This window comes from Desulfacinum infernum DSM 9756 (assembly GCF_900129305.1).
GTDB lineage: Bacteria > Desulfobacterota > Syntrophobacteria > Syntrophobacterales > DSM-9756 > Desulfacinum > Desulfacinum infernum.
Window position 1 is genome coordinate 1 of record NZ_FQVB01000010.1, and the last position, 112267, is coordinate 112267.

General features: G+C 63.4%; 90 protein-coding genes and 4 tRNA genes. 60 read left to right on the forward strand and 34 right to left on the reverse strand.

Features of this window, described 5'->3' with window-relative positions:
- Window positions 1-226: 226 nt before the first annotated feature.
- From BUB04_RS05945 to BUB04_RS05995, 11 genes are all read right to left on the reverse strand, one after another.
- Window positions 227-1507, reverse strand: a complete 1281-nt coding sequence (locus tag BUB04_RS05945) for a TRAP transporter large permease (protein WP_073037908.1) — start codon at window positions 1505-1507, stop codon at window positions 227-229.
- 20 nt (window positions 1508-1527) lie between these two features.
- The gene (locus BUB04_RS05950) at window positions 1528-2028 is read right to left on the reverse strand and encodes a TRAP transporter small permease (RefSeq protein ID WP_073037910.1); all 501 of its coding nucleotides are present in this window, start codon (window positions 2026-2028) and stop codon (window positions 1528-1530) included.
- A 296-nt stretch (window positions 2029-2324) separates the two neighbouring features.
- Window positions 2325-3365 carry a TRAP transporter substrate-binding protein gene (locus BUB04_RS05955; protein WP_218588379.1) on the reverse strand — a complete coding sequence of 347 codons (1041 nt, stop codon included), beginning with the start codon at window positions 3363-3365 and terminating at the stop codon, window positions 2325-2327.
- A 56-nt stretch (window positions 3366-3421) separates the two neighbouring features.
- A complete protein-coding gene (locus tag BUB04_RS05960; protein WP_073037912.1) occupies window positions 3422-4453 on the reverse strand; it encodes a zinc-dependent alcohol dehydrogenase in 1032 nt (343 codons plus the stop codon).
- A 203-nt stretch (window positions 4454-4656) separates the two neighbouring features.
- Entirely contained in the window at window positions 4657-5622 is a 966-nt protein-coding gene (iolN, locus tag BUB04_RS05965; protein WP_073037914.1) for a 3-dehydro-scyllo-inosose hydrolase, read from the reverse strand.
- 22 nt (window positions 5623-5644) lie between these two features.
- A complete protein-coding gene (locus BUB04_RS05970) occupies window positions 5645-6007 on the reverse strand; it encodes a cupin domain-containing protein (protein ID WP_073037916.1) in 363 nt (120 codons plus the stop codon).
- Between the two features lie 47 nt (window positions 6008-6054).
- A complete protein-coding gene (locus BUB04_RS05975; RefSeq protein ID WP_073037918.1) occupies window positions 6055-6807 on the reverse strand; it encodes an SDR family NAD(P)-dependent oxidoreductase in 753 nt (250 codons plus the stop codon).
- Between the two features lie 11 nt (window positions 6808-6818).
- A complete protein-coding gene (locus tag BUB04_RS05980) occupies window positions 6819-8546 on the reverse strand; it encodes an aldehyde ferredoxin oxidoreductase C-terminal domain-containing protein (protein ID WP_073037920.1) in 1728 nt (575 codons plus the stop codon).
- On the reverse strand, window positions 8531-9595 hold the full coding sequence (locus BUB04_RS05985; RefSeq protein ID WP_073037922.1) for an Ldh family oxidoreductase: 1065 nt from the start codon (window positions 9593-9595) through the stop codon (window positions 8531-8533). The genes BUB04_RS05980 and BUB04_RS05985 overlap by 16 nt, the downstream gene beginning before the upstream one ends.
- Before the next feature lie 2 nt (window positions 9596-9597).
- Window positions 9598-10269: a 4-carboxy-4-hydroxy-2-oxoadipate aldolase/oxaloacetate decarboxylase gene (locus BUB04_RS05990; protein ID WP_073037924.1), complete on the reverse strand. Its 672-nt coding sequence runs from the start codon at window positions 10267-10269 to the stop codon at window positions 9598-9600.
- Between the two features lie 8 nt (window positions 10270-10277).
- Window positions 10278-10940, reverse strand: coding sequence for a GntR family transcriptional regulator (locus BUB04_RS05995; RefSeq protein ID WP_073037926.1), 663 nt, complete (start codon window positions 10938-10940; stop codon window positions 10278-10280).
- Window positions 10941-11288: 348 nt separating this feature from the next.
- Here BUB04_RS05995 and recQ point away from each other — a divergent pair, with 348 nt between their 5' ends.
- From recQ to BUB04_RS06015, 4 genes are all read left to right on the forward strand, one after another.
- A complete protein-coding gene (recQ, locus tag BUB04_RS18990; RefSeq protein WP_073037928.1) occupies window positions 11289-14195 on the forward strand; it encodes a DNA helicase RecQ in 2907 nt (968 codons plus the stop codon).
- Entirely contained in the window at window positions 14192-14827 is a 636-nt protein-coding gene (locus BUB04_RS06005) for a DUF488 domain-containing protein (protein ID WP_073037929.1), read from the forward strand. Before recQ ends, BUB04_RS06005 begins: the two co-directional genes overlap by 4 nt.
- 17 nt (window positions 14828-14844) lie before the next feature.
- Entirely contained in the window at window positions 14845-15285 is a 441-nt protein-coding gene (locus BUB04_RS06010; RefSeq protein ID WP_073037931.1) for a DUF488 domain-containing protein, read from the forward strand.
- 185 nt (window positions 15286-15470) lie between these two features.
- A complete protein-coding gene (locus BUB04_RS06015; RefSeq protein WP_084076244.1) occupies window positions 15471-18347 on the forward strand; it encodes a PAS domain-containing protein in 2877 nt (958 codons plus the stop codon).
- Window positions 18348-18383: 36 nt separating this feature from the next.
- Here the strand turns inward: BUB04_RS06015 and BUB04_RS06020 are convergent, their stop codons facing one another.
- Window positions 18384-19187 (reverse strand): carbon-nitrogen hydrolase family protein, encoded by an 804-nt coding sequence (locus BUB04_RS06020; RefSeq protein WP_084076245.1) that lies wholly within the window; start codon window positions 19185-19187, stop codon window positions 18384-18386.
- A 258-nt stretch (window positions 19188-19445) separates the two neighbouring features.
- Here BUB04_RS06020 and BUB04_RS06025 point away from each other — a divergent pair, with 258 nt between their 5' ends.
- The 10 genes from BUB04_RS06025 (at window position 19446) to BUB04_RS06065 (ending at window position 35653) form a co-directional block, all read left to right on the forward strand.
- Entirely contained in the window at window positions 19446-20543 is a 1098-nt protein-coding gene (locus BUB04_RS06025; RefSeq protein ID WP_073037934.1) for an ABC transporter ATP-binding protein, read from the forward strand.
- 31 nt (window positions 20544-20574) lie between these two features.
- Window positions 20575-21864, forward strand: coding sequence for an ABC transporter substrate-binding protein (locus tag BUB04_RS06030; RefSeq protein WP_073038094.1), 1290 nt, complete (start codon window positions 20575-20577; stop codon window positions 21862-21864).
- Window positions 21865-21930: 66 nt separating this feature from the next.
- Window positions 21931-22809 carry a carbohydrate ABC transporter permease gene (locus BUB04_RS06035; RefSeq protein ID WP_073037936.1) on the forward strand — a complete coding sequence of 293 codons (879 nt, stop codon included), beginning with the start codon at window positions 21931-21933 and terminating at the stop codon, window positions 22807-22809.
- Between the two features lie 78 nt (window positions 22810-22887).
- On the forward strand, window positions 22888-23703 hold the full coding sequence (locus BUB04_RS06040) for a carbohydrate ABC transporter permease (protein WP_073037938.1): 816 nt from the start codon (window positions 22888-22890) through the stop codon (window positions 23701-23703).
- Between the two features lie 9 nt (window positions 23704-23712).
- The gene (locus tag BUB04_RS19260; RefSeq protein ID WP_178371921.1) at window positions 23713-23889 is read left to right on the forward strand and encodes a hypothetical protein; all 177 of its coding nucleotides are present in this window, start codon (window positions 23713-23715) and stop codon (window positions 23887-23889) included.
- 548 nt (window positions 23890-24437) lie between these two features.
- A complete protein-coding gene (locus BUB04_RS06045; protein WP_073037940.1) occupies window positions 24438-27890 on the forward strand; it encodes a protein NO VEIN domain-containing protein in 3453 nt (1150 codons plus the stop codon).
- A gap of 2 nt (window positions 27891-27892) precedes the next feature.
- The gene (locus BUB04_RS06050; RefSeq protein ID WP_143156375.1) at window positions 27893-28567 is read left to right on the forward strand and encodes a TIR domain-containing protein; all 675 of its coding nucleotides are present in this window, start codon (window positions 27893-27895) and stop codon (window positions 28565-28567) included.
- Window positions 28568-28586: 19 nt separating this feature from the next.
- Window positions 28587-31604 carry a DUF1156 domain-containing protein gene (locus BUB04_RS06055; RefSeq protein ID WP_143156376.1) on the forward strand — a complete coding sequence of 1006 codons (3018 nt, stop codon included), beginning with the start codon at window positions 28587-28589 and terminating at the stop codon, window positions 31602-31604.
- A gap of 307 nt (window positions 31605-31911) precedes the next feature.
- Window positions 31912-34698 (forward strand): ATP-binding protein, encoded by a 2787-nt coding sequence (locus BUB04_RS06060; RefSeq protein ID WP_073037944.1) that lies wholly within the window; start codon window positions 31912-31914, stop codon window positions 34696-34698.
- Between the two features lie 313 nt (window positions 34699-35011).
- A complete protein-coding gene (locus tag BUB04_RS06065) occupies window positions 35012-35653 on the forward strand; it encodes an NYN domain-containing protein (RefSeq protein WP_073037945.1) in 642 nt (213 codons plus the stop codon).
- Between the two features lie 477 nt (window positions 35654-36130).
- On the opposite strand, the gene BUB04_RS06070 is transcribed toward BUB04_RS06065, so the two are convergent.
- Together BUB04_RS06070 and BUB04_RS06075 are read right to left on the reverse strand one after the other, a co-directional pair.
- Window positions 36131-36205: transfer RNA gene (locus BUB04_RS06070), tRNA-Thr, on the reverse strand.
- 398 nt (window positions 36206-36603) lie between these two features.
- The gene (locus BUB04_RS06075) at window positions 36604-36987 is read right to left on the reverse strand and encodes a RidA family protein (RefSeq protein WP_143156377.1); all 384 of its coding nucleotides are present in this window, start codon (window positions 36985-36987) and stop codon (window positions 36604-36606) included.
- Window positions 36988-37140: 153 nt separating this feature from the next.
- On the opposite strand from BUB04_RS06075, the gene BUB04_RS06080 reads away from it, so the two are divergent.
- From BUB04_RS06080 to BUB04_RS06185, 22 genes are all read left to right on the forward strand, one after another.
- Window positions 37141-38343 (forward strand): glycosyltransferase family protein, encoded by a 1203-nt coding sequence (locus BUB04_RS06080; protein WP_245795137.1) that lies wholly within the window; start codon window positions 37141-37143, stop codon window positions 38341-38343.
- The gene (locus tag BUB04_RS06085; protein WP_218588380.1) at window positions 38340-39650 is read left to right on the forward strand and encodes a glycosyltransferase; all 1311 of its coding nucleotides are present in this window, start codon (window positions 38340-38342) and stop codon (window positions 39648-39650) included. The genes BUB04_RS06080 and BUB04_RS06085 overlap by 4 nt, the downstream gene beginning before the upstream one ends.
- Window positions 39647-40768 (forward strand): glycosyltransferase family 4 protein, encoded by a 1122-nt coding sequence (locus tag BUB04_RS06090; protein WP_073037947.1) that lies wholly within the window; start codon window positions 39647-39649, stop codon window positions 40766-40768. The genes BUB04_RS06085 and BUB04_RS06090 overlap by 4 nt, the downstream gene beginning before the upstream one ends.
- Window positions 40769-41280: 512 nt before the next feature.
- Window positions 41281-42006, forward strand: coding sequence for a metallophosphoesterase family protein (locus BUB04_RS06095; RefSeq protein ID WP_073037949.1), 726 nt, complete (start codon window positions 41281-41283; stop codon window positions 42004-42006).
- Window positions 42007-42219: 213 nt separating this feature from the next.
- Window positions 42220-43623 carry a protein kinase domain-containing protein gene (locus BUB04_RS06100; protein ID WP_073037950.1) on the forward strand — a complete coding sequence of 468 codons (1404 nt, stop codon included), beginning with the start codon at window positions 42220-42222 and terminating at the stop codon, window positions 43621-43623.
- 118 nt (window positions 43624-43741) lie between these two features.
- On the forward strand, window positions 43742-45199 hold the full coding sequence (locus BUB04_RS06105; RefSeq protein ID WP_073037952.1) for a YihY/virulence factor BrkB family protein: 1458 nt from the start codon (window positions 43742-43744) through the stop codon (window positions 45197-45199).
- Between the two features lie 486 nt (window positions 45200-45685).
- A complete protein-coding gene (gene proB / locus BUB04_RS06110; RefSeq protein WP_245795138.1) occupies window positions 45686-46918 on the forward strand; it encodes a glutamate 5-kinase in 1233 nt (410 codons plus the stop codon).
- 351 nt (window positions 46919-47269) lie between these two features.
- Entirely contained in the window at window positions 47270-48526 is a 1257-nt protein-coding gene (locus BUB04_RS06115; protein ID WP_073037954.1) for a glutamate-5-semialdehyde dehydrogenase, read from the forward strand.
- Window positions 48527-48531: 5 nt separating this feature from the next.
- On the forward strand, window positions 48532-49227 hold the full coding sequence (nadD, locus tag BUB04_RS06120; RefSeq protein WP_073037956.1) for a nicotinate-nucleotide adenylyltransferase: 696 nt from the start codon (window positions 48532-48534) through the stop codon (window positions 49225-49227).
- An 8-nt stretch (window positions 49228-49235) separates the two neighbouring features.
- On the forward strand, window positions 49236-49640 hold the full coding sequence (gene rsfS / locus BUB04_RS06125; RefSeq protein ID WP_245795139.1) for a ribosome silencing factor: 405 nt from the start codon (window positions 49236-49238) through the stop codon (window positions 49638-49640).
- Window positions 49641-50042: 402 nt separating this feature from the next.
- On the forward strand, window positions 50043-51446 hold the full coding sequence (locus tag BUB04_RS06130; protein ID WP_073037958.1) for a M48 family metallopeptidase: 1404 nt from the start codon (window positions 50043-50045) through the stop codon (window positions 51444-51446).
- A 134-nt stretch (window positions 51447-51580) separates the two neighbouring features.
- The gene (gene serA / locus BUB04_RS06135) at window positions 51581-53164 is read left to right on the forward strand and encodes a phosphoglycerate dehydrogenase (RefSeq protein WP_073037960.1); all 1584 of its coding nucleotides are present in this window, start codon (window positions 51581-51583) and stop codon (window positions 53162-53164) included.
- A 16-nt stretch (window positions 53165-53180) separates the two neighbouring features.
- Window positions 53181-53615 carry a DUF1844 domain-containing protein gene (locus BUB04_RS18700; RefSeq protein ID WP_084076247.1) on the forward strand — a complete coding sequence of 145 codons (435 nt, stop codon included), beginning with the start codon at window positions 53181-53183 and terminating at the stop codon, window positions 53613-53615.
- Window positions 53616-53744: 129 nt separating this feature from the next.
- Window positions 53745-54641 (forward strand): 4-(cytidine 5'-diphospho)-2-C-methyl-D-erythritol kinase, encoded by an 897-nt coding sequence (locus tag BUB04_RS06145; protein WP_073037962.1) that lies wholly within the window; start codon window positions 53745-53747, stop codon window positions 54639-54641.
- Window positions 54621-54695, forward strand: a tRNA-Gln gene (locus BUB04_RS06150). The genes BUB04_RS06145 and BUB04_RS06150 overlap by 21 nt, the downstream gene beginning before the upstream one ends.
- A 52-nt stretch (window positions 54696-54747) precedes the next feature.
- Complete coding sequence (locus BUB04_RS06155; RefSeq protein ID WP_073037964.1) at window positions 54748-55683, forward strand: ribose-phosphate diphosphokinase; 936 nt, start codon at window positions 54748-54750, stop codon at window positions 55681-55683.
- A gap of 45 nt (window positions 55684-55728) precedes the next feature.
- The gene (locus tag BUB04_RS06160; RefSeq protein ID WP_073037966.1) at window positions 55729-56370 is read left to right on the forward strand and encodes a 50S ribosomal protein L25/general stress protein Ctc; all 642 of its coding nucleotides are present in this window, start codon (window positions 55729-55731) and stop codon (window positions 56368-56370) included.
- A 29-nt stretch (window positions 56371-56399) separates the two neighbouring features.
- A complete protein-coding gene (pth, locus tag BUB04_RS06165; RefSeq protein WP_084076248.1) occupies window positions 56400-57032 on the forward strand; it encodes an aminoacyl-tRNA hydrolase in 633 nt (210 codons plus the stop codon).
- A 56-nt stretch (window positions 57033-57088) separates the two neighbouring features.
- Window positions 57089-59083: a sodium-translocating pyrophosphatase gene (locus tag BUB04_RS06170; protein WP_218588381.1), complete on the forward strand. Its 1995-nt coding sequence runs from the start codon at window positions 57089-57091 to the stop codon at window positions 59081-59083.
- A gap of 285 nt (window positions 59084-59368) precedes the next feature.
- Window positions 59369-59848 carry a CarD family transcriptional regulator gene (locus BUB04_RS06175; RefSeq protein WP_073037970.1) on the forward strand — a complete coding sequence of 160 codons (480 nt, stop codon included), beginning with the start codon at window positions 59369-59371 and terminating at the stop codon, window positions 59846-59848.
- 370 nt (window positions 59849-60218) lie between these two features.
- Window positions 60219-61253: a PIN/TRAM domain-containing protein gene (locus tag BUB04_RS06180; protein ID WP_084076249.1), complete on the forward strand. Its 1035-nt coding sequence runs from the start codon at window positions 60219-60221 to the stop codon at window positions 61251-61253.
- Between the two features lie 100 nt (window positions 61254-61353).
- Complete coding sequence (locus BUB04_RS06185; protein WP_073037972.1) at window positions 61354-62328, forward strand: RluA family pseudouridine synthase; 975 nt, start codon at window positions 61354-61356, stop codon at window positions 62326-62328.
- Window positions 62329-62389: 61 nt separating this feature from the next.
- Here BUB04_RS06185 and BUB04_RS06190 read toward each other — a convergent pair whose 3' ends face one another.
- Entirely contained in the window at window positions 62390-64105 is a 1716-nt protein-coding gene (locus tag BUB04_RS06190; protein ID WP_143156378.1) for a single-stranded-DNA-specific exonuclease RecJ, read from the reverse strand.
- Between the two features lie 202 nt (window positions 64106-64307).
- Between BUB04_RS06190 and BUB04_RS06195 the strand changes: the two genes are divergently transcribed.
- The 5 genes from BUB04_RS06195 (at window position 64308) to BUB04_RS06220 (ending at window position 67686) form a co-directional block, all read left to right on the forward strand.
- A complete protein-coding gene (locus BUB04_RS06195; protein ID WP_073037976.1) occupies window positions 64308-64532 on the forward strand; it encodes a transcriptional coactivator p15/PC4 family protein in 225 nt (74 codons plus the stop codon).
- The gene (locus BUB04_RS06200) at window positions 64533-65081 is read left to right on the forward strand and encodes a hypothetical protein (protein WP_073037978.1); all 549 of its coding nucleotides are present in this window, start codon (window positions 64533-64535) and stop codon (window positions 65079-65081) included.
- Window positions 65082-65226: 145 nt separating this feature from the next.
- Window positions 65227-65460 carry a DsrE family protein gene (locus BUB04_RS06205; RefSeq protein ID WP_218588382.1) on the forward strand — a complete coding sequence of 78 codons (234 nt, stop codon included), beginning with the start codon at window positions 65227-65229 and terminating at the stop codon, window positions 65458-65460.
- Window positions 65461-66266: 806 nt separating this feature from the next.
- A complete protein-coding gene (locus BUB04_RS06215) occupies window positions 66267-66905 on the forward strand; it encodes an ABC transporter ATP-binding protein (RefSeq protein ID WP_084076251.1) in 639 nt (212 codons plus the stop codon).
- A gap of 1 nt (window position 66906) precedes the next feature.
- On the forward strand, window positions 66907-67686 hold the full coding sequence (locus tag BUB04_RS06220; protein ID WP_073037984.1) for an ABC transporter permease: 780 nt from the start codon (window positions 66907-66909) through the stop codon (window positions 67684-67686).
- Between the two features lie 69 nt (window positions 67687-67755).
- On the opposite strand, the gene BUB04_RS06225 is transcribed toward BUB04_RS06220, so the two are convergent.
- From BUB04_RS06225 to BUB04_RS06250, 6 genes are all read right to left on the reverse strand, one after another.
- On the reverse strand, window positions 67756-69723 hold the full coding sequence (locus BUB04_RS06225) for a chemotaxis protein CheW (RefSeq protein ID WP_073037986.1): 1968 nt from the start codon (window positions 69721-69723) through the stop codon (window positions 67756-67758).
- A 185-nt stretch (window positions 69724-69908) separates the two neighbouring features.
- On the reverse strand, window positions 69909-72671 hold the full coding sequence (locus BUB04_RS06230; protein ID WP_073037988.1) for a PAS domain S-box protein: 2763 nt from the start codon (window positions 72669-72671) through the stop codon (window positions 69909-69911).
- A gap of 107 nt (window positions 72672-72778) precedes the next feature.
- On the reverse strand, window positions 72779-73486 hold the full coding sequence (locus tag BUB04_RS06235; protein WP_073037990.1) for an ATPase involved in DNA repair-like protein: 708 nt from the start codon (window positions 73484-73486) through the stop codon (window positions 72779-72781).
- Window positions 73479-73817 carry a hypothetical protein gene (locus BUB04_RS06240; protein ID WP_073037992.1) on the reverse strand — a complete coding sequence of 113 codons (339 nt, stop codon included), beginning with the start codon at window positions 73815-73817 and terminating at the stop codon, window positions 73479-73481. Before BUB04_RS06240 ends, BUB04_RS06235 begins: the two co-directional genes overlap by 8 nt.
- Complete coding sequence (locus BUB04_RS06245) at window positions 73801-74751, reverse strand: metallophosphoesterase family protein (protein WP_073037994.1); 951 nt, start codon at window positions 74749-74751, stop codon at window positions 73801-73803. The genes BUB04_RS06240 and BUB04_RS06245 overlap by 17 nt, the downstream gene beginning before the upstream one ends.
- Window positions 74738-76336 (reverse strand): ATP-binding protein, encoded by a 1599-nt coding sequence (locus BUB04_RS06250; protein WP_143156380.1) that lies wholly within the window; start codon window positions 76334-76336, stop codon window positions 74738-74740. The genes BUB04_RS06245 and BUB04_RS06250 overlap by 14 nt, the downstream gene beginning before the upstream one ends.
- Before the next feature lie 347 nt (window positions 76337-76683).
- Here BUB04_RS06250 and BUB04_RS20255 point away from each other — a divergent pair, with 347 nt between their 5' ends.
- Complete coding sequence (locus BUB04_RS20255) at window positions 76684-76866, forward strand: type II toxin-antitoxin system HicB family antitoxin (protein WP_073037998.1); 183 nt, start codon at window positions 76684-76686, stop codon at window positions 76864-76866.
- A 191-nt stretch (window positions 76867-77057) separates the two neighbouring features.
- Here the strand turns inward: BUB04_RS20255 and BUB04_RS06260 are convergent, their stop codons facing one another.
- Both BUB04_RS06260 and BUB04_RS06265 read right to left on the reverse strand, forming a co-directional pair.
- Window positions 77058-77873: a M55 family metallopeptidase gene (locus BUB04_RS06260; protein WP_178371922.1), complete on the reverse strand. Its 816-nt coding sequence runs from the start codon at window positions 77871-77873 to the stop codon at window positions 77058-77060.
- A 239-nt stretch (window positions 77874-78112) separates the two neighbouring features.
- Window positions 78113-79261, reverse strand: coding sequence for an MFS transporter (locus tag BUB04_RS06265; RefSeq protein ID WP_218588383.1), 1149 nt, complete (start codon window positions 79259-79261; stop codon window positions 78113-78115).
- A gap of 128 nt (window positions 79262-79389) precedes the next feature.
- Between BUB04_RS06265 and BUB04_RS06270 the strand changes: the two genes are divergently transcribed.
- Together BUB04_RS06270 and BUB04_RS06275 are read left to right on the forward strand one after the other, a co-directional pair.
- A complete protein-coding gene (locus BUB04_RS06270; protein ID WP_073038002.1) occupies window positions 79390-79776 on the forward strand; it encodes a HEPN domain-containing protein in 387 nt (128 codons plus the stop codon).
- A complete protein-coding gene (locus BUB04_RS06275; protein WP_073038004.1) occupies window positions 79769-80125 on the forward strand; it encodes a nucleotidyltransferase domain-containing protein in 357 nt (118 codons plus the stop codon). Before BUB04_RS06270 ends, BUB04_RS06275 begins: the two co-directional genes overlap by 8 nt.
- A 315-nt stretch (window positions 80126-80440) precedes the next feature.
- Here BUB04_RS06275 and BUB04_RS06280 read toward each other — a convergent pair whose 3' ends face one another.
- From BUB04_RS06280 to BUB04_RS06315, 8 genes are all read right to left on the reverse strand, one after another.
- The gene (locus tag BUB04_RS06280) at window positions 80441-81412 is read right to left on the reverse strand and encodes an ABC transporter ATP-binding protein (protein ID WP_073038007.1); all 972 of its coding nucleotides are present in this window, start codon (window positions 81410-81412) and stop codon (window positions 80441-80443) included.
- Complete coding sequence (locus BUB04_RS06285; protein ID WP_073038113.1) at window positions 81409-82383, reverse strand: ABC transporter ATP-binding protein; 975 nt, start codon at window positions 82381-82383, stop codon at window positions 81409-81411. Before BUB04_RS06285 ends, BUB04_RS06280 begins: the two co-directional genes overlap by 4 nt.
- On the reverse strand, window positions 82383-83222 hold the full coding sequence (locus tag BUB04_RS06290) for an ABC transporter permease (RefSeq protein WP_073038009.1): 840 nt from the start codon (window positions 83220-83222) through the stop codon (window positions 82383-82385). The genes BUB04_RS06285 and BUB04_RS06290 overlap by 1 nt, the downstream gene beginning before the upstream one ends.
- Entirely contained in the window at window positions 83215-84225 is a 1011-nt protein-coding gene (locus BUB04_RS06295; protein WP_073038011.1) for an ABC transporter permease, read from the reverse strand. Before BUB04_RS06295 ends, BUB04_RS06290 begins: the two co-directional genes overlap by 8 nt.
- A gap of 15 nt (window positions 84226-84240) precedes the next feature.
- A complete protein-coding gene (locus BUB04_RS06300; protein WP_073038013.1) occupies window positions 84241-85809 on the reverse strand; it encodes an ABC transporter substrate-binding protein in 1569 nt (522 codons plus the stop codon).
- Window positions 85810-85837: 28 nt separating this feature from the next.
- Complete coding sequence (locus tag BUB04_RS06305) at window positions 85838-89686, reverse strand: M14 family metallopeptidase (protein WP_073038015.1); 3849 nt, start codon at window positions 89684-89686, stop codon at window positions 85838-85840.
- A gap of 916 nt (window positions 89687-90602) precedes the next feature.
- Window positions 90603-91985 (reverse strand): sensor histidine kinase, encoded by a 1383-nt coding sequence (locus BUB04_RS06310; protein WP_073038018.1) that lies wholly within the window; start codon window positions 91983-91985, stop codon window positions 90603-90605.
- Window positions 91982-92752, reverse strand: a complete 771-nt coding sequence (locus BUB04_RS06315; RefSeq protein WP_084076253.1) for a response regulator — start codon at window positions 92750-92752, stop codon at window positions 91982-91984. The genes BUB04_RS06310 and BUB04_RS06315 overlap by 4 nt, the downstream gene beginning before the upstream one ends.
- A 293-nt stretch (window positions 92753-93045) precedes the next feature.
- Between BUB04_RS06315 and BUB04_RS06320 the strand changes: the two genes are divergently transcribed.
- The 4 genes from BUB04_RS06320 (at window position 93046) to BUB04_RS06335 (ending at window position 95458) form a co-directional block, all read left to right on the forward strand.
- On the forward strand, window positions 93046-93486 hold the full coding sequence (locus BUB04_RS06320; RefSeq protein ID WP_073038020.1) for a Spy/CpxP family protein refolding chaperone: 441 nt from the start codon (window positions 93046-93048) through the stop codon (window positions 93484-93486).
- A 39-nt stretch (window positions 93487-93525) separates the two neighbouring features.
- A complete protein-coding gene (locus BUB04_RS06325) occupies window positions 93526-94026 on the forward strand; it encodes a Spy/CpxP family protein refolding chaperone (protein ID WP_073038022.1) in 501 nt (166 codons plus the stop codon).
- A 236-nt stretch (window positions 94027-94262) separates the two neighbouring features.
- Entirely contained in the window at window positions 94263-94649 is a 387-nt protein-coding gene (locus tag BUB04_RS06330) for a hypothetical protein (protein ID WP_143156381.1), read from the forward strand.
- Between the two features lie 23 nt (window positions 94650-94672).
- The gene (locus BUB04_RS06335; protein WP_178371923.1) at window positions 94673-95458 is read left to right on the forward strand and encodes a type II TA system antitoxin MqsA family protein; all 786 of its coding nucleotides are present in this window, start codon (window positions 94673-94675) and stop codon (window positions 95456-95458) included.
- An 84-nt stretch (window positions 95459-95542) separates the two neighbouring features.
- Here the strand turns inward: BUB04_RS06335 and BUB04_RS06340 are convergent.
- From BUB04_RS06340 to BUB04_RS06350, 3 genes are all read right to left on the reverse strand, one after another.
- Window positions 95543-95618 (reverse strand) — tRNA-Lys (locus BUB04_RS06340).
- 12 nt (window positions 95619-95630) lie between these two features.
- Window positions 95631-95707 (reverse strand) — tRNA-Arg (locus tag BUB04_RS06345).
- A gap of 241 nt (window positions 95708-95948) precedes the next feature.
- Window positions 95949-97160, reverse strand: coding sequence for an MFS transporter (locus BUB04_RS06350; protein ID WP_084076254.1), 1212 nt, complete (start codon window positions 97158-97160; stop codon window positions 95949-95951).
- Between the two features lie 446 nt (window positions 97161-97606).
- On the opposite strand from BUB04_RS06350, the gene BUB04_RS06355 reads away from it, so the two are divergent.
- From BUB04_RS06355 to BUB04_RS06410, 12 genes are all read left to right on the forward strand, one after another.
- Window positions 97607-98458, forward strand: a complete 852-nt coding sequence (locus BUB04_RS06355) for an AAA family ATPase (RefSeq protein WP_245795141.1) — start codon at window positions 97607-97609, stop codon at window positions 98456-98458.
- Between the two features lie 8 nt (window positions 98459-98466).
- Complete coding sequence (locus BUB04_RS19265) at window positions 98467-99663, forward strand: VWA domain-containing protein (protein WP_073038029.1); 1197 nt, start codon at window positions 98467-98469, stop codon at window positions 99661-99663.
- Window positions 99664-99867: 204 nt separating this feature from the next.
- On the forward strand, window positions 99868-100602 hold the full coding sequence (locus BUB04_RS06365; protein ID WP_073038031.1) for a tRNA lysidine(34) synthetase: 735 nt from the start codon (window positions 99868-99870) through the stop codon (window positions 100600-100602).
- 129 nt (window positions 100603-100731) lie between these two features.
- A complete protein-coding gene (gene polA / locus BUB04_RS06370) occupies window positions 100732-103443 on the forward strand; it encodes a DNA polymerase I (RefSeq protein WP_073038033.1) in 2712 nt (903 codons plus the stop codon).
- Window positions 103444-104195: 752 nt separating this feature from the next.
- Entirely contained in the window at window positions 104196-104477 is a 282-nt protein-coding gene (locus tag BUB04_RS06375; RefSeq protein ID WP_073038034.1) for a DUF5818 domain-containing protein, read from the forward strand.
- Between the two features lie 22 nt (window positions 104478-104499).
- Window positions 104500-104781, forward strand: a complete 282-nt coding sequence (locus BUB04_RS06380; RefSeq protein WP_073038036.1) for a DUF5818 domain-containing protein — start codon at window positions 104500-104502, stop codon at window positions 104779-104781.
- A 113-nt stretch (window positions 104782-104894) separates the two neighbouring features.
- Window positions 104895-106232 (forward strand): KamA family radical SAM protein, encoded by a 1338-nt coding sequence (locus BUB04_RS06385; RefSeq protein ID WP_084076260.1) that lies wholly within the window; start codon window positions 104895-104897, stop codon window positions 106230-106232.
- Between the two features lie 22 nt (window positions 106233-106254).
- Window positions 106255-107307, forward strand: coding sequence for a D-alanine--D-alanine ligase family protein (locus BUB04_RS06390; protein WP_073038040.1), 1053 nt, complete (start codon window positions 106255-106257; stop codon window positions 107305-107307).
- Entirely contained in the window at window positions 107307-108293 is a 987-nt protein-coding gene (locus BUB04_RS06395) for a D-alanine--D-alanine ligase family protein (RefSeq protein WP_073038043.1), read from the forward strand. Before BUB04_RS06390 ends, BUB04_RS06395 begins: the two co-directional genes overlap by 1 nt.
- A 133-nt stretch (window positions 108294-108426) precedes the next feature.
- Window positions 108427-110178, forward strand: coding sequence for a histone deacetylase family protein (locus BUB04_RS06400; protein WP_073038119.1), 1752 nt, complete (start codon window positions 108427-108429; stop codon window positions 110176-110178).
- Window positions 110162-110671, forward strand: coding sequence for a GNAT family N-acetyltransferase (locus BUB04_RS06405; protein ID WP_218588384.1), 510 nt, complete (start codon window positions 110162-110164; stop codon window positions 110669-110671). The genes BUB04_RS06400 and BUB04_RS06405 overlap by 17 nt, the downstream gene beginning before the upstream one ends.
- 136 nt (window positions 110672-110807) lie before the next feature.
- Window positions 110808-111668, forward strand: coding sequence for a YitT family protein (locus BUB04_RS06410; RefSeq protein WP_073038048.1), 861 nt, complete (start codon window positions 110808-110810; stop codon window positions 111666-111668).
- Window positions 111669-112267 lie beyond the last annotated feature (599 nt).

Consider the following 112267-nt stretch of genomic DNA (forward strand, 5'->3'; position numbering starts at 1 on the left):
CCCCGCCTCACGGCGACGCAGTTACCTTCGACTACCGGGAGCGGGCATCTCCCGGAAGAGGACTTTCACCTCTCTGATCACGCCTGCTCCCAGGCGCACTAGGGGCGAATGATCATTCGCCCCTTCAGCCTGCGCCCATTAAAAGCCCGCGCTCATGGGTCATGGCAACACTCATCCTGACGGTTCCCGCCAGAGTCCATGCTCCCCCGACCGACGCTCCTCACCACTAGTAGCCGAAGAGGCGGGGGAGGAAAAGCACCACTTGGGGGACGTAGGCCACCAGGAAGAGGGTGATCAGCTCCACCAGAAGGAACGGCATATTGGCCCGGACCAGCTCCACCAGGTCCACCTTGCTCACCGAACAACAGACGAACAGACACAGGCCCAGCGGCGGGGTGATGAGACCGATCATCAGGTTCATGACCACCACGATGCCGAAATGGATGGGGTCGATTCCCGCATGCTGGGCGATGGGGAGCAGGATGGGCACCATGATGATGATGGCGGCCAGCCCTTCCAGGAAACAGCCCACCACGAAGAGCAGAAGGTTGATGAGGAGCAGCAGCACGTAGGGATTCTCGGATAGGGACGTGATGACCTTGGCCACCTTCTGGGGGATCATCTCGGTGCCGAGAATCCAGGAGAAAATGTTGGCGCAGGCCATGACCATGAGGATCGTGGACGTGGTGAGCATGGAACGGTAGAAGATGTCGGGAAGGTGGGAAAGCTTCAGAGTGCGCAGCACCAGCAGGCCCACCACCACCGCGTAGGCCACGGCCACCGAGGCCGCTTCCGTGGGCGTGAAGACGCCGCTCAGGATGCCCCCCAGGATGATGAGCGGCATGAGTAGCGGGATGATGGCACCCCACAGGGCCTGGAGAAACTCCCCGAAGGAAACCCTGGGTTGCTTGGTGCCGTAACCGTGCTTCTTGGCAAGAAAGTAGGCCACAACCATGAGTCCGACGCCGATGAGCACGCCCGGCACCACGCCCGCCAGAAAGAGTCCGCCCACGGAAACGGAACCCACCAGGGCGTAGATCACCACGGGAATGCTGGGCGGGATGATCGGCCCGATCACGGACGAAGAAGCCGTGACGGCGGCGGAAAACGACTTGCTGTACCCGTCCTTTTCCATGGCCGGGATGAGGATGGACCCCAAGGCGGCCGTATCGGCCACCGCCGACCCGGAAATGCCGGCGAAGAACATGCTGGCCACGATGTTCACGTGGGCCAGCCCGCCCCGGATGTGGCCCACCAAGGCCGTGGAAAACCGCACGATCTTTTGGGTGATGCCCGCACTGTTCATCAGCTCGCCGGCCAGGATGAAGAAGGGAACGGCCATGAGCGGAAAGGAATCCATCCCGGTGAACATGCGCTGGGGGATCAGGTGCAGCGGGATGTCGCCGCTAAGGAGAAGAAAGACCAGACTGCTCAACGCCAGACAGAAGGCCACCGGGATTCCCAGAGCCAGGGTCGCCAAGAAAGCCACAGTCAATGCCCACGTCATGAAAAGCCCCTTCCCTCTCTTCACTCTTCCAGGCCGCACACGGCCTCGGAATTATGCCACTGCTCGAAAAACAAGCGGATCGCGTGCACCAGGGTCACGGCCGCCCCCGCGGGCACCGCCGCATACGCCCAGCTCATGGGAAGCCCCATGGCCGGCGAGCGCTGACCGCCCAGAAGCAACGCCAGCTTGGCCCCCTGGAAGCAGACGACCCCCATGAGCACCGCCACGGATAGATGCACCCCGAGAAACATCCACCGGCGGACCTCCGGATTCACGGCCCCCGTAACCAGCGTGACTCCAACGTGCGCCCCTTTGGCATAGGCATCGGCGGCGGCCAGGCAGGCCGTCCAGATCATGAGATAGCGGGCCAGCTCCTCGGACCAAGGCAGGGGGTGTTCCAGAACGTAGCGAAAGATCACTTGGGCCAGAACCACCAGGAACATGACGCCGCTCAGAACGAAGACCGCGGGGCGGGTCCACGACCGGAGCTTGGAGGAAACGGGCACAAGAAGGGCTTTCATGAGTGTCCTCTGAGTTGGAGAGGGCCGGCGGGTCCGGGCACGCGGTCCGGACCCGCCGCCATGTCCGTGCTTCCTGGGAGCTTGCCCGGAAACACTATGGATAGCCACTTTTTCGCAGCGCAGCCCTTCAGGGCTGCGGAAGAGCCCCGGACGCCGGCCGGGCCTCGGGCATCGCCCGTCACGTCGGGGGACTGCGATGGCCCTTTCCCGCGGGGCTGAAGCCCCCGGCTGCGAAGAGAAGGAACCTTCCGGGCTTCTTGGACCGGAGAGTCATTCGCGGACAAGCTCCCCGTTGATCATTGCACCTGCTTTTCGGCCTCCGCCACCGCGACCAGAGCCTTCTCGATCCAGGAAGGATCGATTTCCGTCTTCAGCCACTCGATGACGGCCCCTTGGCAGGCCGCCTTGAACTGGGCCCGCTCTTCAGCCGTGGGCGAGTAGATTTCCATGCCCTGTTCCTTCAGCTTGGAAAGGCCCATGGCCGAATTGAGCTGCTGGATGGACCGGCCCACGTTGCCGGCCACGATGGCGGCCTGGCGGATCACCCGGCGCTGTTCGTCCGTGAGCTTCTGGCTGTAGAACTGGTCGTTGATCAGAATGAAGTCCGTCCCGTAGGAATGGCCGTCCAAGGTCAGGTACTTCTGCACCTCGGCGAACTTGGCGTTCAGGATGGTCCCCACCGGGTTTTCCTGGCCGTCCACCACCTTCTGCTGCAGCGCGCTGTAGACTTCCGGCCATGCGATGGGGGTGGGGGCGGCGCCCAGGGCCTTCACCATGGTGATGTAGAGCGGGGTTTCCATGACGCGGATCTTCAGGCCCTTCAGATCGGCCGGGGTGCGCACGGGCCGCTTGGAGTTGGTGAAGTGGCGGAATCCGGTTTCCGCATAAGCCAGGTTGCGGAGCCCCGTCTCCTTCAAAAGTGCCTCGGAAAGCTCCTTTCCGAACGGGCCGTCCAGGACCTTCCACGCCACGGCGGGAGAATTGAACAGATAGGGAATATCCAGCACCATGGCCGGGCGGAAGTAGCCCGCGATGGCCCCGGAAACGATGCACATCTGGATGGTTCCCAGCTTGGTGGATTCGATCATCTCCCGCTCCCCGCCCAGCTGATTGGCGGGAAAGACTTGTACTTCCACCGTTCCGCCGGTTTCCGCCTCCACCATGTCCTTGAAGACGCGGGCCGCCGCCCCCTTCTTGGACACGCAAGGATCATCGGGGTCCGAATGCCCCAGCTTGATGGTCACCTTGTCGGCACTGGCCGCCGCCGGCACCACGACCACCGCACAGATCAGAACCAAAATCCAGAACAAGCCTCGGAAACCACGCATCCTCTTCATGACGACTCCTCCCGCACGTTCACGTTTCCGTTCACCCCCAAAACAAAGGGAGGCCGCTAGATGTCGAAGACAACCTTCACGGTCTCCCCTTCCCGAAGCGAATCAAAAGCCTCTTGGGCTTCCTCCAGGCGGAAGCGCCGCGTGATGAGCTTCTTCACGTCCACCTTGCCCGTGGCGATCCAGTTCATGGCTCGCAGGAAATGCTTGGGCAGGATCGCCACATCCCCATGCACCGTCAGCCCCTTGCGCAGCATGGTCACCGGACTGATGGTGGCCTCGGGGTACAACCCGAAGAGGATCACCCGGCCTCGGGCGGCCGCCAGGTCGAAGGCCAGGCGCGTGGCATTGGGCGAATTGGCCGTCTCCACCACGATGTCCACCCCGCGGCCTCCCGTGGCCTCCCGAATCGCCTGCACCGGATCCCGCTCGCTCAGATTGACGATGCAGTGGGCCCCCAGGGACCTGGCCAGTTCAAAGCGCTTCCGATCCTGTTCCAGGCCCACCACGGCCACCATGGACGCACCGGCGGAAAGGAACGCCTGCAGGTGCAGCATGCCCAGAGCCCCGGGTCCCAGGATGGCCACCGTTTCTCCCGGCAGCGGCCGGACGTACTCCAAGGTGCGCACGGTGAGACTCAGGGGCTCCAGAAAGGCGGCCTCCACGAACTCCATCCCCTCCGGCATGGGGTGGACCAGGTGGGCCGGAACGACCGCGTACTCGGCGAAGGTGCCGTGGCACGTGATGCCCATGTGCTCCCAGTCCTCGCACATGTTCTTGAAGCCGATCCGGCACTGCTCGCACTTGCCGCACCCCGAAAGCACTTCGAAAGCCACCGGGGTGCCGGGCCGGAGTCCCTGAACCTCGGCGCCCACCTCCTCCACGATCCCGGCTCCTTCGTGGCCCATGATGATCGGGATGGGTACGGGTTTTCGCCCGATGTAGCGGTTGGTGAGAATGGAGACGTCCGAATAGCAGATGCCGGCCGCCTTCATGCGGACGAGGACATCGCGCGGGCCCGGTTGGGGCCTGGGGACGTCCGCCACCTGAAGGGAGCCGGCCTGTTCCGTGGCTTTGATGATGGCCCTCATGGTTTCATCCTTCTCGCTTGCAGAGCACACCAGGGAAAATCCCCTGAATCATTTGCCGAAATTCTTACATGCGGGAGCGACCCGGCTCCGCCCACGGGGGATGCGCGGGCGGGGATAAACCCCGCCCCTACAAAACGCATTGACCTTCTCGGGAGGGGCGGAGATCCGCCGGGAAAAGGACCGCCCGACCACACGCGTTCCCGTCACGGAGGAAAGCCGAGGACGTACAGGTGCTTGCCGCCCTTGGTGGGCCCTTTGAGAATGTCCTCCAGAAGCTTGGGATCCCGTTGGCTCATCTGTTCCACCGGAGGCAGCTTGCCCGCCGGGAAGCGCTCCAGGATGTCGTTGTGGAGCTGAACCATGTAGTCCAGGAACTTTTCGATGGACGGGACCGCCTTGGCCGGGTCCGCCTTGCTGGGCTTTCCCAGAACGCCCTCCGGGAACATGACGCATTCGATCCCGCCGGCTCCCACGTGGCAGTGGCCCGGAATGGGATAGCCGTAGATGTCCCCGCCCCGGTCGATGTGACCCGGCGGCAGGTAGCCGCGGATCTGGGTGTCTTCGGCCCATTCGGGGCGGCACAGCTCGGGAAAGAGGGCCATGGAGATGGACTGTTCGGCTTCACAGGCGTGCTGGAAGGGCTCCTCGTAGGGACCGCCGTGGGCCTTGTCCATGAGCGTCTGACCCATCACCCGGGGGACATCCACGAAGAAGAGCATGCACGGGACCTGGTAGCGCTTGCCGAATTCCTGGAGCGCCGACGGGATGATGTACTCCTGCCCGTGCAGGCTGATCCAGATCTGCTTGCGGAATCCCGTGTTCCAGAACCCGGCGATCATGGCGCGGATGTAGTCGGAAAACACATCGTCCGGGATGACCACCGTGCCGGGCTGGCCCAGGTGGTGGAACGGGTGGGACCCGTAGTGGAGCGGTTCGGCCACCGTACAGCCCGTGGCCTTGGCCACCTCTTCGGCCAGCCGGGTGACCACGAAGGTGTCCTCCCCGAAGGGACCGGCGGATCCGTGATTCTCGGTGGATCCCACAGGGACGATGAGGATGTCGTTCTTCTGCAGACGCTCCTCCACTTCCCTTTTGGTCATGGTCTGGAAGTAGATCCCTGTGGGCTTGTCCATGTGTCCGCCTTCCGGCGGCAGCTTCCATTTGGACATGACTCGGCCTCCTTTACCGCTCTCAGGATACGCGGTGGCTGGGCAGTTGCGGGGAATAGATCCACACGAACTTCAGGTTCACATCACCCGTATTGATGATCTTGTGGGTCTTTCCGGGAGGGTTGTAGATGCACACGCCAGGCTCCAAGGGAATCTCTTCGTCTTCGGTCACGAAGACCCCCCGGCCCTCCAGAAAGAACATCACCTCTTCTTCGGTATCGTGCTTGTGCTCGGGAACCATTCCGCCCGGATGGGTCTCGTTGACCCCCATGGCCAGGTTCTTGGCTCCCACGGTCTTTTCGGAAACGAGAATCCACGAGGTGCGCGGTGGATCCCTGCGTTCCCCTTCCACGTCCTTGATGTGAATCACCTTGACCCCTGACATTCGTTCCTCCCCTGATCTGCTCGTGTCCTTCGAATCCCACAGGCGCCTCAGCGCATGTAGATGCCTCCGTTGATGTCCAGGGTGACCCCCGTGATCCAGCCCGCCCCTTCCGAGGCCAGAAAGAGGACCGCGTTGGCCACGTCTTCCGGGTAGCCGTCCTTGTGGACCGCCCGGCCCACGTTCCACGTGGCGAAGACTTCCGGAGGGACCTGCTTGGTCAGTTCGGTCATAATGGGCCCCGGCGCCACGGCGTTCACCGTGATGCCCGCCGGCCCCACCTCCCGCGCCAGGGTCTGGGTGAGCCCCACGACCCCCGCCTTGGCCGCCGCGTAGTCCACGGCCACCCCGGGCCGCCCGGTGCGCCCCCCGAGAGAGGAGATGTTGACGATGCGGCCGTAGCCGCGGCTCTTCATGTGGGGGACCACCGCCTTGCAGGCGATGAACGTGCCCGTCAGGTTGACGCGCACCACCCACTCGAATTCCTCCACGGTCTTCTGCTCGATGGGCTTGTGGCGCAGGACCCCGGCGCAATTGACCAGGATGTCCACGCGGCCGTGTCGGGACGCCACGGCATCCACCACCTCCCGGACCCGGGCCTCGTCGGTCACGTCCGCCTGGAAGCCGAACGCCCGCTGCCCGGACGGATCCAGCAGGGAAGCGCGGTGCTGGGCTTCCTGGCCGTCCACGTCCAGCAGGACCGCCACGGCCCCCGCCTCCATGAAAGCCTGTCCGATGGCCGCCCCCAAGCCCCGTGCGCCGCCCGTAATGATGGCCACCCGTCCTTCAAAGGATCCGCACATACCCGCTCCTTTCAGAAAACATCGTCCGGAGGATCCGCCGTCCAGGTTCTTTCCAGATCCTCCAAAGGAAGATCGAAGACGGTGTCGTGGGGAGGTAGCGGTTCATCCCGCATGAACTCGGGAAGATCGCCCGGCTCCACCACCCCCGCCCGTTCGTTGAACGTCCTCTCGTCGGCCAGACACGCCGCCGCAAAGGCCCGAACGTCCCTGTAGGTCCAGCCCCAGCCGTAACGAGCATTCAACAGGTCGGCGATGAGCTCGGGTTTTTTCACGAAGGCGGGCCGGATGAAAAGACACACCCCCAGGCTGTCCAGGACGGCGGCCCTCAGCTGCAGCCGTCTGGAAACCTCGGCCTGCCCTTCGGTGCCGCGCGGATCGACGGTTCCGGCCGTCTCCAGGGCGTTTCCCGCCGTGTGGTCCGCGCCCATGGGCGACGTGGCGTAGGTGACGCCGATGCCCTTGAGAGACCGGGGGTCATAGGCCGGAATCGCCTGTCCCTTGACCACGGGGACGCGACGCACGTTGAAGACGGTCCCTGTGATCGCCGCCCCGTTTCCAATGATCCGCCCCAGGGGCGTGCCCCGGCGGACCTCGTGCAGCAACGCCCTGGCCGCATCGGCGTCCCCGAAGTCCAGAACGCCCGCCTCCATGGCCACCCCGATGGCCGCTCCCGTTTCGATGGCGTCCAGGCCCACCTCGTTGCAGAGGCGGTTGAGTTCCGCGATGGCGTCGATGTCGTCGATGCCGCAATTGGATCCCAGAAGGGCGATGTTCTCATATTGGATGGACGCCACGATGGCCTTTCCGGCCGCGTTCGCAAAGACGTTGGAACACTGAATGACGCAGCCCTTGACGCACGGCGTTCCCTTTCGGGCGTCTCCCCCCCGCTTGTCGATGAGCGACGCGATGGCCTCGCCCGAGATCTTGAGGGCCCCCTCGAAGTTGCCCGACCGGAAGTTGCGGGTGGGAAGAATGCCCAGTTCGTTGCAAAGGGCCAGCACCGCGGGTGTGCCGAAGTTGTGGCGGTTTTCCGTCTTGGGATCCTCCAGAAGGAGGCGCGCCAGCTCCTTGCCCGCCTCGCTCAAGGCCTTCGCGTCGTGGAACTGCGGAGCGGGGGCGTCCTGCGGGTCGAAGACCATGGCCTTGATTCCCTTGGAGCCCATGACCGCCCCCAGCCCCCCGCGGGCTGCGTAGCGAACCTGAACTCCCGTGTGGTCCATGGTGGCGATCCCCGCGGCGCGCATGCCCATCTCGCCCGCCGGACCGATGCAAAGAACGCCCACCCTCTCCCCGAACCGATGGCGCAGGAAGCGGCAGGTGTCGGATACGGAGGCGCGCCGGAGTTCCGGCATGTCCATCAACCGGGCGCCGTGGGCGTCCACGAAGAGCACGCGCGGGATCAAGGACGCGGGAGCATCCTCCAGGATCACGGCCCGGATGCCCAAGCGTCCCAGTGCCTGGCCGGCCGTGCCGCCCACGTTGGCTTCCTTGACGCCCTGGGTGAGCGGACTCTTGGCACCCAGCGAGACCCGGCCCGCCGTGGTCACCCGCGTATCTCCCAGAAGTCCCGAGGCCACGATGAGTTTGTTTCGCCGGCCCAGAGGTTCACAGGTGGGCGGCACCTCGCCCAGGAGTACGTGGGCGATCAGTGCACGCCCTCCCAGGCGGGCGGTGCCCTCGCCGCAGGATTCAAACCCCAACGCCCCGGTCCTCGTGTTGACTCTCAGGATCTTTTGCATGTTCCGTCCCCTTCGATGCGAAACGCCATCTGCAGCTCTCCCAGAAGTCGATTGAGGTTCTCCACCGCCGCGTCATCCACAGGGATTCCCTCCTCCAGACAACGAGAGGCCTTTTCCGCCTCGATCTCGCCCGGCAGGTAGATGCGCTCCACTCCCGCGGCCTTCCTGGAGTTGCGGATCGTGTCCGCAAATCCTCCCAACAGGGACCGGAAGGTTTCCAGCGGCATGAAGCGGCGGATATCCACGGCCAGGAAGGCTGCCCCCACGCCGGTGGGTCCCAGAGGCTTATGGAAGGTCTTGAGGAAGGGCCCGTACTGGGATCCCGAAAGAATGCCGGCCAGAACATCCACGAAGAAGGCCAAGCCGTAGCCCTTGGGCCCGCCGATGGGCACCAGGGACCCCTCCAGGGCCTTTTCCGGATCGGTGGTGGGCCGGCCTTCCGCGTCCAACGCCCAGCCGGCCGGGATGGATTCCCCGCGCCGAAGGGCCTGGCGGATCTTTCCCCGGGCCACCAGACTGGAGGACATGTCCAGCACGATGGGAACCGCCCCCTGGGTCGGCACCGCCATGGAGATGGGGTTGGTGCCGAGCAGAGGCTCCGCTCCCCCCCAGGGAGCCAGGGATGCCGCGGCGTTGCTCATGCACAACCCGAACATGCCGTTTTCCGCCGCCATACGGGAGTAGTAGGCCAGGAAGCCGATGTGGTTGGTGTTGCAAACCAGGGCGAAACCCACGCCGTAGGTCCGGGCCTTCTCGATGCACCGGCCCATGGCCTCCGAAGCGGCCACGGCCCCCAGTCCGTTGCCGCCGTCCAGATGGACCACCGCGTCCTCATCCTTGATCACCTGAAGGCGTGTGGGCAGATCCAGGACCCCGGCCTTCACGCGATTGGCGATGAGCGGCACGTAGACGCACCCGTGGGTGGAAATCCCGCGCATGTCCGCTTCCACCAGCACCTCGGCCGTCTGCGCGGCCTCCTCCCTCCCGGCACCCAGGGCTTCCAGAATCCCTGAGATCGCCCTCAGCAATTCTTCCCGCTTCACCTTCATGATCATTCCTCGACCAGGCCCAACCGCTCAAAGACCGCGTCCAGCTTGTTGTAGGAAACGCTGGAAACCCCGCTCCGAAGCACTTCCGCCTTCTCCTCTTCCTTGGCGACCCGCTCAAGAGATGCCTCCAGGACGCGGGCCACCCGTGCGCGCTCCACCACCACGATGCCGTCGTCGTCTCCCAGGATCAGATCCCCCGGATGGACCACCACTTCTCCGAAGAGCACCGGGTGGTTCACCAGACCCAGCACCCCCTTGGTGGTGCCGCGGATGCACGTCCCTCGGCAGAAGACGGAAAATCCCATCTCGGCGATGGAGGCGCTGTCGCGCACGCAACCGTCGATGGCAAGCCCTCCGATTCCCCGGGCCATGGCGGACGTGGCCATGAGATCCCCGAAATAGCCCGCATCCGGATAGCCGCCTGTGGCGGCCACGATCACATCCCCCGGCCTGGCGATCTCCAGGGCCTTGTGGAGCATGAGGTTGTCCCCGGGGCGGCACAAAACGGTGAGCGCCGGGCCCAGCAGGCGCATGCCGGGTCGAAGGGGCTTGATGGACGGATGGACGGATCCCCGCCTGCCCGACGCCTCGTAGACGGTGGCCGAACCCAGGGTTCGAAAAGGAGTTAATTCGGCTTCGGAAAACCTTTCCACGTGCGTGATCACATGTGCCATGACGAGCTCTATCCTTTCGTTGGCAAGATGAGTCCCATGAGGAATGCCGCGGCGTTGCGCAGGTGGGTCTGCACGGCGGATTCGGCCCGTTCCGGGTCCCCTTCCAGCAGGGCGTCCAGGATCTCCATGTGCTCGGCGAGAATCTCCCGTCGACGTAGTTGGGTGAAACGATTGCCGAACTGGTTGCGGATCCGGATGATGTGATCCAGAAGGCGAAGGTAGGACTGGTTCAGCTTCTTGTTGTTGAGCACACCGATGAGATAGAGGTGGATGTCCTCGTCGGAACCCCAGCTGGAAGCCTGCCCTTCCTGCTTGCCGGAGGCGGACCGTTCCAGTTCCAGCTTCTTGGCCTTCACCTCTTCCTTGTCACAGAGAAGGGCCGCCCGTTTGGCCGCGCCGCACTCCAGGATCTCGCGGATCTCGAAGATCTCCCGAATGTCCTGGAACGTGATGGTGGAAACGGCGGATCCCCGGCCCGGGACGTTTTCCACCAGCCCTTCCTTTTCCAGTTCTCGAAGGGCTTCGCGGACGGGGGTTTTGCTCACGTTGAGTTCCTTGGCCAGGTCCATCTCGTTGATGGGGTAGCCGGGGGGGAGGGAGCCGTCCAGGATGCGTTGCTTGATGGCCCCGTAGACGATGGCCTTCTTGTTGAGGGTCTTTTCCGTGCCCATGACATCTCTCCGACTCGAGATACGCATCATATACTTTGAGTATGCCGACGGTATAATTAGCGGGCGCCGGTGTCAAGCCAAAAGAGCAGAGGACGGCGTCGACCCGACAGCCGGTCGCCCCGCCCCTTCGCCGCAATCCGGATTGTCCCGGACCGCGCTGCCGAGACCCGGAAGCTTGTCCGGCCATGGCTTTCCGGTTCAAGCGGGCGGGGATAAACCCCGCCCTTACGACACGGGGTCAATCCGTTCATGCGGGGCGCCATGACAAAAGGTGAAAGGCCGGCGCTTTCCGGCCCATGCGCCGTTGTGGTAAAAGGCGGGAGATTCCCACACCCGGAAGGAGCCGACGTGCTGAGCGAAGCCCACCGCATCCTGAAAACCGTCTTCGGCTACGACGACTTTATCTTCTTGCAGGAGCGGGTCCTGGAAAACGTGCTGGATCGCCGGGACACCCTGGCCGTCATGCCCACCGGCGGCGGGAAGTCCGTCTGCTACCAGATCCCGGCCCTCCTGTGGGAAGGCCTCACCGTGGTGGTCTCGCCCCTCATCTCGCTCATGAAGGACCAGGTGGACCAGCTCCTCACCCTGGGCGTTCCCGCCGTCATGCTCAACAGCTCCCTTTCGGAAGAACAGTACCGGTCCAACGTGGCGGCGATCCGCGCCGGCCGGGCCCGGATCGTTTACATGGCGCCGGAAACGGCCCGCCATCCGGCGGTGACGGACCTTTTGAAATCATGCTCCGTGCAACTGATCGCCATCGACGAAGCCCACTGCATTTCCGAATGGGGCCCGGACTTTCGACCCGAATACCGGAGGCTCGCGGAACTCCGGGACGCCTTCCCCGACGCCGTCTGTCTCGCCCTCACCGCCACGGCCACCCCCCGGGTGCGCCGGGACATCCTGGAGTGCCTCCGGATGGCGTCCGCCGCCGAAGTGGTGGCCGGGTTCAACCGGGAAAACCTTTTCCTGAAGGTGGACTACAAGGTGGATCCGCTGGGGCAGGTGCTCCGGGTGATCGGGCGCTTCCCCGGAGAATCCGGCATCATCTACTGTCACACGCGCCGGCGCGTGGATTCCCTGTGCCGGTCCCTGCGGGACCGGGGCATCCCGGCGGCGGCCTACCACGCCGGCCTGGACGACGCCCGGCGCCGCCGGGCCCAGGAACTTTTCGTGGGGGACGAAATCCGGGTCATGGTGGCCACGGTGGCCTTTGGCATGGGCATCGACAAGTCCAACGTCCGCTACGTGATCCATTACGATCTTCCCAAGAACCTGGAAGGCTATTACCAGGAGATCGGCCGGTCGGGGCGCGACGGCCTGCGGGCCGAATGCGTGCTGCTCTTTTCCCACGCCGATGCGGCCGGGAGGCGCCGGCATATCCAGCACATGGAAGATCCCCTTCTTCGCCGGGCCGCCGCCGCCCAGCTGGACGCCATGGTGCGTTTCGCCGAAACCGAATCCTGTCGCCGGATTCCCCTGCTGGGCTACTTCGGTGAAGAGACGCCGGAAGCAAACTGCGGCATGTGCGACAACTGCACGGAACCGGACCGCCCGGCCCTGGACGTGACCGTTCCCGCCCAGAAGCTCCTTTCCTGCGTGGTGAGGACGGGCCAGAGGTTCGGAGCGGGCTACGTGGTCTCCGTGCTGTGCGGATCGAAGACGAAACGGATTCTCGAAAACCGCCACCACGAACTGTCCACCCACGGCATCGGCACGGAATACTCCCCGCGCGGATGGCGGTCCCTGGCCGAATGTCTCACCTGGCGGGGCCTGCTGGAAAGGGACTCCGAATTCGGAGCCCTCCGCCTCACCCGGGAAGGCTGGGACGTGATCCGTTCGCGGCGCCCGATCCATGTGCGCTGGCACCCGCCGGAAGAGGCCGTGCCCGGTCAGGTGCCGGACCCGGACGCAGAGGAGGCGGCCTTTCCCCGGGAGCTCTTCGAACGGCTCCGCAAGAAACGGCGGGAATCGGCTAAGGCGCTGGGGGTGCCTCCCTATGTGATCTTTTCCGATCGCAGCCTGGCGGACATGGCGGCCCGGATGCCCCAAACTCCGGAAGAGATGCTCGCCGTGCACGGGGTGGGAGAGGGAAAACTGGAAAGGTTCGGCGAGGATTTCCTTTCGGTGGTCCGGGACTTTCGCCGCGAACATCCCGACGTGCAACCGGTCCCGTCGGCCTCGACCCCGGGCCCCAAATTGCGCGCTTCCGGCCGGACGGGACGCCACCATCAGGTGGCGAAAGCCTTCAACCAGGGAAAGTCCCTGGACGACCTCTGCCGGGACTTCGGCGTCCAGAAACGGACCGTGCTGGGGCACTTGCGCCGGTTCCAGATGGAAGGCTGCGCGCTCCGGGAAGAAGGGCTCCTGGAGGACGTGGAGGTGCCGGCCGAGGTGCGCCGCCAAGTGGACGAAGCCTTCGACCGGCTGGGCTCCGATTTCTTGAGACCGGTCTACGATGCCCTGGACGGACGGGTGGACTACGACACCCTGAACCTTCTCCGGCTTCTTCATGTCAACCGTCGAATCCGCGAAGGGGAATCGGCGGGGATTCCGGACGGCGCGGCGCGGGACTCCGTCACGTTCGTCTGCATGGCCAATTCGCGAAAGTACGCCGGCCGGTGCATCGCCGGGAAGCTGTGGGACGGGTGCTCGCCGGGGCCCTGGATCCGCCCGGTGGGTCCCGGGCCCACGGGTGAGCTGGATCCGGAGCAGCTGCACGATGAACTCGGGGAGCCGATCCGGCTGCTGGATCTCGTGCGAGCCCCGGTGGGCCGGCTCCGCGGCCCGGCCCATCAACCGGAAAACCGCCTCCTGGGCGACGGCCCGCTCCGCCGTGTCGGGAATTTTCCGCCGGACCGGGTGGAAGAGCTGTGCGACCCGGTGGAAACCCTCTGGGCCGTGGGAAACAGCAGCTTCGCGGGAGTGAACGACCGCATGAGCCTGGAGCAGACGGAGCAGGCCCCTGCCGGATCGCTCCTTTTCATCGAGCCGGAAAATCTTGCGTTCCGCATCGCCCTCAACAGCAAGGGGCTCAAAAAGGTCTGGGCCGAATTCTTCTTTCGCGGTATCCCTTACCGGCTCAGCGTAACGGACCCGGCCGTGGAGGCGGCGCTTCTGGACAAGGATCCCGGCGTCCATCCCGTGGCGGGGCGGGCCTTTGTGACCGTGAGCCTGAGCGAGCCCTTCGAAGGACACATCTACAAGCTGGCGGCCGCCGTGGTGCGCGCCGCCGACGGGCGTGAGGAAAGGAAGTGAAGGAACTCTACACCATCGGCCATTCCAACCACCCCGTGGAAACCTTCATCGAACTTCTCCGGCGCCACCGGGTGACCGCCGTGGCCGACGTGCGCTCCAGCCCCTACAGCCAGTACAACCCCCAGTACAACCGGGAAAACCTGAAGCCGGTGCTGGCCCAAGCCGGCATCGCCTACGTCTATCTGGGCAAGGAACTGGGACCGCGATCCGACGATCCGGCCTGTTACGAAAACGGGCGGGTGAGCTACGAGAAGCTGGCCCGGACGGATCTTTTCCGCTCCGGTCTGGACCGGCTTCGAAAGGGGGCCGAAACCCATCGGATCGCCCTCCTGTGCGCCGAAAAGGATCCCATCGTCTGCCACCGCATGATCCTCATCTGCCGGGCGCTCCGCTCCGAACCCGTGACCATCCGCCACATCCTGGAAGACGGGTCGCTGGAAACCCTGCAGGCCGCGGAAAAGCGCCTCATGGTTCAGCTCAAGATGCGCCAGATGACCCTTTTCGACCGCAACGTGGACGACCTCATCCTGCGGGCCTATCGAAAGCAGGCGGAACGGATCGCCTATCGGCCGGACGAGCCGGACCGGGAAGACCCGGAAGACGGAATCCCTGAAATCGAACACCAACCCTAACTCCCGGGGGAAATCCCATGGCCGTCACTCTCTTCACCATCGGATTCACGAAAAAGAGCGCCGAGGAGTTTTTCAAGAGGCTGCAGAAGGCGGGGGTGCGGCGCGTGCTGGACATCCGGCTCAACAACACGTCCCAGCTGGCGGGATTCGCCAAGCGGGACGACCTTCGCTACTTTCTCAAGGCCATCGCCGGGATCGACTACCGGCACCTGCCCGAGCTGGCCCCCACCCGGGAGATCCTGGAAGGGTTCAAGAAGCGGGGCGGCCGATGGGACCGATACGAAAAGGAGTTCCTGGCGCTGCTGGAACACCGCAGGGTCCTGGAGCGGATCCGGCCCGAAGACGTCCACATGGGCTGCTTGTTGTGCAGCGAGCCCACCCCCGAGCACTGCCACCGCCGGCTGGTGGCCCGCTTCCTGGCAGCCCGGTGGCCGGATGTGAACGTCGTTCACCTGTGACCCGGCGCGGACCGTCTCTCCGGGAATCCCCCCCGTCCGCCTCCACAGCCAATGACATATTGAAGGTGAAAAGGACATTTGTGGCGCTCCCCGCGTTGACATGGGACGGGCCGTGGGGCATAAGACGTTTCATTGTGCGTAGCGCGTGCAGTGTCTTGTCGGTCCTACTCCCAGGAGCTCCGGTCATGACCCCCAGGCTTCGGCGACCTCGACATCCAAGAGCACGGAAATGGTGCGCGGCGACATGGCTGGTCTGGGCCGTGGTGATTTGGCCCCTTTCCGTGACGGCGGTCGGAACGGACGAAAAGGCTCCGCTTCGCGTCGTTTTGGACGACAATTACCCGCCGTATATCTTCAAGGACGCGGAAGGCCGCCTGCGCGGCATCCTGCCGGACCAGTGGGCCTTGTGGGAAAAGAAGACCGGCCGCAGGGTCCGGCTCATTGCCACGGATTGGGCCGAGGCCCAAGACATGATCCGGCGGGGTGAAGCGGACGCGATCGACACCCTCTTCCGCACCCCGGAGCGTGAGGGCGTATACACCTTCGGGGCCCCCTACGCCGAAATCCCGGTGAGCGTCTTTCATCACGAGACCATTTCGGGCATCCCGGATCTGGAAGCCCTCAAGGGCTTCGCTGTGGCGGTCAAGGAAGGCGATGCGGCCGTGGAGGTTCTGAAAAACCGTGGCGTCGCCGCCTTTCTCACCTATCCCAGCTATGAATCCATCGTGCAGGCCGCCGCCTCGGGCACGGTGAAGATCTTTTGCATGGACGACCCGCCGGCCTATTACCTTCTGGCCAAGTACGGGATATTGGATCACTTCAAGAAGGGCTTCACCCTCTATTCCGGTTCCTTTCACCGCGCGGTGCTCAAGGGCCGCGAGGATCTCCTGGCGGTGGTGGAGGAAGGGTTTTCGGCCCTTTCCCGGAAAGACCTGGAGGCCATCGACCGGAAATGGATGGGCAGTTCCCTGAGACCCTCCGTTCCCTGGCGCACCGTGGGCTGGGCCATGGGAACCTTGGCGCTGCTGGTGCTCCTCGGCCTGCTGTGGATTGTGCTGCTGAACGCCCGGGTACGAAGGAAGACGCAAGAAGTCCGTAAGCTCCTGGACGAGAGCCGCCGGCGCGAGGAGATTCTGCGGGTCACGCTGGAAAAGCACGAACTGACGTTGCAGGCGGCGTCCATGAGCTCCTGGGATTGGAACGTGCGGGAGCGGTGTGTGGTGCGGGACGCTTCCTGGGCCGAGCGGCGCGGACTGGACCCTTCCCGTTCCTGGGAAGATCTTCGTACATGGATCGATACGGTCCATCCGGAGGACCGTTCGCGGGTCTTGGCGCGGCTGAAGGACCACCTGGAGGGCCGAACTTCCCACTACGAAGCCGCCTATCGGGTTCGAAACGCCGACGGCGCCCACCACTGGATCCTGGACCGGGGCAAGGTCATCGTCCGGGACGATGCGGGAAAGCCCGTTCGCATGATCGGCATCGAAACGGACATCACGGCCCAGAAGACCATGGAAGCCCGCCTCCGGCTGCTCACCCGCGTGGTGGAGCAAAGCCCGTTGTCCATCGTGATCACCGATCCCGCCGGGCGCATCGAATACGTCAACGAGGAGTTCTGCCGCCTCACGGGCTACCGTCCCCATGAAGTCATCGGTGAGAACCCCCGGCTGCTCCAATCGGGCAGGACGCCTCGGGAAACCTACCGGGATCTGTGGGATACCATCACGAGAGGTAGAACATGGCAGGGGGTCTTCTGCAACCGGACGAAAGACGGGAGCCTCTACTGGGAGGAGGCGGTCATCTGCCCCATCGTGGACGAATCGGGCCGCATCGACCACTATGCGGCCATGAAGCAGGACATCACGGCCCGAAAGCAGCTGGAGGAGCAGCTGGTCCAGGCTCAGAAGATGGAATCCGTGGGGCGCCTGGCGGGCGGCGTGGCCCACGACTTCAACAACGCGTTGCAGATCATCATGGGCTACGCCGAAGTGGCCCTGGGCCTGCTGGATTCCCGGGACCGCGTGCACCGCATGCTCAACGAAATCCACAAGGCCGCGCGAAGATCCGCCGGCGTGGTCCGGCAGCTCCTGGCCTTCGCCCGAAAGGACCTCATCCGTCCCGTGCCCCTGAACCTGAACGAACACCTGGCGGAAATCCACCGGATGCTGAAGCGGCTCATCGGCGAGGAGATCCTCCTGGAGCTGCGCCCCGGGGAGGACCTGTGGCCGGTGCTCCTGGATCCGTCCCAGGCGGACCAGGTGGTGGCCAACCTGGTGATCAACGCCCGCGACGCCATCGAAAGGTCGGGAACCATCACCCTTGAGACCCAAAACGTGTTCCTGGACGGAAGCCGCAAGGCGGGACCCGTGTTCATCCCGGAAGGCGAATACGTGCGTCTTTCGGTGACGGACACCGGCTGCGGCATGGACGCCCAAACCATGGAGCACATCTTCGAACCCTTCTTCACGACCAAGGAGGTGGGCAAGGGCACTGGTCTGGGACTTTCGACGGTCTACGGGATCGTGAAACAAAATGGCGGGTGGATCGACGTGACCAGCGCGCCGGGGGAAGGGACCCGGTTCGATCTCTTCTTTCCGAGGCTGCGTTCGGACGCCCATGGCCGGTCCGGCGGATCGGATCGAGCCCGGGAAGGCGAGAGCCCGAGGGCGGGAGAAACGGTCCTGGTGGTGGAAGACGAGCCCCTCATCCTGGGGCTGGCCCAGACCATCCTCCGAGACGCCGGATACCGCGTCCACGCCTTCAACCGTCCGTCAGCGGCGCTCCAGTGGGTCCGAGAGCATGCCGACCCCGTCCACCTCCTTTTGACAGACGTGGTCATGCCCGAAATGAGCGGCCGGGAGCTGTGGGATTACATCAAGCGGTGGCGCCCCGACGTCGGCTGTCTCTTCATGTCCGGCTATACGGCCGACATGTTGGCGCATCGAGGGGTCGGATCGGAGGAGTTGCACTTCATCCATAAGCCGTTCACGGCGGATGTCCTCTTGCGGAAAATCCGCCGGATCCTTTCCGCCAAACAGATCACCGGCGCCATGTCCCCATAGGAGCTTCCACCGGGCCTTCCGGTATTACCTGTCAGTTCATGGGGTTACTCCGAAGAGGTCCCGTCGGCGGTGCTGGAGGGCGGGAAGCTTACGGTGCACGTCGGCCACCCGACGCGCGGAGATCTCCGCCAGGATGAGATCTTCTCCTTCCCCCGCCGAAGCCGCGGGAACCCCGAAGGGATCGAAGACGGCGCTCCGGCCGCAGAAGGCTCCTCCCACCAGGTTGCAGCCCGCCGCGTAGCAGGTGTTTTCGATGGCCCGCGCCCGAAGGAGCGTCAGCCAGTGGTCTTCCTTCAAAATCCCCTGGTACCAGGCGGACGGAACCAGCACCAGCCGGGCGCCCTGATCCGCCAGATGCCGGAAGAGCTCGGGAAACCGAAGATCGTAGCAGATGGCGAGGCCCACGGAGACGCCTCCATGGGAAAAGACCCCGGGCGGAGCGTCTCCGGGAACCATGGTGTCCGACTCCCGTACGTCCAGGGCGTCGAATAGGTGCACCTTCCGGTATCGGGAAAGGACCGCCCCGTCGGGGCCCAGGGCGGCCACGGTGTTGTAGGCCCGTTCGGGGTCCGGCGACGGCTCCCACAGCCCGAAGACCACGGTTAGGCCCAGCCGGCGGGCCAGCCCGGCCATGCCGTCCAGGAACTTGTCACTTTCCCGGGCCAGCTGCGCCGGCGGCCGGTCCTTTCCCGGAAGGGCCATGAACATCTCGGGAAAGACCACCAGGGTGGCCCCCCGCCGCGCCGCCTCCTGGGCCTGCTTTCGGGCGACCTCCAGATTCTCGGCCGGATCCGGTCTTCCCTCCACCTGCGCCAACGCCACCGTCACGGTATCCGCCATCGTCCTCTCCTCCGAGCAGACCTTTGCCTGTGTCTTTTGGGGCCCCAGGAAACCGCCTTGAAGTCTACAGGATTTCCTCACGGCGCGGCCAAGATTTCTTGCACTCTGCGCAAATGGGACGGAACGGAGGAAGCAATCCCCGATCTCCCTTGCCAATCGAACGAAATCGGGGTGTAATTGGAAAAAACCGGCTCAAGCTGTGGGCACCCGTCACATGCACACGGAGCGAAAAGGGACGTTCATCGGTTCGGAGGGCAGATGCAGATCGAGATCCGCGATGTGCGAAAGGACTACGGTCGGGTTCAGGCGGTGCGGGGCGTGAGCTTTTCCGTGGAGGAAGGGCAGCTGCTGGTCATCCTGGGCCCTTCGGGATGCGGCAAGACCACGCTGCTTCGGCTGATCGCCGGCCTGGAGCCGGTCACCTCCGGCACCATCCACATCGCCGGAACGGACGTGACCCATCTCCCGCCGGTCAAGCGCAACATCTCCATGGTCTTTCAGTCCTACGCCCTCTTTCCCCATCTGAACGTTCGGGAAAACATCATCTTCGGCCTCAAGGTGCGCAAGGTGCCGGCCGACGAAATCGAACGGCGCCTCAAGCGGGTGGTGGACCTGTTGGGCCTGTCCGGCCGGCTGGACAGCAAACCGGGGGAGCTTTCGGGAGGCATGCAGCAGCGGGTCGCCCTGGGCAGGGCCATCATCGCCGAAAAGCCCGTGACCCTCATGGACGAGCCGTTGTCCAACCTGGACGCCAAGCTCCGCAATTCCATGCGCCGGGAAATCTGTTCCCTGCAGCGTCGACTGGGCATCACCATGATCTATGTGACCCACGACCAGGTGGAAGCCATGACCATGGCCGATCGGATCGTGCTCATGCGCGACGGGCAAATCGTCCAGGACGACTCCCCGGAAAACTTCTACGAACGTCCGGCCAACACCTTTGTGGCCCGGTTCATCGGCACGCCCCCCATGAACATCGTGCCCCTGTGCCCCACGCAGGGCGGGGCGGCTCTGGAACCCGGCGGTCGTCTCCTCTTTCCCGGCATGGATCCCGACCGATACCTCTTCGGCATCCGCCCGGAGAACCTCCGGCTTGCCGAAAGCGGCCAGCCCGCCATGGTGACGGGCCGGGAATACCTGGGCTCGGACACCTTTGTCTCCTGCGAGATCCACGGGCAGGAGGTCATCGTGCGAACCCGGGGCCGCCGGAACATTCGGGAAGGGACCGTGGTGCATCTCACGTGGGACCCGGGCGATGTGAATCTCTTCGATGCCCGGACCCAGGAGCGTGTGGATTCGGTTGTCCCTGCAAGAAAGGAGGGAAGGGAAAACCCTGCAGGGAGCATTGGTGGGTAAGCCGGAACATCCCGACAGCAAGGAGGCCGACATGCGGATTCCGAAGATGAAGGTGCTTTTTCTGGCAATGGCGCTGGTCGCGATGGCGGCGGGAACGGCGCTCGCGGCCAAGATCAACCTGACCATGTTCTATCCCATCGCCGTGGGCGGAAAGCCCTACCAGGTCATCAACGAGCTGATCCAGGACTTCGAAAGCAAGAACCCGGACATTTCCGTCAAGGCCGTCTACTACGGAAACTACGACGACACCCGCACCAAGTGCCTGGCGGCCATCAAGGCGGGAGAGCCGGTTCAGCTTTCGGTTCTCTTCTCCATCGACATCTTCGACCTGGTAAATCAGGACCTCATCCTGGCTTGGGAGGACGTGGTCCAAACGGACGAGGAGCGCGCCTGGCTCAAGAGCTTCTATCCGGCTCTCATGGCCAACAGCATGTACGAAGGCAAGACCTACGGCATCCCCTTCCAGCGCTCCACCATCGTCATGTACTACAACAAGGAAGCCTTCCGGGAGGCGGGCCTGGACCCCGAAAAGCCCCCCGCCACCTGGGATGAATTGGTGGAGATGGGCAAGAAGCTGGTGAAAAAGGATGCCAACGGCCAGGTGGTCCGCTGGGGGCTGAGCATCCCCTCCACCGGGTATCCCTACTGGATGTTCCAGTGCTTCGCCATCCAGAACGGGCTGGAACTGATGAACAAGGAAGGCACCGAGGTTTACTTCAACCGCCCCGAATCCGTGGAAGCCCTTCAGTTCTGGCACGATCTGGCCTACAAGCACGGAATCATGCCCAAGGGCACCACCGACTGGGGGACTCTGCGCCAGCGGTTCCTGGAAGGCAACACGGCCATGATGTGGCACACCACGGGAAATCTCACGCCGGTGAAGGAAAACGCCCCCTTCGAGTTCGGAGTGGCCATGCTGCCGGCCCACAAGCGCCGGGGAAGCCCCACGGGCGGCGGCAACTTCTACATCTTCAAGCACACCTCTCCGGAAGAACGCGCGGCGGTCCTGAAGTTCGTCAAGTTCATGACGGAACCCATCAACACGGCCAAATGGTCCATCGGGACGGGCTACATCGCCACGCGGCCGGAAGCCTACGAAACGGACCTGCTCAAGGAGTACGTGAGCGCCTTCCCCGCGGCCACGGTGGCCCGGGACCAGCTGGAATATGCCGTGGCGGAACTGTCCACGTATGAAACGGCGCGGGTGAAGAAATTCCTGGACGACGCGATCCAGTCGGTCCTCACGGACAACGCCACGCCCAAGGAGGCGCTGGACAAGGCCCAGGAGGGAGCCGACAGGATTCTCCGCCGCTACCGCTGACGCCAACCGAAAACCTGGGCCCATCCGGGGGCGTCCCCTCCGGCTGGGCCTCGTGGAAAAAGAACGATGAACCCCAAGATCGCCCGGCACGTCTATGGATGGCTTCTCTTTTCTCCGGCCGCCATCTTTTTCATCCTCTTCACCCATTATCCCATCGTGCGCTCCTGTGTGCTGAGCTTTTTCAGCAACCCGAGGGGATCGAAGCCGCCCCGGTTCGTGGGCCTGTCCAACTACGACTACCTGATCCACGATCCCATCTTCTGGCAGGCGCTCAAGAACAACCTCATATACGCCTTCGGCACCATCCCCATCACCATATCGCTGGCCATCGTCATGGCCGTGTGGGTGAACCGCCGCATGCCCGGCCGGGCCTTCGTGCGGGCCGCCTACTTCACGCCCACCATCCTTCCCATGATCGCCATCGCCAACATCTGGCTCTTCTTCTACACGCCGGGCGTGGGCCTTTTTGACAGCATTCTGAACGCTCTGGGATATCCCGGGCGAAACTGGCTGGGCAACCCCGACACGGCCCTTCTGTGCCTGATGGTGATCGCCATCTGGAAGGATGCGGGATTCTTCATGATCTTCTACCTGGCGGCGTTGCAGGGCATCCCCCAGGACGTGGTGGAAGCGGGCAAGATCGAGGGCGCCGGCCGGTGGTACTTCTTCCGGCGGGTCACCTTTCCGCTCCTCATGCCCACCACGGTCTTCGTGGTCTTCAACGCGCTCATCAACACCTTCCGGATCGTGGACCACATCTTCATCCTGACCAAGGGGGGGCCGGACAACGCCACCCAGCTCCTGCTCTACTATCTGTTCCAGAACGCCTTTGAATTCTGGGACACGGCCTATGCAGCCACGCTCACGGTGGTCATCATGGTGATCCTGATGACGCTGGCCCTCACCCAGTTCAAGGTGTTGGAGCGCCGGACCCATTACCAATAGGAGGAGGGGATCGGCAGCCCGCGGGAAGGCGCGGGTGGAGAACCGCCGAAGACCTGCAAAGCGCGAATTGAGGAAACCATGACGTCTTCCGGATTCTGGTCCAAGTTGGAAACGGTGGCGGCCTGGATGCTGGGGATTCTCTGGGCCATGCCGCTCCTGTATGCCATCTGGGCGGCTTTTCATCCGCCCGCCTATGCGGTCAATTTCGACCTCACCGCCCCCGTCACGTTGGCCAACTTCTGGGAAGCCTGGCACACGGCTCCCTTCGCCCGGTATTTCATCAACACCATCCTCTACACCACCATGACCACGGCCCTTCAGTTCGTTCTCTGCACCCTGGCGGCCTACTCCTTCGCCTGCTACGACTGGAAAGGCAAGGATCTGGTCTTCAGCCTGATCCTGGTGCAGCTCATGGTCATGCCCGACCAGCTCCTGGTGGTCAACTACCAGACCATGTCGGCCCTCCAGCTGGTGGACACCATTCCGGCCATCTCCCTACCCTACATCGCCTCGGCGTTCGGAGTCTTTCTGCTTCGGCAGAACTTCAAGCAGGTCCCCCTGGCCCTGGCGGAAGCGGCCCGCATCGAGGGGGCCGGCCCCTTGCGGATCCTGCTCAAAATCTACGTTCCGCTTTCCAAATCCGTTTACCTGGCCTACGGACTGGTCTCCATCAGCTGGCACTGGAACAACTTCCTGTGGCCCCTGGTGATCACCAACTCCGCCACCACGCGCCCTCTCACGGTGGGGCTCGCCATCTTCGGGTCTCCGGAAAACGGGGTGAATTTCGCCGTCGTCTCGGCGGGCACCCTCATGTCCGTGGCCCCGCTGCTCATCGCCTTCCTGTTGTTCCAGCGCCAGTTCGTGCAGAGCTTCATGCGCGCGGGCATCAAGTAGGAGAGAGCTATGGAGGAAAAGGGGACGAGGCCGTCCGACGTGGCCCAGCCGGAATACAGCGAAGACGGCGTGGACCTGACCCTGATTCGCTGGATGCTTTCCCTCAGGGCCGAAGAGCGTCTGAACGTGCTCCAGCAGACCGTCCGATCCCTTGCGGAATTAAGAGATGGTGACCTCAACCCCTGATTTTCGGGCACTCCTGGAGACCCTCAGCCATCACGGCGTGCGCTTCATCGTGGTGGGCGGTTCGGAAAAAGGTTGCTGCCATCCCTTTTTGGCAGCTCCAATCAAATCAGCAGGCCACGCGGCCGCCCGCCGACAAAATCCGCCTACGTTTCAAGACCGGGCCAGTGGATACCAAACATTGGCATAGAGGGTCTCTGTGCTTGAACTGGAGGGAAATGACGAGTAAAAAAGAGCATAATAATGCCCTGAAGTGAGGGATTTTTTTTCATCGGCTTTTGCAATCACTACGCGCTCAGCGGGTAGGGATAAACCCTACCCCTACCCAAGGGTACAATGCGTTTTTGTGGGGCGGGCTTATGCCCGCCCTTCGGAATCGTGCCACGAGAAAATATCGTCCGCAACGTCCCTAAAAACGCCCGATGGGCACCCCGTTCGGTGTGCCACCCAGTGGCAAAGGAACCCTTGGTACAACAGATCAGCAGCTCTAGATGCGGTAGATCCGCCGATCATGGACACGCGTTTTCCGTTTCATGCGGAGGAGTGGCCGAATGAGCGGGATTCACGATCAGATTCTTCATGCCGGGGCCGTGGTACGCGGTCCGCTTCTTCCGGAGCCGGTGGAAGTCATCACAACCATTCCCATGGGCGATTCGGTGAAACTCATCGCCAAGGGGCTCCGCACCGGCCGGGTTCATGAGCCCATCCTGAGCCCGGAACAAATTTCCCAATTGACCCTGTCACCGGCCACCGAGCCCTTCGACGGGGACGCCCTTCGCTTCAAGATCGGCATCGAGGCGGAGCGCTTGGCGCTGGCCTACGAGTACGATCCCTTCTTTTCCCTTTCCATCGCCCGGGTGGATCCCCTCCCCCACCAGCTGGAAGCGGTCTATGAATACTTCCTGAGACTCCCCCGCATCCGGTTTCTCCTGGCCGATGACCCCGGTGCCGGAAAGACCATCATGGCCGGACTGCTCCTGAAGGAGCTCAAAATCCGCGGCCTCGTCCAGCGTACCCTCATTGTGGCGCCGGCCAACCTCACCTTCCAGTGGCAACGCGAGATGAAGGACAAATTCCGGGAGGCCTTCGAGGTCATGCGGGGAGATGTCCTTCGCAGCCAGTACGGGCAAAACCCATGGCAGGAAAAGGATCAGGTGGTCACGTCGGTTTCCTGGATCTCTCGCATCGAAGACGCCCGGGAAAGTCTGCTTCGGACCCGATGGGATCTCATCATCGTGGACGAGGCACACAAGATGAGCGCCTACAGCCAGGACAAGAAAACGCTCGCCTTCAAGATCGGGGAGGAACTCTCGGAACGCACCGACCATTATCTGCTGATGACCGCCACGCCCCACAAGGGGGACCCGGAAAATTTCCGGCTCTTTTTGACCCTCCTGGACCGGGACGTCTATGCCGACGTGAAAAGCCTGGAGGAGGCCATGCGCCGCCAGTCCGCGCCCTTTTATTTGCGCCGCACCAAGGAGGCGCTGGTGACCTTTCCCGGCGATGAGGGCACCGTCCGCCCGCTTTTCACCAACCGGGACGTGCGCACGGCGGCTTTCGAGCTGGACGGTGACGAATGGGAGTTCTACGACGCGCTCACCCGCTATGTGGAAGAGCAATCCATCAAGGCGTCCGCAGGTGATTCCCCCCAGGCCCGGGCCATCGGGTTCACCATGGCCATGCTGCAGCGGCGCCTGGCATCGAGCATCTACGCCGTGCGGCGAAGCCTGGAGCGCATGCGGAAAAAGCGGGAAAAGATCCTGGAGGACCCCGAAAAGTACCGCCGGGAGCAGATCGAGCGCCGGCTTCCCGAAGATTTCGACGATCTCACGGAGGAAGAGCAGAACGAAATCCGCGAAGAGCTGGAGGGGGTGGTGGCCTCCATCAACCCGGCGGACCTTCGGGAGGAGATCCTCCAGCTTAGCAAATTGATCGACCAGGCCCGCGCCCTGGAAGCCCGGGAGGTGGAGTCCAAGCTCAACAAGCTCCGGCAGGTCCTGAACGAACAGAAGATCTTCAGCGACCCGCACATGAAGCTCCTCATCTTCACCGAGCACAAGGACACGCTGGACTACCTGGCCGGCGACGGCCAGGACGGCCGCCCTCTGGGGAAACTCCTCGAGTGGGGCCTTTCGGTCACGCAGATCCACGGCGGTATGAAGATCGGCGACCGGGACACGCCCGGGACCCGCATCTGGGCCGAACGGGAGTTTCGCGAAAACGCCCAGGTGCTCGTGGCCACCGAAGCCGCCGGGGAAGGCATCAACCTGCAGTTCTGCTGGTTCATGATCAACTACGACATCCCCTGGAACCCCGTGCGCCTGGAGCAGCGCATGGGCCGCATCCACCGCTACGGCCAGACCCGGGACTGCCTCATCTTCAACTTCGTGGCGGTGAACACTCGGGAAGGCCGGGTGCTGCAAAAGCTCCTCCAGAGGCTCCAGGAAATCAAAAGCGAACTGGGCACCGACAAGGTCTTTGATGTGGTGGGCGAGGTCTTCCCGTCGAACCTGCTGGAAAAGCTCTTTCGAGACATGTACGCCAACAAGCTCAAAGAGCCGGACATCGAGGCGCGGATCATCCGGGACGTGAGCCCCGAGCGGTTCCGGGCCATTACGGAATCCACCCTGGAGGGCCTGGCCAAGAGAGAACTGAATCTCGGCGCCCTCATCGGCAAGTCGGCCGAAGCGAAAGAACGAAGGCTGGTCCCCGAGGTGATCGAGGATTTCTTCACCACCGCCGCTCCCATCGCAGGGATCCACCCCAAGAAGGAACGGACCAACCCTCATGTCTACCGCATCGGTCGGGTTCCCGGGCCGCTGGTCACCCTGGGAGAAGATCTGGAGCGCCGTTTCGGCCGTCTGGGAAAGAACTACCATCGCGTCACCTTCGACAAGGCCTTCCTGAATCACGACCCGACCCTGGAGTGGGTGACGCCCGGCCATCCGCTTTTCGAGGTGGTGCGCCGGGACGTGCGGGAACGGGTCGGAGAAGATCTGAAGCGGGGCGCCGTCTTTTTCGACCTGCACGCCCGGGATCCCTATCGCATCGACGTTTTCGCCGCGTCCATCAAGGACGGGCGGGGAAACACGCTCCACCGAAAGCTCTTCGCCGTCCGCACCGATCCGGACGGAACCCTGTCCATACGCCAGCCCACGCTCCTCCTGGAAGTCACGCCGGCACCCAAGGGAACGCGCCCTCCCGATGTACCGGGACTTCCCGACCGCGCCGCCGTGGAGCGGGAACTGGTGGCCCGGGCCCTGGTCCCCTTTCTCAACGAGGTTTCCCGGCAGCGAGCCAGGGAAAACCAGATCGTCCGCGAACACCTGGAGATTTCACTGAAAGAACTCATCCACCGCCAGAACCTGAAGCTGGCGGAACTTATGGAACGTCGTCAGTCGGGGGACACCAACCCCGGTCTTTCGGGCCTCATCGCCCAGGTCGAGCAGCACCTGGAGGACCTGAACCGCCGGCTGGAAACCCGCCGCAGCGAACTGGAGCAGGAACGCCACTGCACTATCGGGGACATCCAGCACCTGGGGCGGGCCTGGGTGCTCCCCCATCCGGACCGCGACAAGCCCGAGGTGAAACCCCTGGTTCGGGACGAGGAGATCGAGCGCATTGCGGTGCGCGAGGCCGTCCGCCACGAGGAGGCGCGCGGCTGGGTGGTGGAGAGCGTGGAGGCGGAAAACCGAGGCTTCGACCTCATCTCCAGAAAGCCCCATCCCCATGATCCCAAGACCTTCACCGAGGTGCGATTCATCGAGGTCAAGGGCCGGGCCGGTGTGGGGGAGGTAGCCCTTTCGTCCAACGAGTACAAGACGGCCCAGCGGCTCGGAGCCGACTATTGGCTCTACGTGGTTTACAACTGCGCCACCACGCCGCAGCTTCACACCATCCGGGATCCGGCCAAACTGGGCTGGAAACCGGTGATGCGCGTGGAGCACTATCATCTGGATGCCGAGGAAATTTTGTATAGTTCGGGATATTGGAGGGTATGAACATGGATGTGCAGAAGGCGAAGAGAGTACTGCAAGAGGCTGGATTCACGATCAGGCAAGAAAATCGACTTCCTAACAATACCGGTTACCAATTACGTCTTACTAGCGGACAGGTTGTAAATGTTTATGATAAGGGAACATTCAATGTACAAGGAAAAGATCCTGACCGAATAAAAAATATTTTGGAAAAGGCGTACACTGACGCTATCGAAATACAACAGCATGGAAATCATGTCTTTGTTGTCTATGGACATGATCAAAACGCACGCACTGAACTTGATGCCCTCTTACGCCGTTGGGGACTAGAACCGCTTTTCTTGGATGAGTTGCCGTCAGAAGGGCAGACGATAATTGAGAAGTTGGAAAAGTACACGTCGCAAGTTTTTTTCGCTGTAGTTCTAGCGACCCCTGACGATGAAGGATACCGCGCTGGCCACCAAGATGAAAAGAAGTACCGAACTAGGCAAAACGTGGTACTCGAATTAGGCATGCTACTTGCTGTTTTGGGTAGAAAAAGAGTCGCAATCCTTATCAAGGACCCCGAATCGATGGAGAGACCATCTGATATTCAGGGACTTATATACATTCCATTTAAGGATAGCGTTAACGATGCGCGTATACAGCTAGCAAAGGAACTTAATGCGCAGGGGTACCATATTGACGTAAGCAGGTTGTAATATGAACATTCCCTTAAATATGCCTCGTAGGCTTATAGAGGTCGACCTACCCATCAAGGAGATCTCGGCTCACGCGCGGCGGGAAAAATCCATCCGCCACGGCCACATTTCCACCCTGCACATCTGGTGGGCCAGGCGGCCGCTGGCGGCATGCCGTGCCGTGCTCTGCGCGGCGCTCTGGCCCGACCCGGCGGACCCGGCCTGCCCGCCCCGGTTCCGGGAAACGGCGGCCCAGGTGATGACCCGGTTCGCCCGGGCCGTTCGTCAGAGTTCGAAGCTGGCCGGACTGTGCGCCAACCATTGGTCGCGATGGAACCGCCTGGGGCAGGACGGTTTTTCCGGCCAAGAGCCGGAATCGTGGAAGGACCTTCGGGGCGCTTTGCTGGATTTTATCGCCGATTTCGCCAACTGGGACGCCTCCACGGTTCCGGAATTTCTCGATGCGGCGCGAATCCTCACCCAGGCGGCCCACGAGGCCCTGGGCGGCGCCCCCGGCACCCGCCCGCTGGTGGTGGATCCCTTCGCCGGAGGAGGCGCCATCCCGTTGGAGGCCCTCCGGATCGGGGCCGACGCCTTCGCTTCCGATCTCAACCCCGTGGCGGTGCTCCTGAACAAGGTGGTGCTGGAATACATTCCCAAGCACGGCAAGCGCCTTGCCGAGGAGGTGCGGCGCTGGGGCGCATGGATCAAAGAGCGGGCCGAGGAGGAGCTTGGCCGGTTTTACCCCAAGGATCCGGACGGCGCGGTTCCCATCGCCTACCTCTGGGCCCGGACGATCCGCTGCGAAGGGCCGGGCTGCGGCGCTGAAGTGCCTCTTATGCGTTCCCTTTGGCTTTCCAAGAAGAAGGGCCGGCAGGTGGGCCTTCGCCTCATCCCCCGCGGGGACGGAAGCGGCGTGGACGCGGAGATTGTCGAAGTTCCGACTGTTTCCCAAGGCAACCGTAGGGGCGGGGTTTACCCCCACCCGGAAGGAACGGTCCGGCGCGGGTCGGCCACCTGTCCGTGTTGCGGCTACACCACCCCGGTGGCCTCGGTCCGAAGCCAGCTCAAAGCCCGCCGGGGCGGGGCGGCCGACGCCAGGCTCATGGCGGTGGTCACCACCCGGCCCGGACAGCCTGGCCGGTTCTACCGCCTGCCCACTGATGAGGACTTTCGGGCTGCCCAATCGGCGGCTGAAGAACTTCGGCGCCGGGAAGCGGCCCACACCGGTCCGCTCAGCCTGGTACCGGAAGAGCCTACGCCTAACCCGGGAGGACATCGAGCCGTTTCGTCTGTTCAGCTATATGGACTAATCACTTGGGGGGATCTTTTCACCCCCCGGCAGGTCCTGGCCCTGACGACCCTGGTTCGGCTGGTGCGGGAGGCCGGCGAACGCTGCCGCGCCGAGTGCGATGCAGGGTTGGCGGAAGCGGTGACGGCGTGTTTGGGATTGGTGATTGATAAACAAGCAGATCTAGGGAATTCTTTATGCGCATGGGAACCATTCGCTGAGTGCCCCAGGCATCTCTTTGGCCGACAAGCAATCCCCATCGTTTGGGATTTCGCTGAGAGTGTTCCTGTGAGCGAGTCGAGTGGTGGATGGGCCCCATTGCTTGATGGCATGATCAGGTGTTTCCAGTCAGTGGGTTGCGATTGGCGAATCGGCCACGCCCAACCCGCCTCGGCCACGGCGCATCCTTTGCCCGACGATGCGGCCCAAGCTTTCGTCACCGACCCGCACTACTATGATGCGGTGCCTTACGCCGACCTCTCCGACTTTTTCTATGTCTGGCTCCGGCGCACTTTGAACAACGTCCAACCCATTCTATTGGGCGAGGCTACCACACCGAAAGAGGATCAAGCAGTCGTTTTGCACCCTGGTTCTGCCGAAGAAAGGGCCGAATTTGAACGCAAGATGCAGAAAGCCATGGAGGAAGGTCGCCGAGTGCTGGCCCCCGCTGGAGTCGGCCTTGTGGTCTTCGCCCACAAGTCCACCGCCGGCTGGGAATCAATGCTCCAAGCCATGGTGGATGCGGGCTGGATCATCACCGCCTCCTGGCCCGTCGACACCGAAATGGGAACTCGAATAAATGCGATGGGTACCGCTTCGCTCGCCTCCTCGGTCCACCTGGTGTGTCGCCCACGGGAAAATCCGGACGGCTCGGTTCGCCAAGACGCCATCGGCGACTGGCGGCAGGTGCTGCGGGAGCTTCCCCAGCGGATCCACGCGTGGCTTCCGCGGCTGGCGTCCGAGGGCGTGGTGGGTGCCGACGCCGTCTTTTCCTGCCTTGGCCCGGCCCTGGAGATCTTTTCCCGTTACTCGAGGGTGGAAAAGGCCAGCGGGGAGGTGGTGACCCTGCGGGAATATCTGGAACAGGTGTGGGCCGCGGTGGCGAGGGAGGCTCTGGCCATGATCTTCGACGATCCCGATACCGCCGGGCTGGAAGAAGACGCCAGGCTCACCGCCATGTGGCTCTGGACCCTTTCCACCGGCGCCAACGGGAACGGCACCGCCAAGGCGCTGGATGATGAAGACTCCGAAGAGGAGGAAGAAGACAGCGGGACGTCCAGGTCCGCCGGCTTCACCCTGGAGTTCGATGCGGCCAGAAAGATCGCCCAGGGCCTGGGGGCACACCTGGAGGACTTGGGCCGGATGGTGGAGATCAAAAAAGACAAGGCCCGGCTTCTTTCCGTGGGCGAGCGGACCCGGCACCTTTTTGGCAAGGTCGAAGGCCCGAAGCCGGCGCGCCGCCAACCCAAGGGGAAACAGCTCAACCTTTTCGAACAGCTCCAGGCGGCCGAAAAGGAGGCGGACTGGGGAAGGCTGGGAACGCCCCCGGTCGGCGGCACGGTGCTGGACCGGGTGCACCAGGCCATGATCCTTTTCGGCGCCGGTCGGACCGACGCCCTGAAGCGGTTCCTGGTCGAAGAAGGCGCGGGCCGGGACACCCGCTTCTGGAAGCTGGCCCAGGCCCTTTCGGCGCTCTATCCCGCCGGCACCGAGGAAAAGCGCTGGGTGGACGGCGTCCTGGCGCGGAAGAAGGGCTTGGGATTCTAGGCGGCGGTTTTCGGAGGGGATGAACCCCGTCCCGACGGGGTGGGATCACAACCGGAGTCTTCCGTAGGGGCGGGCTTTACGCCCGCCCGTTGGATGCGCCTCGTTGGGTTGCTTCACCCGGGAATGGTTTATGTGGGCGGGGATGAACCCCGCCCCTACAAGGGCGGAATTGAGACCGGCGGGGGCGAAGTATGAACCCCGTCGCGACGTGGGTGGAATTGCAATCGCGGGGTGGCCGGGGAGGCGTGCCGTCGCGACGTGATCTGAGGCGAAGCGAGATTCAATAGAGAACAACGGAGACTCTGCCATGAGATTGAAACCCTGGTACAAGGTGATCACCCCGAGGGAAGACCTGCGCGATGGGCGCCCGCTGGATGCCTCCGAGTTCGCGGTGCACCTGGACCAGGTGCGTGACGGTCGGGCCCCGGCCGTCTACCAGAACCCCAGGGAATTTTTCGAGCGGACCTACCTGACCCAAAACCTTTCGGCGCTGGCCGTGGAAGTGATCCGCAGGCTCAGCGGCATCAAGGTGGAGACCTCGCCCGTTTTCAACATGACGACCCAGTTCGGCGGGGGTAAGACCCACGCCCTGACCCTGCTCTATCACCTGGCGAGGGGCGGGGCCTCGGCGGCCGAATGGAAAGGGGTGCCCCTACTGCTTTCCGATGCGGGGATCACCAAAGTCCCGGAGGCAGCCGTGGCGGTCTTCGTGGGAACCGAGTTCGACGCCATCACGGGGCGCGGCGGCACGGACGGCACGCCCCATAGGAAAACCCCCTGGGGTGAAATCGCCTGGCAGCTTGGAGGCCCGGAGGGATTTTCCGTGGTGGCCGAGCACGACGAGCAGCTCACCTCGCCCGGAGGGGACGTCATTTCCAAGATGCTCCCGGCGGACCGGCCGGTGCTGATCCTGTTGGACGAGTTGATGAACTTCGTCAGCCGCAGCCGCAAGAGCGGACTGGCCGCCCAGCTCTACAACTTTTTGCAGAACCTTTCCGAAGCGGCCCGCTCCCGCGACAACGTGGTGCTGGCGGTGTCCATTCCCGCCTCGGAGTTGGAGATGACGGCCGAAGATCAGTCGGACCACGAACGGCTGAAGAAGCTCCTGGACCGGCTGGGCAAGGCGGTCATCCTGTCGGCCGAAGCGGAGACATCGGAAATCATCCGACGCCGCCTTTTCGAATGGTACGGGTTGCCGGACGAGGCGAGAAAGACGGTGGCCGCCTATGCGGACTGGATGGTACAGCACCGCACGCAGCTTCCCAATTGGTTTCCCGTGGACAACGCCCGAGAAGAGCTTGCCGCCTGCTATCCCTTCCATCCGTCGGTGCTTTCGGTTTTTGAACGCAAGTGGCAGGCGCTGCCGCGCTTCCAGCAGACCCGCGGCATCCTGCGGCTGCTGGCGCTCTGGGTTTCGCGGGCCTACATGGACGGGTACAAGGGAGCTCACAAGGACCCGCTCATCACACTGGGAACGGCGCCGCTGGAGGACCCCATGTTCCGTGCCGCGGTGTTCGAGCAGCTCGGGGAGTCGCGCCTGGAGGCCGCCGTCACCACCGACATCGCCGGAAAGGCCCATGCTCATGCCGTCCGTTTGGACAAGGAGGCCACGGCCGAAGTGAAAAAGGCGCGACTTCACAGGAAGGTGGCCACCACGATCTTTTTCGAGTCCAACGGGGGACAGCAGCGGGGTGAAGCGACGCTTCCCGAGTTGCGTCTGGCGGTGTCCGAGCCGGACCTGGACATCGGCAACATCGAGCAGTGTCTCGAGGCGCTGACCGACACCTGCTATTATCTATCCGCGGAGAAAAACCGGTACCGATTCAGCTTCCAGCCGAACCTGAACAAGCTCCTGGCCGACCGGCGGGCCACCGTGTCCGGTGAAGCAATCCGCGACCGTGTGAGGGCGGAAATCCAGAAGGTGTTCGCCGCCGGAAAGCAGATGGAACGGATTTTCTTTCCCGAACGAACCAACCAGGTGCCGGACCGCCCGGCGCTCACCTTCGTGGTGCTGGCCCCCGAAAACGACGCCGGGGATCCCGGCACGATGCGGTTCATGGAAGAGATGGCCAAGGAGGCGGGCACATCCTCACGGACCTACAAGAGCGCCCTGGTGTGGTGCGTGGCCGAGTCCGGGACGGTGCTTTCCGAGGAAGCCCGGAAGGTTCTGGCATGGGAGGCCATCCAGTCGGAGGCCGCCGATCTCAAGCTGGACACCACCCAGCTTCGCCAGTTGGACGAGAACCTGAAGCGGGCCCGCAGGGACCTGCACGAAGCGGTCTGGCGGACCTACAAGAACGTGTACCTTTTGGAGGAAGGCAACACCCTTCGAAAAATCGATCTGGGACTGGTCCACTCCAGCGCCGCCGATTCCCTCCCCGCTCTGATCCTCGGGCGGCTCGTCCAGGAAGACCTGGTGACAAATAACGTGAGTCCCAACCTCCTGATACGCAACTGGCCGCCGGCGCTGCCCGAATGGAGCACTAAAAGCGTTCGGGACGCCTTCTTTGCTTCCCCCAAGTTTCCCCGCCTTCTAACGGCCGATGCGGTCAGGAAGACCATCTCGCGAGGGGTGGAGGAGGGCTTTTTTGCTTGCGTCACTAAGGCGGCGGACGGCACCTACGAGAGTTTCCGCTACAAGGAACCGCTGGCGGAATCCGATGTGGAGATCTCCGGCGATGTGTACCTGATCCCCAAGGAAGCCGCCGAAGCCTATCTAGAAAGCCGGAAGACTCCGCAGCCCGTCCCCGAGCCGACGCGGGACGAAGAGAAGGGAGGCCGCCCTTACGTCGCCCCTACATCTCCCGGGCCACTTCCCTCGGCGGAACCGAAGGCGGGGGCGCTGAGCACAGACGCCCCGGAGGTGCGGGGCGGTTTTCGATGGAGCGGGGAGGTCCCGGCCCAGAAGTGGATGAATTTCTACACCAAGGTTCTTTCGCGTTTCGTCACAACCCCGGGATTGAAGATCACGGTCACGGCGAAAGTTTCTCCGGATTCGGGAGTTACGGAATCCACGCTGCGGGACCTAAAGGTCGCCCTGCGCGAACTGGGCCTAAACGAGGAAATTGAAGAAATCCCTACGGACAGGGATTAGCGATTCGTGGATGTCCGCTTGCCAATCTGCCAGCCGCTCACTCGCTCTGCCGTATCACATGGGGAGGCGAACAAGCCCTTGAACACTCGGAGACGACGATGGCGGAGCAAGCGGAAGGAAGATGGAGCCCAGGTGGAAAGAGTCACAACATTAGGCACTTTTCTCTTGACTTCCGGCAACAGAATGACGATCAATAAAATGAAAATTGAACAGCGTATCCAAAGCCGGTGGGCCGGCAGATGTAGAGTGGAAACCCGCTGCTACCCGATTATTCGGGACCTGTGGCGGGTTTCCTATTTTCGGGGAGACCATTATGCAAGTTGCCTTTCTGATCGACGGCGGGTTTTATGAGAAAAAGTTTGAGGGGATTGTTGGTCGCCCACCGGAGGCACCCGAAGTCCGGACAACCTGCGATGCATCCCTGGGTTGGGACGATCTCCGAGGGGACAGTTTGTTCCGTATCTATTATTATGATTGTTTCCCGTTTGATGGGACGGCCAGAAATCCAATCTCGGGAGAAAAAAAGGACTTCACCACTACATCGATCTACAAGAGAAAAAACGCCTATCTTCGCAATTTGAAGTTGCAACCCCGGGTCGCCTTTCGTTCTGGTTCGCTGTCAAACGATGGATGGAAAATCCCGTCCAGAAACCTCAAAAGGATTATCAAGAAGCTGGAAGAAGGCAAGAAGTTGTCAGCGGACGATCTGGTGATCAACCTCAGGCAAAAGAAGGTCGATATCAAGATCGGCCTGGATATCGCTTGGCTGTCAAGCAAGCGTATCGTGGAAAAAATCGTTCTTGTAACGGGCGATTCCGACCTCGTGCCCGCAATGAAGTTTGCAAGGCGTGAGGGAATAATGGTTTATCTTCTACACTTCGATCATCACGTGAAAGAAGAGCTGAAAGAACATTGTGATGGGATTATCAAGTTGGACCTAAAGCAGATTCTTTGAGGAGAAAACTGGCAAACCCGATGGCGACCTCCGCCAAAATAAGATCCGTCCTAGCCCGAGCTACTTTTTCATCGGGTTTCATTATCACCGTGCTATTAGCGGGCGGGGATGAACCCCGCCCCTACCCGCGGGGCCAGTGCGCTCTTGCAGGGTCGGTCGGGCTTGCGGCCGCCCTTGAAGACCGCACGATGAGAAAGAATCGCCCATTTCGGTCCGTAGCAGAAGAGGCCGAGAATCGGGAGTTTGCCTTTCGCATCGAGTTCGTCCAAGTGGATGAGGCAATGAGGCACTCCGCCCTGTATGCGTTGCTTTCAGATAACCTTCGATGCCCCTTCTCCCTGTGGACATCGTGGAATTTCCGCAATACCGGCCATCGGCAATCGCACAAGACGAGTCCAAGAGCGCCTGTTTGGTATCCGTGTGGTATCCCCGGATACACGAAGGGGTCAGGCCATACGGCCTGACCCCTTTCTGTTCTGGAGCCGGCGATGGGATTCGAACCCGCGACCTGCTGATTACGAATCAGCTGCTCTACCCCTGAGCTACGCCGGCTCAACGGACGTGGGCGCTTATATCATGTGGATTTTCGGAGAGTCAACCCGTTTGTGGCCCGCCCGAAGGGGCCGGTCTTGGATGAAAACCCGTCGCCGGCGGCACCTTCCCCGGGGCGGCGTTTGGGCACGGATCCCACGCCCTTCCGGGCAATCCCCCCCCGACCCCCCTTTGGAAAAGGGGGGGAGAAGCCCTTCCAAGAGGAATTTGAAGGGAGGGCAGGTTTCTGACCCGTTCCGGGCAGAAAGCCGTTTTCGGGAACGACCCGACGAGGGCGTCTTCCGGGCCACCCACCACCCATCACCCGTCACTCATTACCCATTACTCATCACTCGTCACTCGTCACTCCCGACGAATCACGGTTCACGGCTCACGGATCACGGTTTACGGTTCACGGCCTACGGCCGAAACGCCGTGCACTTCATCTCCAGCTGGGCGCCCCGGGGAAGCGCGCTCACTTCCACCACGGCCCGGGCGGGCTTGTGGTCCCCGAAAAAGTCCGCGTAGAGCTGATTGAAGACCTGGAAATTTTTCAGGTCCGTCAAGAAGACGTCCGCGGCCACCACGTCCGAAAGGCCGCATCCGGCCGCTTCCAGCACCGCCTTCACGTTGGCCAGCACCTGCCGGGCCTGGGTCTCGAAATCGTCTCCCGCCATCTCCCCCGTTTCGGGCACCAGCGGAATCTGGCCGCTCACATACACCCACGGGCCCGCCTGCACCGCCTGGGAATAAGGGCCGATGGCCGCCGGGGCCTTTTCCGTCTGCACGAATTTCAACGCCATCTCGGTTCTCCTTTCTTCGGGTGTTCTGGGCACGTCCCCTCATAGCACCGGAAAAGGCGGTTGCCAAGCGGCCGTGGAGGCTTTATGATGCCTTCGTCGTTTTGTTGAAATCTCCATAGGTTGGACCGGTCGAACAGAGACTTCGAGGCGGCGGTGGCACTTCCCCCCATCACCAAGATCCTCATGTACAGCCACGACACCTTCGGGCTGGGCCACATCCGGCGCACGCTGGCCATCGCCCGCAGCCTCCGCAAGGCCCCCGGCACGGTCCTGATCCTCACCGGATCCCCCCTGGTGGGCCGCTTCAACATCCCGCGCCGCGTGGACTTCGTGCGCATCCCGGGCATGATCAAGGTCACCAACGAGCAGTACCTGCCCCTTTCCATGAAGCTCGAGGCCACCCAGGTGCTGGAGATCCGAAAGAGCATCATCCTGAGCACCGCCCAGGCCTTTGGGCCGGACTTCTTCGTGGTGGACAAGGCCCCGCTGGGCCTCAAGCGGGAAGTGGTGGACACCCTCCTTTGGATCAAGGAATCGCACCCCCAGTGCCGTTCCATCCTGGGGCTTCGAGACATCATGGACAGCGCCTCGTCCACCATCGAAGACTGGGAATCCAAGGGCATCTACGAAGCCATGGAATCCCTCTACGACGAGATCTGGGTGTACGGCCACCGGGATTTTTACGACCCGGTCAAAGAGTACGGGATTCCCGACACCGTGGCCCGGAAAGTCACCTTCACCGGATACATCCCTCGACACGTTCCCACGGAGGCGGACGTAGCGGCCGTCCGAAAGGAGTTGGACCTGGCGGGTCACCACAAGATGGTGCTCATGACCACCGGCGGCGGCGGAGACGGCTATCCGGTGGTGAACACCTTCCTCAAGGCCTTCGAAACCCACACCGTGCCCGACGGCATGCGCGCCGTGATCGTCACAGGACCCTTTCTTTCGGCCGGCCTCTACAAGGACGTCAAGAGGCGCTGCGAGGCCATCGGCTTTACGGTCCTGCGCTTCCACCGGTTCATGGAGGGACTCATCGGGGCCGCCGACGTGGTGGTGAGCATGGGCGGCTACAACACGGTCTGTGAGATCATCAGCCAGCGCAAGCCCTTCCTCATCATTCCGCGGACCGTCCCCCGCGAGGAGCAGCTCATCCGCGCCCAGGTGCTTTGCTCCAAGGGCTACTGCGAATACCTCCACCCGGACCAGCTCACCCCCGAGGCGGTCTTCCAAAAGGTGGTGCACCTTCTGAACAACGGCCGGGAAATGTCCCGACGCGCGGAACATTTTCCCTTCACCGCCCTGGACGTGATCCGCCAGCGGGTTCTTCAAAACAGGAAGGAGGCGGTCCGGTGAAGGAGGCGAGAAGCGCGGCGCTTCCGGCCCGGCAGGCCGCTGAACGTCCCCGGGCGGACTCGGCCGCGCCCGGCAGGACCGGCGTTCTGGGCATGATCCTCAAGGGATACCCGCGCATCTCGGAAAGCTTCATCAGCACGGAAATCCTGCTCCTGGAATCCCTGGGCGTCCCCATTCAGATCTTTTCCCTCCGCCAACCCCGGGAATCCTTCACGCACCGGAGCGTCCAAAAGATCAAGGCTCCGGTGACCTACATGCCCGAATACGTGCTACCCCACTTCCGGACGCTCATGACCAGCAACCTTCAGCTGTGGCGGCGCCTGGGCGCGCGGTACGCGCGCTGCCTGGCCGGGGCGATCGCACGGGCGGCGGAACGAAAAAAGACGGCCACCCTGCGCCATTTCCTTCAGGCGGGGCACCTGAGCCGGCTGCGGCTTCTGGACGGGACGGTCACGCACCTGCACGCCCATTTTTGTCACACGCCCACGTCGGTGGCCCTTTTCGCCTCGGAACTCACGGGCCTTCCCTTCAGCTTCACCGCCCACGCCAAAGACATCTACACCTCCGAGCCGGAACAGCTCCGCCGGAAGATCCACCGGGCCCGGTTCGTGGTGACTTGCACCCGATACAACGCCGATTATCTCCGGCGGATCGCGGGCCGGCCGGTGCCCATCCACACCATCTACCACGGGATCGATCTGGACTTTTTCGACTTCGGAACGGACCCGCCCCCGGCGCCCCCCTATCGGCTCCTTTCCGTGGGGCGCATGGTGCCCAAGAAGGGCTACGACGATCTTTTGGCCGCCCTCCGAATCCTGGCCGACGAAGGGCTGGACTTCACCCTGGACCACATCGGATCCGGGGACGAAAAGGAAAAGATCGAGGCCCTGTGCCGCCGGCTGGGACTGGACCACCGGGTGCGCTTCCGGGGGACTCTGCCCCACGAACAGGTGATCGGCTACTACCGCCGGTCCCACGCCTTCGTGCTGGCATGCAAGGTGGCCCGGGACGGCGACCGGGACGGCATCCCCAACGTGCTGGTGGAAGCCATGGCCGTGGGTCTTCCCGTCATCTCCACCCGCGTTTCGGCCATCCCCGAACTGGTGGAAGACGGCGTGACCGGCACCCTGGTGGACCCGGGAAACCCCGGCCGGATGGCAAGGGCCATCCGCAAGGTGCTCACGGCCGCCGACGGCACGGCGGCCCAGGTCCGGGCGGCCCGGCGCAAGGTGGAAGCCGATTTCGACAACCGCCGCTGCGTCCAAAGACTTTACGAACTCTTTCGCCAGGCCCTCGCCCAGCCGTGAAGATCGCCTTCTACTGCCCCAACAAGCCTCTGGGCCATCCCGAACCGTCGGGGGACCGGACCATCGCCCGTGGCATCTTCGAGGCCCTGAACCGTCTGGGCCATGAGTGCCGGGAGGCGGCGGTCTTTCGCGCCCGCTGGTTCTGGAGACGGCCGAAAGGCTGGCTGCGGGCCGCCCGCGCGCTGACGGAGGCCTTTCGGCTGTGCCGCGCCTGGCGGCCCGACCTGTGGCTCACCTACCACACCTACTACAAGGCCCCGGACGTGATCGGACCCTGGCTGAGCCGCCATTTGGGAATCCCCTACGTTCTGTTCCAGCCCATGTACAGCACCAAGAGGCGCCGCGATCCCCGAACGCGCCCGGGGTTCCATCTCAACCGGGCCGCTCTTCTCGCCTGCCGGCACGCCGTCACCAACAACCGAAACGACGTGGCGGCCTTGCTAAGGATCCTTCCCTCCCGGGCCGTGAGCCTGATCCCGCCGGGGATCTTTCCGGAAGAGTTCCCAAGGGACGAGGCGGCGGGCCTGGAAGTGCGCCGGGCCTTTGGCCTCACCGAAGCGGATACGGTGCTCATCACCGTGGCCCGGTTCCGCCCCGGGGTCAAATGGGAAAGCCTCCGGTTTCTCCTGGAAGCGCTCGCCCGGGAGCCGCTCAAGCGCGAGGACTTCCGCCTCCTCATCGCGGGCGACGGCCCGCTGGAAGACCGGGTGCGGGATGCGGCCGAGCGGAGTCTTTCGTCCCGGGCGATCCTCACCGGCCGCGTGGAACGATCCGATCTCCACAGGTATCTCAGCGCCGCGGATCTGTTCGTCTTTCCGGGGATCGGGGAATCCCTGGGCATGGTGTACCTGGAAGCCCAGGCCTGCGGCCTTCCGGTGGTGGCCCTTCGGCAGGGCGGCGTGGACCAGGTGGTGGAAGACGGCGTGACGGGTTTTCTGGTTCCCGACCCCGATCCGGACGCCTTCGCCCGGGCCGTGGCCCGGCTTCTCGCGGATCGCCGCCTGCGACTCGGCATGGGCCGACAGGCGAGCCGATTTGTCCAAACCCGAAGGAACCTCCACCGAAACTACCGGTACCTGAGCCGATTGCTGGAAGCCGTTGCGGGCGGCAAAACCTGACGATCCCGGAGAGGCTCGCCGGCGACCCGAATGGCGGCCAAGGCCGCTCCTACAAGGCAAAAGACGGATTCGCGTCCATTCGCGGTTCTCTTTCACACAAACCCCCGTCACGGGCGGCCCGTGACAACGAGGGATGAAACGCACCTTCGGGAAGCAGCCCCCTGATAGGGGCGAATGATCATTCGCCCCTACAGGCCGTGCACACGAATGCAACGAGGTCGCGTTCCATATAAGCTGAGAGGGCGGGGGCTTTCACCATCCCCGTGGAGGCGTCGGCCGTTGATCCGGAGGATCCGTCGTGTTATGGGCAAACACCTAAACTGAGCGATTTTTTCTTCGGGTGTCTTTTACACCGCGTGATTAGCGGGCGGGGATAAACCCCGCCCCTACCCAATGGATCCGTGCCCTTTTGTAGGGGCGGGCTTTACGCCCGCCCTTCAGAACCTGTCCATGAGAAAGAATCGTCCAATTCAGGGAACAGTGAAATCTCTTGAGGCAGGGAAGCGGAAACGATGAAGATCGCCGTCCTTTCGGACATTCACGGCAATCTGGAGGCCTTCACCAGCGTGCTGGACGACCTGGCCTCCACGGCTCCCGACCGGGTGGTCTGCCTGGGCGATGCCATCGGCTACGGTCCCGATCCGGAAGAGGTGGTGAGGATCCTTTCCCGCAAAGGGATTCCCACCCTCCTGGGAAACCATGAGCTGGCGGCCATCCGCCCGGAATACCTGGACTGGTTTAACCCGTCGGCCCGGTGCTCCCTGGAACGAACCCTGGAACTCCTTTCCCCCGAAGTCCTGGACGTCCTGCGCACCTGGCCTTCCGTGCTGGAAGTGGAAGGCGCCCTGTGCGTCCACGGCTGCCCGCCCGATTCCATTACGCGCTATCTGTTCGAAGTGGCGGCGGAGGAGTTTCCGAAGCTCTTCGGGTCCTACCCGCACAGGCTCTGTTTCGTGGGGCACACCCATGCCCTGCGCTGGATCTCCTGGGACGGCGCCACCTTAGAAAAGGGGCCTTTCGGCCGTCGCCCCCTGAAGCTCCAGGCCCACAGGCGATATATCCTCAACGTGGGCAGTGTGGGACAGCCGCGGGACGGGGACAACCGGGCCAAATACGTCTTGTGGGACACGGAATCGGACACGGTCCGGGTCCGATGCGTCCCTTACGACATCGCCGCCACGGCGGAAAAGATCCTGGCGCTGGGATTTCCCCGCATCAACGCCGACCGTCTGTGGTGACAGGGCTCTCCCGGCCGGCCCGGCGTGCGGGGACAAACCCCGCCCCTACGCGAAACGTTCCTTACCGGGAGGACTTTTCGCTCCCCGTTCAAAACGGGATCAACCCGGCGGGATTCCGCAATTCCCCGCAGGCTCCAGCCTTCCGTCTCGAGGGAATGACGAAGTCGGGAAGGCTCTTTGGGCAGACGACCTTGAGATAACACGCGAGGATCGATGCGCAGGATCGACGGATACACGGTGCTGGGAGGGCTGGGTCGGGGCGGCATGAGCCGGATCTTCCGCGTTCGGGAAGAACCGTCCGGCCGCATTCGGGCTCTTAAGATCCTGGAACCCCATCCCCTGCTGCTCAAGACCACCGGGGAGGAAGCCGTTCGGCGGCTCTTCGCACAGGAAGCGGAGGTGATGAAGTCCGTCCGGCACCCCCACGTGGCCACCGTGGTGGACTCCGGGGAACACCAGGGACGGCCCTACCTGGTCATGGAGTATTTCTGCCACAGCCTGGCGGACCGCATCGGGGAGACGCCGATCCTGGAAGAACCCACCCGGCCTCTGCCCGCCGGGGAGTGCTTCCGGGTGGTGCGGCAAATCCTCTCCGGCCTGGGAGCCCTCCATCGGGCCGGGATCATCCACCGGGACATCAAGCCGGCCAACATTCTTTTGACGGATCGGGGAGACGCCAAGATCATCGACTTCGGCCTTTCCAAGATCCCCGGACGTCCCGTCTCCCTGCGGCCCCAGGTGATCGTGGGAACTCCCTATTATGCGGCCCCCGAACAGGAAAGGGACGCGGAGGCGGCCGACCAGGCGTCGGACCTTTACGCGGTGGGCGTTCTCCTTCACAGGATCCTCACAGGGAAGGTGCCCGAGGACCTTTCCTTTCACCAGCTGCCCCTTCCCTTCGACACAACTCCCTGGCAGGCGTTTTTCCGCAAAGCCTGCCACCCCGACCCCTCCCGGCGGCACCCGGACGCCGACGCCATGCTTCGGGATCTGGAAGCGCTTCAAAGCGGTTTCCTCCGGGAGTTGGATGCGGTGTGCCGGTTGTGGCACGAGGCCGCCCCCCGAGCGCTCGGCACGGCCGGTCTCCGGAAGATCCCCGTCAAGGTGCGATTCAGGGAGGCAAGGCGCTTCTTCCGCCTGGATCCGCTGTGGCGGCCGGAACGGGAACCGGCCGACGACCTGATGGTGGACGGCGAAACCGTATGGGACCGGGCCACCGGGCTGGTGTGGCAGCGGGCCGGATCCGCGGAACCGCTTCCCTGGGATGCCCACAAGGATTACATCGCGCACCTGAACGACTCCGCCCGGGCCGGCCGCACCGACTGGCGGCTTCCCACGGTGGACGAGCTGTGCAGTCTGCTCAAGCGGCCCCGGTACCCGGACACGTACTGCCTGGAACCCGTCTTCGACAGGCGATGCCGGTTTCTTTGGAGTGCGGACCGGTGTTCGTTCCGTTCGGCCTGGTACGTGGACACGGATCTGGGTTATGTTTGGCGGCAGGATTTTTCGTGCCTCTTTCACGTGCGCGCCGTGGCGGGCGGAAACGGCAAGAGGCCCAAACCGAACGATTCTTTTGTCGGATTGTCATATCACCGCGGGATGAGCGGGCGGGGATAAACCCCGCCCCTACCCAACGGGTTCGTGTCTTTTCGATAGGTGCGGGCTATACGCCCGCCTGCGCAAATCGCACGGCGGGAATGAATCGCCCAATTGACGAAAGAAAAAGGAGAGGACCGTGAGGTGGGTGGAAAGGCTGCGCATCTTCCTCTTTGAAGGAGAACGGACCCTCAGCTCGTCCTACAAGGAAAAGGCGGCCTACGTGGCCCGCCTTCTCTACCTGACGGTCTGGAAGTTCAACCGGGACTTCTGCTTCGACCGGGCGGCCAGCTTGGCCTTCGCCACCATCATCTCGCTCATTCCCCTGGCCGTGCTTTTCGTGAGTTTCGTGGGCCTGCTGGGCGGCGGCGAGGAAATCATCAAGTACGTCCAGGACAAGGTCTTTCCGGTGGTGGCCCCGGAGTTCCAGGACGAACTGGTGGGATGGCTGGAAAAGTACATCTCCCCCACGGCCTTCCGGGCGGGGCCGGCGGGGATCATCAATCTGGCCGCCGTGGTGGGCCTGGTCATGGCGGCCCTGAACATCCTGATCACGGCCGAACGGGTTTTCAACCACATCTGGAGGGCCAAGGGAACCCGGCACTATTTCCAGAAGGTGACCGCCTTCTGGGTCCTGCTCACCTCCAGCCCCTTTCTCATTCTGGCCTCCATCTGGGTGGGAAACGTGATCGCACCCAAAGGAGGCGCCGTGGAAAACTTCCTCAACACCCACTGGTGGGCCGGGGCCGCCTACCGGGGCCTGGCGCCGCTGCTGGTGGAAGCCACCTGTTTTTCTCTCATCTATCTCTTTTTGCCTTCCACCCGGGTGCAGATGCGAAGCGCCGTGGCGGCGGGTCTCAGCGCCGCCGTCCTCTGGGAACTCTCCAAGCGGGCCTTCTACCTCTACGTGGCCCGGGCCGTCACGGTCACCAATTTCTACAAACAACTGGCCACGGTGCCCCTCTTCTTTCTCTGGCTCTTCCTCACGTGGATCATCCTGCTCTGGGGCGGCCAGCTGGCCTATGCCCTTCAGAATTTCAAGACCCTTTCGAGGCTCCAGGAAAAGGGCCTCACCGGCCACAAGTATTCCCTGCCCTTCCTGGGACTCACCCTGCTCTTTTCCATCCACGAAGCCTTCGTGAAAGGCCAGGATCCCCCGGCGCTGGAGGATCTGGCGGACCGCCTGGAAATTCCCATGGAGGAATTGGAGGATCTGGCCACGACCTTTTGCGAACAGGGCATCCTCATGGAGGACGCCGGCCGGCCCGGACGGTACGGTTTGAAGAGGCACCCGGCGACCGTTTCCATCGAGGAGGTGGTCCGCCGCCTTTTCGAAAAGGAATTTCCGGCGGAGGCTCAGCGGTTCGCCCCCCATGCCGAAACCCGGCCCGCGGAAGAGAAGCTGAAGGGAGCCCCCGTCACGACCGCCGACGCCCTGTTTCGCCGGGCCTACGGCCAGCTCATGAAGGTCTTCGCCGGTAAGACCCTGGAGGAGGCCCTGTGCCGGCTGGGAACCTCAGGGGCGGAGCCGTCCGGCGGAAGCGACGATTCCCCGGCGAAGACCCCCGATCCAGCCTCCGCAGACCTTCGACGCTGAGAATCACCGCTTTTCCCGTAACGCCGCCCTTCAGGGCTTCGGAAGCCCGCCCGAACGCCGGACAGGCCGTCGGGTGCTGCCTGTCCTTTCATGGGGTGACGTGGACCCCTTCCCGCACGGGCTCCTTGAGGAGACTGTCTGAAAACGCCGGAGATGGCCGCTTTTTTCGTAGCGCAGCCCTTTAGGGCTGCGGAGGAATCCGCGAACTTCGGGCAGACTTTCGAGTATTCCTTATGACTTCATGGGGTTACGATAAACCCTTACCGCGGGGCTGAAGCCCCGCGGCTACGAAGGCAACCCAAATCTCCGGCATCTTGAGCCGGAGAGCCATTGTCGGACAAGCTCCTTGAGGGGGGAAATTCCTTCCGGTTCCTTTTGAACGGCACCGGCCGAAGGCCGCAGCGGAAGTCAAACTCCTTGCCCTTTTCCGAGATTTCCGGGTAACCTGAACGCCCAAGAAGCACGAATGAACGCCAATGGAGGGGAGTGGAAATCGATCGATTCATGGGCTTTCACACTTTCCAAAACCCTGAAGGAATCCATGACGCCGACCTCATCGCCCTGAACGGTGAGACGCTGGACCGCTCCACGTGGTTCCAGCGGTGCCGCCGGGTGGTGTTGAAGGTCGGAAGTGCCGTTCTGACGGGATCCCGCGGCCTCGACCGGGTCATGATCCACCGGCTGAGCGACCAGGTGGCGGAGCTTCGCCAGCGCGGCCATGAGGTGGTCATCGTCTCCTCGGGGGCCGTGGCGTCCGGGATGCGCAAGGTGGGCCTCAAGGAACGCCCCCGCACCATCCCCCAGAAACAGGCCACGGCCGCCATCGGCCAGACGTTCCTCATGCACGCCTGGGAAGAGGCCTTCGACAAGTTCGAAATCCTCACGGCCCAGATCCTTCTGACCAACGAGGATCTGGCCCACCGCCACCGGTACCTCAACGCCCGAAACACCCTGGAAACCCTCCTGGACTGGAAGATCATCCCCATCATCAACGAAAACGACACGGTGGCGGTGGAGGAGATCAAGTTCGGGGACAACGACCAGCTCTCGGCTCTCATCGCGGGCCTGGTGGGGGCCGACATCGTGGTGAACCTCACCGACACCCAGGGCCTGTACGACTGCGATCCCCGCACCCACGCCGATGCCTGCCTCATCCGGGTGGTGCGCGGCTTCAGCCCCAAGGTGCTCGCCTGCGCCACGCCCCAGCCCGGGTCCGTGGGCACCGGCGGCATGTGGAGCAAGGTGAACGCCGCCAAGAAATGCCTGGCGTCGGGCATCCCCATGGTCATCGCGCCGGGCCGGGAAAAGGACGTGCTCCTTCGCCTCTTCGAAGGGGAGGTCCTGGGGACCCTCTTTCTTCCCAAGGAACGGCTCTACCACGGCAAGAAGGTGTGGCTGGCCAACCTCCCCAAGCCGGCGGGCGACCTGGTGCTGGACCCGGGGGCGGTGCGGGCCCTGCAAAAGTCCGGAAAGTCGCTGCTTCCCATCGGCATCCGCGAAGTGCGCGGATCCTTCGGCGTGGGAGCCCCCGTTCGCTGCCTGGCCGAAGACGGCACCCTGGTGGGGGTGGGACTCACCAATTACAAGGCCTCCGAGATCGAAAAGATCAAAGGCCGGCACAGCCACGAAATCGAAGGGATCATCGGCTACAAGCATTCGGACGAGGTGATCCATCGGAACAACTTCGTCCTGGCGGAACCGGCGGAGATCCAGGATTAGGAGCCTGTCCGACAACGGCGGAGACGACCGGTTTTTCGTGTAGCGCAGCCCTTTAGGGCTGCGAAGGAGCCGCCGGGAGTCGGACAGGCCTCGGATAGCGGCTGTCACATGCCAGGCTTACGATGGCCCCTTCCCGCGGGGCGGAAGTCCCGCGGCTGCGAAGAGAGCGGAAATGCGTCGACCCACCAAAGGAAAGCGGGGATCTCGACGGTGGCGCTTGCTTCATGTAGGGGCGGTTCGCGAACCGTCCCTACGCAAACAACGGGGGCTGCGGGGGCGAATGATCCTTCGGCCCTCCAGCGGCCTTTGTCCCAATGGGAATGAGTGGCAGGTTCCAAAGGAGGAGACACGGTGGGAATTCGGGATGAGATGATCGCCATGGGAGAACGGGCCAAGGCGGCGGCCCACGAGATGGCCAAGGCGGACATGGAAACCAAGCGGATGTTCCTGGAACGGACCGCCGAGCGGATCCTGGATCAGAAGGACCGGATCGCGGCCGAAAACGCCAAGGACATCCAGGCGGCGGAATCCAAGGGGTTGCCCAAGGCCAAGGTGGATCGCCTTCGCCTGACCGACAAGGTGCTGGGGGAGATGACCGACGGACTCCGGCAGGTGGCGGCCCTTCCCGATCCCGTGGGCCAGATCACGGGCATGTGGACCCGCCCCAACGGCCTTCGGGTGGGCCGCATGCGCATCCCCCTGGGCGTGGTGGGCATCATCTACGAATCCCGGCCCAATGTGACCGTGGACGCCGCGGGGCTCTGCATCAAGGCCGGAAACGCCGTGATTCTCAGAGGCGGCTCCGAAGCCATCCATTCCAACCGATGCCTGGCCTCCATCCTCCAGGAAACCCTGAAAGAGACGGGCCTTCCGGAAGCGGCCGTGCAGGTGGTGGGCACCACGGACCGGGAGGCGGTCCTGGAGATGCTCAAGCTGGAAGAACACATTGACGTCATGATCCCCCGGGGCGGCGAGGAGCTCATCCGGTTCGTGGCGGAAAACGCCCGCATGCCCGTGCTCAAGCACTACAAGGGCGTCTGCCACATCTACGTGGACGAGGACGCCGATCCGGACATGGCGGAAAGGGTCTGCCTGAACGCCAAGGTCCAGCGGCCCGGCGTGTGCAACGCCATGGAGACGCTGCTGGTGCACCGGAAGATCGCCCCCACGTTTCTGCCCCGCATGGCCGAGGCCTTCCGCCGTGAGGGCGTGGAACTCAGGGGATGCCCCGCCACCCGGGACCTGGTGCCGGACTGCACGCCGGCCACGGAGGAGGACTGGGCCGCCGAGTACCTGGACCTCATCCTGGCGGTCCGGGTGGTGGAATCCATGGATGAGGCTATCCGGCACATCACCCGCTACGGCTCGGCCCACACGGAAGCCATCCTGACCGAGAACTTCGACCGGGCCATGCGCTTCGTCCAGGAGGTGCAGTCGAGTTTGGTGCTGGTGAACGCCTCCACCCGCTTCAACGACGGTTACCAGTTGGGGCTGGGCGCGGAGATCGGCATTTCCACGTCCCGCCTCCACGCCTTCGGCCCCATGGGGGTGGAAGAACTGACCACCACCAAGTTCATCGCCTTCGGCGCCGGGCAGTTGCGGACGTAAAGGCCATGCCGGACGAGGGACGGAATCGCATAGGGATCCTGGGCGGAACGTTCAACCCGGTCCACCTGGGCCATCTGCGGATGGCCGAAGAGGCCCTGGAGATCCTGTCCCTCCAAAGGTGCGTCTTCATCCCGGCCTGGGTCCCGCCCCACAAGCCCAACCAGAAGATCGTGGCCTTCGAACACCGCTGGCGGATGCTGGAAAGGGCCGTGGCCCCCCAGCCCCACTTCCGCCTTTCCGACGTGGAACGCCGCCTTCAGGGAAAATCCTATACGCTCATCACCCTGAAGACCCTGAGGGAAGAGATGGGGCCGTCCACGGCCCTGGTCCTTCTGGTGGGAGCCGACGCCTTCTTCGAGATACACACCTGGTGGCAATACCGGGAGATCTTCCGGATCGCCTCGGTGGCCGTCTTCGACCGGCCCTTGCCGCAACCCGCCGATCCCCTGGCCTATCTGAGGCGCCACCTTTCCGATGACTACCGCCGGGAAGAAAAAACCTCCCGGTACGTCTCGGACCGGTTCCTGCCGGTCCGGTTCCTGGAAACCACGCGCCTGGACATTTCCTCGTCCCGCATCCGAAAGAAGGTGGCGGAGGGGAAATCCGTTCGATTTCTGGTTCCCGACGCGGTTCTGGATTATATTAAGCAAAAAAGGCTATACGTGCCTGAGAGCATGAACCGCGAGCATGAAGGAGGTTAGCCATTTCCGTGAAAGAACCGGTGAACAAGAAGGTCAAGATGAGCCCCCTGGAGAAGGCCCTTTCCTGCATCCGTGAAGCGGACGACCGCAAGGCCATGGATCTGGTCCTTTTGGACGTGTCCAAACTCACGTCCTTTGCCGATTACTTCATCATCTGCAGCGGCCGGTCCAGCCGTCAGGTGCAGGGCATCGCCGATGCGGTCCGCTCGAAACTCCGGGACCTGGGCATCCGCCCCTACGGCGTGGAAGGGGAGCGGGAAGGACAGTGGGTGCTCCTGGACTACGGGGACGTGATCATGCACATCTTCTACGAGCCGGTCCGCGCCTTCTACGACCTGGAAAGCCTGTGGTCCGACGCTCAGGTGGTCTCCCTGGAAGCCCATCTGACCAGGCGGGCGGGAGAGACGAGCTAGGAGGCTGTCCGAAGACGCCGAAAATGAACGGTTTTCTCGTCGCGCAGCCCTTTAGGGCTGCGGAGAAACCCCGGACGTCGGATGGGCTAATCGGCTATTAGCGGTCACTTCATTGGGTTACGGTGGTCCCTTTTCGCGGGGCTGAAGCCCCGCGGCTACGAAAAAAGTCGGGGCCCTTGTCATTGGATGCAGGAAACCTGTTCTCGGACAGGCCCCCAGGGGGCAAGAAAGAGAACCGCGGATGAACGAGAACAGACGCCAAGGAGTAGGGGCGGGGTTTATCCCCGCCCGTCGATCGCGCGAAGATGCAAAGGACGCGGCCGGAGAATCGCTCGGTTTAGGAAGGCAGCCGATTGGTTTCAGGACGCACCCGGATAGCCGGACACTTTGGTGGACACAGCAATGAAACGACAAGCTCGCTTTCTCGTGGCGTTTTCCCTCTTGCTCTCGCTCCTTCTGGGATCCGCGTCCGCCTGGGGCCTGGATCTGAAGGAAGAAAAAGAGCTGGGCCGCGAAATCCTCGACATGGTCCGGAGGCACTACCGCCTCATCAACGACGAAGAGGTGGCCGGCTACGTCCAGTCCGTGGGGCAAAGGGTGGTGAAAAGCCTCGGGGCGGCCCACTACGACTACCGGTTTTTCGTCGTGGACGACAGCACGCCCAACGCCTTCGCCATCCCCGGAGGGTACGTCTTCCTCTTCCGCGGCATCATCGAGCTGATGGATTCGGAAGCCGAACTGGCCAGCATCATCTGCCACGAAGTGGCCCACGTTCAGGCCCGTCATATCCACAAGCGCCTGGAAAAGGGGCGGATCCTCAACATCGCCGCCATCGTGGGGACGCTGGCGGGAGCGTTTCTGGGGCTGGAAGGAGATGCCGCCCAGGCCATCGCCGCCGGCTCCATGGCCGGCGCCAAGGCGCTGGAGCTCAAGTACAGCCGCGAAAACGAAGAAGAGGCGGACCGTCTCGGTTTCAAATACCTGTGCGCCGCCGGCTACGACCCCAAGGCCATGGTGTCCATCATGCGCAAGATGAACCGCATGAGCTGGCGGAGCGACTCCCGGATTCCCTCCTATCTGCTCACCCATCCCGCCCTGGGAGAGCGCGTGGGGTACTTGGAACTCCTGGCCCAAAACGCTGCGGCCTCCGGCGGCACCTGCACCGTGAGAGACCCCATGGGGGATTTTCCCCTGGTGCAGGCCGTGCTCATGAGCCGCCACACGGACCCGGCGGTGGCCCGGGACCGCTTCCGGGCTTGGCTCGACGACGACAGCCACAAGGTCGGGGCGTCCTATGGACTGGGTCGCCTGGCCCTGGACAGGGGAGAGGTGGAAGAGGCGTTGCGCCATCTGCGTCAGGCGGCCGCCTGGAAGCCGGACAGCTCCCTCATCCTGACCGCCTTGGGCGACGTGTACCACAAGATGGGGCGGTTGGGCGAGGCCCGGAAGGCCCTGGAACAGGCCCTGGAGCGGGAACCCGACTCACCGGTGGCACATCTTCGGCTAGGGCTGGTTCTCCAGGACGAAGGCCGGTGGCAGGAAGCCCTCCACCATCTCCGGAAGGCCGAGACCCTGGCCCCCTACAATCCCCGGCTGGACTACCACCTGGGGATCCTCTACGGGCGCATGAACCAACTGGGCGAAGCCCACTACTTCCTGGGCCGTTACTACCAGCAGATGGAAGACCGGAGGCTCGCACTCTTCCACTATGAAAAGGCGCGCTCCCACCTGAGCGAATCCGATCCGCGGCGGAAGGAAATCGACGACGCCCTGGAGGAGATGGACAAGAAACGCCCCCGCACCTGAGCCCCGCAGGCTTTCTCAATACCGCTTGACGTCCTCCAACCCCCGGTGCTAGTGATCTTGCCACACTGAGGGGAAGGAAAGGTCTGTGTTTCGACGGAATCGTCTCTTAACGAACGGGGGACCGGGAGGGACGCATGAAGGTCTTAGTCAGCGACGCATTGGCCGAATCGGGCATAGAAAAGCTCCGGGCGATACCGGACTTCGAGGTGGAGGTCAATACGAGCCTCACCCATGAAGAACTGTGCCAGATCATCAAGGAATACGACGCCCTGGTGATCCGAAGCGCCACCAAGGTCACCCGGGAGGTCATCGAGAATGCCGATCGGCTCAAGGTGATCGCGCGCGCCGGCATCGGTCTCGATAACGTGGACATCAGCGCCGCCACCAAGCGGGGCATCGTGGTGATGAACACCCCGGAAGGCAACGTGATCACCACGGCCGAACACACCATCGCCATGCTCATGGCCCTGAGCCGAAACATCCCCCAGGCCACCCAGTCCATGAAGGCGGGCAAGTGGGAGAAGAAAAAATTCCGCGGCAAGGAGGTCTTCAACAAGACTTTGGGCATCATCGGCATCGGCCGCATCGGCCGCGTGGTGGCCGATCGCGCCAAGGGCCTCAAGATGAACGTCATCGCCTTCGATCCCTACATCGGGCCGGAAACCATCAACAAGCTGGGGGTGGAAGCGGTCACCCTGGAGGAGCTGCTGGCCCGGGCCGACTACATCACGGTGCACACGCCCATGACCCAGGAGACCCGCAATCTCATCAACAAGGACGCCTTTCGGAAGATGAAGCGCGGGGTCTTCATCATCAACTGCGCCCGCGGGGGCATCGTCAACGAACAGGACCTTTACGACGCCATCCAGGAAGGGATCGTGGCGGGAGCCGCCCTGGACGTCTTCGTGGAAGAGCCCCCCAAGGACCACCCGCTGCTGGCTCTGGACAAGGTGATCGCCACCCCCCACCTGGGCGCCTCCACGGATGAGGCCCAGGAGAACGTGGCCCTGGCCGTGGCCGATCAGGTCATCGACTACCTGCTCCACGGAACCATCCGTAACGCCGTGAACGCGCCGGCCATCGACGGCGAGGTTCTGGCCACCCTGTGGCCCTACCTGCAGCTGGCCGAAAAACTGGGAAGCCTGGTGCAGCAGATCACGCCGGGGGCCCCGGAAGAGATTTCCGTGGAATACGTGGGCGAGGTTTGCAGCGTCAAGGACCTGAAGCCGCTGACCATCTCGGTGCTCAAGGGCATTCTCACGCCCATGCTGGGCGAGCAGGTGAACTTCGTGAACGCTCCGGTGCACGCCAAGGAGCGGGGCATTCGGGTCACCGAGAGCACGCGCACGGAAGCCGAGGATTTCACCAACCTCATCAGCATCTACATGAAGACCTCCAAGGACGAAAACCTGGTGGCCGGAACCATTTTCGGAAAGAAGGACGTCCGGCTGGTGCGCATCAACGACTTCCGGCTGGAAGCGGCCATGGAAGGCCATCTGGTGCTCATCTACAACATCGACACGCCGGGCACCATCGGCGCTATCGGCACCTGCCTGGGGCGCCACAACATCAACATCTCCATGATGGACGTGGGGCAGGTCCTGGAGCGGGGCCAGAACATCATCTTCCTGCGCACGGACACCCCGGTTCCCGAGAACGTGGTCCAGGAGCTGCTTTCGCTGGAAAACGTCAACATCGTGCAGATCCTAGAGCTTTGAGCGTGGGGTAAGGACCATGGAAGAGCAGGAAAAGAAGGGCTTTGTGGTTCGCGATCGTCGAAAGGTTTCCCTGGATGACCTGGAAGGGGACGTAAAAAAGGAAGAGGCCAAGGAAGAAAAGAAACCCGACGAGCCGGCCAAGGAAGAGCCGAAGACCGCCCCCGGAGAGGAATACGCCAAAACCCGGACAGAGGCTCGCCGCTATCCGGAAGTGACCTTTTCCACCTTCGTCTTTTCCCTGAGCTCCTCCGCGCTGGTGCACCTGGGGGAAGTCCCCGATCCCGTCACCAACAAGGTGGAAAAGGACCTGGCCCTGGCCAAGCAAATCATCGACACCTTGGCCATGTTGGAGGAAAAGACCCGGGGCAACCTGGAGCGGGACGAGCAGCAGCTGCTCCAGACGGTCCTCTACGACCTCAGGCTCCGCTTCGTCAAGCAGAGCGGAAAGTAGGAGCTTGCCTGACAATGGCCTGATCCCCGTGGCGCCTCAGCCACCTCGCCCCTGACCAAGAGATGGGCGGAGATCAACGATTTTGTAGGGGCGGTTCGAGAACCGCCCCTGCGACTCTCGATTCCAGCCATGAAAATCCTCCACACACCGGCCAAGATCAACCTCTGGCTGGAAGTCCTGGCCAGGCGGCAGGACGGATATCACGATCTCTCGACGCTCATGCTTCCCGTGTCGGTTTACGACACGCTGGAGGTGGAGCTCGACCCGGCAGGCCACCGGATTTGGATCCAGGTGGAGCCGCCGGGAATTCCCACGGACGAGAGGAACCTGGTCTGGAAGGCGGCCTCTGCCTTCTTCCGGAAAACGGGGCGGCCCGTGGGTCTTCGGGTGAGGCTTGTGAAGCGGATTCCGTCGGCCGCAGGCCTAGGCGGGGGCAGTTCCGACGCCGCCGCCATCCTTCTCTTCCTCAATGAAGAAGCGCACGAGCCGTTGCCGTTGAAAGAATTGCTGGACGTGGCCGCCACCGTGGGTGCCGATGTGCCCTTCTTCCTGCTGCGCCGTCCGGCTCTGGCCACGGGTATCGGTGAGATCCTGAGCCCCGTGGAGAACCTTCCCGAGTACCCTCTGGTGCTCATCAAGCCTCCCGTGGACGTGCCAACTGCCTGGGCCTACGGGAGATTAAAGTTGACAAGGGGGGGGAGCCGCATTAGAATCGCCACGCTGTTGGCTTGTCCCCGCAACCCGGCGCCATGCCTGGAAAATGACCTGGAAGAGGCGGTTGTTTCCCGGCACCCGGTGATTGAAAATATCAAGCGCTGGCTGATGCGAAACGGGGCCGTAGGGGCGCTCATGAGTGGAAGCGGCCCTACGGTTTTTGGCGTCTTTGAGACGTGGGAACAGGCTCGGGCGTTGGAAGTGCGGGCGAAGAAAGACTGGCCCGAAAGCTGGAGTGCGGCCGCCACGACGCTGACGGGCCGCGAGCCTGGTCCTCATCCGGACGGGCATTGGGGTGTCGCCAAGGGGTAAGGCACGGGTCTTTGGAACCCGCATTCGGAGGTTCGAATCCTCCCACCCCAGCCATGTCGGATACCGGCGGGGACCCTTCAACTGGTGATGCGGGTCGGGATGGCCCATGTTTGATCGGATCAAGATCTTCGCCGGCTCTTCCAACCCGACGTTGGCCCGGGGGATCTGCCACAGCCTGGGACTCTCGCTCAGTGCGTGCCTGGTTTCGCGGTTCTCCGACGGAGAGATCCGCGTGGAACTCCATGAGAATGTTCGAGGGGTCGATGCCTATGTGGTTCAGTCCACGTGCCGGCCGGTCAACGAGAACCTCATGGAGTTGCTCCTTTTGGTGGATGCGCTCAAGCGGGCTTCGGCGGCCAGGGTGACGGTCGTCATTCCCTATTACGGCTACGGGCGGCGCGATCAGAAGGACAAGCCGCGCGTGCCCATTACGGCCAAGATGGTGGCCAACCTGCTGACGGCCGCGGGAGTGGACAGGATCATTTCCTGCGCGTTGCACGCCGGGCAGATTCAGGGCTTTTTCAAGGTGCCCGTAGACGACATCCCCGGCCATTGGATCTTCGCCGAGGAGCTTCGAAGGGTGCTGACCGGTGGCGAAGTGATCGTGGCGCCCGACGCGGCGGGGGTGGCGCGGGCCCGGGAGGTGGCCGAAAAGTTTCACCTGCCCTTGGCCATCATCCACCAGGAAGCCGAGACGGCTTGGAGCCGGCCCCTGGTGGTGGGGGAAGTGGGCGGTCGCCCCGTGGTGATCTTCGACGACATGGTGGATAGCGGCCGCAAGCTCTGCGCGGCGGCCCGGGCGGCTTGGGAGGAAGGGGCCGAAGACGTAACGGGCTTTTGCGTGCACCCGGTACTCTCCGAAGGCTCCCTGGAACGCATCGAAGCATCCCCGCTCAGCCGGGTCGTGGTGACGGACACCATCCCCCTCCCGCCCGGCAGAGACGAAAGCGCCAAGATAAAGACCGTGACCGTGGCGCCGCTGCTGGCGCGCGTCATCGAAAAGGCTCATCAGGGGGCATCCGTAAGTGAGCTCTTCACCTGAACAGACTGGTTCAGGTGTCTTATTCCTTTGGGAGGCGAAAACAAAATGACTTTGGAACTGACAGCGAAAGTGCGAACGGAAACCGGCAAAGGACCTGCGCGGCGATTGCGCCAGCAAAACTGGATACCTGCGGTGTGCTACGGACCCAAGACGGAACCCTTGGCCCTGAGCGTGCCCGAAAACCTTCTGGCCAGCTGCCTCCGGGACATGGGCGAAGAATCCCGCCTCATCCCCCTGGTGGTGGATCACGGGGAGAAGAAAGAACGCAAGCAGGTCATGATTCGCGACCTGCAGCGCCACCCCTACAAGCGCAAGGTGGTTCACGTGGACTTTCACGAGGTTCCGCTGGACGAGCCCATCGCCGTGGACGTGCCCTTGGAACTGACGGGCGAGCCCGTGGGGCTGGAAAAGGGCGGGATCCTCAACCAGATCCGACACACCCTCTCCATCCGGTGCCTGCCCACCGAGATCCCCGAAAAACTCACACTGGACGTGAGCGGCCTGGATGTGGGAGAATCAATTCACGTTTCCGACCTGGCAGGCAAGTATCCCTTCGAGCTCCTGGACGAAGGGCGTTACACCGTGGTGACAGTGGCCGCCCCCGCCGTGGAAGTGACAGAGGAAGCGGCTGAAGAGGCGGCTGAAGAGGAGTCAACTGAAGGTGGAGAGGAGGTGACAGAGGCCTAGGTTGTAGGGGGTTGTCCCCGCCAACTGCCATGAGTCACGACACGCTCACACCGACCTCCGTGTTCCTGATCGCCGGATTGGGAAACCCGGGGCCCCGATACGACGGAACCCGCCACAACGTGGGATTCCGCGTGGTCGACCGGTTGGCCCAACGGTTTTCCATCCCGATGCAGGAGCGGAAGTTTCCGGCTCACTGGGGTGAGGGCCGCATCGGAGGCCGCAAGGTCGTGTTGGTCAAGCCCATGACCTACATGAACCGAAGCGGGGAAGCCGTGGGCCCCATCCTTCGGTACTACCGGTTGCCGCCCGAGGCTCTCCTGGTGGTCCACGACGATCTGGATCTGCCCCTGGGGCGCATCCGGATCGCGCGCAGGGGAGGCACCGGGGGGCACCGGGGGGTCGCTTCGATCATCCAGACCTTGGGCGGCGGTGAGTTCGCCCGCCTGAAGCTGGGGATCGGCAGACCCCGTTACGGCGAGTCGGTGGAAGCCTTCGTGCTCGACGGGTTCTACTCGGACGAGCTGGAGGCGGCGGAGGAGATGGTGGACCGGGCGGCGGCCGCGGCCTTGGCGGTGCTGGCGGATGGACTGGAGGCGGCCATGAATCGTTTCAATCAGCGCCGAAAGTCCACGGATCAGCAGGCGGATCAACCCGGGGATTGACCTTTTTTTTGCGGTGTCAAGTTAAATTTTGCACAAGGTGAAGGAGGATGGGAGCGATGCTCGAGTACACGACCTACGCACCGGTTTTTGGAGTTGCCGGGTTTTTCGTGGCCTTCCTGATCTATTCCTGGATCAAGAAGCAGCCCAACGGCAACGAGAGGATGCAGGAACTTGAAGAAATGATTCACGTGGGGGCCATGGCCTTCCTGAAGACCGAATATTCGGTCCTTCTGATCTTCATCGCCATCGTTTTCGGTCTGCTCTTTGTCGGAATCAATCCCCAGACCGCCTACTGCTTCCTGGGCGGGGCGGCCTGCTCCATCCTGGCCGGCTTCACCGGCATGACCGCCGCCACCCGCGCCAACTCCCGTACGTCCTGGGCCGCCAACCAGTGGGGCCAGGCCAAGGCTCTGACCGTTTCCTACTTCGGCGGCGCCGTCATGGGTCTGGCCGTGGCCAGCCTGGGTCTCTTGGGCGTGGGCATTGCCTACTACTTCTTCGGCGGTAACGTGGAAACGGCCAACTACATCAACGGCTTCGCCATGGGCGCCAGCTCCATCGCTCTCTTCGCTCGTATGGGCGGCGGCATCTACACCAAGGCGGCCGACGTGGGCGCCGACCTGGTGGGCAAGGTGGAAGCCGGCATCCCGGAAGACGATCCGCGCAACCCCGGCGTCATCGCTGACAACGTGGGCGACAACGTGGGCGACATCGCCGGTATGGGCGCCGACATCTTCGAGTCTTACGTGGGCTCCATCATCGCCACCATCGCCATCGCGGCCACCATGCCCAAGGACTTGCTCCACGGCGCCGACCGGATGGCTTACATGGCCATGCCGCTTCTGACCGTCATGGTCGGTCTGGTGGCTTCGTTCCTGGGCGTCTTCAGCCTGAAGGCCATGGCCGGCATGGCTCCCCAGAAGGCTCTGCGCTACACCACCTTCGTGGCCGCCGGCGCCTTCGTGGCGGTGACGTACTACCTGAACCAGCAGCTGGGCCTGCCTATGGGCGTCTTCTGGGCCGTGGTCTCCGGTCTGGTGGTGGGCATCATCATCGGCCTCCTGGCGGAGTACTACACCTCCATGGGCCCGGTCCGAAAGATCGCGTCCCAGTCTGAAACCGGCCCCGCCACCGTCATCATCAGCGGTCTGGCCGTGGGTATGGAAAGTGTGGCCCTGCCGGTGCTCGGTATCTGTGTGGCCACCTACATCGCCTACACGACGGCCGGCATCTACGGCATCGGCATCTCCGCCGTGGGTATGCTCGCCACCGTCGGTGCCACGATGACCGTGGACGCCTACGGGCCCATCGCCGACAACGCCGGTGGTATCTCCGAGATGGCCGAGCTGGGTCCCGAAACCCGCGCCATCACCGACAGCCTGGACGCCCTGGGCAACACCACCGCCGCCATCGGCAAGGGCTTCGCCATCGGCGCCGCCGCCCTGACCGCCGTGGCCTTGTTCCAGGCCTACTCCCAGGCGGCTCAGCTGGAAACCATCAACATCACCGATCCCTACGTGATCATCGGAGCCTTCGTGGGCGCCATCGTGCCCTTCCTGGTGGCGGCTCTGACCATGACCGCCGTGGGCGATGCGGCCTTCGACATGGTGGAGGAAATCCGCCGTCAGTTCCGCGAGATCCCGGGCCTCATGGAAGGCAAGGCCAAGCCCGACCCGGCCCGTTGCGTGGCCATTGCCACCAAGGGCGCCATCCGCAAGATGATGCTCCCGGGCATCGTGGGCGTGGCCGCTCCGGTTCTGGTGGGCTTCCTGGTCGGCTCCCATGCCCTGGGCGGCCTCCTGCTGGGCTGCACCCTCACCGGCGCCATGCTGGCCCTCTTCATGGCCAACGGCGGTGGTGCATGGGATAACGCCAAGAAGTACATCGAAGAAGGCCACTTCGGCGGCAAGGGTTCCGACAACCACAAGGCGGCCGTCGTGGGCGACACCGTGGGCGACCCGTTCAAGGATACGTCCGGTCCGACCATGAACATCCTGATCAAGCTGGTGTCCGTCATCTCGCTGGTGATCGCTCCGTTGCTCATCGGCTAAACGGATCCGGCCCGTTCCGTCGAGGGGGCTCCTCCCGCTGCGGGGGCGAGCCCCCTCTTTCTTTGCCCCCGCCGTTGTTTTTCCTCTCGTTTTATCGCTTTGCACTTGCACCCTGAGATGTTATTATCATTGACATTCTAAGGCCCTATGGGGCTCCACCGCGACCTTAAGCGGCAGAAGCCACTGCCGCTGGTTTCCGCGGACGACCGGATGGGCGCGTCGGTCCGTATTCACACGTCCTTGGGGGATCCGTGACGGTTCCCGTACGAGGACAGGGAGGGCAGCATGTTCAAGGTTGGGGACTTGGCTGTTTACCCCGCACACGGCGTGGGAAAGATCGAAGCCATCGAAACCAAGACCATCGGGGGGGATTCGCAGGATTTTTACATCATGCGAATCCTTGAAAACGACATGAAGATCATGATCCCGGTCCAGAATGCAGACATGGTGGGCCTGCGCCCCCTGATAAACTCGGAAGACGTGCCCAAGGTCTACGAGATCCTCCAGAGCCGAGAGATTTCCGTCAACTCCGCCACCTGGAACCGCCGTTACCGCGAGTACATGGAGAAGATCAAGACCGGATCCATCTATGAACTGGCCGAAGTGCTCCGGGATCTCACCGTCCTGCAGGAAGACAAGGAATTGAGCTTCGGCGAGCGCAAGATGCTGGAAACCGCCCGGGCGCTGCTCATCACCGAGGTGGCCATCGCCAAGGGAGTGGAAGAGGATCACATCTCGCAGGAAATCGATGCCATCTTGCAATAGCCCGACGGACACAAGGGGCGGTTCGCGGACCGCCCCTGCGGCCAACGCCCGCCATCGGCAAAAATCCCGCGGCAGTGAGAGGACGAGAAGACTTTGACCTGAATTGGACGATTCTTTCTCATGCACAGGTTATGAAGGGCGGGCATAAAGCCCGCCCCTACACAAACGCACGGACCCATTGGGTAGGGGCGAGGTTTACCCTCCCCTAATCACGCGGTGTAAGAGACATCCAACGAAAAATCGCTCAGTTTAGGTTTGACAAAGGACGACCATCCGTTACGGGAAGAACTCCCGGGGCCGCAGCAGGGGACCGGGGGTGGAGAGGGCCGACGTGGTTTTTGGCACTCCAGGAGTTTTCTAAAGAAAGGGGGTGAAGCATTTGGCTTGGGCCGGACTGGTAACCAAGATTCTTCTGGTAATCATCTGCAGTGTGGGCGGCTATCTCATCGCCGGCCAGATCGAACGGTTCGCCGCTGTCTCCTGGGCGCCGTGGGCCGGCGTCGCCGTCGGTTTCTCCTTTGCAATCATTGCCATTTGGCTCGTTAAATTCATCCGCCGCATTCCTCTCAAGGCCCTCATCGGAGGGACCCTGGGCCTTCTCGTGGGCCTTCTCATTGCCCAGCTCATCAGCTACGGATTTATCAGCGTGGAGAACACCACCATCCGCGTGGCCACCTATGTGGTGTTGGTCTGCATCTTCGGCTACGTGGGCATGGTGCTCGGCAGCATCAAGATCGAAGAGCTGGGTTGGCCCCATTGGGGTTGGCTCCATCGAGGCGTAACCAAGGGAGGAACCCTGAAAATCCTGGACACCAGCGTCATCATCGACGGGCGCATCGTGGACATTGTGGAGGCGGGCTTCCTGGAAGGTGTACTGGTGGTGCCGGAATTCGTCCTTCAAGAGCTCCAGCACATCGCGGACAGCACCGATTCGTCGCGCCGGGTCCGCGGCCGCCGGGGCCTGGACATGCTCAAGAAGCTCCAGGAAAGCGAACTGGCGGAAGTGCGCATCGAGCGGCAGGACTTCGACCATCTGCAGGAGGTGGATGCCAAGCTGGTGGCGCTGGCCCTGCGATTGAACGCGTCCATCGTCACCAACGACTACAACCTGTCCAAGGTGGCGGAAGTGCAAGGGATCCGGGTGCTCAACATCAACAAGTTGGCCAACGCCCTGCGCCCCGTGGTGCTTCCGGGAGAAGTTCTAAGGCTCCACATCCTCAAGGAAGGGAAAGAGCAGGGCCAGGGGATCGCGTACCTGGAAGACGGCACCATGGTGGTGGTGGAAAACGCCGCCAGCCTCCTGGGCCAGGAGGTGGAAGCGTCGGTCACCAGCATCCTCCAGACCACGGGCGGACGCATGATCTTCACCACCCTGAAATCGTCGGAACAGGGCCGACGCCATTGATGGGTGATGGTTGATGAGTGGTGAGTGATGGGGAATGGGGGAGAAGTGATCAGGGCCCCCGTTTTGTAAGGGGGAGTGGAGGAGGCAGAGGAACGGAACGGTGGAAGAAGAGAGGACCTATCAGGTCCAGGCGCAAGAGGCAGGACAGCGCCTGGACCTTTTTTTGGCTTCCAAGGACGCGGGGACATCCCGCAGCCAATGCAAGAAATGGATCGAGGAGGGCCGGGTTCTGCTGAACGGACGGACGGCCAAGCCCCGCCACCCGGTCCAGGCCGGCGACGAAGTCCGGGTCCGGGTGCCGGAGCCCGTAAGCCCGGAGATTACCCCCGAATTCCTACCCCTTCACATCCTTTACGAAGACGAGCATGTCGTGGTGGTCAACAAAGCCCCGGGGGTCGTGGTTCACCCCGGAGCTGGGCATGCTTCGGGGACCCTGGTGCATGGCCTTCTCGACCACTGCGAAAGACTCGCCGCCCAGGGAAGCCCTCTCCGGCCCGGCATCGTGCATCGCCTGGACCGGGAAACGTCCGGCGTCTTGGTGGTGGCCAAATCCGACCGCGCCTATCTCCGGCTCATCGAGCAGTTCAAAGAGCACCGTGTACGGAAGACCTATCTGGCTTTTGCCCATGGGAGCCCAAGACCCGAGAAGGGGGAATTGCGCACCCTCATCGGCCGCCACCCCATCGACCGCAAAAGGATGGCCGTGGTGGATCGAAACGGCAAGGAAGCCGTGACCCAATGGCGCACCGTCACCTCGTGGAACGACCAGGTGGCCCTCCTGGAAGTGCGCATCCTCACCGGCCGGACGCACCAGATCCGGGTCCACTGCCAACACCTGGGGCACCCCTTGCTGGGAGATCCCACCTACGGCGGGGGAAAGCGCAAGTCCCGGGCCTTGCCCCACCCCCGTATCCGAGACGCCGTGCTCCATGGGGTCCAACGGACCATGCTCCACGCCCGCCGTCTGGAACTGGAACATCCCGTCACCGGCGCCCCCTTGGTCTGGGAAGCCCCCGAACCGGAAGACTTCCTCTCCCTGCGCACGGCACTGGACGCCGCCGTCCGGGAACCGTGATCCGTGATCCGTGATGAGTGATGAGTGATGGCTGATAGCTGATAGGCCGTCCCCCCCTTTTTCAGAAGGGGGGCGGGGGCGATTGCTGGAGCGGGATGCCTTCGGGAAAGAGATCCACCACGTTGAGGCGGGGGCACCGCCGGTAGTCGTCCCATTCGATGCGAAAGACCACATCCGCGGGCCGCGGACCGCCCCCCGGGCCCTTGGACGCCCAGGAAGCCGCCCCGTTCCAATAGACCGCGGGAACGCCGCTTCGAACATCCCGGAGCGCCAGGTGCGCTCCCTGTTTACCAAAGGTCCGCAACCCTTCCAAAGGGACGTTTCGAGCCAGAAAGATCGGGGCCGGGTTGCCCACCCCGTAGGGTTCCAAGGTCAAAAGCGCTTCGTAAAGGTCCCGGTCCACCAGATCCGGAGCCAGTTCCAGGTCGATTCGGCCCCGCGGCACGAAAAGGTCCGGTTCCGCCTGCTGCGCCACTTCCTCGAAGCGCCGCGCAAACACTTCCACTCGGTCGGGTTCCAAGGTCACGCCCGCGGCCATCTTATGCCCGCCCCATTGAACCAGGAGATCGCTGCACAGGCTCAGGGCGTGGTGAACGTCATAGCCCGGGATGCTCCGAACCGAGCCCCTGAAGACGGGGGCGTCCGGATGGTCGGCCCCCAGAAGCACCACGGGCCCGTAAAGCAACTCCTGCTGCACCTTGGTGGCCACGATCCCCACCAGACCCGGGTTCCAGGAAGGATCGTCCAGAACCACAGTGCGCCTGCCGCTCGCCCCCTCCTGTATCCGCCCCCGAATATCGTCGAGAATCCGGGTGACATCCTTCTGGCGCCGGGCATTGAGACGCCCCAGCTCCTCCGCCAGGCGACGGGCGGCCTCCGGGTCCTCCGCCGTCAGCAGGTCGAAGGCTCGTGCCGGATCGCCCATGCGTCCCGCCGCATTGAGACGCGGCGCCATGTGGTAGGCCACCTCCCCCGCTCTCACGGGGCGTTTCTCCAAGCCCGCCGCTTTCTGCAGCTGGGCGAGGGGCATGTGGGCCGATCCGTTCAGGGCCTTCAGGCCCGCTCCCGCCAGGATGCGGTTTCCGCCGGTGAGGGGCACCATGTCGGCGATGGTCCCCACCCCCGCCAGGCTCAGGTAGCGGCCGTCCAGCGGCACATGACCGTGGGTGCCGTTGAGAGCGCGCCGAAGCCGGGTGAGGAAGAGCAGGGTCAGCCCCGCCGAACAGAACTCCTTGAACGGCGAAGGGCAATCCGGATGTTTGGGATTGACCAGGACAGTGGCCGGAGCCAGCCGGTCCAGTATCACCTCGTGGTGATCGATAACCACGACATCCATCCCCTTGCGGCGCGCAGCCGTCACCGCTTCCCGGTCCAGCGTGCCGCAGTCCAGGGCCACGAGCAAACGGCAGTCTTCCGCCGCCTCCACGGCGCGCAACGGCACCCCGTAGCCTTCAGCCCGGCGGGGAATCGCCACCCGGCGGTTTTCGTGTCCGATATCCCGCAGGAAAAGGTCCAGTTGGGCGGCGGAGGTGATCCCGTCGCAGTCGTAATCGCCCACGATCAGGATGCCGCTTCCCCGGACGATGTGCCGGGCCGTCACGTGGGCGGCCTCCTCCATGCCCCGCAGGGGAAGATAGCGTTCCAGCAAAGCCAGATCGATGGGCGGAAAGACGTCCGGGCCCAGACCGCGGGACCGAAGCACCAGATCCATCACATCCCGGGCGTTTCGGGGTTTTTCCGGACAAGCGAGCATCCATCGTCGCCGCGCTGGCTTCATGAAATAGACCCCCTTTTGGAAGTTGGGCTTCAAAAAGAGGGTGATTCTAGCACCTCACCTCCTGCCTGTCAGCCGCCCCGTGCCCCTGCGTCCCATGGCCGAACGACAGGGCCGGGGCTGACTTTTTCGCGAAATTCATTGACAAGTCGGGTTTGAAAATATTTGCTAGGATAAAAAAAGCCTCAAAGGAGATGATGTTGCCATGGCCGACAACCGCCTCATTCACTCATTCGCCAAGAACGCACTGGAAGAAATCCGCGTTTCCATCAACGTTTTTCGAGGCAAGGAATACATCGACATCCGCACCTACTACAAGGGTGACGATGGGGAGTTCCACCCCTCCAAGAAGGGAGTAACCCTGTCCCCGGAACTTCTTCCCGACCTCATGGAAGCCGTGCGGAAGCTTGAGGAAGCCCTCGAGGAATAGATGTCCGAAACCCCTTCCCCCAAGACCCAATTTACGTGGTGTATCAAAGAAGAACGCTTTCTGCCCCTGCTGCGTTGCCTGGTTTGTAAGACCCCGTGCGATCAAGCGCGGCGGGGGAACCCCGACGACGTGGGGGCGGCGGCGGACGCCCTTGTGGAAGCAGGACGGATCAAGGAGTATTTCGTCATGACGGCAAAGGCACGATCCCAGGAAAAAACCCCGGAAAGCGCTCCCCGGTTTTTCTTTCTCGAAAACGGTTCCCTGCGGGAGCTCAAGAGCGATGAATACAGCCGCACCACGGTCTACGAGGCCATCGGGTCCTACGGCGTGGAACGGCGCTTCGTCCGTCCGGAAGAAAAGAACGACATTCTTTACGAGGGGAAGAAACCTCCCAAGAAGACCGTTCCGCTTTTGGTTCTGAAAGACGGCGGGGAGGTGATCCTTTCCGACTGGAAGGAGCTGGAAGCGGAGCCGGAAAGACTGGCGGCAGTCCAAGAGGTGGTGGTGGCCCGCCCGGTCAAGCAGGTCTTCGTTCTGAAGGCGCTGTGAAGCCGGGCCGTTCCATAGGCTGCAACGATCGGATCCGGCCCCTCCCATCGGTCTTTCCTCTTGAGCAGGAAGGAGACCCGGCGTATGGTAAAGGCAGGTCAGATGTCATGTCTCATTGCCTTTCCCGTTCACAAGGAGGAGACCGATGGCAAACTTTCTTTTCGTTCTGAGCCGCGACGAAAATGACGCGGCGACCCGTTGTTTCCAGTTCGCCAAGATCGCCCATTCCCAGGGCCACAAGGTGGACATCTTCCTCATCGATTCGGGAGTGGTCTGGGCGGACACGACGCGCGACTACTCCGTCAAGACCACCACGGGCGACTGCGTCAACGACTACCTGCCCTACCTGGTGGAAAACGAAGTTCCCATCTACGTCTGAATTCCCTGTGCCAAGGCTCGTCAGGTTGACGAGGCCAAGTTCTATCCCAACATGGCCCTGGAGGGGGGACCGCTGCTCATAAGCCTGGCCGCGGAGGCTAAGGTCTTCAACTTCTAGGAGGCTTGTCCGAAAACGGCAGATTTGCGCCGTTCAACGCCCATTCGTCATCCCCACGAAAGCGGGGATCCAGAATTTCCAGTAAGTTATGGACTCCCGCTTGCGCGGGAGTGAGGGAAGGCGCAGTTTTCGGACAGGCTTCTACGGAGGCTTGTCCGAAAACGCCGGTAATAACCGCTTTTCCCGTAGCGCAGCCCTTTTGGGGCTGCGGAAGAATCCCCACACGTTGCATGGGCCATGGCGTATTTCCTGTCACTTCATGGGGTTACGATGGCCCTTTCCGCGGGGCTGAAGCCCCGCGGCTACGATGAGAAGGGGAGTTTCCCGGCCTCCTGAACCGGAAAAACATTCTCGGACAAGCTCCCAGGGCCCCCGACCGCTAACGCCTCCCCTTGTGGGATCGTGCTTTCGTTTTCCCCTGTAGGGGCGAAGGATCCTGCGCCCCTACCGTCCCTCCGGAACGCCAAAAGCCCCATAAGACCGATTGGGCCGTCCTCCTCGCGAGGCCCGCTTTTTGCCTCCCGGAAGGACTGCGCTCCGGTAAAAAGAGCTCTGGCGCAAGGCGGGTGCTTTGCGCTATCTTTTTCGCGCAAAGCAGCTCCTTGAGCCAGCGGAGGAGATGACCCCAACGTGCCGGACCGGGAGGACCCATCCTGTCAGACGCCCTCATTCGATGCGAACATCTCGGGTTGACCCTGCCTGACGGCCGGGCCCTATTCCGGGACCTCTGCCTGGAGATCCACCCGGCGCAATGGATCCAGGTGCTCGGCCCGTCCGGCTGCGGCAAGACCACGCTCCTTCGCCTGCTGGTTGCCTTGGAGCGCCCCGAGGCCGGTGTGATCTTTTGGAACGGAACGCCTCTCACTCAGGTGCCCGGGCCCGTTCTCAGAAGTTCCGCCGTTTATGTGGCCCAGACCCCCGCCCTGGTCCCCGGATCGGTCCACCACAATCTCCTCCTGCCCTTCGGCCTCCGCGTCCACGCGACCCGCCCCCGACCTTCCCGGGAACAGATCCGAAGTCTCTTGGACAGGCTCGGCCTGGAAGACGTTCCGCTGGATCGCGGGGTCGAGGACCTGTCCGCCGGCCAGCGCCATCGCCTGGCCCTGCTCCGAGCCCTGCTGATCGAACCACGGGTCCTGTTGCTGGATGAGCCCATGACCGCCCTGGATCGGGATAGTCAGAGAAAGGTGGAGGTCGTTCTGGAAGAGTTCCGAAAGTCCAATGGAACGAGCCTGGTCCTGGTCAGCCACCAGGAGGCGGTGCACCGATCACCCGACGTGGTCTTTCGGCTGCAGGACGGCCGCCTGATTTCCATGGGAGGGGCTTGACATGGAACAGACGATCCCTCACATCAGCAACCTACAGCTGCTGGGAGCCCTGGGATTCGTGGCGCTGGGGGGAGCCGCTTCCCTTTATCACGGCCTTCGCCTGGAAAGGGACCTGCTGTGGGGAAGCGCCCGCACCTTCGTCCAGCTCTTCGTCATGGGCTACGTCCTGACCGTGATCTTCGGCCTCCGGCACCCGGCACCCGTTCTCGCCTTCTTCCTCCTCATGATCGGCGCGGCTGCCTGGATCATCCGCAACCGCGTCTCGGAAAGGGCCGTCTCCTTTTTCGCCCCCACCCTGGCTTCCATGGTGGTGAGTTATCTCGTCATCACGTTTGTGGTCACGGCCTTCGTAGTGGGCGTTCAACCCTGGTGGACCCCCCGATTTCTCCTTCCCCTGGGGGGCATGGTGATCGGCAATTCCATGAACGCCGTGGCCATCGCCTTGGAGCGGCTTTTCGGCGAGCTGAGAAGCCGGCGGGCCCAGGTGGAGATGATGCTCAGCCTGGGGGCGGACTACAGGGAAGCCAGTGCAGACATGGTGCGGGTGGCCGTGAAAGCCGGCATGATTCCTTCCATCAACGCCATGATGGGGGTGGGCATTGTCTTTATCCCCGGCATGATGACGGGACAGATCCTGGCCGGAGCCGACCCGCTGGTGGCCATCCGCTACCAGATCGTGGTGATGCTCATGCTGGTGGGGTCCACCACGCTGGGAACGCTGCTGGTGGTCTGGCTGGTACGCAAACGTTGTTTCGGCACCAAAGACGAACTGCTTCTTTAAGGGCGGCCTGAAGATTCATTCAGCCAATCCTGGGCGGGATCGCCGCGGCGTCGGGTCGGTTTTCGCCTTTCAGGCGGCGTCCCGCTGTGCGTCTTTGCCCCCGGCAAGCGAAGCTTCCTTCCGGGAAAAGAGGCGGTGCACGTTCAACAGAATGCGGACGCCGTCCCCGTCCTTGGCCATGCCGGCGATGTATTCCAGGGGCGCCCCCAGCCCGTAGGCAGGCACGTCCTCGATCTGCCCCGCCTTGATGTTTTCCACGTGAGAGACGCTGTCCACCACGATCCCCATATGCAGGATGCGGTCGGCCTGGGGGGTTTCCAGGATGACGATGCAGGTCCGATCGTGGTACGCCAGCTCAGGAAGGCCGAATTTGAGGCGCAGATCCACCACCGGAATGACCTTGCCCCGGAGGTTCACCACACCCTTCACCGCCCGGGGTGTTTCCGGCACCGACCGGATGGGCATCATGCCCACGATTTCCTTGACCGACAACACGTCCACCCCGTAGGCCTGGTCCATGAGATGGAAGATCAAGTACTGACCTTCCCGGTCCAGGTTCGCCTTGTTGGAAAGGGCCCCCCGGCTTTCCAGGACCTTCACCTTCTCCCGCGCAAAAGCGGCGGCATCATGGAGGATGGAACGACGGATGATGCCTCCCGCCTCCCGGCAGGCTTTTTCGGCAAACCGCAGATCCAGCAGCCGGTTCAGGTCCACCCGCGTGCCCAAGCCCATGCGATCCGCCATGTAATCCTGGATCTTGGCAAAATCGTCGGACACGGGCAGCAGATCGTCGGTCTTGATCCCCGTGGGGTCGGTGAGCACGTTCTTGAGGATGGCTTTCTTGAGACCCAGGGTGCCTTGAGGGTCCAGGAATTCCACACCGATCTCCGCGGCCGTGTCCGGGTTGGCGCTGATGAACTTGCCCGCCTGCACCAGCAGGCTCACCAGTTCCTGGACGGCTTCCGGATGTTGTTCGATGATTTCATCCCGGACGGCCACCACGCAACAGGGGTGGTTTTCCCAGATCTCCCCCGAAAGAAACAGCTCATCGGCGATGCCCCCGGCGATGGCCTTGGTCCCGATGGGTTCCGCCACCATGAAACCGCCCGCACCTTCCTGTCCGGACAGGAATTCCGGCATGCGAACCGGTGGAGCCACCTCAAAGATCACATCGCAGGCCTTGTTTCCGGCGGTTCCGGGATGGAGTCCCAAGCCCTGCAGGAACATGTGGGACAGGATGTGGTGAATGGACAGTTCATGGGGAATGTAGAAGGTCTTTCCTTTGAGAAGAGCCTTGACAGGGTGCCCGGGCGCCTTCTTGCGGACAGCGATGCTGCCGTTCTTGTGGGCCAGCAGCACGATCCGCAGCGGCACCCCGTACCCGAAGAGGTCCATGGCGATGGGACCCAGGATGAAGGCCGCATCGATTTCGCCGTCGGCCAGGGCCTTCTGAACGGGATTCCAGCTGGACATGCACTGGGTCTGCAATTCGAAGTGGCGAGGCGTCTGTTTTCCACTCTCGATGAAATGCTTGAGAACGCCCAGAGTAAGATGGTCGGTGATCTGGATATGGGCGATCTTGAGCCGCAGTTTTCCGGACGGGGCCACCTCCGGCTCCCGCATCCGGGAAGCGGCCCGCCCGGCCAGGGTCTTGCCGGCCAGGGTGTCTTTTATGGCGGCCTGGAGCTCCTGGGGGGCGAAGGGCTTGGTGATCACACTATTGGCGCCGGCTTCTGCCGCTTCCATCCGCTCCTTCATCTGGGCCCGGCCCGTGGCCATGATGAAGGGAAGATCCCGGTAGGCATCCTGCGAACGAAGGTATCGCACCAGCTCGAGCCCGCCCATGCCGGGCATGTTCCAGTCGCTGATCACCAAGGTCACTTGGGGATTCTGTTCCAACATCCGGACGGCCTGTTGCCCGTCTTCGGCTTCCAGGATGTTCGTATAGCCGATGGAATTCAGGACCTTGATCTCCATCTTTCTCGTGATGGCGGAATCTTCCACCAGAAGGATCACCATTTCGGGGGCCGTTGTCATCGTCTTTTCCTCGCAGCTCCGCATATGCTCAATGTGACGCGTCTTCCCATCGAAACCGTACACGACCGGACCATTCCAGATCGCAGGTTTACCTTCAAGACAATCGGCTTTTCACGGGAAAAACTTGAGCAAAACCCGTTGGGCGGGGGGAGTGTTCGCCGCGGGATCCGGAAGGCACCGTCCCTTCATCCTTCCAGTACCGCGGCCAGTTTGCGGCTCAACTGCGCCATGGAGAAGGGCTTGGGGAGAAAGGCAAGGCCCCCGCGATCCGGAGCCTCACCGGCTTCAATCTTTTCGGGGTATCCCGACATGTAGAGTACTTTCAGTTCAGGCCACTTTTTTCGCAGGATGCCGAACAGATCCTTCCCGGTCATCTCTGGAAGCACCATGTCCGTGAGGAGCGCCGCGGGAGGTTCCCGAAGGGCCTCGACCCGTTGCAGGGCGTGGCTCGGGGAGGCCGCCTCCAGGACATGGTAGCCCAGGGACTGGAGCATGGAATAGGTCAATTCGCGAACCATGTCGTCATCCTCCACCAACAGGATCGTCTCTCCCTTTCCGCGCACCACCGGCGGGCTCTCCGCATCGTCTGGTTCCCTGTAGGCGGCCGTTCCTTCCAGCTGAGGCAAATAGATTTCGAAAGCACTTCCCATGCCCGGAATCGACGTGGCCAGAATCCGCCCCTCATGCTGCTCCACGATGCCGTATACGGTGGAGAGGCCCAGACCGGTTCCCTTCCCTTCCGCCTTGGTGGTGAAGAAGGGTTCGAAAATCCTTTCCAGCGTCCTCCTGTCCATGCCCGTGCCGGTATCGGCCACGGTCAACACCGCATACCGGCCCGGAGCCAGGTCGGGCGCGGGGATTTCCGACTCCTCCAAAAACTCCCGGGATTCCAGCTGAACGGCCAATGTACCCCCGGAAGGCATGGCGTCCTGGGCGTTGACGACAAGATTGACGAGCACCTGCTCCATCTGCCTCACATCGGCCTTGACCACCACCGGCTCCTGGGGCAGGCTCATTTGAATCTCGATGTTTTCACGGATCGTGCGCCGCAGCATGGCCTGCAAATCTTCCAGCGCGGCTCTCAGGTCCACCGGGCGCATATCCAGGACCTGCCTCCGGCTGAAGGCCAGGAGTTTCCCGATGAGATCCTTGGCCTTCAGGGCGGCGTCCCTGATGGAGCGGGCATAGGTGGTGCAAAGCTCCGCCTCTTGGACGACGGAGGTCAGCATTTCGGCATAGCCCAGAATGGGGGTCAGTAAGTTATTGAAATCATGTGCGATACCTCCCGCCAACCTGCCCACCGATTCCATCTTTTGAGCCTGGCGCAGCTGCTCTTCCAAAGCGCGGCGCTCCCTTTCGGCACGCAGGCGTTCGCGGATGTCCCGGGCACTGATGTAGATGACGCGATGCCCGTTCAGGTCAAAGGGGCTGGCGCTGATTTCCACGGGAACGGCTTCCCCGGAGCGCGTCGTGAGCCGGGCCTGGACGAAGATCGGACCCGAGGCCTCGGCAGACTCAAGGTTCCGGACCCACTCTTCCAGCCGCTGATCGCCCGCCCACAAGTGGGTCCACGGCCGGCCGATCAATTCCCCCCTTGCGATCTCCAGGAGCTTCGACGCCGCTTGGTTCGCATCCATGATGCAGCCGTCGGCTCGGCGAACCACGAAAAAGGCGTCGCCAGCCACTTCAAACAGGGTTCGGTATTGTTTCAGGGACTCATCCAGGCGCCTCCGAGCTTCGACCCTGCCGTAGGCGTTTCCCATCTGAGCGGCCACGCTCTCGAGAAAGCGTTGATTTTCCCTTGAGATGTCCGTTCCGGACCGGGACGCCACATACAGACAACCCACCACGCGATGCTCATAACGAATGGGGACCACGGCAGCGGCCTGCAGGCCTTCCGCCTGTGCGACACCTGCTCCGGGCACATCCAGCCTCTCATGGGCCGCGTAGCAAGCCCCACCCGCCTGAACCAGACGGCACATGGCACGGACCCCGTCGGGGGACTGCATCGCTTGAGCCACCGGCGCGGGCAGCCCCACCTGGTGGATCATGACCAACCGTTCGGGCTCCTCTTTCAGGAAGAAGACGGCCCCACAGTCCAATCCGGTCACGTGGACGACGGCATCCAGGATCAGACCGAGCCCTTCCTCCATTCGTGTGATGGTGGCCAAGGCGGCCCCGATCCAACTCTGGACGAGGAGTTTCTCCTGGCTGAGTTTGAGTTGCGTGATGTCGGTATGGGTGCCGATCATGACCAGGGCCGTGCCGTCAGCGTCTCGCTTCACCGCCTTGCCGCGGCCCAGGATCCACTTCCAGTCGCCGTGCTTGGTGCGCATGCGGAATTCCACCTCGAAGTGGGGCACCTCGTTTTCGATGCACCGACGGTTCACCTCCAGAGCCCGCTCCCGGTCCTCCGGATGCACATGCTCGATCCAGGCCCCCACCACATCTCCGAACTCGGACACCTCATATCCCAGCATCTGGGCATAGGCGGGGCTGTAATAGACCTTGCCCGTCCGCACGTCCCATTCCCAGATGCCGTCCCGGGCGGCTTCCATGGCCTGGCGGAAGCGCTCTTCGCTCCTGCGAAATGCCTCCTCGGTCTCCTTCTTTTCCGTGATGTCCGAAACAACGTGAATGATTCCGGTGAGTCTGCCTTCTTCGTCCAAGAGAGGATGCGAGTCGGCCAGAAACCATCGACTTCCCATCCGGAACTCCCGCCGCTCCCGGGTGAGAGATCTCTTGGCGCACACGGTGGGGCAATCCCGAACGGGCTTGGTGCTCTTGTGGATCACTTCCCAGCAGGGGCGGCCGAGAGCGTCTTCCCGCACGCCGAACATCTCCTGCGCGGCCCGATTGCAGGAAAGGATACAACCCTCCGGATCCAGGACCATGACGGCATCCTGGAGTGCATCAAAGGTCACATCCCACTGGGGGCCTTTGTCCATGTCAGCACCCTCCACGGCAGCATTGCAACACGCACTTTTTTCTAACGGACTTTCGGCAAAAGTGGAAGCCGCGGGACAAAATGCACAAGATTCCGCGGGGGGCCGCATCAGTACGGATCGGACGGGCTTTCGGCCGCCCGGTCCACGTCCAGGCGCTCCACGCGCACTCCTTCCCGGGGATCGGGCGACGGCCGCAGGGTGAAGATCCGGTCGGCGTGTTCGCGGAAAAGATCCACGCTGTGGTGGCTGATCACCAGCACCTGGAAGCCCAGCTTGTGGGCGATGGTGTGGACGATGGCCATGAGGCGCGGGACCAGGTCCGGCCGCAGCCAGCAGTCCTGTTCGTCCAGAACGACAAAGCGCCGGTGTTCCCGTTCGTCCAGCTGGGAAAGGGCGATGAAGCGAAGCCCCACCGAAAGCACGTTGCAGACGGACCCTCCCTGGCCCCGGAGGATGTCCTCGGGCTGCCCGGCCCGCTCGATCCCGAAGCGGATCTGCACCTTACCGCGCTGCACCTGGCGGGATGTCACCACCCGCAGGTCCTGGCCCAGGATGTCCTGGAGGGCGTAGGTGAGGTTCCGCTCCACCTCGTCCAGGATGTCCCCGAAAAGGGCGGTGGAAAGCGTTTCCAGGCGCTGGGCCACCCGCGGCTGGATCTGCAGGAATGCTTCCACCTGCCGGAGTCTTTCTTCCAGCCGGGAGCGCTCCTCGGCGAGCGCCTTCGCCTGCCACTGCAGGGCGGCCAGCCGGTCGCGGACGGGCTTGGGCGAAGGAAGCGTCGTCCTTTCCGCGGAAGCTTCCCCTTTTTCAGGCATCGCCGGCCTCCCCGGGCATTTGGATCTGTTCCAGCGATTCCTGAATGGATCGGATGTGCTCCTGGTAAGCGGCCACCTTTTCCTCGTTTTCCGCCCGCCACCTTTCCAGGAGGGCCCGGAGTTTCTCCGGATCGCTGGTGCCGTATTCAGCTTCCGCCTGCCGCTCCAGCTCCTTCAACTGCCTTTCCAGGTTCTGGAGCGTCGTGTCGGTCTCGATCTTCTTCCTGTGGAGTTCTTCGTACTCCTTTCGAAGGCTTTCCAGGCGTTCCTGGACCCGGCGGTCCTCGGCGGGGACGTCCTGATTGGCCCTTTGGCTATTCTTCGCGGACACGGTCCATCACCTCCTTGTACAGGTCCCAGATGATCTGATCCACGGGATCGTCCGAATTTAGATTGGCTTCCAGGAAGGCCTTGAGGCCCACGCCTTCGGTGGTCTTCCGAAGGGCCAGGTTTTCCAGGCCGCGGATGAAAAGGGACTCGTCCATCTCCCAGGCCTCTCCGGCACCGTCGTCCTCCAGCGCCGGAAAGACCTCATGGAAGGGCCGGAAAGGCACCTCCACGCGCTCCAGTTCTCCGCTTTCGGCCCACCAGAGGGTCACCCCGGGACGGACGGTACGGGTGACGGTGCTCCTGGAAATGCGAACCAGGCTTCCCGGGTTGAGCCACAAGGTGGCCCCGCGGCGCTGGGGCGGCTTGGGCGTGTGGATGTGGCCGTTCACCACCAGATCCACGCCGGGGATTTCCGTGAGGGCGATCCTTCCGGCCTCGTAGTCGGGGAACTGCAGATTGTGGTGGGCGATCCAGACCACGAAGTCGTGGTCGTCACGATCCACCCTCTTGGGCAGAGGAGTCCAATCCGGGGACGCTCCGAGAAGAACCTTCCGTCCCCCCATGGTCAGGGAGGCCGCCTCCCCGGGCTCGCTCAGGAGTCGCACCACCCCGGCGGCTTCCAGCACGGCCAGGGACACGTCCCGGGTGTAGCGGGCCTGGTATTTGTCGTGGTTTCCCACCAGCACCCACGGCCGGGCGGGGCGGAAAAGATCCATGAGGTCCACCAGGAGCTCGTTGGGATTGTCCCGGGGCACGTGGAAAAGGTCCCCCAGGATGACGGGAAGGAGTCGCCGCTCCCGGGCCAGGTCCAGGCAGAAGGCCAGTTTGCCCAGCACGGTTTGCCGGTAGTCGTCCAGGCGGTGGCCCGGAGGCGACGCCGAAACGTGGGGATCTCCGATAAAAAGAAGGCCCTTGCAGGCGTCAGGATCGTGCATGGTCGGTCCCTCCGGCCGGTCCGCCCGGCACCGCTTCGGTGAGGAAATGATCCACGTCCATGGGCTGGCGGCAGAAGGGACACAGGCCCGCCTGGTCGATCAGTCGGCGGATTTCGTCGCGGGCGGCCGAAAGAGCCTGATCCAACCGGCGGCTGCGGTCTTCCAATCGGCGTCGTTCCTTCCGGCCGGCTTCCAGCTGGGCGCACACCCGATCCAGTGCGGCCACCGGGGTGAGTTCGGGCGGTCGTGCCAGGCGGGCCAAGTGCTTGGCCCTCCGGGCCGCCGTATCCCGAGCCTCTCGGGCCCGGCGAAGCTCCGTGATCGTTCGCGCCAGCCCTTCCGAGGACTCCAGAGGCGGGAGGGCGGTAAGGGTGGAAAGGGTGTTGGAAGCCCGGCGCACCTTGGCCAGGCCCTCCAGGAGGCGTGCCATTTCCCGCAGCTTGCCTTCCAGGGCGTCCGTCTTCTTCAGTTCGGGGGGCCCCTCAAGGGCTTGCAAAGCCTCCCGGCGTACGCCATATTTCCGGATCCGCTCCAACACGTCGTTCAATCGGCTCCGGATGCGTTCCAGACCCGCCGTTTCCCGGATGACGGGGGGAGCCCCCGTGCCGCCCAGGATCTTCGCCCTCTCTCGGTGGACAAAAAGCATGCGCCGGGTGTGGGATAGGGCTCCCATCAGGCGCTCCAGCCCCGGGGTGTCCCGCAAGAAAGGAGGCGGCGTCAGAGCTTCAAGAACATCCCGGTCGCTTCGGGTGCGGGAAAGGAGCCGGCCCGTCTTTTCAACGGCCAGGATCAGCCGACCTAGGGGTTCCGTGTCCGAAAGTCGGGGCGGGGCCTCCAGGCGGGCCAGTTCCTCCCGCTTCCGGCGCCACGCCCTCTGTTGCCCCAACGCCCGCTCCAGGGACCGGATGAGGCCCTCCACGGCCGGAATCGCCCTCTGGAGTCCTTGAATCTCCTCGTAAAGAGCTTCCGCATCCTCCAGTGACCGGCACAGTCGGGGCAGATCGCCAAACCGTTCCAGCTCCTTTTCCGTTCGGGCCAAAGCCGCTTGGAGCTCCCTCCTGTCCCGCTGGGCCATGTCTGTTCGCGTCTTCAATTCCTGCTGCATCTGCAGCAGATACTCTGCCTCGGTGGACGCGGCGAAGAAGGCGGCCGCCTGCGACCCCGTCTGGTCCAGGAGAAAGATGGGCGTCTTCTGATTGCCGATGTGGATGTCGATGGGACCCGATTCCGTTTCCAGGCTCCCGATGCGGAGGGCCGCCTGTACGTCTTCCGGAACGGCACGTCCGAACTTGGCGTAGGTCTCTTCACGGCCTGAACCGTCGCCGATCTTGTAGACGGCTGAGCCGCTCGTTCTTTCCCACTGCACGTAGCTGCCGTCGTCCAGATCCAGGCGGACTACGGCCCTGGGCGCTTCATGCCGGATCAGTTCCTTGGACGGAGGGTTTTCGGCCACGCACCGGAGGGCCTCCACCACGGCGCTCTTTCCCGTGTTGTTGGGCCCCGTGAGGACATTCACGCCGGGGTGGAGCTCCAGTTCCGTTTTTCCATGGGCCATGAAATTTTCGATCACGATGCGCCGGATCATTTCCCGCTCCACTTTCCGGGGAAATTCATCCCCGAACAGCCTCTCGGATCGGCTTTTCGGCTCATATGCGCCGCAACCCGCCCTCGATCCTCCCAGTTCCGTGGGGGTAAAGCCAAGGTTACCGACAAATCCCACCGGCCGCAAGGAAGCATCCACCGGATCCCTTTCTTGACACCATTCATGCCATGCCCGATATTAAATCAAAAACGTATGCGAACGCACGTCCGGCAATAATTACAAACAATTACGAGACATTGCACATGCTCATCACAGGATCCCTTCCAAATTTCGGTCAAAAGCGGGGAAACCACATCGCGCCAGGTAATTTTCAAGGAAGCAGACACGGTATGAGAACTTTTTCCGAAGTTATTGAGAAATGCCCTGATACGGGCTTGTATGTTGGGTATGTGCCGGGCTTCCCAGGCGCCCACACGCAAGCGGAAAGTCTGGATGAACTTCGGAGAAACCTTCGCGAAGTGATCGATATGTTTGAAGACGGAGAACCCGTGAGCCCACATCCAGAACGATAGTTGAAAGCACGTTGTTCACGCGAAAGCCGCCCCGGCTCAAGCGCGGAGCGGGAATCCAAGCTTTCCGGCAACTTACGGACTCCCGCCTGCGCGGGAGTGACGGTTTGCGGAGTTCTCGGAAGGACGGACAGACCACCTCACCATGGCGTGGGACCCGTTTCCCCGGAAGTCACGGCCCGGGCCGGCGGCCCCTACAGGAGCCGGAGGCCCAGGCGGGATCCGTGGACGTAGGCGCGGATGAGAAGAGGCCTGACGGGGGACGGATAGCCGTCGAAGAAGGCCAGATCCGCCAGGCGGGTGTAGGTTTCCTCCATCCGGTCGGCCGTCCAGGCGATGCGCCGTCCGTCCACCAGGGCCTCCAGCCGATGGCGCCCGAAAAGAAGCCGACCCGCGCGAGCGCCCCGCGCCAGGGTTTCGGCCACCCGATCTTCCAGAAGGCGCCGAAGCTTTTCCGCTTCCGCCTTCGGCAGGGCTTGCTTGGGGACGGGAAAGGGCTCGATCCAGGGAAGGGTCTTTTCCACGCGCTCCAGGACGCAGTCTTCGGCCGACACGAAGCACACGGGCACGCCGTGCTCGCCCAGCACCCCGGCGAACAGTTCCACTTCCGTCACGGGACGGCCGTTGATGCGCACCCACCGGATCTTCTTGTGAAAGATGTGCGGGCTGAAGCTCCCTTTTTGGTCCGGCGCCGCGTGCCAGCCGATGAAGACCGCCATGTCGGCCTCGGGAAGTTTTCCGATGAGCCGGATCGGCTTCAGATGCTGGCCCCGCACACAGCGCACCCCGGGCGGCAGTTCCTCCGGCAGGATGTTGTAGCCGGGCCCGTGCATGTCCCGCACCCAGACCCTTCGGGCACCGGCCCGCAGGGCCCCTTGGGCCGCCGCCCGTACGTCCGCCGTGATGGCGTGGCGCGCCGCCTTCCAGGCGGCCGTTCCCGGCTTGCACTGCTCCTTTTCGCAGATTTCGATCCCACCTTCGATATCCGCCATGATGAGTACCGATTTCACAGGAATCTTCCCCTCCTCTCCATCCGACAGTGGCACACACTTGACGCCGCGCATCGCGCAACGTTTTCCTGAACGGAATTATGGCCGGGCACCCTCCGCGTGGCTTCGGGGCTCATTCGTGCGACCAAGAGGTCAAGCTCGGCGGGCGGGGATAAACCCCGCCCCTACTCCAAAGGCCCCATCGGCTCTTGCAGGGGCGGACTTCATGCCCGCCCCGCGTCCATCCCGCGGCCGTCTCGTCAGGCCCGCGGCGCCTTCGCCGTTTTGATGCACTGGGTCATGGCCAGCGAAAACAGGCTTAACACCGCCCCGCCCACGAACGGGATGCGATAGTCCACCATCCACAGAAGGCCTCCCAGCGCCGGGATCACCACGGCGGCGATGTGGTTGATGGTGAACCCCACGGCCATGCTGGGAGCAATGTCTTGGGGGTCCGCCATCTTTTGAAAGTAGGTGCGAATGGCGATGGCGAAATTGAAGAAGATATGATCGATCACGTAGAGGGCCCCCGCCACCAGGGGATCCCTCGTGAGGGCATACCCGATGAAGACCGCCGTGATGGCGGCGTATTCCACACTGAGCACCTTGCGTTCGCCGTAGCGCGCGACGGCCCGTCCGATGGCGGGGCTGAGCATCGTGTTGATGACGTTGTTGATCACGAACAGGACCGTGACCGCCTGAAGACTGTAGTGGAACTTCTTGACCAGGAGAAACACAGCGAAGGCCACAAAGATCTGACGGCGGGCGCCCGAAAGGAACGTGAGGGCGTAGAAAAGCCAATACCGCCTGCGGAAGACCATCTCTTTTCGCTGCGGAACCAGGTTCCGGTCCGACGGATCCTGGGCCAGGGCCCACAGGGACCCCAAGGCCAGAAGCCCGCCCCAGATGAGGAACTGAGTCCGGTAGGACAGGAAGGAAGCGGCAACGAAGATGGCAGCTCCCACGGCGATGTTGGTGGCGGCCGCAGCCGCCCGAAGCTTGCCGAAGACCACCGGAGCCCGGGCCTTGTCGAAGTACTGGAGCGTGAGGGACTGGTTCAGGGTCTCGTAGTAGTGGAAACCGAAGGACATGAGAAGCGTCGTGCCCACCACGCCCCAAAAAGAGCGGAAAAAGCCCGTCAATCCCACCCCGATTCCCATGACGAGGATGGACAGGGCCGCCAGCCGGTGCTCGGAAAGAACAAGGAGGAGATAGACCACCAGAAGGGACAGAAATCCCGGGACTTCCCGCAGCGACTGCACCCATCCCATCTGATCGCCTTCCAGATGCGCCGCCTCCACGGCGAAGTTGTTGATGAGGGTGCGCCAGGACTGCAGGCCCGTGGCCGAAAGCACGGTCAGCACCAGCAGGTAGATGTACATGCGGCGATTGTCCACGGAACCTTCCACGGCCTGCTCCACTCCCTCGGGAACCTCAACACGAACACGAAAAAGAACCTATACTTGCCCCCGGGGGCCCTGTAAACTGGTACTGGGAATTTTCTTCGAATGCGCAGCCGAAAGGAGGTGGCGTCCCCATGGGTCGGGCTCTGGATTGGCTCCGCCAGGCGGAAAACGACATTCTGTGGGCCGAACATTCCCTGCAGGGCGGCTTTTACGCCCAGACATGTTTCATCTCCCAGCAGGCGGGCGAAAAGGCCCTCAAGGCCCTCTGCTTCCACAAGGGTTTCGAAATCATCAAAACCCATTCCCTGTATCAGATCGTCACGGCTCTCAAGATCGACGGGGAGCTTCTGGAACGCGCCAAGGAACTGGACATCTATCACGTATCGGGACGATACCCGGACGCCTTTCCGGCCGGAGCTCCTTTTGAGCTCTTGTCGGCAAAGCAGGCTGAAGCCGCACTGGAGTCGGCCCGGTTCATCCTGGCCTGGGTCCAACGGGAGATGCCGGCCCATGAGTGATTCGGAGATCCTCGTCCGCACCCGCCCGCCCGTGAGTGTGCTGGACTTCACGGTGGAGGAGATCGTGGAGCGGCTCCGCCGGGCCCTGGAAGGCCGCGGCGTTCGGGAAGCCTACATCTTCGGATCCGTCGCTGCCGGCCGGCCCCATGCCTGGTCGGACGTGGATCTCATCCTCGTCACGCCCTCACAGGATCCCTTCATCGAACGTCCCCGCCGGTTCTGGGACCTGCTGGATCTCGGCATCCCACTGGATATTCTCGTCTATACGCCGGAAGAGTTCGCCCGGCTCTGGAACGAAAAGACGGGCTTCTGGCGCACCGTCCGGGAAAACCACATCCGGATCCTGTGAGCCCCTCCATCGCGAAAGTTCATGACGACGAAGGACGAAACGCGCCTTTGAGAACCAGTGACCTGTAGGGGCGAATGATCATTCGCCCCTACAGGCCGCGGGCACGGCAGGCACAAAGCCTGTTTCACCTCGACCCGGACCCATGGCGGCTTGCGCCGCTCCCACAAGAGACCAAAGCCAAGGTTGCTTTCACAACAAGGTGTCTTGCTCCCTCGTTATCGCTCATGATCCCTTCTTTGCGCCTTTGCGAGAGACCTTTTTCGGCTCCCACCAAGCCGCTATTTTCCTTCACACCAATAGCTTGCCGGAGATCGCCTACCGGCGGTGGCAGGCCACCCGGCGGCCGGGGCCCACTTCCTTCAAAGGAGGAATCTCTCGGCTGCAGACGTCCTCCCGCTCCGGGCAGCGGGGGTGAAAGGGACAGCCGGAAGGAGGCCGGATGGGGCTCGGCACGTCCCCTTCCAGGAGGATCCGCCGCTTTTCCCGGGCCGCCCGGGGGTCCGGCACGGGCGCGGCGGAAAGGAGCGCCCGGGAATAGGGATGGAGGGGATCTTGGAAGAAGGCGGCCTTGGGCCCGATTTCCACCAGGCGGCCCAGGTACATGACCCCGATGCGGTGGGCCATGTGCTCCACCACGCTCAGGTCGTGGGAAATGAAAAGATAGGTCAGTTCCAGATCCTCCTGCAGCTCCTCCAGCAGGTTGATCACCTGCGCCTGGATGGAGACGTCCAGGGCAGAGACGGGCTCGTCGGCCACCACGAAGACGGGGTTCAGGGCGAGCGCCCGGGCGATGACGATCCGCTGGCGCTGGCCGCCGGAAAATTCGTGGGGGTAGCGTTCCGCGTGTTCGGGCCGAAGGCCCACGCGCTCCAGAAGCCAGGCCACCCGCTCCCGGCGTTCCGCCGGCGTGCCGATCTTGTGAATGACCAGGGGTTCCTCAACGAGACGACCGATCTTTTTCCGGGGATTGAGCGCCGAATAGGGATCCTGGTAGATGATCTGGGCCCGGCGCCGGAATCGGAAGACCTCCCGGGCGTCCGAGGCCACCAGGTCCCGGCCTTCGAAAAGGACCGAACCCCGGGTGGGCTCTTCGATCCGAAGCAGCAACCGGCCCAGGGTGGACTTGCCGCATCCGCTTTCCCCCACCAGGGCGAAGACCTCCCGGCGGGCGATCCGGAAACTCACCCCGTCCACGGCCCGCACCACCCCCGCGCGGGCCCCGAATCCGGAGCTCCGGACTGGATAATGCTTTACCAGGTTTCGGGCCTCGCAGATCACGTCCTTCATGAATGCTCCACCGGATGCCAGCAGCGTACGCGATGCCCTTCCGAGACGGCCGTCCAGGGCGGGGGCTCCTGAAAGCAGGGTCCCTCGGCGCGCGGGCAGCGTTCCTGGAAGGCGCAGCCGGGCGGGAGGCGGTCCAGGCTCGGCACCGTGCCGGGAATGGGCGTAAGCTTCCCGCGTTTCCCCCCGATCCTGGGAAGCGAGGCGAAAAGCCCCACCGTGTAGGGATGGGAAGGAACGTCGAACAGTTCCTCCACGTCCGCCTCTTCCACCGCCTTTCCGGCGTACATGACCACCACACGCCGGCACGTTTCCGCCACCACCCCCAGGTCGTGGGTGATGAGCAGCACGGCCATGCCGAATTCCTCCTTGAGCCGCCCCATGAGATCCAGGATCTGGGCCTGAATGGTCACATCCAGCGCCGTGGTGGGTTCATCGGCGATGAGGATCCTGGGCCGGCAGGCCAGCGCCATGGCGATCATGGCCCGCTGCCGCATCCCCCCCGACATCTGGTGCGGATAGTCGTCCACGCGAGATTCCGGGTCGGGAATGCCTACCAGGGAGAGCATGCGGACCGCCTCCCGCCGGGCTTCGTCCTTTTCGAGGCCTCTGTGCTTCTTAAGGACTTCCCGAATCTGAAACCCCACGGTGTAAACCGGATTGAGCGACGTCATGGGTTCCTGGAAGATCATGGAAATCTCGTTTCCGCGGATCCTTCGCATGGCACTTTCCGGAAGGGAAACGAGGTCGACGCCGTCGTAGAGGATCCGGCCCGAGGCGATCCGCCCCTGCTTCCTGGGCAGGAGCCTCAGGATGGAAAGGGCCGTGACGCTCTTCCCGCACCCGCTTTCCCCCACAATCCCCAGGGTCTCGCCGTGGTCCAGGCGAAGATCCACCCCGTCCACGGCCCGCACCACGCCGCGCCGGGTCCGGAATTCGGTGCAAAGCCTCTGGACTTCCAGAAGAGCGGCCATCATCGGGACCTCAGGGACGGATCGAGCACGTCGCGCAATCCGTCGCCGAACAGATTGAATCCCAGCACCAGCAACAGGATGGCTAATCCCGGAAACCCGGCCACGTGAGGCGCCATCTGGATGTACTGACGGCCCTCGCTGAGCATGGCGCCCCATTCGGGTTGGGGCGGCTGGGCTCCGAGCCCCAGGAAACCGAGGGCCGCCGCCTGCAGCACAGCGGTTCCCATGCCCAGGGTGGCGTAGACGATGATGGGCGCAAAGGTGTTGGGCAGGATGTGCAGGAGGATCACGCGGGCGTGACTTCCCCCCAGGTGGCGGATGGCCTGCACGAAGAGCTGCTGTTTGAGGGACAGGACGTTGGATCGGACGATGCGGGCGTAATGGGGGATGTAGACGATCCCCACGGCGATCATGGTGTTGGGAAGGCTCGGGCCCAGGATGGCCGTGATGAAGATGGCCAACAAGACGGCCGGGAATGCAAGCAGCACATCCATCACCCGCATGATGATGCTGTCCAGCGGATCGCCGAAATAACCTGCCAGCAGTCCCAGGACCGTTCCGGGAACGAGGGAGATGGTCACGGAGATGATTCCGATCAAAAGGGAGAGGCGACTTCCGTGGATGACCCGGCTCAAAATGTCCCGGCCCAGGCTGTCGGTGCCGAAAAGGTGTTGGGCGCTGGGCGGCTGGAGCCTGTCCAGGGGGGCGGGCACCAGGGGATCGTAAGGGGCCAGGGCGGGTCCCGCCAGGGCCACCGCCACGATGCCCGCGATGAGGCACAAGCCCAGGGCGGCCGTTCGATTGCGCAAGAGGTCGGTGAACAGCTCCAGCCTATTCATGGATGCGAATCCTCGGGTCCAGAACCACGTAGACCAGGTCCACCAGCAGGTTGATGAGGGTCATGATCACGGCGAAGATGAGAATGCAGCCCTGCACCGCGGCGTAGTCCCGCCCCATGAGGGAATCCACCACGTAGCGGCCCAAGCCGGGCCAGGAGAAGATGGTTTCCGTCAGGACCGCTCCGCTGAGCAGCAGCCCCAGGTTGAGGCCCAACACGGTCACCACGGGAAGCATGGCGTTCCGCAGCCCGTGGCGGAGGATCACCACCCATTCGTCCATGCCCTTGGCCCGGGCGGTGCGCACGTAGTCCTGATCCAGAACCTCCAGCATGCTGGAACGGGTGATCCGGGCCACCACGGCCATGGGGATGGTGGCCAGGGTAAAGGCGGGAAGGATCAGGTGGTGCAGGCCGTCCCAGAGCACGTCCGGGCGGAAGGACAGCAGGGCGTCCACCAGCACCAGCCCGGTCACGACGGGAATGTCCAGGCCCATGCTGAGCCGTCCCATCATGGGAAAGAGGGGGTATTTCACCGACAGGAGATAGATGAGCATGAGGCCCAGCCAGAAGATGGGCATGGAGACCCCCACCAGGGCGAGGAACATGGTGAGGTAGTCCCACACGGAATACTGCCGGACGGCGGAAACCACCCCCGCGCCCACCCCGAAGAGGGTGGCGATGACCATGGCCGCCAGGGACAGTTCCACGGTGGCGATGAGTCGCGGGGCGATCTCCTGGAACACGGGGGCCCCGGTGCGGATGGACACCCCCATGTCCCCCTGCAGAGCGGATTTCACGTAAACCCAGTACTGGACCGCCAGGGAGCGGTCCAGTCCCAGCTTATGACGCAGTTGTTCCAGTTCGGCCGGCGTGGCGTACTCACCCAAAAGCAGCTGGGCGGGATCGCCCGGGATCAGGCGCAACATGAGAAAGACGAGCACCGATACCCCGAACAAGATGACGGCCAGCTGCAGGAGCCGCCTTCCCACGTAGCGCCACGGCATGGATCCGCACCCCTCCTACTTTTCTTTCCATACCATCTGGAAGGAATTGAGCCCGTTGGGCCGGAGCGGCACATCGTGGAGCTTCTTGTTGTAGCAGCGCACGATGGTGGAGTGGGCCAGGGGCACCCAGGGAACTTCCCGGTGGAAGATCTCCTGGGCCTTCTTGTAGAGCTTCGCCCGTTCTTCCTTGTCGAAGATCTTCTGGGCCTGTTTCACCAGTTCCGTAAATTCGGCGTTCTTCCAGAGCGCCACGTTGGCCGCCCCCGGCGTCACCGCCGTGTCCGCGGAAAGGAGGCCGTAGAGGAAGTTGTCGGGGTCGGCGTTGCCGCCAAGCCAGCCCAGCATGCACATGTCGTGCTCGCCGTTGGCGGTCTTCTTAAGGTAGGTGCCCCAGTCGTAGCGCACGATCTTGGCCTTCATGCCCACCGCCGCAAGATAGGCCTGGATGAGCTCGGCCGTCTTGACCGGTTCGGGCATGTAGGCGCGGGATACGGGCATGGCCCACAGTTCCAGTTCCGTGCTGAAGTCGAATCCGGCTTCCTCTAGGAGCTTCTTCGCCTTTTGCGGGTCGTATGCGTAGGGCTGGATCTCGTCGTTGTAGCCCCAAATGGTGGGCGCAAAGGGGTTCTTGGCGGGAATGGCCAAACCCTGGAAGATGGCCTTGATGAGGGTGTCCTTGTCGATGGCGTGGGCGATGGCCTGACGCACGCGCACGTCCTTCAGCGCCGGCTTTTCCGTGTTCAGGGCCAGGTAGCCGATGTTGATGCTCGGTTTTTCGATCACTTCCAGGTTCGGATCCTTTTTCACCAGGGCGATGGAATCGGGGTCCAGATCATCGGCGATGTCCACCGTGCCGGACTGGAGCGCCATGAGGCGGGCGGACGGTTCGGGGATGGACTTCAGGATGATCCGGTCCACCTTGGCCTTGTCGCCCCAGTAGTTCTCGTTGCGTTCCAGAACGATCTGGTCGTCCTTGACCCACTTGACGAACTTGAAGGGCCCCGTTCCCACCGGATGCATGCCGATCTGGTCCTTGTATTCCGCCATGGCCTTGGGGGAGACGATGGGGCACAGCCACAGGGCCAGGTTGTTGAGCAGCGGCGCGTAGGGCTTCTTGGTGACCAGCTGCACCGTGTAGTCGTCCACCACCTTCACTTCCTTGACCATCCCCAGCGACAGGCTCAGGTAGGCCCACTTGCCGTAGCTGTGGAAGGGGTGGTTTTCGTCGATTACCCGGGCGAACGAATCGTAGACCGCCTGGGCGTTGAAGGGCGTGCCGTCGTGGAAGGTGACACCCTTTCGCAGGTGGAAAGTCCAGGTGAGGCCGTCCTCGCTCACCTCCCAGGAGGTGGCCAACTGGGGCTCGATGTCCATGGAGTTGTCCCCGAACTTCACCAGATTCTCGTAGATCTGGATGCCCGCCTTGATGGATTCCCCGTCGGTGGCCTGAGCCAGGTCCAGGGAGACGGAATCGCCGCCGCGGCCCCAGATGAGGGTGCCGCCGGTGACGGGTTGATCGGCCGCCCCGGCCAACCCCGGGCAAAGACTCACCAAAAGGGTCAAAAGCACGCACCACTTCCGCATCGTTCCCTCCTTGTCCAGACGGGTCCACTCACCGGCGTCTCCAGGAAAACCGCACCGTGCGGCCGGAGACCGTGACCGTCTTGATAGCTTTTTTGCCTTCCGCCTGCAAGAACTCCGTCAGAGCCTCCAGGACGACCAGGTGCCCGCGCACGCACAAATCCAGCCACGCTCCTTCGGCCACCTCGTCCACCACCTCCGTGACCACCTCCAGGCGGGTCACGTCGGGCCGTTGCACGCAGTAGTTGAGATGGGCCACCCGGGGAACGGGCGGAAGGAGCGCCACCGGGCCTTCCCCCGCCGGCGGGAAGACGTCGGGCTCCCAGTTTTCCGCGTAGCGCCGATAGCGGTCCCGGATCTCCCGGTTCCGACGGCTGAGATCCGAATCTTCGCCCACCCGCCGCCGGATGATCTCCCCCAGGCGCCGGACCCACCCGTGGCGGGGATCGTCCGGATCGTCCAGGAAGGGCAGGTACACGTAGAGAAAGGAGCGCGGGATCCAATGTTCGGCGAACATTCCCGGTGCGTAGCCGGAAAAGGGCTGTTCCCATTCGTGGCTGGGCACGCCGTGGCCGTCCAGGATGAGCTCCGGAAGCCAGCGTTCCCACACGCGGCGCTTGACCAGGGCTTCCGGGAATCGGGGTCGTTCGGCGAAGTAGTCGCTGTAGAATTCGCAGCCCAAGGCGTTGTAGCGGGCGGCGTGGAGCTTGTGGCCCGGCGCCGTGGGATGGAGCGTCTCGAAGGCGGCCACGCCGTCGGCGTTTTCCATGGGGATCCAGGTGAGGTTTACCCGTTTGAGGAGCGCCCGGCCCGGGTCGGTGGCCGCTACCCGCCAGGCCGACAAGAGAGCCGCCTCGGTGCTCGAAACCTCGTTGGCGTGATGGCGGGCGTTGAAGAGGATCGTGGGCTTGAACAGACGCAGCCGGGCCATGGAGACATGGCCGGAGCCCGCCGGAAGAAACGCTTCCAGGGCCCGGATGGAGCGGCCCTGGAAACTGCGGGCAGGCTTCCAGGCCCTCATGACCGGAAACGAAGCGAGCTTTCGCACCCAGCCGGTCACCTCCCGAGCCCGCAGGACCCGGTCCGTGGGGGGAGGCAGTTTTTCCGGCTCGGCCTCCCGGGTCGTTTTTCTTCCGGCCCGGGGGGCCGGAAACCGGCAGACCACTTCCCCGGCGGCCGTCGAAACCACTTCACAGCCCGCGTTCCGGAGGGTTTCCGAAAGGTTCTGCGCGACCGTGGTGGTAGGCGGGCCGGGCAGGGAAATCCCCACGTCCCAGAACCGTTTTCCGAAACGAACCCGGGAAACGGCGGGACCGCCCGCCGGATCTTCCGGGCGCGGGAACGGGGCCGCAGAGCCTTCCGTGGAGGGGCCGTCATCCCCGCGCAAGCGGGGATCCAGGATCTCCAGGGAATTACAGGCTTCCGTTTGCCCGGGAGTGGCGCTTTTCGGAGTTTCCGGACATGCTCCCGGGGCCGTGTCCGAGAACGATGATCCTTCCTCATCCGACAAGAGACCCGTCTTCTTTTGTAGCCGCGGGGCTTCAGCCCCGCGGAAAGGAGGCTTCGGAACCCCATGAACCGACAGGCAATCCCCCAAGGTCTGTCCGAAGCTCGGGGATTCCTCCGCAGCCCTCAAGGGCTGCGCTACGGGAAAGGCGATCATCTCTGGCGTACTGGCACAAGATTCCAGGGGCTTGGCCGTAAGGCGGGCCCGCGCACGCCCGCCGGTCGCCTTCCACGCCACCACCGGCATGACCTGCCCCAGCTGCACGGTCTCGGGAAGGACGAAACGTCGGGCGAAATCCTTGTGGAATTCGAGGAGGGTGAAATAGAGGTCCTCGTGGAGGGCCTCCATGGGCGAAATCCGCTCCTGGTCCAAGCCCAATAAAGTTTCCGATTCCGGCACGGCCACCCGGATGCGGATCTCTTCCCAAAAGGCCCGCAGCCGCTCGGGGTCTTCTCTTTTCAGACGCGCTTCCATAGCCCTTTGGAGCGCCGGGAGCCATCGTTTTCCGAAGATCCTCCAGAAGACTTCCCGGTCGGTGGGCATGGAGCGGTCCAGGGCCATCCCGTCCTGGTTCCAAAGCCGCACACCGGCCGTGGTGGGATGCACCGTTTGGGAAGGCGGAATGCGGCCGTAGTAGGAAAGGCTCGTCCACCGCGGCGTGAAGGCCTCATCCAGGAGTACCCTTCCCTCACGGTTCCAGGCCCGCACGCGATAGGCGGTCTCTTGGCGGGTGTCCTGGCGGATGTGAACCCTCGCCGGATCCCAGCCCAAGGCCTGGGCCAGCAGATCGGGGCCCGGGTAGATTTCCTGCAGCCAGCGGGTGCGCATCTCCATGGCGCCCTGCGCGCCTCGAAAGGGAGCAAACGAAAGCTCCACGGCCTCCGCGCGCGTCGCGTCCGACCGGGCCATGTCCCGGAGTGCCGGCATCACCTTCTCCAGAAGCCAGCAGAGGCCCGGCTTGTAGGCGTTGTAAACCTCCAGGGACGGTTCATAGCCCTTGGCCGCCAGGATCTTTTCCAGCCGCTCCTTCAGCCGGCGCCGCACCTCGGGCGGTTTGCTCACGAACACCGTCCCCCGAAGCGGGCCGCGGCCCGGCGGCACACGGCCCATCAACCGTTCCATCCGCACGTCTTCGGGGTTCCATCGGCTTTCCCGGATAAGCGGCGCGGCAGATTTTGCCGGGATTTCCATCCCGGGCGCCCCTGGGCCTTTCGGCTCTTCCGCGCCATCGCGACCCAATAAGCTACTGAAATTCGTGGCTTTCTGCTTTCGCGGGGATGCCGGAAAAGAGACGCAATGGGCCATCGCCGCATCTTCAGGCACCCCCAGGGGATCACTCGAGGTTGTCACCGGAGGCGCCCAGGCGCGGCGGACGGCGTGCACGCGGTGCACCGCCTCCCGCAAGGACATCATGGATTCTTCCCCCGGACCGGGCTCGCGAACCGTCCGGGGCAACCAGCGAAGAAGAGCGTTCTGGAGCGCCGCCCCGTCGCCTCGAAGAACCAGGCGGCGGCGGTCGTCCTCGGCCGCCCGGACTTCGGCCTCCGGGGAGCCCGCGTCCTCCCGGATCTCCAGGACCACGCCGCCGTGCCGAACGGGTCCCGCATGGACGAAGGGAAGTTCGATCTCCGTGGCTTCCAGGCTGACCCGGCAGAGGGCCAGGCACAGGGCGCGTCCCACGGCAGGCGAAAGCCTTTCGGAGGGAAGCTCCACCGCCAGACGCAAGGCCCGGCGCCTGGGATCGTCCGCAACCGGCTCGAAGATCCCGCCGGGCCGGGAAAGATCCAGAACGTCCGGAAAGGAACCCGCCTGGGCCGCCCGTTCCTTTACCGGGGGCATGGAAAAGGGATCCAGGAGGCCCGTCCTTTCCCGGGAAATCTTGTGAATCAGCCACGGCTCCTTTTGCCGGGACCCGGTCCAGACCTTGAGTTGGGGATCCGGGCCGGAAACCCATTCCAACCGACGCCAGGAACCGGGAAGTACCGGAAGGTTCAGGCCGTCCGAAACGGCGAGGAATCGCAGGAAGGAAGTCAGAGCCTCCCGGGTTTCGCCCGTGGCCACCACTTCCACGGGACTCCGGCGAACGACCTGCACCCGCGGCGAAGGCGGCCCTTCCCGTGTCGGTTCCGGCCGGAGTCGAAGCACCAGACGGGGCCGGGGCCCGCGAGGTTTTGTAAATCGCACCAGGGACTCGTCCAGCCGAACCGTCTCGAACGCCCACCGGCAAGCAAGATGCGCCGCTTCCGCCCAGAAGGGGCTCCAGTCGAGACGTCCCGGAACCACCAGGCGCGCGGCCACCCGGTCGGTGATTCCGTCCCCGTCCGTGTCTTTATAGTCAGGCCGTTCCGGAAAGAGCTGCTCAAGAAGATCCATCCCGCCCTTCAGCCTCCTCCATCAGCCTCCTCCAAAGGATTCGCTTCTTCCCCCATGCACGGTCCCGGCGGGCATGAAGCCCGCCCCTACGGAACGGCGCCGCGTTCAGGGCCCGCGCCGCCGCGGGCCTTATGACCACCCGCCCCCCTATATCCGTCCGGACGCGCGAGCGCCTCAGGGCGGGACCTACCCCCCGCCCGAAGCCGAAATCGCGATGCAACGCGCGTAGGGGCGGGGTTTATCCCCGCCCGCATTCACCGCTTCCCCCTTCCAACATTGCCTTCCAATCCGACCAAACCAGCGAACCGGACCACGGGTAATCCCGGGCCCGCATCACCAATCCGGCCCGAACCGGATTATGCCAGATGTAGCGTGCCACGTCAGAAAGCGTTTCCTCCCGGCGTAGCGCATGATCGTAGAAACTTCGCTGCCAGAGTGCCCGGTCGGGCTCGAGTCTGCGGGCTAACGGCGTGAGTTTACCCTTCAGCAAAGAACAAAATCCACAACATCGCGGTCCTGCAAGAGCAGGTGGATGTGATCCGGCATAATGCACCATGCGTAGAGGAGCGTTTCTCGATCTTAGGCATTGCAAGTAAGGAGATCCACAGCTGCGACCGGAAGTTCCGTGTAGAGGCGGAACCATGGGTACCTCCCTTTGGTGGTAACGGTTATGGAGAACGCATGGCCCAACCTGTAGGCCCCGGAGGGAAGTCAAACTCTTTTGCGTGAGGATAGGGGGTTCATGGGTATCCCTCTGGGCGGGCATAAAGCCCGCCCCTACAAAAACGGATCAGCCTTTTGCGCAGGGGCTTCAATCCCTATCTTCCAAGGTTCTTAAAGATGTGTTGACAAGTGATGGCTGACAGCCAACAGCTCTCAGCTCTCAGACGCCCCTTCACCCTTCACTCATCACCCATTACTCATTACTCATCACTCCCCCAGGCACCCGGATTTCCACCCGAAAACCTCCTCCGGGCACGTTTTCCGCCCGAATCGTTCCCCCGTGCAGCGTGACCGCCCGGTGCGCGATGGCGAGACCCAAACCCACACCGCCGCTTCGCCGGTCGCGGGACGGCTCCACGCGGTAGAAGGGCTGAAAGAGGCGGGGAATCTCCTCCTCCGGGACTCCCGGCCCCCGATCCCGGACGGCGATGACCCCCATGGGTGCCTCCCCGGTGGAATCCAGCTCCAGGGACACCTCCACCTCGGTCCCGGTCGGCGCGTGGCGGACCGCATTTCGGACCACGTTTTCCACGGCGCTTCGAAGCAGATCGGCCGATCCCCGAACACGCACCGCCGCCCGGGACCGGACGGTCACGGTGCAATCCTTCTCGGCCGCCTCGAAGGCGGCATCCTGGGCGATGTTTCGGACCAGGTCGTCTAGGGCGACTTCCTCCGCGGCTTCCGGCTCCCGAAGCTGCTCCATGCGGCCCAAGGTGAGCACGTGACCGATGAGGCGATTCAGCCTTTCGGACTCCTTTTCGATCCTTTCCAGCAGAGGGTGGAGATCGTTCGAGGCCTTGTCTTTCGCCAGTTCCAGGGCCACCCCCAGGCGGGTCAGGGGGGATCGAAGCTCGTGGGAGACATCCCGCAGGAGCCGCCGCTGGGCCTCCATCAGTTCCTGGAGGCGCTCGGCCATGTGATCGAAATCCCGGGCCAGCGCGCCGAACTGATCCCCTCGCGCCGTCAGGGCGGGGCCCACCCGGGCGGCAAGATCTCCGGAAGCGAGCCGGCGGGCCGTGACCTGCAGGGTCCTCAACGGCGCCGTCAGGTGACGGGCCAGGAAGAAGCAGAGCACCACGGCGGCGGCAAGCAGCACGACCAAGGGGATGAGGAAGGGATGGGGCCGCGGGGTCATGGGGGGCGGGGGCGGCACATGGCGGAGCAACGTGTACGTCGATCCCGAAGGGCCGACGATGCGCAGAACCTGGTACTGGGGAGGCGGCAGAACCCTTCTCCGGGGCCTTTCGTTGGGAGGGGGCGGGGGCGGCTCCAGGGCGTCTTTGGGCACGGGCCGGCCCGTGAGCTCCCTTCCCCGGTCGTCCAGGAAGAAGAGTCGAGCCGGTCCTTCCCCTTCCAGGCTTTGCACGTAGCGCCGGAGGGCTTCCTCCCCTTCCCCTTCGTAGATGCGGACTCCCACGATTCCGGCCATCCTCAGGCCCTGCCGGGCGGCGCTCCGCCAGGCCTCCGTCCACACGTGTTTCGGAAAAAGCCAGCCCATGATGAGAAACGACAGGAGCGCCCCGCCCACGATGGTGGCGCAAAAGGCCAGAAAGATCTTGGCGAAGAGCGTCTTCATGATTCCCCGATCCCTTCCCCTCCCGGGAGGTCTTCCGGGCGGCCCCCTTCCGGCAGGCAGTAGAGATAGCCCACCCCGCGCACCGTCTTGATCCGTTCGGCCCCGCGGGGCCCGTCGCCCAGCTTCTTTCTGAGATTGCTCACGTGCACGTCCAGGCTTCGGTCATAAGGCTGAAGTTTTCTTCCCAGCACCAGCAGGCTCAGCTCTTCGCGACTGAGCACCCGGCCGGCCGCCCGCATCATGGCCTCCAGCAGGTTGAACTCCACCGTGGTGAGCCGAAGCTCCCGGCCGCCGCAGGTGGCGGTTCGCGTGCCGGTATGAAGCTCCACGTCCCCCACCCGGATCCCTTCCGGGCTGGCGGAACCCGCATCCAAGGGCGGAGGAGCGGACTCCGTCTGTCTCGCCCTTCTCAGGACGGCGCGAAGCCTCGCCAGGAGTTCCCTCGGATTGAAAGGCTTGGGCAGGTAGTCGTCCGCTCCCAGTTCCAGGCCCACGATGCGGTCCACGTCGTCTCCCCGTGCGGTGAGCATCACCACGGGGATGGGCGACAGGGCGCGAAGGCGGCGCAAGACCTCCAGGCCGTCCAGGCCCGGGAGCATCACGTCCAGCACCACCAGGTCGAAGGTGTCCTCGGCCACGGCCCGGAGTCCCGTTTCTCCGTCGTGGACGCCCACGACCCGAAACCCGTGGGGCTCCAAGTATTGGGAAAGCAGTTCGCACAGCTCCGCATCGTCGTCGATCACCAGCAGCCGCAACACCTCGCTCATTCCACCGATCCTCCCTGCGGTCTGGTTGTTTCCGGTCAGTCCAACCGAGCATAGCGAAAAGGTCGGGCGCTCGCATGTAAAGAATTGTGAAGGCGGTGAAGCGAGTCAAAAACCGCGCCGATCCGGAAAACACGATCCCAAAGGGATCCTTCCTTAGCAAGCCTTTAACGCACTTTTACAAAGGCTCACGATCATTTGACACACATTAACCCGCCTTCGGGGTACACCTCCTCCCAACAAGCCGGGGCGGCCCGGCAATCTGGAACGGAACAGGGAACTGAAAGGAGAGGCACATGGAAGCAGGAGAGAAAACGACCAAGACCAATGGATGGGACCCGTCCGTAAGAGCCTGGCTTGTGGCGGCGTGCGTGTGGCTTTTCGTTTTGGGAGCGCTCCATGCCGGAGCGGGAAGAGCCCTGGGGCAACCCCCGCCGCCGCCGGACACGGACACGGTGATTCGTCACATGGACCGGGAGCTGAACCTGACGGACGAGCAGAAGGAAAAGCTGCGCGGCATTCTGGAGGAGGCCCGGCAGAAGGGAAGGAGTCTCATGGAACGGTCCCGGGCCGACGGATCGGGCTTTGAGACCGTGAGGGCTCAGATGGAGGAGCTTCGCAAGGAAACGGACGCGCAGATCAAGGAAGTGCTGCGGGCCGACCAGTACGAAAAGTGGCAAAAGATGCGTCAGGAAAGGGAAAGACACCGCGGTCCCCGGCGGGGACAATGGGGATGATGGAATCCATCGGAAACAGCGAGGAAAGGAGGAGACATCATGCGTAGAGAAAGAAGGCTCATTATCGCGGCTTCCGTCGTGGCTCTTCTGGTCGTGACGGCGGTTCGGGCCGATGCGTTCGGAGGACGCCGGTTCCAGGGACCGCCCGCCCACGACGGCCCCGGGTTCTTGCGCGGAATCGAGACGATCCTGGATCTCCGACTCACGCCGGAACAGCAGGACCGGATCCAGGCCGTGCTGAAGAAACACCGCCAGGAGATGGACGATGCGAGGAAGGTTCACCGGGAGGCCCGCCGGAACCTGAGAGCGGTGATGGACGATCCCAAGAGCGATGAAGCGGCCGTTCGAAAGGCCTTCAAGGCCGTGGCCGCCGCAGAGGAGGAGTTGGCCGTGCTGCGCCACACGGTCCGTCGGGAAGTGGAAGGCATCCTGACCCCGGAGCAGCGCGAAAAGATCCGAAACAAGCTTTTCAAACACCGGGAAGGGATCGCCCCTCCCTTCCCGGGCCCTGCGGGCGATGACGCTCCCCCCAAAGGCTGATTCGCCCTCTTTCCTCACGCCCGGCTCCCCCTTGCCGGGCGCTTCCCTCCCACAACCGGGCGGCCTCCGGGCCGCCCGGTTCCCGACAAGCCCCTTCCCCAGAGACTTGCAAATGGATGCTTGATCCCGTTAAACCTCATCAAGGCAGCCAGCTCGGCGGAAAGCGATGTGCCCTGGATCGCGCATCACCCAATGGGGCATTCCCATTCTTTATCTCGTCTTGACGGTGGCATCATATGATACTAGACTTCCAGTGCGGAGGACGGCCTTCCTATCGCGAGTTGGACCGAAAACTCCAACAGGCCAGATCCGCCATCCAGGAAGGTCGATGGGCCATCTTGGAACCCGACGTGATCCATGGCGACTTGCTGGAGCTGGATGTCCTGATCAGCGAACTGCCGAGCCTCTTGCTGGAGGCACTGGGCGAAATCACACCCAAGGCATACCGAGGAAATCGACCACCGGCCCGATCCTATGAAGAAGCGATAAAGAACGCCGAACTGTTTTCCTTCGTGTGGCAGAGCAAGACCCTTGGGTGCAACGTCTATCTGAAATTTGCTCTCAAGGGTGACATCATGTGGTTGGTATCCTTCCACAAGGACAGGGAGAACAGAGAAACATGAGATGCCCCCATGACGGCCGAGAGATGGATCTTCGCAAAGTGCGACGGACCGCGACGATAAGAGGCCGCACAGTGACCTACCTACCCAATCGGTATGTATGCCCAAAGTGCGGGATCGAAGCGGAATCGCCGGAGCTTGCGGCGACCAACCAAAAGAGGTTGTCAGAGGCCTACAAGAAAGCCGAGGGGCTTCTGACCGCAGTCCAAATCGTGGAAGCGAGAAGAAGGAGAGGATGGACCCAAGAGGACTTGGCCCGGGTGGCTCGCGTGGGGGTGGCAAGCGTCAAGCGTTGGGAGCTGGGAAGTATTCAGTCCAAGGCCAACGACGAAGCTCTTCGCCGTGCCCTTTTCGATCGTCCCACCGATGAGCATGCCTGGAATGGAGGACGCCCGCTTTCTCTGGACCGGATGCGCTTGATACTGGAACGGTTCAGTCAAAAGCTCCGGCGGCGGCTGCTCACGACCAGAAGCAAAGACAAGCTGCTCTACGCCGGAAAATACCTCTTTTACGCCGACATGGTCGCTTTCAGAGAAACGGGGCGCGGCATGACCGGGGCATCCTACGCAGCTCTTCCCCATGGACCGCAAGTGAATAATTACAGCGAACTTCTGCCACTAATCCGCTCGGCGAAACCGAACGCAGCCGAGCCGCTGACGGATGAGGAAGAACGAATCATTGATCGAATTACAAAGCGGTTCCCCTCAAACTCGTCCATATACGAAGCGTCGCATTTGGAACCGGTGTGGCGGGAAAAGCCCACAGGGGCATTGATACCCTACTCGGATTCAGTGCGCCTCAAAGCCTTGTAGGCCCAAGCATTTCAACTACGAAGCTCAGAACAACCACGAAAACAAAAAGGGGTTAGGCCGATTGACCTAACCCCTTGATTTTTCTGGTGGGCCGTCAGGGACTCGAACCCCGAACCTCCTGATTAAGAGTCAGCTGCTCTACCAATTGAGCTAACGGCCCATGCCATCTATCTGGTACGCCCGGCAGGATTCGAACCTGCGGCCTGCGGATTCGAAGTCCGACGCTCTATCCAGCTGAGCTACGGGCGCATGCAAACCCTTCAAACGGGGCTCTTTACTAGCCCAGGGCGCCCCGGCCTGTCAAGGAACTTTTTCTGGACCCCGCCGAAAAAAATCCCGGGGCGCGGCCCGTCGGTACGGTGACCTGGACCCGCCGGGCAGAGGAGCATCCCGCCGCCTCGTTGCCGATTCTTTCGAGGCTCATGGGGGCGCCGTTGGCGCGGGGCGAAGGCCCGCGGAAAGCTGTCCTTCGGGCGTTTCGGCCAAGCTCCTACGCCTTGTAGGTGCGCATGAAGGCGCCGAAGACGGCCAGGAAGACGCCCGTCACGGCGGCCGCCCCGGCGAAGGCGGCCGGGTACCCGCTCCGCTCGATGACCACGCCCATGGTGGCGGAAGCGAGCATGATGCCGAAGTAGATGCACGTGTTGTAGCCGCCCATGGCCAGTCCCCGGGAGTGGGGATCCACCACCACGGCGATGAGCGCTCCGATGGAGGTGAAGGCCAAGGCAAGCCCGCAGCCGAAAAGGGCCGCCCAGGCCAGAAACTGCCACAAGCTGCCGGAAAAGCCGAACCCCACCAGGGCCGCCGCCGAAGCCGTCGCCCCCACGGCCACCAGGCGCCTTCGGTCCCCCGTCCGGTCGCTCCAGTGCCCGAAGGGGATGCGCGACAGGGCGTTGGACACCCCCTGGACGAAGAAGATCATGCCGATGGAAGCGATGGGAATGGAGGCGTCCCGGGCGTGGAGCGGGATGAAGGTGACGAACATCCCCAGCCCGAAGCAGAGCCCCAGGGTGACGAGCCAGCAGCCCCACAGGGGACGATTCCGAAGAACGGCCCCCGCGGCTTCCCGGAGCGGCGGGCGATCCACGGCGTCGTCCCGGGCCGGGGGAGCCGGCAGCAGGGCCAGGATGAGCACCCACAGCACCGCCGTCACGCACCCGGAAGCGACGAACACGGGCCCGTAGCCGAACCCTCCGGCCACCCAGCCCCCCACGGCCGGCCCCACACTCATGCCCGTGTAGAGCGCCGTGGTGTACCAGCCGTAGGAGCGGCCCAGGTGGGTCACGGGGGAAACGTCGGCCACGTAGCTCATCATGGTGGGGCCGTAGGCGGAAAGGCCCACGCCGAAGAAGAAGTAGATGAGCATGAGCTGGGCGGGGGTGCGGGAAAAGGCGAGCCAGAAGGACGTGACGAAGACCACGAAGGTTCCCAGAAGGGCCACCCGCTTGCGGCCCCAGCGGTCGGAAAGGAGCCCGGTGGGAAAGGAGAGGCACCCGGCGGTGAGGAAGAAGACCGAATTGATGAGCCCCACGGTGGGCGTGTCGGCGCCCAGGGACTTGGCGTACAGGGGAACCACGGGAATGCGCATGTAGGAGGCGGTGTAGAACCCGAAGGTGACCAGGCAGCAGACCGTGAGGCTGTAGACGAAGGAGGCGGGCCTGGAGGCCGGAAGGCTCAGGGAGTTCCGATACGGTCTTTCCATGGGCTACCCCTGAATGGTGGGTGGCGGGCGGGGATAAACCCCGCCCCTCCTTGTGCGAGAGCGTGTTTCCTTCATCGATCGCCAAGGGGCACGATTTCTTTCGTAGCCGCGGGGCTTCAGCCCCGCGGAAAGGGGCCATCGCACCCCAATGAAATGACTGGCACTACTCGATTGACCCGTCCGACGTTCGGGGATTCCTCCGCAGCCCTAAAGGGCTGCGCTACGAAAAATGCGGTCATCTCCTGCGTTTTCAGACAGCCCCCCAGGGTCCTTTCATCCTTAGCACAGTCTCCGGATCGCATGGAAGTCCCAGGGCGACTCCTTCCCGAAGCTTCGTCCCCCCGGGCCTTCGTCCGTTCAAGGCTTTCGCCGCGGCCGGAAATGCACTATGATTCAAACACCTAAGGCAAGCTCAAGGACCTTTTCACCGAATCAGGAGGCATTTCGTGACCGCAACGACCCGCACCGCCCTTCGCTTCGAAGGCACCGACCGATACCACCTCAACCCGGAACTGCGCGAGATCGTCAACATCGCCATCGCCATGGAAAAACCCCTGCTGCTCACCGGGGAAGCCGGCACGGGAAAGACCCAGCTCGCCTTCGAGATCGCCCGCGCCCTGAACCTCCGCATGGAAGAGGCCCGGTGCAAGTCCACCTTCAAGGGCGAGGAGCTGTGCTACGTCTACGACACGGTGCTCCGGCTGAACGATTCCCGTTTCGGCTCGGGAGACACCGGCCGGGACGTGAACAACATCTGGGACTACATCCGGTTCGGGCCCATCGGCCGGGCCTTCACGGCCGACGACCGCCGCGTGCTCCTGCTGGACGAGATCGACAAGACCGACTCCGACACCCAGGACAACCTGCTGGACGTGCTGGAAGACGGGGCCTTCATCATCCGGGAGATCAACCACAAGGTGAAGGCCAAGCACCGGCCGATCATCGTCATCACGAGCAACGCCAAGCGGGAGCTTTCCGATCCGTTCCTTCGCCGTTGCTTCTGCCATTACATCCCCTTCCCGGGTCCCGACGAGATGGTGAAGATCGTCCGGCTGCACTACCCGGACATTCCCGAGCCGTTCCTGCAGGCGTCCCTGGAAACCTTCTACCGACTGCGCGAAGAGGGCTTCGAAAAGCCTCCGGCCACGGCCGAGCTGCTGGACTGGATCGGCGCCCTGCAGGCCGGCGGCGCGCGCGGCCCCGGTGCGGGCCGGGACGTGGCCCACATCGGCACGCTCCTCAAAAGGACCCAGGACATCCTGAAATTCAAGGGAATCCGGAAGGCCCTCCGGTTCTAGGAGCCACCATGATCGCCTTCATCTACGGCCTCAGGCAGGCGGGCATTCCCGTGAGCGTCCACTACATCCTGGAGTTCTACCGGGGACTGCGGGCCGGGCTGGCTCCCGACCTGGACCGCCTCTTTCTCTTGGCCCGCCTGGTCTTCGTCAAGAAGGTGGAGCACTACGACGCCTTCGAGCAGGTCTTTCGCTCCGTCTTTTTGGGCGATCCCAACGTGGATCCCACCGACTGGGAAGAGATCCTGGCCGGAAAGCCCTTCCAGGAATGGCTCAAAAAGGAGGTGGAAAGCGGGCGCCTGCCCCCCGAGGCCCTCCGGGAATTCGACACGGAAGAGCTCCTGGAGCGCTTCTACCGGACCGTCCTGGCCCAGGACGGCGAACACCACGGCGGCAACACCTGGGTGGGCACCGGCGGCCGATCCCCCTACGGGCACAGCGGCCGGCACGGCGGAGGAATCCGGGTCCACGGCGAAAGCGTTCACGGCACGGCCCAGAAGGTGATCGGGTCGCGCCGCTACATCAACTACAGCGACCAGGCCCCGCTTCGAACGGAGAACCTCCGGCAGGTCTTGTCCTCCCTCAAGAGCCTGCGGCCCGTGGGGCCTGAAACCGAACTGGACGTGGACGCCACCATCCATCGGACCGCCAAGAACGGCGGGGAGATCGAACTCATCTTCCGGCGGGAGCTGAGAAACCGGGTGGACATGGTTCTCCTGGTGGACAACGGCGGCTATTCCATGGTGCCCTACGTGGACCTGGTGCGCACCGTCTTCAACAAGATCCGCGACTGCTTTCGGGACGTTCGCACCTACTACTTCCACAACTGCATCTACGGGGCCGTTTACGCGGATCCCCCGCGGCGCCGGCCCGTCTCCTGGGAAAAGCTCCTTAGCTCGGGACGAAAGACCCGGCTCGTCATCATCGGCGACGCCAACATGGCCCCGGCCGAACTCATGGCCGCCTACGGATCCATCGACATGGTGACCACCGTGCGAAAGCCCGGCTACGTGTGGCTCCGCGAACTCCGGGAGGCCTTTCCCGCAAGCGTGTGGCTCAACCCCATCCGCCGGGATCTGTGGCCGTGGCAGAGTTCCACCATCGAGCGGATCGGCCGGATCTTCCACATGGAGGATCTCACCCTGGGCGGGATCAAGAACGCCGTGGCCCACCTGAACATCCAGGGCCGGGCCGTGGACCAGGGGTAATCCCCCCCCGGCCCCCCTTAACCCCATCTAGAACGGGCCGTGGCAGGAAAGGATGAAACGCGCCCTGTAGGGGCGAATGGCTATTCGCCCCTACAGGTGAATGGCCATTCGCCCCTACGGCCCCCGTGCACGAACGAAACAAGGCCGCGTTTCAAACGAACAGAGGGGGAAATGAAGACATCCCAATCGGACGGATAGCAATCCATGGCCTACATTGACAAGGAAGTGCGACGGCTGGTGGGGAAAGCCATCCACCACTACGATCTCATCCGGGACGGAGACCGGATCGCCGTGGCGGTCTCGGGCGGCAAGGACAGCATGGTGCTGCTTTGGCTCCTCCGCGAGCGCCTTCGGCGCATCCCCATCCACTACGACCTGGTGGCGGTGCACGTGGACCTGGGCTTCGATCCCCGGCCGGCGGCGGAACTGGAGGCGTTCTTCGAGAGTGAAGGCTTCGACTACCGGATTCTCCGGACCGACTACGGCGTGAAGGCCCACAGCCCGGAAAACCGCGAAAACCCCTGTTTCCTGTGCGCCCGGAGGCGCCGCGCGGCCATCTTTCGGGAAGCCCAATCCCTGGGCTGCTCCAAGGTGGCCTTCGCCCACAACCAGGACGACTTCATCGAAACCTTCTTCATCAACGTGTGCTACGGCGCCCAGGTGGCGGCCATCGTCCCCAAGCAGCCCTTCTTCGGGGGACTCATCACCGTCATCCGTCCCCTGGCGCTGGTGGATTCCCAAAAGGTCGCGCGTCTTGCCCGGAACCTGGATCTTCCGGTGGTGGAAAACCCGTGCCCGTCGGCGGGAAAGAGCGCCCGGACGGAGATCCGGGATTTCCTCTTTTCCCTTTACCGGAAGAACCGCAAGGTGCGGGGAAACATCTTCCACGCCCTGAGCAACGTGAACCCGGAATACCTGCCGCCGCCCCTCAAGGGCTGACGCGGGGGGGCCGGTGCGGCGGGATGCCTTCAAAAGGATGCACCACAGAGACGCGGAGAACGCAGAGGCACTTCGATCCGCGCCGCTGAGAAGGGCGGCGCGGATCGAAAAACCAAGGAGACACGGCCCATGACGGAAAAGAAGCCGACCCTGTATCTCATCGATGCCAGTTCCTACATGTACCGCGCCTTCTACGCCATGCGCCAGCGCCTCACCGCCCCCGACGGAACGCCCACCCAGGCCGTTTACGGCTTCCACCAGATGCTCCAGAAGGTGCTCAAGGACAAACGCCCCGAACGGATCTGCGTGGTGTACGACCCGCCGGGGCCCACGCTTCGCCACGCCATCTACCCCGACTACAAGGCCACCCGGGAGCGCATGCCGGAAGACCTGGTGGTGCAGGTGCCGCTCATCAAAAGGATGGTGGACCTTCTGGGCATCCCGTCGGTGGAGATCACCGGATACGAAGCGGACGACGTGATCGCGGCCCTGGCCCGAAAGGCCGTGGAAGCCGGCATGCCCGTGGTGATCGTCTCGGGAGACAAGGATCTTCACCAGCTGGTGCGGGAACCCCACGTGATCCAGTGGGATCCCCAAAGGGACGAGGTTTTCACCGGCGAGACGGTGGAACGGAAACTGGGCGTCCGTCCCGAGCAGGTGCGGGATCTTCTGGCCCTCATGGGGGACAGCTCGGACAACATCCCCGGCGTGGCCGGCGTGGGTCTGAAGACGGCGCAGAACCTCCTGCGCCAATTCGGATCCCTGGACCAGGTTCTCAGCCGCGTGGAAGACATCCAGAGCCCGGCCTTGAGGAAAAAGATCGAAGAGGGAAAAGAGGCGGCGCTCCTTTCCCGGGACCTGGTCACGGTGCGGGAAGACGCGCCCGTGGCCCTGGAGCCCGATCAGTGCGTCGTCCGACCGGCGGACACGAAAGCCCTGGTGGAATTTTTCCAGTCCCTGGGGTTCCGACGATTTCTGGACGAGTTGGCCCGGGAAGCCGGCGACCAGGCGCTTGCGGCCGCCACCGAAGCGCCCGAGCGACGAGACCGGCTGGTGACGGACGAAAAGGGCCTTTCCCTCGTTCTCGCGCGGATCGCCGAAGCGGACGTCCTCTCCATCGACCTGGAAACCACGTCCCAGGACGCCATGCGCGCCGACCTGGTGGGCGTGGCCCTGTGCTGGAAGGACCACGAAGCGGCCTACATCCCCGTGGGCCACACCGGCGAAGACGCCGGGCAACAGATCCCGCCGGCCCGGACACTGGACGCCCTGCGGCCCCTGCTGGAAGGCGACCGGCCGAAAAAGGTGGGCCAAAACATCAAGTACGAATGGGTGGTCCTGAAACGCCACGGCGTGGAACTCCAGGGGATCGACTTCGACACCATGGTGGCCAGCTACCTTCTGGACCCCGGCAACCCGTCCCACCGGCTGGAAAGGATCGTGGCCGAGCACCTGGGGGAATCGAAGCTGCGCTACAGCGACGTGGCCGGGTCCGGCAGGAACCAGATCCCCTTCGCCCAGGTTCCCCTGGAAAAGGCCGTGGACTACGCCTGCAGCGACGCGGAAACCACCTACCGGCTGGTTCCGGTGCTCCGGGAAAAGCTCCAAGAGGCGGGGCTCCTGGATCTCATGGAGTCCCTGGAACGGCCCCTCATCCCCGTGCTGGCGCGCATGGAACACAAGGGCATCCGGATCGACGCGGCCCGCCTGCAGGAACTTTCCAAAACGCTGGAAGAAGGCCTTCGGAAGGAAGAAGAGGTCATCCATCAGATTGCGGGAGGCCCGTTCAACATCCAGTCGCCCATCCAGCTCCGGGACGTCCTCTTCGGAAAGCTGCAGCTTCCCGTCATCAAGAAGACCAAGACCGGGCCGTCCACGGACATGAGCGTCCTGGAGGAGCTGGCCGCCCTGCATCCCATCGCGGAACACATCGTGGCCTACCGGAGCCTGGCCAAGCTCAAGAACACCTACGTGGACACCCTGCCCAAGCTGATCCACCCGGAAACGGGCCGCATCCACACCAGCTACAACCAGGCCGTGACCGCCACGGGGCGGCTGAGCAGTTCGGACCCCAACCTGCAGAACATCCCCATCCGAACGGAGGAGGGACGACGCATCCGGGAGGCCTTCGTGCCGGAAGAAGGCTGCGTGCTTCTTGCCGCCGACTATTCCCAGATCGAACTTCGCATCTTCGCCCACTACAGCGGCGATGAGCGCCTGGTGGCCGCCTTCTCAGAAGGAGCCGACATCCACCGGCGGACCGCCGCCGAGATGTTCGGGGTGCCGCCCCACGAGGTCACCCCGGAGATGCGCCGCCAGGCCAAGACCATCAACTTCGGGATCATCTACGGCATGGGCCCCTACGGGCTGGCCAAGCAGCTTCGGATCAACCAGGCCAGTGCCAAGGCGGCCATCGACCGCTATTTCGCCACCTACCAGGGGGTCAAGCGCTGGATCGAACAGGTGGTGGAGGAATCCCGAAAACGCGGCTACGCGGAAACGCTCCTGGGACGGCGCCGGTACCTACCGGAACTCAAGAGTCGCAACCGCAACGTGCGCCAGCAGGGGGAACGGCTGGCGGTGAACACCACCATCCAGGGCACGGCGGCGGATCTCATCAAGAAAGCCATGATCGACATCGACGCGGCCATCCGCCAGGAAGGCCTCCGCACCGCCATGCTCCTCCAGGTGCACGACGAACTGGTCTTCGAGGTTCCCGAAGACGAGCTGGACCGCGTCCGCACCCTGGTCAAGGACCTCATGGAAAACGTCCATCCCCTGTCCGTCCCGCTGGTGGTGGACATGGGCTGGGGAGCCAACTGGGCCGAGGCCCACGGGTGAGGGGGGCCGTGAGGCGTGATGAGTGATGAGTGATGAGTGATGAGTGATGGGTGATGGGTGAGAGGTGAGGCGGGGGCCGTTGTCCGGAATGTCGGTCGTCCGTGGGCTGAATCTCCCCCCTTTTTCAAAGGGGGGCCGGGGGGGATTGCCCGGGGGCTAGGGGGGGGGTGATGAGTGACGGGAAGCCCCAAGTCCCCACAGGACGATTCCTTGTGATGGCGCGGTCCCGACGGGCGGGCATGAAGCCCGCCCCTACGAAGGCTCATGAGCCTCTCATGTAGGGGCGGGGTTTGTCCACACCCGCCAAGCGCGTGGCGCTCCGCCCGGCACACGGTTCCACAAGCGCCTCTACACCTCATCCCCCTATCCATCATGCCGTGTGACCCGCAGGTTGATAACGGTTCGTAGCCGCGGGGCTTCAGCCCCGCGAGAAAGCGCCATCGGAACCGCCGTTTCCAGACAAGCTCCCGGCGCGGCCTTCTCCGTGAAGCTGGATCCAGGAACCCCATGGACCGGTTTTGGGCCGCCTCCGAATTTTCCGCCTCGCCATTGGGAACCTGAAGTTCCCATTTTGCCAAGGTCTCACCCCATACTCCCTGCCATTCCGATATGTTATCTATCCTGGCACACTCCGTGCTTCTTCCTGCGCGGGTTTCGCTTCCACCCCGGTCCCGGCGGTCGGGACAGGAAGGGGGGAAGCGCAAGAGAAGGTTAGAGGTTCCATTCAATAAACGTTTCAGGAGGAGTGTGAGATGCAAAACGTACGGTCCTTCAAGTTGTTCGTGGTTCTGGCGGCTTTCCTCTTCGCTCTGACGGCGGTGGCTCCTCTGGCCATGGCCGATGAGGTCACCGTAACCGGACAGATCCAGGTCCAGGGAGAAACGGTGACGCTGCAGGCCGATGACGGCGCCTACGTGCTCCAGGGCGGCGATGCGGCCCAGTTCGCCGATCAGAAGGTCCAGGTCACCGGCGACCTCGCCGAGAGCGACGGCCAGAAGGTGATCCAGGTCAAGGAAGTAAAGCCCGCCGAATAAGCGGAGGGGAGAGGAATCGAACATGAGGCACCTTCGTGCTGCTAAGTTCTTCGTTCTTCTGGTGGCCTTTTTCTGCGCCCTGACGTCCCTGGCGCCTCTGGCCATGGCCGATGAGGTCACCGTGACGGGCCAGCTCCAGGTGCTGGGCGATGAAGTGGTGCTGGAAACCGACAGCGGCGAATACATCCTGGAAGGAGACAACCTGGAGCAGTTCGCCGGCCAGACGGTTTCCGTGACCGGTGCACTCACCGAGAGCGGCGAAGACAAGGTCATTGAAGTGAAGGACATCAAGCCCGCCCAGTAACGAGGCGGAAAGGGGCCTCGGCCCCTTCCTGCGCCCGGAACCCGGCGGTGCCGGAACGTGGATGGACGGAGGCCCGGCCTCCGCCCATCCTTTTTTACGAAGAAGGAGAAGCGATGGAAAAGAAGAAGCAAGCCTGGATTCAGAGCCTGCAGAGCGTCTCGGAAGACCTCTCCGAGGTGGAGGAGCCGCCGAGCGAACCTCCGGGTTCCGGCAACAGCGACCCTCCGGCGCCGCGCCGTTCCCGGCCGGCCCGACCCCGCCCGTCTGCACGTTTTCCCCTCAACGAAAAGACCAACGCCTTTCGCAGGAAGTATTTCCCGGGAGTCACCGTTTCCCAGTGGAACGACTGGCACTGGCAGGTGCAAAACCGTCTCCGGACGGCCACGGCCCTCAGCCGAGTTCTGGATCTCTCCCAGGACGAACGGGCGGCCCTGCAGCGTTCTTCTTCCAGGTTTCCTGCGGCCGTGACCCCCTATTACGCCAGTCTGCTGGATGGGGAAGACCCCCTGCAGCCGCTTCGCCGCTCCGTCATCCCGGTCCTGGACGAATTCGTCCCCTCTCCCGGAGAAGCGGACGACCCGCTGGGAGAAGATCACGATTCTCCCGTTCCCGGCCTGGTGCACCGCTATCCCGACCGGGTGCTCTTTCTGGTCACGGGATTCTGCTCCACCTATTGCCGGTACTGCACGCGGTCCCGCATGGTGGGCCACAAGGGGGGACATGCCGGCAAGAAGCAGTGGGAAAAGGCCCTGGCCTACATCCAGGAGACCCCCTCGGTCCGGGACGTGCTCATTTCCGGCGGCGACCCGCTGACCCTCTCCGACGACGCCCTGGAGTGGCTTCTCCAGAGGCTCCGGGCCATCCGCCACGTGGAGTTCGTTCGGATCGGCACCAAGGTGCCGGCCGTCCTGCCGCAGAGGATCACTGGAGCGCTGGTCCGTCTTCTCAGGCGCCACCATCCCCTGTGGATGAGTCTGCATTTCACCCATCCGGACGAACTGACTCCGGAAGCCCGGACCGCCTGCGCCCGCCTGGCCGACGCCGGCATCCCCCTGGGCAGCCAGACGGTGCTCCTCAAGGGGATCAACGACGACGCGGCCACCCTGAAGGCGCTCTACCACGGCTTGCTGCGCTGCCGCGTGCGCCCGTACTATCTCTATCAGTGCGATCCCATCTCCGGGTCCGCCCATTTTCGAACCACGGTGGCCAAGGGGCTGGAGATCATGGAAGGACTTCGGGGCCACACCACCGGCTACGCCGTCCCAACCTACGTGATCGACGCCCCCGGCGGAGGCGGAAAGATTCCCCTGCTGCCGGACTATGCGCAAGGGGCGGACGGGCAGGACCTGGTCCTTCGAAACTACGAAAACAGAACCTTTCGGTATCCCGGTGCATTCGACCGGCCCTCCCCGGCCCCTTCGGAACCGGCACCGTACCGGATGGCCAACTGATAGCGGGAAGGAGCCCGGAAACATGAAAATCGGCCTCACCTACGACCTGCGGGATCTCTATCTTTCCGAAGGCTATACGGAAGAAGAGACCGCCGAATTCGACAGGGCGGACACCATCGACGCCATCGAGGGGACCCTGCGGTCCCTGGGCTACGAAACGGAGCGCATCGGGCGCCTGACGGACCTGGTGCAGCAACTGGCGGCCGGAAAGCGCTGGGACATGGTCTTCAACATCGCGGAGGGGCTGTACGGTTCCGGCCGGGAAGCCCAGGTTCCCGCCCTTCTCGACGCCTATCGGATCCCCTACACCTTCTCGGATCCCCTCACCTTGTGCGTCAGTCTGGACAAGGCCGTGACCAAAAGGGTGGTGCGGGACCACGGGGTGCCCACGCCGGCCTTCGCGGTGGTGCAAAACGCCGCCCAGGCGAGCCGGGTGGACCTTCCCTTTCCGGTTTTCGCCAAGCCCGTGAGCGAGGGCACGGGGAAGGGGATCTCGCCGGCGTCCAAGGCCTCTTCCGTCCGCGAGTTGCAAAGGGCCTGCGAGGATCTGCTGGCCCGCTTCCGCCAGCCCGTGCTGGTGGAGACCTTCCTGCCCGGCCGGGAATTCACCGTGGGGATCGTGGGCACGGGGGACCGGGCCCGGGCCGTGGCGGTCATGGAGGTGATCCTCAAGGAAAACGCCGACGCCGAGGTCTATTCCTACGAAAACAAGGAATGGTGCGAGGAGCGGGTCATCTATCGGCTGGCCGATGACCAGGAGGCCCGCGAAGCCGCCCGGGTGGCCCTGGACGCCTACCGAGCCCTGGGATGCCGTGACGCGGGGCGGATCGATCTTCGGTCGGACGCCCGAGGGCGCCCCCACTTCCTGGAGGCCAACCCCCTGGCGGGACTCCACCCGGAGCATTCCGACCTTCCCATCCTGTGCACGCTTTCCGGCATGTCCTACCGGGAGCTGATCGCAGAGATCATGAAGAGCGCCCTGGAGCGCGCCGGCCTGAGCCACGGCGTCTCCGGGGACTTCCAGGCCGCCGTCCGGCGAACAGCTCCCCGTGCGGTCCGGGAGGCCGCCCTCTGATGCGCGCCGTGGTGCTCCATTCCGCGGTGGACCCGAGCGCCCCGCCCGACGAGCAGGACGTTCTGATCCAGGCCCGCTTTGTGGCGTCCGCGCTGGCCAGGCTGGGATGGGAGGCGCACATCCTGCCCTTCCATCTGAACCTGGAGGCCCTGAGGGATCGGCTCCAGGCGGTGAGTCCCGACGTGGTCTTCAACCTGGTGGAGACGGCGGCCGGAACGGGCCGCCTCATCCACGTGGCTCCGGCGATCCTTGACGTCCTGGGGATTCCCTACACGGGAAGTCCCACGGAGGCGGTCTTCCTCACCTCCCACAAGGTGCTGGCCAAGCGGCTCATGAGCTCCCACGCCCTGCCCACGCCGCCGGCCCTCACTTCCCCCGAAGACTGGGACCTGTGGGAGCCGGAGGCACTCTACATCGTCAAATCCGTCTGGGAAGACGCCTCGGTGGGAATCACCCAGGACTCGGTGGCCACCTTCGCAGACCCCGGGGATCTGGAGGCGGCTCTGGACAGGGGCAGTCGGGCCACGGGCGGAGGGGACGTCTTCGCCGAACGCTTCATCGACGGGCGGGAATTCAATCTGTCGCTTCTCGCGGGTCCCGACGGCCCCCGGGTGCTGCCCCCGGCGGAAATCCGCTTCCGGGGGTTCGGTCCCGACCGGTTCGCCATCGTGGACTACGAGGCCAAATGGGACCCTTCGTCCTTCGCCTATCAGAACACGGTCCGATCCTTCGACTTCCGGGAGGAAGACCGGTTTCTCCTCCATCAGCTCAAGGAACTGGCTCTTCGGTGCTGGGACCTCTTCGGCCTGAGGGGCTACGCCCGAGTGGATTTCCGGGTGGACGCCGCCGGCCGGCCCTGGATCCTGGAGGTCAACGCCAATCCCTGCCTTTCGCCCGACGCCGGCTTCATGGCCGCCGCAGCCGAGGCGGCCCTGGAGCCGGAACAGGTGATCCTCCGGATCCTGGAGGATGCGGTGCGGCCCTGAAGGGCGGGCGCAAAGCCCGCCCCCACAAAAACGAACGGACCCCGTGGGGGCGGGGTTGATCGCCTCACGCCCATGGCGCGGGGATGGAGTTTGATTGTGGGAGCGGCACGAGCCGCGGTCGGAGAATTTCACCATGTTTCGAATTCGACGCGTGTACGACGACATCCTTCCCCTGGACCGGCAAGCCCTGGTCCAGGTGCAGGAGATCCTTCGCGTTCAGTTTCCCGATCTCCCGGAGCGGGAAATCGCCAAACTACCTCAACTGCTTCGCAATCCCCTGAAGTACCGGTTCCGCTCCATCCTCTACGTGGCCGAAGAGGCTCCCGCCAAGGTGCGCGGGTTCGCCCTCGTCTCCCATGCCCCGGACCTCCACTTCTGCTATCTGGACTACATCGCCGTCACCCGCAAGCGGCTGGGGGGCGGCATCGGAAGCGCCCTCTACGAACTGGTCCGGCAGGAGTCCAGAGCCATGGGGGCCGTCGGCCTCTTCTTCGAATGCCTGCCCGACGATCCCTCCCTGTGCCGGGATCCCGTGATGCTGGCCCAGAACAGGGCGCGCCTCAAGTTCTACGAGCGCTACGGGGCGAGGCCCGTTGCGGGCACCGCCTACGAGACGCCGTTCAAGCCGGAAGACGACTGCCCCCCCTTTCTCGTCTTCGACGATCTGGGCCTGGGCATCCCGCTGGCACGGGACCGGGCCCGGGAGATCGTTCGCGCCATCCTGGAACGTAAATACGGCCACAGGGCGCCCGCGGGCTACATCGACCGGGTGGTGGACTCCTTCCGGGACGACCCGGTGCGCCTCCGCCCCCCGCGCTACGTCCAGGCGCCCGGCCGGGCCCAGGAGACCCGGCCCGTTCACCTCACCGGCGATGCCATCGCCCTGGTGGTGAACGAAGGCCACCAGATCCACCACGTTCACGACCGGGGCTACGTGGAGGCTCCGGCGCGACTTTCCAAGATCCTGGAGGCCTTGGAAGGAACGGGCCTCTTCGAGAGGCTGGAACCGCACCACTTCGGGGAGGAATGGATCCGGAGGGTGCACGCCTCCGACTTCGTGGATTTTCTCAAGAGGGTGTGTCTCAAGGTGGAGCCGGGAAAGAGCGTCTATCCCTACGTCTTCCCCATCCGCAACGCCGCCCGCCCTCCCAAGGAACTGCCCATTCGGGCCGGCTACTACTGCATCGACACCTTCACGCCGCTCAACCGAAACGCCTACAGCGCCGCCAAAGGGGCCGTGGACTGCGCCCTCACGGCCGCCCGCAGCCTCCTGAGGGGACACCGGCTGGCCTACGCCCTGGTCCGGCCCCCGGGCCACCACGCGGAAAAGCGCGCCTTCGGCGGGTTCTGCTACTTCAATTCCACGGCCGTCGCCGCCAACTATCTCGCATCCCACGGCCGTGTGGCCGTGGTGGACGTGGATTACCACCACGGCAACGGCACCCAGAACATCTTCTACGAACGCTCCGACGTGCTGACCGTCTCCATCCACGGCCATCCCAGCTTCGCCTATCCCTATTTCAGCGGGTTCCGGGACGAGGCGGGAGCCGGGGAAGGGCAGGGGAAGAACATCAATTATCCCCTGGCGGAGCACGTGGACGGAAAGGCCTACCTGAAGGTCCTGGAGAAGGCCCTGGCCAAGGTGCACAAGTTCCGCCCCCACTTTTTGGTGGTGGCCCTGGGTCTGGACACGGCCAAGGGGGATCCCACCGGCACGTGGACTCTTCTCAGAAGCGACTTTCTGGAAATGGGGCGCCTTTTCGGAGCCATGGGACGGCCCTCCCTGGTGGTTCAGGAGGGGGGCTACCGGATCCGGAATCTGGGAGCCAACGCCTCGGCGTTTTTCACCGGCTTGTGGAGAGGATTCAGTGAACGGAACAGATAAGGATAAGGACAACGCACCGGTGTATTTGCGCCGGGACGTGAGGCCCGAGGATCCGGACCACGTGGAACGGATCGTGGCCTCCACGGGATTTTTCAACCCGGAAGAGATCCAGGTGGCCAGAAGTCTCGTGGAAGAGCACCTCCGCAACGGCCCGGGATGCGGCTACCACTTCCTCTTCGCCCAGAGGGGCGACCGGCCGGCAGGCTACGCCTGCTACGGCCCCATCCTGGGGACCGACCGGCGCTTCGATCTCTATTGGATCGCCGTGGACCCCGCTCATCAAAAGATGGGCCTCGGACGCCTCCTGCTGGAAGCGACCGAAGAGGCCGTCCGGGCCTTGGGCGGCCGAAAAATCTACGTGGAGACGTCGTCCCGGGCCCTCTACGAACCCACCCGGCGGTTCTACCTGAAGGCCGGCTACGGGATCGAAGCCGTCCTACAAGATTTCTACGCTCCGGAAGACCACAAGATCATCCTGAGCAAGACCCTTTGACCCGCCCCATTATCCCCCGCACCGTCCTTTTTGCTTTATCCGGTCCCCCTTCTGAGGGATACTTCCTACTTTGAAACGATTTTGAAGGTGGAGGAGCAGGCTCCTCCGCAGGCTGGTATCGGGAAAGGAAGAAGAGATGAAGATCGACTGGGACTGGAAGTCCGTCGCCACTAATGTGGCACTCATCGTTTCGGGAAGCATCATCTTCGTCATCGGTATGAACGCCGTCATGATTCCCCAGGAGCTGCTGAGCGGCGGCGTGGTGGGCGTGGCCATTATCCTCCACTACCTTTTTTCCTCCTGGGACATTGGCCACCTGTACTTCCTGCTCAACCTGCCGCTCATGGTCCTGGGCTGGTTTTCCATCAGCCGGCGTTTCATGCTCTACACCCTTTTCGGCATGGTCTTCTTCTCCCTGGCGGCCGCATGGATCAAGGTACCCCCCATCGCCTTCAAGGATCCGCTGCTGGGGGCCGTGCTGGCGGGGGTCGTCTGCGGCCTCGGGGGCGGCATCATCCTGCGGTCTCTGGGATCCGCGGGGGGCCTGGACATCCTGGCCATCTACCTCAACTCCCGCTGGGGCATCCGGGTGGGCATCGTCTACACGGCCGTGAATGCCCTGGTCCTCCTGGTGGGCGCCCACTTCTTCGGGCTGGAAAAAGCCCTCTATTCCATCGTCTACGTCTATTCCAGCAGCCGCGTGGTGGATTCCGTCATGGCGGGCTTCAACCGGCGAAAGATGGTGCTCATCGTCTCCTCCGACCCGCGGGCGGTGGCCGACTTCATCCTGCACAAGATCCGGCGCGGCGTGACGTTCCTGCGAGGCGTGGGCGGATATACGGGCACGGACCGCGACGTGGTGCTGACCGTGACCACCCTGACGGAGCTTCCCAAGCTCAAGGACGCGGTCTTTTCCATCGATCCCGAGGCCTTCGTCATCATCAACGACACGCTGGAAGTGCTCGGCAAACGCCACGGCAAACGCAAGGTTTACTAGAGGTTGCTCGAAAATGCTTTTCCGGCTCAAGAGGCGAAGGAATTAAGGAATTTCCGTTCACTTCGTAGCCGTGGGGCTCCAGCCCCGCGAAAGGGGCGCCCGGTTATTCAATGGCCGGCTGGCCGCCGATGGATTGTCGCGCCTTGCGGCGCTCCCACAGGAAGGCACTACACCAGTGCACGCTCACTCACCCCGGCGAGATGTCACAAGAGCGACAGAGGCATTGTAGAACCTGAATTGCACGATTCTTTGACATGGACAGGTCCTCAAGGGCGGGCGTAAAGCCCGCCCCTACCAGAACGCACGGACCCATTGGATAGGGGTAGGAAGGACTCGTTGCCGAGTCCCTCCCCCCTCCGAACCGTACGTGCGGATCTCCCGCATACGGCTCTCCGGTTGGTGGTTTTACCCCGCTGAGGACTGGAGCATTGCGCGATGGGCTGCCACGAGGCTGTACAACCCATGGCGCTCAAAGAAAGCATTCGGCCATCTGTTATGATCGCGGCCTCGGCTGATCCCCTTTCGTCCGCTGCGCTTACGCAGAATACTGCGCAGTCGCCGACGAACCCATGAGTCGAGACGGGGAAACGTCCACCTGG

Coding starts and splice junctions, on each gene's coding strand:
- BUB04_RS05945 (WP_073037908.1), bottom strand. CDS start 1,507: ATGACGTGGGCATTGACTGTGGCTTTCTTGGCGACCCTGGCTCTGGGA.
- BUB04_RS05950 (WP_073037910.1), bottom strand. CDS start 2,028: ATGAAAGCCCTTCTTGTGCCCGTTTCCTCCAAGCTCCGGTCGTGGACC.
- BUB04_RS05955 (WP_218588379.1), bottom strand. CDS start 3,365: ATGAAGAGGATGCGTGGTTTCCGAGGCTTGTTCTGGATTTTGGTTCTG.
- BUB04_RS05960 (WP_073037912.1), bottom strand. CDS start 4,453: ATGAGGGCCATCATCAAAGCCACGGAACAGGCCGGCTCCCTTCAGGTG.
- iolN (WP_073037914.1), bottom strand. CDS start 5,622: ATGTCCAAATGGAAGCTGCCGCCGGAAGGCGGACACATGGACAAGCCC.
- BUB04_RS05970 (WP_073037916.1), bottom strand. CDS start 6,007: ATGTCAGGGGTCAAGGTGATTCACATCAAGGACGTGGAAGGGGAACGC.
- BUB04_RS05975 (WP_073037918.1), bottom strand. CDS start 6,807: ATGTGCGGATCCTTTGAAGGACGGGTGGCCATCATTACGGGCGGCGCA.
- BUB04_RS05980 (WP_073037920.1), bottom strand. CDS start 8,546: ATGCAAAAGATCCTGAGAGTCAACACGAGGACCGGGGCGTTGGGGTTT.
- BUB04_RS05985 (WP_073037922.1), bottom strand. CDS start 9,595: ATGAAGGTGAAGCGGGAAGAATTGCTGAGGGCGATCTCAGGGATTCTG.
- BUB04_RS05990 (WP_073037924.1), bottom strand. CDS start 10,269: ATGGCACATGTGATCACGCACGTGGAAAGGTTTTCCGAAGCCGAATTA.
- BUB04_RS05995 (WP_073037926.1), bottom strand. CDS start 10,940: ATGGGCACGGAAAAGACCCTCAACAAGAAGGCCATCGTCTACGGGGCC.
- BUB04_RS06010 (WP_073037931.1), top strand. CDS start 14,845: ATGGCCGTCACTCTCTTCACCATCGGATTCACGAAAAAGAGCGCCGAG.
- BUB04_RS06015 (WP_084076244.1), top strand. CDS start 15,471: ATGACCCCCAGGCTTCGGCGACCTCGACATCCAAGAGCACGGAAATGG.
- BUB04_RS06020 (WP_084076245.1), bottom strand. CDS start 19,187: ATGGCGGATACCGTGACGGTGGCGTTGGCGCAGGTGGAGGGAAGACCG.
- BUB04_RS06025 (WP_073037934.1), top strand. CDS start 19,446: ATGCAGATCGAGATCCGCGATGTGCGAAAGGACTACGGTCGGGTTCAG.
- BUB04_RS06030 (WP_073038094.1), top strand. CDS start 20,575: ATGCGGATTCCGAAGATGAAGGTGCTTTTTCTGGCAATGGCGCTGGTC.
- BUB04_RS06035 (WP_073037936.1), top strand. CDS start 21,931: ATGAACCCCAAGATCGCCCGGCACGTCTATGGATGGCTTCTCTTTTCT.
- BUB04_RS06040 (WP_073037938.1), top strand. CDS start 22,888: ATGACGTCTTCCGGATTCTGGTCCAAGTTGGAAACGGTGGCGGCCTGG.
- BUB04_RS19260 (WP_178371921.1), top strand. CDS start 23,713: ATGGAGGAAAAGGGGACGAGGCCGTCCGACGTGGCCCAGCCGGAATAC.
- BUB04_RS06045 (WP_073037940.1), top strand. CDS start 24,438: ATGAGCGGGATTCACGATCAGATTCTTCATGCCGGGGCCGTGGTACGC.
- BUB04_RS06050 (WP_143156375.1), top strand. CDS start 27,893: ATGGATGTGCAGAAGGCGAAGAGAGTACTGCAAGAGGCTGGATTCACG.
- BUB04_RS06055 (WP_143156376.1), top strand. CDS start 28,587: ATGCCTCGTAGGCTTATAGAGGTCGACCTACCCATCAAGGAGATCTCG.
- BUB04_RS06060 (WP_073037944.1), top strand. CDS start 31,912: ATGAGATTGAAACCCTGGTACAAGGTGATCACCCCGAGGGAAGACCTG.
- BUB04_RS06065 (WP_073037945.1), top strand. CDS start 35,012: ATGCAAGTTGCCTTTCTGATCGACGGCGGGTTTTATGAGAAAAAGTTT.
- BUB04_RS06075 (WP_143156377.1), bottom strand. CDS start 36,987: ATGGCGTTGAAATTCGTGCAGACGGAAAAGGCCCCGGCGGCCATCGGC.
- BUB04_RS06095 (WP_073037949.1), top strand. CDS start 41,281: ATGAAGATCGCCGTCCTTTCGGACATTCACGGCAATCTGGAGGCCTTC.
- BUB04_RS06100 (WP_073037950.1), top strand. CDS start 42,220: ATGCGCAGGATCGACGGATACACGGTGCTGGGAGGGCTGGGTCGGGGC.
- nadD (WP_073037956.1), top strand. CDS start 48,532: ATGCCGGACGAGGGACGGAATCGCATAGGGATCCTGGGCGGAACGTTC.
- BUB04_RS06130 (WP_073037958.1), top strand. CDS start 50,043: ATGAAACGACAAGCTCGCTTTCTCGTGGCGTTTTCCCTCTTGCTCTCG.
- serA (WP_073037960.1), top strand. CDS start 51,581: ATGAAGGTCTTAGTCAGCGACGCATTGGCCGAATCGGGCATAGAAAAG.
- BUB04_RS18700 (WP_084076247.1), top strand. CDS start 53,181: ATGGAAGAGCAGGAAAAGAAGGGCTTTGTGGTTCGCGATCGTCGAAAG.
- BUB04_RS06145 (WP_073037962.1), top strand. CDS start 53,745: ATGAAAATCCTCCACACACCGGCCAAGATCAACCTCTGGCTGGAAGTC.
- BUB04_RS06155 (WP_073037964.1), top strand. CDS start 54,748: ATGTTTGATCGGATCAAGATCTTCGCCGGCTCTTCCAACCCGACGTTG.
- BUB04_RS06160 (WP_073037966.1), top strand. CDS start 55,729: ATGACTTTGGAACTGACAGCGAAAGTGCGAACGGAAACCGGCAAAGGA.
- pth (WP_084076248.1), top strand. CDS start 56,400: ATGAGTCACGACACGCTCACACCGACCTCCGTGTTCCTGATCGCCGGA.
- BUB04_RS06170 (WP_218588381.1), top strand. CDS start 57,089: ATGCTCGAGTACACGACCTACGCACCGGTTTTTGGAGTTGCCGGGTTT.
- BUB04_RS06175 (WP_073037970.1), top strand. CDS start 59,369: ATGTTCAAGGTTGGGGACTTGGCTGTTTACCCCGCACACGGCGTGGGA.
- BUB04_RS06190 (WP_143156378.1), bottom strand. CDS start 64,105: ATGAAGCCAGCGCGGCGACGATGGATGCTCGCTTGTCCGGAAAAACCC.
- BUB04_RS06195 (WP_073037976.1), top strand. CDS start 64,308: ATGGCCGACAACCGCCTCATTCACTCATTCGCCAAGAACGCACTGGAA.
- BUB04_RS06200 (WP_073037978.1), top strand. CDS start 64,533: ATGTCCGAAACCCCTTCCCCCAAGACCCAATTTACGTGGTGTATCAAA.
- BUB04_RS06205 (WP_218588382.1), top strand. CDS start 65,227: ATGGCAAACTTTCTTTTCGTTCTGAGCCGCGACGAAAATGACGCGGCG.
- BUB04_RS06220 (WP_073037984.1), top strand. CDS start 66,907: ATGGAACAGACGATCCCTCACATCAGCAACCTACAGCTGCTGGGAGCC.
- BUB04_RS06225 (WP_073037986.1), bottom strand. CDS start 69,723: ATGACAACGGCCCCCGAAATGGTGATCCTTCTGGTGGAAGATTCCGCC.
- BUB04_RS06230 (WP_073037988.1), bottom strand. CDS start 72,671: ATGGACAAAGGCCCCCAGTGGGATGTGACCTTTGATGCACTCCAGGAT.
- BUB04_RS06235 (WP_073037990.1), bottom strand. CDS start 73,486: ATGCCTGAAAAAGGGGAAGCTTCCGCGGAAAGGACGACGCTTCCTTCG.
- BUB04_RS06245 (WP_073037994.1), bottom strand. CDS start 74,751: ATGCACGATCCTGACGCCTGCAAGGGCCTTCTTTTTATCGGAGATCCC.
- BUB04_RS06250 (WP_143156380.1), bottom strand. CDS start 76,336: ATGATCCGGCGCATCGTGATCGAAAATTTCATGGCCCATGGAAAAACG.
- BUB04_RS20255 (WP_073037998.1), top strand. CDS start 76,684: ATGAGAACTTTTTCCGAAGTTATTGAGAAATGCCCTGATACGGGCTTG.
- BUB04_RS06270 (WP_073038002.1), top strand. CDS start 79,390: ATGGGTCGGGCTCTGGATTGGCTCCGCCAGGCGGAAAACGACATTCTG.
- BUB04_RS06275 (WP_073038004.1), top strand. CDS start 79,769: ATGAGTGATTCGGAGATCCTCGTCCGCACCCGCCCGCCCGTGAGTGTG.
- BUB04_RS06280 (WP_073038007.1), bottom strand. CDS start 81,412: ATGAAGGACGTGATCTGCGAGGCCCGAAACCTGGTAAAGCATTATCCA.
- BUB04_RS06285 (WP_073038113.1), bottom strand. CDS start 82,383: ATGGCCGCTCTTCTGGAAGTCCAGAGGCTTTGCACCGAATTCCGGACC.
- BUB04_RS06290 (WP_073038009.1), bottom strand. CDS start 83,222: ATGAATAGGCTGGAGCTGTTCACCGACCTCTTGCGCAATCGAACGGCC.
- BUB04_RS06295 (WP_073038011.1), bottom strand. CDS start 84,225: ATGCCGTGGCGCTACGTGGGAAGGCGGCTCCTGCAGCTGGCCGTCATC.
- BUB04_RS06300 (WP_073038013.1), bottom strand. CDS start 85,809: ATGCGGAAGTGGTGCGTGCTTTTGACCCTTTTGGTGAGTCTTTGCCCG.
- BUB04_RS06305 (WP_073038015.1), bottom strand. CDS start 89,686: ATGGATCTTCTTGAGCAGCTCTTTCCGGAACGGCCTGACTATAAAGAC.
- BUB04_RS06310 (WP_073038018.1), bottom strand. CDS start 91,985: ATGAAGACGCTCTTCGCCAAGATCTTTCTGGCCTTTTGCGCCACCATC.
- BUB04_RS06315 (WP_084076253.1), bottom strand. CDS start 92,752: ATGAGCGAGGTGTTGCGGCTGCTGGTGATCGACGACGATGCGGAGCTG.
- BUB04_RS06320 (WP_073038020.1), top strand. CDS start 93,046: ATGGAAGCAGGAGAGAAAACGACCAAGACCAATGGATGGGACCCGTCC.
- BUB04_RS06325 (WP_073038022.1), top strand. CDS start 93,526: ATGCGTAGAGAAAGAAGGCTCATTATCGCGGCTTCCGTCGTGGCTCTT.
- BUB04_RS06330 (WP_143156381.1), top strand. CDS start 94,263: ATGATACTAGACTTCCAGTGCGGAGGACGGCCTTCCTATCGCGAGTTG.
- BUB04_RS06335 (WP_178371923.1), top strand. CDS start 94,673: ATGGATCTTCGCAAAGTGCGACGGACCGCGACGATAAGAGGCCGCACA.
- BUB04_RS06350 (WP_084076254.1), bottom strand. CDS start 97,160: ATGGAAAGACCGTATCGGAACTCCCTGAGCCTTCCGGCCTCCAGGCCC.
- BUB04_RS19265 (WP_073038029.1), top strand. CDS start 98,467: ATGATCGCCTTCATCTACGGCCTCAGGCAGGCGGGCATTCCCGTGAGC.
- BUB04_RS06365 (WP_073038031.1), top strand. CDS start 99,868: ATGGCCTACATTGACAAGGAAGTGCGACGGCTGGTGGGGAAAGCCATC.
- polA (WP_073038033.1), top strand. CDS start 100,732: ATGACGGAAAAGAAGCCGACCCTGTATCTCATCGATGCCAGTTCCTAC.
- BUB04_RS06375 (WP_073038034.1), top strand. CDS start 104,196: ATGCAAAACGTACGGTCCTTCAAGTTGTTCGTGGTTCTGGCGGCTTTC.
- BUB04_RS06380 (WP_073038036.1), top strand. CDS start 104,500: ATGAGGCACCTTCGTGCTGCTAAGTTCTTCGTTCTTCTGGTGGCCTTT.
- BUB04_RS06385 (WP_084076260.1), top strand. CDS start 104,895: ATGGAAAAGAAGAAGCAAGCCTGGATTCAGAGCCTGCAGAGCGTCTCG.
- BUB04_RS06390 (WP_073038040.1), top strand. CDS start 106,255: ATGAAAATCGGCCTCACCTACGACCTGCGGGATCTCTATCTTTCCGAA.
- BUB04_RS06395 (WP_073038043.1), top strand. CDS start 107,307: ATGCGCGCCGTGGTGCTCCATTCCGCGGTGGACCCGAGCGCCCCGCCC.
- BUB04_RS06400 (WP_073038119.1), top strand. CDS start 108,427: ATGTTTCGAATTCGACGCGTGTACGACGACATCCTTCCCCTGGACCGG.
- BUB04_RS06410 (WP_073038048.1), top strand. CDS start 110,808: ATGAAGATCGACTGGGACTGGAAGTCCGTCGCCACTAATGTGGCACTC.